Below are 115,343 nucleotides of genomic sequence, written 5' to 3'. Positions count from 1 at the left end.
AATATTGTTGATAGGTGGTTTACGAGGCTCAAAACTACCTAATCCACCAGCAATAGCAACTACGGGAGCTTGGTGTTTTGTTCCTTTATTTGTAGTTACGATAAATGTTCCGTCTTCTTGCTTTTCAATGGTATCGGCGCGTTCTCCTAAGGTAAAAGTAGGCTCGAACTGTTTAATTTGTTCCATCAATTTATCGGTTAAATCACCTGCTAAAATCTCTGGATATGCTGGAATGTCATAAATTGGTTTCTTCGGATAAATCTCTGAACATTGTCCTCCTGGTTGTGGCAATGCATCAATTAAATGACAACGCAATTTTAATAATCCTGCTTCAAAAACTGTGAATAATCCTGTAGGACCTGCGCCAATAATTAGTATGTCTGTTTTTATCATTTTGATAAAATCTAATCTTTATTTATAAATGAGATTCCTGCTTACAATTAATAAGCAGGAATTTTTATGCTGTTTACTTGTGCAAAAGTACCTTTTGAAAAAGTTTAAAAAACTGATTTTTATCAGTTACGCTACATTTATAACCTCTTCAATTTGAGGAGCATACTTTTTTATAGTAGCCTCAACACCGTTCTTCAAGGTCATTTGGTTTACTGAACAACCACTACACGCACCTTCTAACTGTACCTTTACAATATTATCTTCAATAGACAATAGCTTTATGTTACCTCCATCACTCACTAAAAAAGGACGGATTTCTTCTAAAGCTTTCTCTACATTATTTCTAATTTCTGCTGCTGCCATACGTTTTTATTTTGTACTACAACCACTCATCGTAGTTATACGAACCACCTCGGTTGGTGGTAAATTTGCATTTCTTTTTAATAGTTGCGAAACCATTTCTTTAGTTACTTCAGTAAACGCTTCAGATAATGGTGTGTTATCTTGCAACGCTACTGGATGACCAACATCACCAGCTTCACGAATACTCTGTACTAATGGAATTTCTCCTAAGAAACTCGTTTCTATATCTTCTGCTAAGTTTTTAGCACCTCCTTGACCAAAAATATAATATTTATTATCCGGTAATTCTGCTGGTGTAAAATACGCCATGTTCTCAACAATACCTAACACAGGTACGTTGATGCTTTCTTGTTGAAACATTGCCACCCCTTTTTTAGCATCGGCTAAAGCAATGTTTTGTGGTGTACTTACTACAACGGCTCCGTTAATTGGTACTGCTTGTACTATTGACAAATGTACATCTCCTGTACCTGGAGGTAAATCGATTAATAAGAAATCTAACTCTCCCCAATCTGCATCAAAAATTAATTGATTTAATGCTTTGGATGCCATTGGTCCACGCCAAATTACTGCTTGACTCGGATCGGTAAAGAAGCCTAGTGATAATAATTTTACTCCGTAACTTTCAATAGGCTTCATTTTTGAACGCCCATTAACATTTACCGCTAATGGTTTTTCTCTTTCAACATCAAACATTAAGTGTTGAGAAGGACCATAAACATCTGCATCTAAAACCCCAACTTTGAATCCCATTTTAGCTAATGATACAGCCATGTTAGAGGTAATGGTAGACTTTCCTACACCGCCTTTACCAGATGCAATAGCAATGATATTTTGAATATTCGGAATTTCTTTTCCTCTAATTTGATTTGGATTTTCTTTTTGTTGAACCTCAACTTTTACATTCACTTTTACATCAATCTTTTGATCAACATGTTCGTGAATTGCTTTCATTATTTCAACTTCAACTTTCTTTTTAGCTTGTAATGACGGATTAGAAATCGTAACATCAACGATTACCTCGTCTCCAAAACTTACAACGTTAGTTACATTTTCGTTTTCAATTAAACTTTTACCTTCTCCTGGTGCTGTAATTGTTTCTAACGCCTTGTATATATCTTGTTTTTTAAAACTCATGTTTTTATGGTAAGTGCTTAAACAGCAAACTATCAGCTTGTTCTTATTTTTATTTAATCTTAACTGCAAAGATACATTTTACCCCTCAGAAAATAAAGTGTTTAGATTGGTAATATTTATAGGTTGATAAGTTGGTTTTATAGCTCGTTACTCGGGTTCCAGAATACCTTTTCAAAGTCTTGAATTTGGTTGTCAATCACCTTAACCCCTTCACTTTCTAATAACTGTTGCATGAGGTTTGTTCCGTCAAAATGATGTTTTCCTGTTAGCAAACCTTTTCTATTTACCACTCTGTGAGCAGGCACTTCTTTTTCCGATGAGTTATTCATCGCCCATCCCACCATACGAGCTGATCGTGCTGCTCCTAAATACGCAGCGATAGCACCGTAGCTTGTTACTCTTCCGTAAGGAATTAAACGTGCTACTTCATATACTTTTTCGAAGAAATTTTTATCTGTCATATGGTAAATATAGGCTTCTTTTATTTTCTGTTAAAAAGTACATAAACAAAAAATCCTGCGATTTGCAGGATTTAATAGTTTAGTTTGAACTTTATATAAGTAATCGGTTTGCCGATTTCTAAATATTGTTTTTCGTAAAATGTTTGTGTACTAATTACTTCTTCTGGTGAATAGTAGTTTTTATACACATCGTGGTTAGCGTGTAAAATTTCATGACCTTCACCATGTAATAACCCTAAGGTATATCCGTGCATGAATTCGCTATCAGTCTTTAGGTTTACACAACCTTCTTCCTTTAAAATTTTGTGATATCTTTTTAAGAAGGTAGTATTGGTCATTCTATGTTTTGTGCGTTGATATTTAATTTGAGGATCTGGAAAAGTAATCCAAATTTCATCAACTTCATTTTCAGCAAAAATATAATCTACCAACTCTATTTGAGTTCTTATAAAAGCAACATTATTCATATCGCTTTCAATTGCTGTTTTAGCACCACGCCAAAAACGAGCTCCTTTGATATCTATTCCGATGAAGTTTTTATCAGGATTTTTTTCTGCTAAAGCAATGGTGTACTCTCCCTTACCACAACCTAGTTCCAAAACTATCGGATTGTCGTTTTTGAAGAATGTATTCCATTTACCCTTTAGAGAAAAATTATTGATAACTTCTTCTCGAGTTGGTTGAATAACATTAGCGAACGTTTCATTTTCTTTGAAACGCTTTAATTTATTTTTACTTCCCAAATTGTATAGAAATTAGGCTCTGTCTTCAGTTCCTTCTTTTAAGAACTTCGCTGATTCTTTCATCCAATAAGCGAATAACACTAATAAAACTACTAAAAACAACCAGTTTATAGTGTTTGAAGTCCACCACCCAGCATCTGATTTAGCTACACCTAAGCGTAACCAGTTAAAAGGTAAGAATAAAAAGTCGGTAAATAAACTACCAATCCATTTAAAAATATTGCCTGCTATCATATCTTAAGTATCTTTACAGTTGCAAAAGTATAAAAAGAAACCATGTTAGCCAATTTTTTCGGTAAATCTAAACCTATAAATTTTATAGTACTCTTTGGGCTTTTTTTAGGGTATTTTGTTTTGAGTGTTTTTTCTAAAGAATTATCATTTATTCTGGTAAAAGAAATTGCTTGGTTTTTGGTGGTTTTTTCTGTTTACAATTTTATTATTGCTAAAAACCTGTTAACCTACGACAACTCTTTTGCTTTTTTGTTTTTTGTAATACTAATAGGTTTTTTTCCTGATACAATACGAATTAATAATACTTTTTTTGCAAATTTAACCGTGCTGCTTTTTTTGCGAAAAGTATATAGTTTACAATCGTCTAAAAACGTATTTCATAAGCTTTTTGATGGTGGACTTTGGCTTGGTATCTCTTTTTTGATTGAACCTTATACTGGCTTATTAATTCTCTTATTATATTTATCAATATTTCTACACCAGCGATTTACCTATCAAACTCTTTTAATTCCAGTAATAGGTATTTTCGGACCATTATTTTTATACTTTACTTATCATTTTTGGTATGATAAGCCCGAAAAGTTTACCTCTCTTTTTAATTGGGATTTTAATCCTGATTTAAGTATGTATTTGAATCAAAAATTACTAATACCAATTATTTTTATAAGTTTTTTTGTAATTATTTCGGTTCTTTTAAAAAGCCCGAAAGCATTTTCAGTTAAAAATAAATTTAGAAAAAACTGGATATTAATCTTAACTCAACTTGTAATAACAACTGTTATCTTAATCCTTGTTAAAGATGATTCAGGCAGTGAGTTTTTGTATGTGTTTTTTCCTTTATCGGTAGTGTTAGCTAACGGAATTGAATTTTTTCAAAAGAAATGGTATGCAGATATTATTATACTACTATTCTTAATCGCTTCGTTTGCAATGTCAGTAATACTATAATTATAATTTTGCTCCAAAAGCTAAGTCTCCTGCATCTCCTAACCCTGGTATAATATAACCTTTATCATTAAGTTTTTCATCTATATCGGCAATCCATAAATCGGTGTTTTCTGGTAGGTGTTTTGCTACATAAGATACACCTTCTGTAGAGCCAATTACAGATACAATTTTAATTTCTTTAGGAGTTCCGTATTTTTTTATAGCTTCATAAACTGCTACCAATGAACGACCTGTTGCCAACATTGGATCCACTAATAACAAGGTTTTTCCATCAATAGCTGGAGAAGCAAAATACTCAACAACAATTTCAAATTCTGCATCATTGTTTGGGTGATGACGGTATGCAGAGATAAAAGCATTTTCAGCATCGTCAAAATAATTTAACAATCCGTTATGCAACGGTAAGCCCGCTCTTAGAATTGAACATAAAACCACATTGTTAGTAGGTAAATTAGTGCTTTTAACTCCTAAAGGAGTCGTTACATCTTTAGATGCGTACGACAATTCTTTACTCAGTTCGTATCCTAAAATTTCACCAATTCTTTCAATATTTCTACGAAAACGCATTGAATCTTTTTGAAGAGAAACATCTCTAAGTTCAGCTAAAAATTTATTTAAAATGGAGTTCTCTTTTGCTAAATGGTACGTTTTCATGAAATAAGTTTTGAGTTGCAAAAATAACAGAAAAAACTAGGCTTTTATAAAGTTGGCTAACTCTTTAATCAATTCTGTTTTAGCTTCTATATGGCTCATATGTCCGTGAGGTAAAAAAACCACAGGTGTGTTTGTTCTAACACCTTCTTCTTTTATGCTTTGTTCCTCTAGCAAAGGGTCATCAATTCCAGAGATAATCAATCGTTTTTCTATAGTTTGAAAAATCGTTTCTTTATTTTCTCGTAATCTCATTCCTTTTGTTGCTGCAATGTATCCTTGAACTGGAGTTTTCAGTGCTTCAGTTTTAATGGTTTCTATTTCTTTGGAAAACTGTTCACGTGAAGCCTCTGCAAACAAATTGGTTATCGACATTTTTACCAAAGCTTCATAATTGGTTTGTGCCATTTTACTAGCTCTTAAACGTAACTCCTTTCGTTCTTCGGAATCTTCTTGTGTAGTAGAATTTAATAAACACAACGCTTTTACATTCTCAGGATACTTTTCAGCAAATGCCAACGAAACATATCCTCCCATAGAATGTCCTATAAAAATAGCTTTTCGTATTCTAAGTTCTTTTAATACCGCTTTTACAGCATCCGCCATTTCTTCCATGGAATGAATATACCCAACACAAGCTGTTTTTCCATGACCTAACAAATCAATACAAACAACTCTATTTCTTTTTGAAACCTCAGTTACAACGTCATTCCACATTGTTATATTTTCTAAAAAACCATGTAATAGAACGACACAATTTCCTTTGCCTTTGTCTGTATAAAAAACTGTTGTTTCCTTAAATTTTGCCATTATTTTTTAATGTATATTCGTCTGTAACAAATTTTGTAAGCAATGAACAAAACTAAGGAGATATTTATAAACGGGTTCGCTTTATTTTCAATGTTTTTTGGAGCTGGTAATTTAATTTTACCTCCTTTTTTAGGTAAAAACGCTGGTGATTTATGGTTTTGGGTAACTCTTGGTTTTTTTGTTACCGCTGTTTTTATTCCTATTCTAGGAATTTTAGCGCATGCAAAGTTACAAGGTACTATGTACGATTTTGGGAAAAAAGTATCACCTACATTTAGTTTAGTTTATTGTTTTGTTGTGTATGCTATTTCAATAGCTTTACCTGCACCTAGAACAGCTTCGGTAACGCACGAAATGGCTATAGCACCTTACTTTAACACGAGCTCATTACTTACGAGTACTGTCTGTTTTTCACTAGTGTATATTTTTGTAATGAACCGGTCTAAGCTATTGAATTTAATAGGAAAGTTCTTAACTCCGCTTATCATTTTAATTTTATTGACTATCATTTTTGTTGGAGTATTTACTACACCAGAAACCATTCAAACTTCTACTTTTACCTCTCCTTTAATTAGTGGTTTACTTGAAGGTTACCAAACTTTTGATGCAATAGGAGCTGTTGTCGTTGGTGGTGTACTAGTTATATCTATGAACTTTAAAAAAGATACTTCTTTTAACGAGAAAAAAGAACTCATTACCAAAGCAGGATTTATAGCTGGTTTTGGATTGCTAATCATTTACGCTGGTTTAATATATAACGGAGCAAACTTTAGTTCAATATTTCCAGAAAATGCAAATAGAACTCAAGTACTTACTAGTTTAAGCACTCAAACTTTAGGATCTATTGGTACTATATTTTTAAGTGTTTTAGTTGCCTTAGCATGTTTTACCACTGCTGTTGGTATTATTACAGGTACCGCTGATTATTTTAAAGGAATTAATAACAATTCTCAAAAAGTTTTTACTGCTACAGTAATTATTGGTTGTTTACTCGGAATAATTGTGGGGCAATTTGACGTGCATTATATCATCAACATTGCATTACCTGCACTAATGTTTATTTACCCAATAACTATAGTTTTAATTATACTAAACGTTTTACCTGAAAAATACTCTTCTGCACTAGTGTTTAAGGTTGTAGTTGTAGTTACTTTTATATTTAGTATCCCTGACTTTTTAGGGTTCATCACCAAGCCCGAATCTCTTTCAACAATTAAAAATACTATTCCGTTAGCGGATCAAAATTTAGGATGGGTTCTTCCCGCTATTTTTAGTTTTCTTATTGCTAACATTATTAGTAAACTAAAAAAGCCCGCATAAGCGAGCTTTTTATCTATATTTTTTATCAATTTAAAATCGATATCCTAAGTTAATTCCAACTCTTGGAACAACTGCTCTAGATTCAGATGTAAAAAGGTTTCTACCTAAACCTCCGTAAACATCAATTACAAACCCGCCTGAAGACACATACTTAGACCCTACTGCAACACCTAAAGCCCCATCGGTATATTCTTTATAAGAATTTGGAGATCCGTCTAGCTCTATTTCTCTTTCACCTGTATTTATTCCCATAAAAACCTCTCCGAAATAATTCCAGTTACTATTGCTTGTAAAATAATGTCTAAAAAACGGAGTAAACATTCTTTTTTCATTGTATTTAAAATCTGCCGCTCTTTTTTCAAAATTGAACAATGCAGAAATACCTATCGATGAACGTTCTGTAGTATAATATTCATAAGAAACTTCTAGCGTTTTAAACGCCAAAGCATCGAACAAATCTGCTTTTATTTCTTGTTGTGCTTGTGTAAGTGAACTGATGAAAACTATAGCAGCAAAAAGTATTTTTCTCATAATCTATTTTTAATAATTACAATTTCATTCTTCAGCAAAGATAGTACCGAAATGAATTTTTAAAGCTTCTAATGTTTAAATAAATAAGTTAAGAACAGTTACAATTAGTATCGCAATTCTTGCTTTTTTTAGGTTTGAAAAAAAACTTTTTCACTAAAAAAACAACAGCTAAACAAACAACTAAATATGTTAAAAATTCTTGCATTAACTTAAAATTTGATAGGCTGCAAAAGCAGATAAGTATGCTAATATCCCCATACTTACTAACTGAATAATAGGCCACTTCCAGCTTTTGGTTTCACGTTTTACAATTGCTAAAGTTGCCATACATTGCATTGCAAACGCATAGAATAGCAATAGTGAGATTCCTGTGGCAAAATCAAAACGCTTTTTCCCTGTTTCTGGATTTATCTCTGAAGCCATTTTTTGCTTAATTGTAGTAGCATCTTCACTATCATCTTCAACACTATAAATGGTTGCCAACGTACCTATAAACACTTCACGAGCAGCAAAAGAACTGATTAAACCTATACCAATCTTCCAATCATAACCTAATGGTTTAACTACGGGTTCTATTGTTTTTCCAGCTATTCCAATATACGACTTTTCTAGTTTAGCTGAAGCTACTTTTTTTGACAATTCTTCTTCTGAAAGTTCTTGGTTATTTACATTTTCAACTACGTTTTTTTCAGCATTTTTAAACGATTCTGGACCGTGAGAAGCTAAAAACCATAATATAATTGAGATTGCTAAAATGATTTTTCCCGCCCCAAAAACAAATGCCTTCGTTTTTTCAATTACATCAAACAACACGTTTTTTACAGATGGAACCTTATAATTTGGCATTTCAACCACAAAAAACGACTTGTTTTTAATTTTTAAGGTTTTATGCAATATGTATGCTGATATAATCGCTGCTGCAAATCCTAATACATATAAGCCCAACAAGGTGACTCCTTGTAAACTTAAAAAGCCAAATAATTTAGTGTCGGGTATAATCAACGCAATTAAAATCGCATACACTGGTAGTCGTGCTGAACAGGTTGTAAACGGAGTAACCAAAATGGTTATTAAGCGTTCTTTCCAACTCGATATGGTTCTAGTTGCCATAATTGCTGGTATCGCACATGCTGTTCCTGAAATTAACGGAATTACGCTTTTACCACTCATCCCAAAACGACGCATAATTTTATCCATTAAAAACACCACCCTACTCATATATCCTGTTTCTTCTAAAATGGCAATAAATAAAAATAGAATTGCTATCTGCGGAATAAAAATAACCACACCTCCTATACCAGGGATTACACCATCTGTCAACAAATCGGTAAACATACCTGCTGGTAATTGTGCTTTTGTAAATTCAGCTATGTCTGCGAATAATCCATCTATAAAATCCATTGGTGTAGATGCCCAATCGAAAATAGATTGAAAAATCAACAACAACAATCCGAAGAAAATTACGTATCCGAATATTTTATGTGTAAATATTTTATCGAGCCTGCTTCTTACATCGGTTGCTTTTGTTTTATCTACACTATACACTGATTTTAGCACATTATTAATTGCCTGATATCGATAAATTGTTTCTTTATGTTGATTTCTTTTTACTCTACTAACATCGGTTTGAAGCTCTAAAATTCGTTCTTTCTCTTTAGCAGAAATTCCTTCTGGAAAATGGTTTTGAGTAACCATCAACCATAATTCGTATAACGAATAATTTGGGCTTACTTTTCTTAATTCTTCAAAATATTCTGCATCAATTTTATGAGAAATTGCACATAATGGTTGTTGCTCTTTTAATTTTGAGAGCACCGCAATTTTTTCTTTAACCTTATTTATTTCACTGTTTTTTCGCGCACTTATTAAAACAACTTCAGTTTTAAGTTCTTTCTTTAACAATTCAACATCAATAGAAATTCCTTTAGACTTCATTTGATCTGCCATGTTAATTACTAACAATGTAGGAACTTCTAAATCTTGAATTTGAGTGAATAAAAGTAGGTTTCTTTTTAAGTTTTCTACATCGGCAACTACCAAAACAACATCTGGTTTTTCTTCATTTATCAACGAAGTTAGCACGATACTTTCGTCTGCGGATGTTGGATTGATGCTGTAAGTCCCGGGTAAATCGGTAATGGTTGCAGTTGTATCATTCGGCAATTTACAAACACCCTCCTTTTTATCTACTGTAACTCCTGGGTAATTCCCTACTTTTTGATTTAACCCTGTTAACTGATTAAATAATGACGTTTTCCCTGTATTCGGATTTCCAATTAACGCAACATGAATACGTTCTTTCATCAGTTAAATTTTGCTTATTAATATTTCTTGAGCTGTTTCTTTTCTAATTGCTAAATGACTTCCGTTTACGCATATATAAATCGGGTCTTTTAACGGGGCTATTTGTAGTAATTCTACTTCTGCACCTGGTAAACATCCCATTTCTAACAATTTTAAAGGAATTTTATCTAAGCATTCTTCTAATATAATTCCTTTTTCTCCTATATGTAATGTCGCAATCGTACTCAAAAAACACGTATTTTTAGCTTGCAAATATACTAAAATAGAATCGTTCTAAACAATATACTCACTCATTATATCATTTATTTATAATCGATTGTTCACTTTGTTTGATGTGTTATATTTGTGGTATGGCTTTCGACGAAATTATTGGGCAAGATCATATAAAAAAACACTTAAAGCAATCGGCTGAAAATAATAGAATTCCGCATGCACAACTCTTTGTAGGTAAAGAAGGTAGCGGAACTCTTCCTATGGCTATTGCCTACGCGCAACATTTGTTATGTAGTTTTTCTAATAACCAAGAAGCTTGTAACTTAAAGTGTAATAAATTACAACATCCTGATTTACATTTTGCTTTTCCAGTAACTACTAACGACTCGGTAAAAAAACACCCTGTGAGTAATTTGTTTTTAGAAGATTGGCGCACTTTTGTTGAAGAACAACCTTACGGAAGTTTGTTTAACTGGTTACAACATATAGGAGTTGAAAACAAACAAGGGCAAATTGGAGTAGATGAAGCTGAAGATATTGTTAAAAAGCTACAGTTAAAATCGTACGAAGGTGGCTTTAAAGTAATGATTATTTGGATGGCAGAAAAAATGAACACTGCTGCCTCTAACAAATTATTAAAATTAATTGAAGAACCACCTAGTAAAACGGTTTTCATTTTAGTTGCCGAAGACGAAGGTCAAATCATAAACACTATAAAATCTCGATGCCAAGCCTTACATTTTCCTGTGTTAAGTGAAAGTGATATTGCGAGCACTTTAGTTCAGCAAAAAGGAATTTCAGAAAATGAAGCAATTAAAATTGCGCATCAATCTGAAGGAAATTATAACAAAGCGCTACACATCTTAAACAATAATTCTAACGATTTAATCTTTGAACAGTGGTTTATCACCTGGATTCGTGCAGCCTTTAAAGCTAAAGGAAACGCTGCTGTTATTCAAGATTTAATAGGGTGGTCTGAAGAAATTTCAAAAACTGGTCGTGAAACACAAAAGCAGTTTTTACAATATTGCTTGCAATTTTTTAGGCAAGCATTGTTACTTAATTATGGAACTCCAGATTTAGTGTTTTTAGAAACACAATCTGCTAATTTTGAATTGGCAAAATTTGCCCCGTTTGTTCACAGTGCCAATATTCTTACGATTGAAAAAGAAATAAGCGATGCACAATATCATATTGAAAGAAACGGAAATGCTAAAATTATTTTGTTAGATTTATCTATCAAACTTACTCGTTTATTACACACTAAAGAAGAAAAACTCCAATCATAATATTATGAAAACTAACTATTTTATAACAGCTGTACTTTTCGGAATGTTTTTTGTTGCTTGCAAACAAGAAAAAAAAGAACCTACATTACAAGATTATATGGTTGGAAACTGGGAAACCTCTTATATTAAAATTGAGTATTTAACCGCAAACGAAACCGACAGCACTTCTGTTTTTGAAGACGATTTTAGCAAACCTAATTCAGGAAAAGCGCAATCGTCATATAAGAATGACGGAACTTTTTCAGCTTGGTTTTTACAACCTGACGGAAAAAAAGTAGGCGAAACCGATGGAAAATGGAAAACTAAAGGAGATAGTTTGTTTATTGATTATCCGTATTTAGGAAAACAAGTACAAGCGTGGTATGCAATAAAACAAACAAAAGAAGGTTTTGAAGGCACCGTAATTTACGATTGGGACGATGACGGAGAAAAAGACGATACTTTATTTATGAAATCAAAAAGAATTGAACACTAAAATTGCGCATCTTTAATAACATATCGCTACGAATTAGAATATTCTTGTCAATGATACTTTTAATATTATTGACCTCTATTTTAATTGTGTTCGTAACTATTTATCAATACGACGAACAAACAAAAGACTATAACGCTTCTCGTTTTGAACGTAAAGAAGCCTCAACAAAACAAGATATAGATATTGAACTAACTCGTAGAACAACTTACCCTGTTACTACAGAAAATATAGCTAAAATTTTTCAAGATAGAATTTATGATATAGCTAATGTTCACAAGCTTACAATTTCTATGTATGATATGGATGGAAACTTATTAAAATCATCTATACCTTACAATTTTGATAAAAAAGAAGGACAAAATCTGTCTGAGGAAACAATTAATGAGCTTGCAAAAAACTCAAATCATAGAATTCCAAAAACTAACATTGTAAAAGGCATTACCTATCAATCTTCTTTTACTTACATACACGATACTCGTTTTAAAAGAATAGGAATTTTAGAGTTGCAAATAGCTCAAGATAATGAAGAGCAAAAAAAAGAGCTACGCGAATTTATTTCTAGACTCTCATTAGTGTACCTTTTAATGTTGATTGTCGCCATAGTTTTGGCATATTTTTTATCGAGTTATATTACACGATCTATTCAAACAATTTCTGAAAAAATTAAAGAAACACGTTTAAATAAGCGTAATGAAAAAATCACATTAAACTACTCTTCTAGCTCAGAAATCAACTCATTAGTTGAGTCATATAATAGTATGATTGATCAGCTTGAAGATAGTGCTGCTCGACTTGCAAAAAGTGAACGTGAGCAAGCATGGAGAGAAATGGCAAAACAAGTTGCACACGAGATTAAAAACCCGCTAACTCCTATGCGTTTATCGGTACAAAGTTTTGAAAGAAAGTTCGACCCAACCGACCCTACATCAAAAGAAAAAATGGCGGAGTTTAGTGAAACACTTATTCAACAAATTGATGTGATGAGTTCTATTGCTTCTGCTTTTTCTGATTTTGCTAAAATGCCAACACAACGCAGAGAACAACTAGATGTAATCGACGTAGTAAAGCACTCTATCGATATTTTTACCGAAAGCTATATTCATTATTTCCCGCAAGAAAAAGTATTGTTTGCAAACCTAGATAAAACTCAACTAGTTCGTATTGTAACAAACCTCGTGAAAAACGCGATACAAGCGATAAAAGAGACCGAAAACAATCCAAAAATTGAGGTTAAAGTTTCGCAAGAAGGAAACAATGTTAAAATTATAGTTTCTGATAACGGAAAAGGAATTGATGACAAAAACAAAGACCTTATTTTCGAACCTAAGTTTACTACTAAAACAAGCGGAATGGGCTTAGGTTTACCTATGATAAAAAATATAATTGAAGCGTATGACGGCTCTATTTCTTTTACTTCAACCAAAGGAATTGGAACAGTTTTTACCGTAATTTTACCAAAAACATAATTTTATGAATTTTGAAAATATTTTAGTTGAAGAATCTAACGGATTAGCAACTATCACAATCAACAGACCCAAAAAACTTAACGCGTTAAACAAAGTAACTATAGAAGAATTACACAATGCTTTTAAAACTTTAGACGCAGACACCAATGTTAAAGTGATAATTATTACAGGAAGTGGAGATAAAGCTTTTGTTGCTGGTGCCGATATTTCTGAATTTGCCCATTTTTCTGTTGAAGAAGGTGGTATGTTAGCCAGAAAAGGTCAAGAAATTTTATTCGACTTTGTAGAAAACTTATCAACTCCTGTAATTGCTGCTGTAAACGGGTTTGCTTTAGGAGGTGGATTAGAGTTAGCTATGGCTTGCCATTTTAGAGTAGCATCAGACAATGCTAAAATGGGATTACCAGAAGTATCGTTAGGAGTAATTCCTGGGTACGGAGGCACGCAACGTTTACCTCAACTTGTAGGTAAAGGAAAAGCTATGGAGTTAGTAATGACCGCGGGTATGATTTCTGCTGATGAAGCCAAAGAAGCTGGTTTAGTTAATCATGTAACTTCGTTAGAAGAATTACTACCATTGGCTGAAAAAATAGCTTCAAAAATTATGAGAAACTCATCGGTAGCTATCGCAGCAGCAATCAAAGCTGTAAACGATAATTTTAAAGATGGAACAAACGGTTTTGAAACAGAAATCAAAGAATTTGGAAGTTGTTTTGGAACAGAAGATTTTAAAGAAGGAACAACTGCGTTTTTAGAAAAAAGAAAGCCAAATTTTCCTGGAAAATAAACTATTTTAATCTAGTTAGTATATAAAAATAGCATCTAAATAAATTTAGATGCTATTTCTTTTTACAATAAGGGGATTACATTAATAAAAAGGGGGTTATTAACTGAAGCAAATATATATTAATTTCAATAATAACCAAATATTCGTAATGATTTTTTACCAAAAAAATCAAAACATTGAGTTATTGTGTTAATTTTTGTTAAAACAATCCATTCCATTCATTATAGAACTGTTCTAAATACTCTTCCATAAAGGCATGTCTTTTAGCAGCAATTTCTTTTCCTGTTTTCGTATTCATCTTATCTTTTAGCAATAGTAATTTCTCATAAAAATGATTAATTGTTGGTGCTGTAGATTTTTTATATTCCTCTTTGGTCATTTTTAAATTCGGTGGAATTTCTGGGTTGTACAACTCACGATTTTTAAATCCTCCATAATTAAAACAGCGTGCAATACCAATAGCACCAATAGCATCTAATCGATCTGCATCTTGAATTACAGCTAACTCTGGAGAACTAAATTTTTGCTCAAAATTTCCACCTTTAAAAGATATATTTAAAATAATATTCTCAATATGAGAAATGATTTCTTCAGGTACTTGTTCGTTTTCTAAAAATACTCTTGCTTTCTTTGGCCCAACAGTTTCATCTCCATCATAAAACTTACTATCAGCAATGTCATGTAATAAGGCTCCTAAGGATACTATAAACTCATCTACATTTTCATTTTTAGCGATCAATAATGTATTCTTATACACACGTTCTATATGAAAAAAATCGTGTCCTCCTTCAGCTCCTTTTAAAGTTTCTTTTACAAACTCTATGGTATTATGTATTATTTGCTCTTTATTCATATTTCAAAAATAAAAATCCTGCATAAATTTATGCAGGATTTAAAAATTTAATATTTCTTGATTTTTATACTTCAACTGAACTTTTAATCAAATTGTTTTCTACTAAATATTCCGCTATTTGAATCGTGTTTGTAGCAGCTCCTTTTCGTAAGTTATCAGAAACAATCCACATATTTAATGTGTTTGGTTGCGATAAGTCTCTACGAATTCTACCTACAAAAACGTCGTCTTTTCCTTCAGCAAAAAATGGCATTGGGTATTCGTTGTTTTCAATATCGTCTTGAACAGTAACTCCGTCTGTTTTAGCAAGAATAGTACGAATATCTTCTAATTCAAAATGATTATCAAACTCAACATTTACAGTTTCTGAATGCCCCCCAACAACTGGAATACGAACTGCTGTAGCTGTAATACCAATACTTGGGTCGCTTAAAATCTTATGCGTTTCTCTAACAAGTTTTAATTCTTCTTTTGTGTAACCCGCTTCCTCAAAAACATCACAATGTGGTAGTGCATTTTTATGAATCTGATATGGATATGCCTTATCGCCATCAATACCATTAGCTTCGTCTTGTAATTGACGAACTGCTTTAACACCCGTACCTGTTATAGATTGATATGTTGAAATCACCAACCTTTTAATTCCGTATTTTCTATGCAAAGGCGCTAATGCCATTACCATTTGAATGGTAGAACAATTAGGGTTTGCAATAATTTTATCCTCCTCTGTTAATTCAGAAGCGTTAATTTCTGGGACTACTAATTTTTTGGTTGGGTCCATTCTCCAAGCCGAAGAATTATCAATTACCGCTGTACCAACCTCAGCAAATTTTGGAGCCCATTCTAACGATGTGCTTCCTCCTGCAGAAAATAATGCTACATCAGGTTTCATAGAAACTGCGGTTTCTAAACCTACTACTGAGTAATTTGTTCCTTTATACTCAATTTGACTTCCTACTGAACGCTCTGATGCAACAGGAATTAATTCTGTTACAGGAAAATTACGTTCTGCTAATACTTGTAACATCACGTTACCTACCATACCGGTAGCTCCTACAACTGCTACTTTCATTATTATTTATTTTTATTTGTTTAGGGTTAATTGCCAATAACCAATATCAACCCAAGTATTAAATTTATATCCTATTTGTTTAAAATGCGCTACTTTTTCAAACCCAAACTTTTCATGCAATCGTACGCTTGCTTCGTTTGGTAATGAAATTCCGCCAATTAACACATGAAAACCTTCCCTTTTTAAAATAGCTATCAACTCTTTATATAGTTGGCTTCCAATCCCTCGTTGGTTTAATCCGTGTTTTAAATACACCGAAACCTCAACACTTTTATTGTACGCGCTTCTTGTTTTCCATGTATTCGCATAAGCATATCCTAAAACTTTTCCTCCTTCTTCAAAAACCAACCACGGAAATTGCTTTGTAACACTTGCTATATTATTTTGAAAATATTCTACTGAAACAAGAACCTCCTCAAAAGTTGCTATTTCATTTTTTACATAATAATTATAAATATCAGCAATTTCGGTTGCGTCTTTAATATCTGCCTTTCGTATCATGCTATTTTCAAATAACTTTACAAAGGTTTAAAAAAATCAAATTGGTTGTATCTTATTTTACTTAAATTTTTACACAAAAGTTTAATTCCTATCAAGTTGACATCAAATGTGTTATTTCAAACACAAAAAGTAAATTTTCCTTACATTTGCAGCGATTTTATTAAAAAATCATAACATAATTTTGTTTAACTTAAAAAAGTATAGCATGCAACTGTACAACAAGTTAAGCGCAGAAGAACGCGCTAAATTAATAGATGAAGCGGGTAAAGACCGTATTACTATTTCATTCTATCAGTACCATAAGATAGAAAACCCAACCTTATTTAGAAATAAATTATTCTTAGAATGGAATGAGCTAGAAGTATTAGGTAGAACCTATGTTTCTTACGAAGGAATCAATGCTCAAATTTCTGTTCCTGCTGAAAATTTCAATGCTTTAAAAAAACAATTAGACAGTATTTCTTTCTTAAAAGATATCCGTTTAAATGTAGCTGTTGAACACGACAATAAATCATTCTTAAAATTAAAAGTTAAAGTTCGTGACAAGATTGTAGCAGACGGATTAAACGACGATACTTTTGATGTAACTGATAAAGGTGTGCATTTATCTGCCAAAGAATTTAACGAAATGTTGGCTGATCCAAATACGGTTTGTGTAGATATGCGTAACCATTACGAAAGTGAAATTGGGCATTTTGATGGTGCTATAACTCCTGATGTAGATACATTTAGAGATTCCTTAGATATTATTGAAGAAGATTTAAAAGACCATAAAGAAGATAAAAACCTATTGATGTATTGTACAGGTGGTATTCGTTGTGAAAAAGCTTCTGCCTACTATAAACACAAAGGTTTTAAAAATGTTTTTCAGTTAGAAGGAGGAATTATTGAATATACTCGTCAGGTAAAAGCTGAAGGTATTGAAAATAAATTTTTAGGTAAAAACTTTGTGTTTGATCACAGACGTGCTGAACGTATTTCTGAAGATGTAATTTCTAACTGTCATCAGTGTGGAAAACCTTGCGACACTCATACCAACTGTGCTAACGAAGGTTGTCACTTATTATTCATTCAATGTGATGAATGTGCTGAACAAATGGAAAACGCCTGTTCTTCTGAATGTCAAGACATCATCCATTTATCATATGAAGAGCAAAAAGAATTGCGTAAAGGAAAACACGCGAGTAATAAAATATTTAAAAAGGGGCGTTCAGAAGCTTTAAAATATAAGAAGTAATGCAAAAGATTGAATTAATGGCTCCTGCTGGTAATTTTGAATCGTTACAAGCAGCTTTAGATAATGGGTGTGATTCTATATATTTCGGTGTTGAACAATTAAATATGCGTGCTCGAGCTTCTATCAACTTTACTTTAGATGATTTAGAAGAAATCTCACGCAGATGTTCAGAAAAAAATGTTCGTACCTATTTAACCTTAAACACTATTGTGTACGACCATGATTTGTCTATTGTAAAAACCTTAATCAAAAGAGCGAAAGAAGCAAACATTACTGCGGTAATTGCCATGGATCAAGCAGTAATTGCTATGGCTAGAGCAGAAGGGATGGAGGTTCATATTTCTACTCAAATTAATATTACAAACATCGAAACGGTTAAGTTTTATGCCATGTTTGCTGATACTGTGGTACTAAGTAGAGAGTTAAGTTTACGTCAGGTAAAAAAGATTACCGAACAAATTGAAAAAGAGGAAATCAAAGGACCTTCTGGTCGTTTGTTAGAAATTGAAATTTTTGGTCACGGAGCACTTTGTATGGCAGTTTCTGGAAAGTGTTACATGAGTTTACACTCACATAATTCATCTGCAAACAGAGGAGCTTGCAAACAAAATTGTCGTAAAAAGTATACGGTAATTGATCAAGAGTCTGGTTTTGAAATGGAACTAGACAATGAGTACATTATGTCTCCAAAAGATTTGTGTACCATCGATTTCCTAGACCAAGTTGCAGATGCTGGAATTAAAGTATTGAAGATTGAAGGTCGTGGTCGTGCACCAGAATATGTAGCCAAAGTTATTAAGTGCTATCGTGATGCTATTGACAGTTTATACAACGGAACTTACGATAAAGAAAAGGTAATTAGCTGGATGCAAGAGTTAGAAAAAGTATACAATCGCGGTTTCTGGAATGGATATTATTTAGGTCAGAAATTAGGAGAGTGGAGTAAAGAACCTGGTTCGCATGCTACTCAAAAGAAAGTATATTTAGGAAAAGGAATGCATTATTTCCCTAAAGCTGAAATTGGCGAATTTAAAATTGAAGCTTATGATTTAGCTGTGGGTGATACCATTTTAGTTACAGGACCTACTACAGGTGCACAAGAAATGGAATTAAAAAGCATGTTTGTAAACGATAAAGAAGCACAAACTGCTACCAAAGGAGATGAAGTTACCATGAAGTTAGATTTCAGAATTCGTCCTTCAGACAAATTATATAAAATTGTAAAAACCGAATTTGCTAAAAACTAATGGTTGTAATTACCTTACAAAGAAACAAATGTATTGGGTGTAATTATTGTGTTGAGTTAGCTCCGGCACAATTTCAAATGTCGAAAAAAGACGGGAAATCTGTTTTATTACATTCCGCAGAAAAGAAAGGTTTCTTTACCATAAAATCGCACGACGATACTATTTTTGAAGCTTCAAATGAAGCTAAAAAAGCGTGTCCTGTAAATATTATTGAAGTAAAACAAGTATAATTTTACATAAAACTCTAAACTAAAGCTCTCAAATTTGAGAGCTTTTTTTATTCTAAAAAACTGTAATTTTATAATCAAACAAAACCTACATGTCAGGAGAAAAAAACTTATCGGTTCTTATTAAAGAAATGAAACCTTATCTTAATGAAGGTGATTATGTTTTTGTATCTAGTGCTATTTTGATTGATATAAACATCGACCAAATTATAGGGATTTTTAAAGAGCAAGAAGGCACCTCCTACATTTTAAAAAAAGAGCTTGCTGATAGTTTAAATTTGAAATATGATTTTATTGCAAGTTGGATTACCTTAAAAATCCATTCTTCCTTAGACGCTGTAGGTTTAACTGCTTCTTTTTCTTCTGAATTAGCTAAACATAATATCAGCTGTAATGTAGTTGCTGGTTTTTATCATGATCATATTTTTGTAGCTAAAAAAGATTCTTTAAAAACGATAGATGTATTAACCAATTTATCAAACTCTATTTAGCTTTCAATGAAATTACAACCTCCTTTTCGCAAAATTATTCATGTAGATATGGATGCTTTTTATGCATCTGTAGAGCAATTGGATGATCCTGAATTAAGAGGAAAACCTGTTGCTGTTGGTGGTAATGAAGTACGAGGAGTTGTTTCTGCAGCTAGTTACGAAGCACGAAAATTCGGAGTTCGTTCTGCTATGAGTGGAGTATTAGCAAAGCAAAAATGTCCGCACTTAGTTTTTGTTCCACCTAGGTTTGATCGTTATAAAGAAATATCTTCTAAAATTAGAAAAATATTTTACGATTATACTGATTTAGTAGAACCTCTATCGCTAGATGAAGCCTATTTAGATGTTACCGAAAACAAAAAAGGAAATCCGTCTGCAAGTATGATTGCTCAAGAAATTCGTCAACGAATTTGGGAAGAATTAGAATTACGAGCATCCGCAGGAATTTCAATCAATAAATTTATTGCCAAGGTAGCTTCTGATATTAATAAGCCTAACGGGCAAAAAACTATCAATCCAGAAGAAGTTATAGAGTTTTTAGAACAACTTCCCGTAAACAAATTTTACGGAGTAGGTAAAGTTACCGCTGCTAAAATGCACAACTTAGGCATATTTACAGGATTAGATTTAAAACAAAAATCTTTAGAAGAACTTTCCAACCTTTTTGGTAAATCTGGTGGTCATTATTATCAGATTGTTCGTGGAATTCATAAAAGTGAAGTAAAACCCAATAGAACTCGAAAATCGATTGCTGCCGAAACTACTTTTCGTGAAAATCTATCCTCTGAAGTTTTTATGTTAGAACGTCTTGAAAAAATTGCTGATGAATTAGAACGTCGCATGAAAAAATCGAACACCAAAGGAAAAACTGTAACTTTAAAAATTAAATACAGCGATTTTACGCAACAAACTAGAAGTAAAACTGTAAACCGTTATCTGCAATTAAAAAAAGAATTTTATCCTATTGTTAAGGAGTTATTGTATCAAGAAACACTAAACAACTCTGTTCGTTTATTAGGTATTTCTTTTAGTAATTTAAATACCGAAAAAAAAGAACCCGTTTGGGTTCAATTACGATTTGATTTTTAAAGTATTGGGAGTTTTAAGGTTACCATCGTTCCTTTTACTTTTCCTTTTTCATCAACCAAATCGGTATACACCAAACTGTAATCATTTTTATACTCATTAGCAAAATTTCGTAATCGTTCTTTGGTTAAATATATTCCGATAGATTTTCGATTTAGCGATTTACTATTCTTAATTTTCATGGCTGCATCACGCCCAATTCCATTATCAGTAATATCAATTTGTATGAATTCATCCGACTCCTTTTTTACTGTTAATATCACTTCTTTATCTCCTTTTTTTGATGACAAACCATGCCAAATGGAGTTTTCTAAAAACGGTTGTAATATTAATGGTGGAATTTTTATTCTTTCAGAATTTACGTTAGAATCTACTTTTTCAATATAATTTATTTCATTAGAAAATCGGATGTTTTCTATACTCATATATAGATTCATGGTTTTTAACTCCTCACTCAAAGTAACTTCTTTAACTGTAGAAGATTCTAAAATATTTCGAATTAGTTTTGAGAACTTATTAAGGTAGTGTACCGCATTTTTTTGTTCGTTGTTAATTACATATAACTTAATTGAGTTTAACGCATTAAAGACAAAATGCGGATTCATTTGAATTCTAAGCGCTTCTTGTTCTAGCTTTAATATTTTCTTGTCATTGTTTAACAATCTTTGTCTATACATAGAGTATAAAAGCACACCTAACAACGCAATAGAAACTAATGCTATAATTAAAACGTTTCTATTTCTTAATAGTTTTAATTTAGCTATTTCATTCTCTTTAGCTAAGTTTTTAATTTTGTTTTCACTTACTTCGTTATCGTACTTACTAATTAACGTGTTAACATACAATATGTTTTTATCGTTAAATGTTTTTCGTTCACCTTCAATAGCTTTTTTATAGTAGCTATACGCTTCTTCATACGATTGTTTCTTTTCGTATAATTCAGATAAATACAGATTAGATTTGTTTATTCCTGAAGGAATTTTGTGCTTTGTTGCTATTGCTAAACCTTTTTCTAAGTTTACTTCAGCTATTTTAATACTATCTAATTTTAGCTGCACATAACCAAGAGTGCTGAAAACTTCTGAAGTATAATATTGATTTCCTATTTCTTCAGAAATTGAAACTACTTCACTTATATACTTATAAGCCTCTTCATATCTTCTTTGCAACAGCAAAACATCACTAATACTTTGATGACAGATTACTTTTCCGAAATCAGAATTATTCTCAATATTATAATCTAAAGATTTATGATAATGTTCTAATGCTGCATCAATATCCCCTAGATTTTGGAAAGCAAACCCTATGTTTTGATGGTTGATTGCCAACCCTCTTTTATCTCCCAACTTTTCTTGAATTAAGATTGATTTTTTAAACTTTTCAAGAGCTAGTTGATATTGTTTTAAAGTCAAATAAATGTTTCCTATACTATTGTTTGAAATACTAATACTCACTTTTGTATCATCATCAGGAAACTCAACTTTATCAGCTAACTCAAGAGCCATTTGATGGTAGTTTAAAGCGCTTCTAATCTTATCTTGACGCCTATATACAACACCTACTTGATTTAGTGTTACAATTTCAGCATTCACGTTTTTTATCTCTCTCGAGATTTCTAAGGCTTTTAAATAATACTCTGTTGCTTGTTCAAAAAAAGAATTGTTTCTATAATGTCTTCCTAACAAATTATAAGCAAACACTTCTCCTAAAGGATATTTATTTTTCTCACTTTCCTTTAGAAAAAAATCTATTTCTTCTTTTTGAAATTTTGCTCGTTTAAAAAAGCGGTTTAGCTCGTAATAATCATTCTGCTTTTGTTTTACCGCCTCAACAATAAGACTATCCATATTGTATCGTTCTCTTTGAGAAAAACAAGAAAACGATATAAAAAACAAGAAAGGGATTATTATAAACTGTTTCATTTAAATTAAAATTTTTCTAAGAAATCAGATTTTCTTTGTCTTGATACAGGAATTTTATGATTGTCTTCTAAAATTACATATCCGTCTGACTTTAAGAACTCTTTAATTTTATTTAAATTAATAACAAATGAATTGTGAATTCTAAAAAAATGATCTTCAGGTAATAGTGAATTAATTTCTTTTAACTTTTTTGTTACAACTATTTTTTTTCCGTTTGATGTGTGAATAGTTGAATAATTCCCATCTGACTCAACAAATAAAATTTCATCTTCAGTAAGAAAAATCAACTTCCCATCTGTATTGATAGTAATTTTTCTTCTATTGAATTTTTTATTAAACTCCGATAGAATTTTTTCTACCTTCTCACTACTATCACTCTTTTTGTGATGTTCTTTTATTCTACCTATGGTTTGTTCTAAATCGTCAGAATCTATTGGCTTTAGTAAGTAATCAATCGCTTGGTTTTTTAACGCTTTAATCGCATACTCATTATATGCCGTTGTTATAATTATAGCGAAGTTTTTATTTTCTAATCTTTCTAACAACTGAAAACCGTCCATTGTAGGCATCTCAATATCTAAGAAAAGGCAATCAATATCAGTTTTATTAATATAGTTAATTGCTATTTCTGCTTCAGTGAACGTTTCAATTATTTCAACATCTTCATCAAAGTTTGATAACTCCCACGAGAGGCTTTGTATAGCTTTTGGCTCGTCGTCTACGATTACAGCTTTTAACATTTTATATAGTTCTCTTTGTTCCAAATGTAACAGATAAAATCTTAAAAATAAAATCGCAAATCCCTGTTATACCTCGAAAAACTGCTTAAAAAAGCCTCATAATAATAATATAATTACCATTTATACAAAAAAAATGACCATTTATACATATCTAACCTAAAAACACTTTTTTTACCCTGATATTTGTCTCGTAATACACAAGGGGAATCATATTGATAAATTGGGGGATTAATCAATAATGATATTAAGTTAAGAAGCACCACTTTTTTAAGTGGTGTTTTTTTTGATTTATATTTTTTGACAAAATTTTATAAAACAAAAAAGCTCAACTATTTCTAGTTGAGCTTATCTTATCTAATCAGGTAGTTTCTTAAGCCTCGAATGGAGTTACAGAAACATATGATTTATTATCTCTTTTCTTTTGGAATTTTACAACACCATCAACTTTAGCATGTAAAGTATGATCTTTACCCATGTAAACGTTTTCACCTGGATTGTGTTGAGTTCCTCTTTGACGAACAATAATGTTACCTGCAATTGCAGCTTGTCCTCCAAAAATCTTTACTCCTAATCGTTTCGATTCTGATTCACGACCGTTCTTCGAACTACCGACACCTTTCTTATGAGCCATCTTTGTAAGTTTTTAAAGTTAATTATTTACTTAATGCTTCAATTAATTCTGCTTTCTTTAAAGAAGTGTATCCTGAGATACCTCTTTCTTTAGCTAAAGCTTTTAATTCTGCAACAGTCATAGAACTTAAATCATCATTCGATTCAGCTTTTACTTCTGCTTTAGGAGCTTCTTTTTTAGCTGCTGCCTTTTTAGTTCCAGAAGTAGCAATTCCTTCGATTTGGATCTCAGTTAAATACTGTCTGTGTCCATTTTTCTTCTTGTAACCTTTTCTTCTTTTCTTTTTGAAAACGATTACTTTATCACCTTTTAAGTGACCTAAAATTTTTGCAGTTACTCCTGCACCTTCTATAGCTGGGGCGCCAATAGTTACGTTTCCGTTATCTTCAACAAGCATTACTTTATCAAAAGTTACTTTTGATCCTTCTGCCTCTTGTAAACGGTGTACGTATACTTTTTGGTCTTTTGCTACTTTAAATTGTTGCCCTGCTATCTCTACGATTGCGTACATACTATTTGTTTTGCGTTTATACTTTAATACACACTTTCTTACTGAAAATGCGGGTGCAAATATACATTTTTTACACCAACAAACAACCTATTATTCAAAAAATCACTCTCTTAACCCTAAAAAACATAATTTATTTTTATTTAAATGTAACAAAACCTCTAATTTCACGTCACATACGTTAAAGTAATTCAAAAATTAAATTTCAATCAATGAGAAAAAGAGTTATCACTCTAGCTTCTGCTCTGTTAGTAGGCTTTGCAGCTAATGCACAGAAAGTAGAATTTGAAGAGTACAATTTAAGCAATGGAATGCATATTATTTTGCATCAAGACAATTCTGCTCCTGTTGTTACTGTTGGAGTAATGTACCACGTAGGGTCGAAAGATGAAGAAAACGGAAAAACAGGAATGGCGCATTTTTATGAGCACTTACTATTTACCGGAACTGAAAACATCGGTCGTGGAGAGTGGAACAAAATTGAAGCAGCTAATGGTGGAACAGGAAACGCAAATACAAACTGGGACAGAACCTATTACTACGAAACATTTCCATCAAACAACTTACAATTAGGTTTATGGATGGAGTCTGAGCGTTTATTGCATCCAATTATCGACCAAAAAGCGGTAGACACTCAAAACGAGGTGGTAAAAGAAGAAAAACGCCAACGTATGGATAATGCCCCTTACGGAAAAGTTATATACGGAGATGTATACAACCATATTTTCGATAAGCACAATTATGGTAGACCAATGATTGGTTACATTAAAGATTTAGACGCAGCTACCTTAACTGAGTTTCAAGATTTCTACAAAAAATGGTACATGCCAAACAACGCTGTATTAGTAGTTGCTGGTGATTTCGATGTTAAAAACACCAAAAAATTAATCAAAGATTATTTCGAGACAATTCCTGCAAGAACGTTACCAACAAGAAATAAAATTGTTGAACCAGAAAGAACGCAAGAAAAAAGAGTAAAAGAATACGATGCTAACATTCAGTTACCAGCTATTTTATTAGCTCATAAAACTCCTTCTATGAGAGAAAGAGATTCTAAAGTGTTAGATGTAATCTCAACAATTTTAAGCAACGGGAAAAGCTCTCGTTTATACAAAAAATTAGTTGATGACAAGAAAAAAGCATTACAAGTATTTTCTTTTGCTCGTAACTTAGAAGAATATAGCGTTTACAATATCGGAGCAATCCCTTTAGGAAAAACATCGTTAGATGATTTAATTAAAGAAATGGATGAAGAAATTGAAAAGCTTCAAACTGAATTAATTTCTGACAGAGATTTAGAAAAAGTTCGTAATAAATTCGAAAACAACTTTGTTGCCTCTAACTCTAGCGTACAAGGTATCGCAAGTACTTTGGCAACCAACTATATGTTAGTAGGAGATACAAACATGGTTAACAAAGAATTAGAAATCATCAATTCTATTACCAAAGAAGAAATTAGAGACGTTGCTAAAAAATACTTAGCTAAAAACCGTCGTGTTGTTATCGAATATTTACCAAAAAAGAAATAATCATCTAAACTGAATTTAATGAAAGCGAAAATATTATCAATCGTAACCATATTATTTCTATCATTAACTGTTTCAGCGCAGATTGATAGAACAAAACAACCTCAACCAGGTCCAGCTCCTAAAATTAACTTAGGAACTCCAAAGAAATTTTCTTTACCTAACGGACTGCAAGTTTTAGTGGTTGAAAACCATAAATTACCAAGAGTAACAGCTACTTTAACTATCGATAATCCTCCGATGTCTTACGGTAATAAAAAAGGAGTTGAAACTATGTTAAGCGGTATGCTTGGAACAGGGTCTACCAACACATCTAAGGCAAAATTTGACGAGGAAGTTGACTTTTTAGGTGCTAACATCTCTTTTTGGGATGAAGGTGCAAGAGCTAGCTCTTTATCAAAATACTTTCCAAAAGTGTTAGGTTTAATGGCTGATGCTGCTTTTAACCCTGTGTTTACTCAAGAAGAGTTTGACAAGCAAATGAAACAAACTCTAGATGGAATTAAAAACAGTGAGAAAAGTGTTGCTGCAATTGCAAACAGAGTTCAAAACGCTTTAACTTATGGTAAAAACCACCCTTATGGTGAATTTACTTCTGAAGCTACATTGAAGAATGTAACTTTAGAAGATGTAAAGAATCTTTACAACAAAACATACAAGCCAAACAATGCGTATTTAATCATTATTGGTGATGTTACGTTAAACGAAATAAAACCTCAAGTTGAGAGTTTATTTAACCAGTGGAAAAAAGGAGATTTAGTTGCACAACAATTACCTAAAGTTGAAAACCCTTCAACTACTGAAATCAATTTTATTGATATGCCAAATGCTGTTCAGTCTGAATTAGCAATTATCAATGCAGTAGATTTAAAAATGAACGACAAAGACTACTATGCTGCTTTGTTAGCTAACCAAATTCTTGGTGGTGGTGGTACTGGTAGATTGTACAAAAACCTTCGTGAAGACAAAGGGTATACGTACGGAGCGTATTCTGGTATTGGTTCTAGTCGTTATGCATCTCGTTTCAAAGCATCAGCATCAGTAAGAAATATGGTTACTGATAGTGCTATGGTAGAAGCTATGAAAGAAATTAACAAAGTCCGTTTCCAAAAAGCTACACAAGAAGAGTTAGATATTGCAAAAGCAAAATACATCGGAAACTTTGTTCGTAATGTTGAAAAACCTCAAACAGTAGCTTCTTACGCGTTAAATATTTTAACAAACGATTTACCAGAAGATTACTACAAAAACTATCTAAAAAACATTAATGCTGTTACTTTAGATGACGTTCAAAACGCAGCTATTAAATATTTTAGAGGAGATAAAGCTCGTATTGTAATTACCGGTAAAGGAATGGATGTGTTAACCAATTTAGAAAAAACAGCTGATTATAAAATCAACTATTTTGATAAAGACGGAAACCCTACCGATAAACCAGCGATGAAAAAAGAAATTCCTGCAGGAGTTACAAAAGAAACAGTAATTAACAAATACTTCGATGCAATTGGTGGCGCAGATAAGCTTAAAGCTTTAAAAACAACAATGATTGTTTACGGTGCAGAAATGCAAGGAACCCCAATTGAAACTATCGAAAAAAGAAACGCTACTCATTTCTCTGCTACAACTGCGATGAACGGAAACGTGATGATGAAGGTTGTAATGGATAAAAATGCTGTAAAAATGAACGGACAAGCATTACCTCCTAAAATGGCAAATGAAATGGCTTCAGTTTTAGGTACACTTCCAGAATTCGGTTTCTTAAATAGCGCTGATTTTAAATTAACAGGAATTGAGTCTTTAGATGGTAATGATGTTTATGTTGTTTCTAAAAAAGGTGAAATAGTTTCAGTTTCTAGTTACTATGATGTTAATAGCGGGTTAAAGGTTAAAGAAGTGAAAACAATAAACATGGGAGGAAGAACTAACAACCAAGAAGCATTTTTTAGTGATTATAAAGATTTTGGTGGCGTAAAGTTTCCTTCAAAAAGAACAGCAACTATGGGTTCACAAAAAGTACAATTTATATTAAAAGACGCTAAAGTAAACGAAGGTGTTTCTGATGCTGATTTTCAATAAAAATTGAAATCTTAAATAGTTAACTTAAAGAGTCAAAACACTTGTTTTGGCTCTTTTTTATTTTGCTTTATTTACGAGCCAAACTCCGAATAAAATTAAACCTCCAGCCAATAACTGAACCAAACTTAAACGTTCACCATCAACAATTCCCCACATTACAGCTACAATCGGAATTAAATAGGTTACCGATGCTGCAAATACAGGTGATGAAATATGCACCATTTTATTGAATAGCACTTTAGCTATTCCTGTTCCTACAACCGATAAAACAGTAATATAACCTAATGCTGTTGTGGTTTCAGAAGTTATTTGAAAAGTTGAGAAAAAACCTGAAAACGCCAACACTAACAAAGCGGGTATAATTAACAATAAAAAATTACCTGTGGTAATAGCTAATGCATCTAAATCCGACAGATACTTCTTAATCATATTCACATTAAACGCATATCCGATAGAGGCGATTAGCACTAAAACAGCATACCAATAATTTTGATTAGGGTTCAATTCTGCTCCTTTTAAAATAAGGATTAATGTACCGACTAACCCTATTAAAATCCCCCAGAGCTGTTTCTTTTTAAAAGCAAAACCAAATACCAAAGCTCCAAAAATAAAAGTATTAAAAGGCGTTAATGAATTCAATATTGCCGAAATCGAACTATCTATTCCGCTAATTGCAAAAGCAAATAAAAAAGCTGGAAAAAAAGTCCCTAATGCTGCGGTGTAAGCAACATACTTCCAATGCCTTTTTTCTATTCTTTTTAAACTATTAAATCCTATTAACAGTAAAAAAACAGCAGTTATAAGCATTCGTAATGCTCCAACCTGTATAGGTGTTAAGCCTATCAATGCTTTTTTCATCAAAATAAAAGAGCTTCCCCAAACTAGTGAAAGCACAATTAAATACAACCATTTTTGTTGTTGACTATTCATTTTCAGTTTCTTTGACCACAAAAATCGTCTATTTTTATTCAGTATTTTGTTTTTATTGATAAATTTGCCGAATAACCTAATAAACAAAAATGATGAAATTTTTTAAAATATTTTTAGTGGTAGCTTTAGTTAGTACTGCTATGGTTTCTTGTAAAAATGAAGCTAAAAAAGATGACGCTACAAAAACCGAAGAAGTGGCTGCAAATGTACAGGAAGCTAGTTTTGCTATCTCAGGTATGACATGCGAAATTGGTTGTGCTAAAAAAATTGCTTCAGATTTATCAAAAAAAGAAGGTGTTGTTGATGCTAAAGTTATTTTTGCTGATAGTATTGCTACTGTAAAATTCGACGCTACTAAAACGAACAAAGCTGAATTAATGGCTTTTGTTGATGGTATTGCTGAAAACATGTATAAAACTTCAGAAGTTAGCGCAAAAACATGTAAAGAAGATTGTAAAATGGCTTGTTGTGCTACTAAAACTGAAGCTGAAAAAGCAGCATGCAAAGCAGATTGCAAAATGAAATGTTGTGAAGACAAGGCTGAAGATAAAAAAGCGTGTGCAGAAGACTGTAAAAAAGAATGTTGTGCTGAAACTAAAGAAGCATAATCTTTCATAAAACAAATTATGAAGCTCCTCAATTGAGGGGCTTTTTTTATGGCTTTATCGTATCTTTGCGTAAATTTATTCATCCGATGAAAAAACACTTTCCTCTCATTGTAAAAATCTCGTTAATTTCTGTATATATTATATTTTTAGCAGGGTCTGTTGTACGTATGACAGGTTCTGGAATGGGATGTCCTGATTGGCCAAAGTGCTTTGGGTATTACATTCCGCCAACTTCAGAAGAGCAAATTACTTGGCAACCTAACACCAAGTATAAAGAAGGAATGATTATCGTTAAAGACGAAGCTCTTTTTGTTGCGGGTCATGATATAAAAACTACTGAAGCGTTTAACGCTAACAACTGGGAAAAATACACTAAACACAACTACGCAAAGTTTAATAAATACCATACTTGGACAGAATATATTAACCGATTAAGTTCTGCATTAGCTGGAATTCCGTTTTTGTTTTTAATTTTTATCTCTCTTAAGTTTTGGAGAGAAAACAAGCAAATCACACTCCTTTCTTTTGGGGCTTTCTTTTTAATGTTGTTTGAAGCTTGGTTAGGAAAAACCGTGGTAGATTCTAACTTAAAACCTACCATTATAACCATTCATATGGTAGCTGGTTTAATAATTGTCGCATTACTTTTATGGTTGCTATACATTGTTAACGACCGTAAAAAAGCAACATTTCAATTCAACTCTTTATTTAGTAAACTAGTAATTCTTTCTGCAGTGTTTTCATTAATTCAAATTGCTTTAGGAACACAGGTGCGACAATTTATTGATGAACAAGTTAAGTTAAACGGATTTGAAAACAAGCAATACAGTTTGATGGATCCAAACATTAAATTCTACATCCACCGTTCGTTTACTATTGCAATTGTATTGGTTAATCTTGGATTATTTTATTTGAACCAACTAAAAAACTTAGGTTACAAACTAGTAAACTGGATTGTTTTCTTAATCTTTTTAGAAACGATTACAGGTATTTTAATGTACTACGCTGAATTTCCTTTAGGAACACAAGCTGTACACTTATTATCAGGAGCTGTTTTATTTGGGTTGCAGTTTTATTTATGGTTACAGAGTAGGAAAAAAAGATAACTTAATAGTTTAATTTTTCCATTCCAAAGTTTCCATCATATGAATCATATCTTCTTTTATATATTCAACTGCTGGTAAAATGGAATCGTAATTCGGCTTTGTATAAAAAAACAGAGATCCTTTTAAAAAGTGTTTAGAGCTATCTGTTGCGTGAAATTGCACTTGTGAAGCAGCATTACCAAGAATTTGATATAAACTTCCGTAAACTTTTGTATTTGGATTCGCATACTCAACAGGAGCTGTAATTTGGTCTGCTTTAATAGCGTGCTCAAACACCAACTTTTCAGATTCTATTAGCAGTTCTCTTAAATTTCCTTCAATTGGTCGGTAGGTAATGTCAACGGATGCTTTTAACGTTGGATATTCAACTTTTATCCAGTTTTTTGGTAAGTTTTTAGATTCGGTTATCTGTAGTGTTTCAAATGTATATGGTTTAGAAAAAACGCCTTTTTTATACACTTTATCAGGATATTCTAAACTTAAATATCCTTTAGGTTTTGGTAAGGTTTCTTCACCACAACTTATTAATAATATTGCTGAAATCAGCAAAAAGAATTTACGCATTTCGGGTAACTTTTACTTGTTTTATACGTTTTTTAGCCAAGGCTTCAATAGTAAACGTATAATTACTGAAGTTTATTTTTTCGCCTTTTTTAGGAAACTTTCCAGACACCTCTAAAATAAAGCCGGCTAAGGTTTCACTTTCTCCTTTAGCTTCTTCAAACTTATCTTCGTCTTCATCATCTAAAACTCGGCAAAAATCTTTTATGGTTATTTTTCCTTCAAAAATATAATTATTTTCATCAAGCTTAGAATAGGTTAAATCTTCATCGTCAAACTCATCATTAATATCACCTACAATTTCTTCAATAACATCTTCAAGAGTTACAATCCCACTTGTTCCACCATATTCATCAACCACAATTGCTAGGTGCTTTTTCTTTTCTTGAAATTCAGCTAATAAGTCATCTAATTTTTTGTTTTCAGGCACAAAAAAAGGTTCTCTCATCAGCTTTTGCCATTTAAAAACTTTCTTATTTAAATGCTCTAACAAATCTTTAGCATACAACACCCCGATAATGGTATCCATATTTTCACGATACACAGGATTTCTTGAATACCCGTTTTTTAAAATCATTTCTAAAACCTCTTCATAACTAGCATCCTCTGCAATAGCGCAAACATCGGTTCGAGGTTTCATTATTTGCACGGTTTCGGTGTTACCAAAACTTACAATTCCTTCTAAAATTTTCTGTTCTTCTTTGGTGGTTGCATCATCAGAAGTTAACTCTAACGCCTGAGATAATCGCTCCACAGAAAGATTGTTGTTTTTGTTTCCTAACCTGTTTTCAATACTACTTGTTAGTTTGATAAGCGGTGAACTTAACGGTGTTAACAGTGTGTTTAAAACCTGAATTGGTTTTGCCATCATTTCAGCAAACTGTAATGATTTTCGACTAGCATATACTTTAGGCAACACCTCTCCAAACAACAAAATTAAAAAAGTGATGAGTACAATTTCAATTAAAAAAAGTACTGAAACATTAAAGAAATAGAAGTTTAGCTCATAATTTAATCCAACAAACAATACTTTGCCGACACTCGCAAATAGTAATACAATAAGAATATTGATGAAGTTGTTGGTTATTAAAATGGTTCCTAATAGTTTTTTAGGATCATTCAACAACTTTACAACAGTATTTTCTTCTTTAGAGTTTGATGACAACTCGTCTAACTCTGTTTGAGAAAGCGAAAAAAAGGCTACTTCTGTTCCTGAAATTAGGGCAGAACAAATTAATAAAAGAAGTATAAGCAAACAGTTAACGGTAGTTAACCAATCAAAACTTGACAATAATAAAAATAAAGGTTCGGGTTCTGGATCCAACTTTTAAAATTTAATTAAACTAAAATGGTAAATCGTCATCTTCTTCTGAACTTACACTCGGCGGTGTATAATTTCCTTGTGTAGCGCCTTCATTTGCAGGCATGCTATTCGGGTCTTTTTTCGTAGATAAAAACGTCATGTCTTGTACATGAATTTCGGTAGCATATCTTTTTTGACCATCTACTTCGTATTGACGCGTTTTTATACGTCCCTCACAATACACACGATCTCCTTTGGTTAAATATTTTTCACAAATTTCAGCCAACTTATTACGAACAACTATGTTGTGCCACTCAACATTGGTTACTTTTTCTCCTGTTTGTCGGTTGGTATAAGTTTCGTTCGTTGCTAGCGGAAAACGACCTATTGAATTACCTCCTTCAAAATAGTGCATTTTAACTTCATCTCCTAAATGTCCTATCAAAATAACCTTGTTTATTGTTCCTGCCATAGCATTATAATTTAGTGTAAAATCAAATATACAAAAATTAGGATTCCTCGTTTAAATATTCCTTTAAAAACTTATCTATCAACACTGGTACAGGTTGTTCTTTAACTGTTTTCCAACTCATTGTTAATTCGTTAATCTTTGTAGTTTTTACTACCCAAAACTTAGTTATCAAATGCTGATGTGATAACTTGTGTACAATAGTTTCTTTGTTAAAAAGCGAAACTGTCGTTTCTTCAGGAAATAGTTTTGAAAACAACTCTGTTTCTACCAATTCTTTTTCATTAGCTTCTTTTTTTGACTCTACAAGCGGGAATTGATATAACCCTTGCCAAATACCTTTTCCTGTGCGTTCTTCTAACACCGTTTTATTATCGGGAGTAACAGGAACCAAATAATTAAAATAACGCTTCTTAATTTTAATCTTCTTTTCCTTAACTGGTAGCTCTTTTACTTTGTTTGTAGCCAAAGCAATACAACTTGTTGATAGCGGACATTCATCACAAAGTGGATTTTGAGGTTTACAATGTAATGCGCCAAAATCCATAATTGCTTGATTATATACTCCAGGTTGTGAGGCATCAATTAAAGTGTTCGCCAACTCTTTAAACTCTTTAATTCCTTTTGTTGAATTAATTGGTGTTGCTATTCCAAAATAACGAGACAGCACCCTGTATACATTACCATCAACCACAGCCACAGCCTCATCATAACAAATAGAAGCAATTGCAGACGCGGTATAATCACCCACCCCTTTTAATTGTAATAATTCTTTATAGTTTTTAGGAAAAACTCCGTTTAATTCTTCCGCAACATATTTAGCTGTAAAATGTAAATTTCTAGCACGTGAATAATACCCTAACCCTTGCCATAATTTTAACACTTCAACTTCATCTGCCTTAGCTAAATCAAAAACTGTTGGAAAAGACTCAGTAAAGGTTAAAAAATACGGCAACCCTTGTGCTACGCGGGTTTGTTGCAACATAATTTCACTTAGCCAAACACGATACGGATCTTTAGTTTTTCGCCACGGAAGCTCTCTTTTATTTTGTAAATACCAGTAAATTAATTGTTTAGCAAAAATCATTTATGTAAATTGTGCCGGCAAAATTAGTGTATTTTATTTAGATATTTTTATTCTTATTATTTTCGGAATAGATTAATTATCATATATTTGCACCCTCAAAAATTCAAAAAGTAATTTCAAAAAATATATAATAATGACAAAAGCAGATATCGTATCTAAAATTTCAGATAAGAGTGGAATTGAAAAAGCAGATGTTTTAGCGACTGTTGAAGCGTTTATGGACGAAGTAAAAGATGCATTAGAGAACGGAGATAATGTATATTTAAGAGGTTTCGGTAGTTTTATTATTAAAACTAGAGCAGAAAAAACTGGTAGAAACATTTCTAAGAATACAACTATCAAAATTCCTGCACACAATATACCTGCTTTTAAACCTTCTAAAGTATTTACCGAAGGTGTAAAAACTAAAGTAAGCGTAAAATAATTAAAAAAGTATTAACCAAAAGCCTTTGTTTACAAAGCTTTACAAAACATTTTAACTATGCCAAGTGGTAAAAAAAGAAAGAGAGCTAAGATCTCTACACACAAAAGAAAGAAAAGAGCGAGAGCAAATCGTCATAAGAAGAAAAAGTAAGCAGTAGCTTACTTTTTCGTTGCTTTTATAAGCTACGTTCATTGACATTAAGGTTTTAACACCTTAAAATGGTATAAAATTATACCTGTTTACAAATTTTAATCCGTCTTCGTATTTTTTACGATGGCACAAAACCAACTTCAGAATGAAAACAGAATTAATAATTCGTTCCAATTCTTCTGATATTGATTTCGCCTTACTAAGAGATGGTAAACTTATTGAGTTAAACAAAGAAACAAGCGACAATAACTTTTCAGTCGGTGATATTTTTCTTGCCAAAATAGGAAAAGTAATGACTGGTTTAAATGCCGCTTTTGTAAATGTTGGTTATCCTAAAGATGGTTTTTTACACTATCATGATTTAGGACCACAAGTACAATCTTTAAACAAATTCATTAAGAAAGTAAGCACGGGTAATTACAAAGAATTCACTTTAAAAAACTTTCGCTTTGAAGAAGACATCAACAAAGACGGAGGTATTAATGATGTACTAAAATCAGGTCAAAATTTATTAGTACAAATTGTAAAAGAACCAATATCTACCAAAGGTCCGCGTATTAGTTCGGAACTTTCTATTGCAGGTAGATTTTTAGTATTAGTTCCTTTTTCTAACCGTATATCGGTATCGCAAAAAATCGCAGATCCGAAAGAAAAGGAACGTTTAAAAAAATTAGCAAAAAGTATCAGACCAAAAGGGTTTGGACTTATTTTACGTACTGTTGCCGAAGGTAAAAAGGTAGCAGAACTTGACAAAGATTTACAAAACTCACTTGATCGTTGGAAAACAATGTGTAAACGCATTGCAAACAACAACACTCCAACAAAAATATTGAGTGAATTAAACAGAGCGTCTTCAATTTTAAGAGATGTAATGAACGATTCTTTTACAAGTATTGTAACCAACGATGAAACGTTAAAAGTTGAAATTAAAGAGTATTTACAAGAAATATATCCTGAAAAGGAAAACATTGTAAAGCTTTATAATTCTGAAGTACCAATTTTTGAAAAATTTGGTATCGAACGTCAAATTAAAACATCGTTTGGTAAAACTGTTTCAATGAGTAAAGGAGCTTATTTAGTTATAGAGCACACCGAAGCTTTACACGTAATTGATGTAAATAGTGGTAACCGCTCAAACAAATCTTTAAATCAAGAAGAAACAGCTTTAGAAGTCAATTTAATTGCCGCTAGTGAAATAGCTCGTCAGTTACAGTTACGAGATATGGGCGGAATTATAGTTGTTGACTTTATTGATATGAAGTCTGCCGAAAACAGACAAAAATTATATCAACACTTAAAAGATGCGATGGCTTTAGACCGTACTAAACATAAAATTTTACCTCCAAGTAAATTTGGTTTAGTACAAATTACAAGACAACGTGTACGACCTGAATTAGAGATAAAAACACGTGAACCAAACCCTAATAAAAACGGAGAAGTAGAAGCTCCTATTGTTTTATTAGACAAAATTGAAGCAGAATTAGAACGCATTATAAATAGCGAAAAAAATTATAAGGAAATAACGTTAAACGTTCATCCTTTTATTGCAGCCTATTTAACCAAAGGCGTAAATTCTATCCGTTTTAAATGGTTTGTGCAACACAAAAAGTGGATTAAAATATTACCTAGAGATGCTTACCAATACTTACAATATAAATTTTACTTCAAAAAGAAGAAAAAAAGTAAGTAAGGCAATCTTATTATGAAATAAAAATCCCGTATCAAATTGATACGGGATTTTTTTATGCTTAAAACCAAAAACCTAGATTGAACAACCAGTAGTTTTCGTTATGGTCTGGAGACCACGTGTATTTTAATTCAATGGGACCTAAAAAGGTTTCTACACTATACCCAACTGCATATCCTGATTTTGTGTTTTCAAACAAATCAACACTTTTAAAAATATCTTCTTCAATACGAGCATAGTTAGCTATAAAAGTCGCATAGTGTTTATTCATAACCTGATAACGTAAGTTAAATTCCGATTTTAAAAAGGATTGATTGTTTAAATTCCCAGTGTCATATCCATAAAAAGCTACAAAATTATTTATGTAGTTTTGATTGTAACCTCCCAATCGATAATCAAATATTTGAGATGCTTTTTTTCCTAATGTATATCCTGCTTCTGAAGTGTACTGAAAAGTAAACCTGTCTTTAAAAAAACTAGTCGCAAAACCTATTTCTCCTCCTATTTGTGAAAATTGTTGAAACGGCGCGCTATTTTCTACCATAGTTTGCAATCTTTCATTTCTATCAGACCATAAAAACCACTTAAAACCTATATCTGTATAAAACCCTTTGGTTGGAAACATTTCTTTGTCGTACGTGTCTATTTTTAGGTATGAATAGGTATTTAAGTAATTACTTCTATCAAAAAAATCTTCAGATCCGTTAACTGATAAATTTTGTGTAGTAACATTTATATTCTTGTGTTCTGCACCAATACCAAAAGCAAATTTTTTATTGAAAGTTGTTTGTAGGTAAAATGATGTAGTAAAATCTGTGTACTTGCCATTAATTAAGCCTGTCTCATGCAAAAAATCACTATTAAAAGTATTGTACCTTGTTCTGAAACCGTAACTAGGTAACAATCCGTTATCAATAAAATATTCAACATTGTATCTTATTTTATCTCCAACCCCAACATCTAAAGAAAGTTCGTCATTTTGAAAAAGTAATTTTTTATGATTATAATTTAGTAGAACTGCCGATTTATACAACAAATCGTAGTGTAGTCCAAATCGTAAATACGATTTAACTTCTTCTTCTTTAACCGTTAATTCAAGTTTTTTCCCTTCAAAAGATTTTTCAAAAAGATAATCTATTCTGTTAAAGTTTTTTGATGCTGTTAAGGTGTTTATCTTTTTTGAAACCTCTTTATAAGAAACACTATCGCCTACTTGAAGTTGTAACTTTCCTAAAATATAATTATTTGTGTAGTTTTTGTTTCCTTTAATAACGATTCTGTCTACGATAAATTTCTTTTCTTTTAAATCGATTTTTGGAAACTTCTTTTTTATTGGTTGCATCTTTGCAACACTATCAAAAACACCTCTGAATGTTTTAGCAGTTTTTTCACCTTCAACCAAAATTTCATCTTTTTCATCAAACGAAATAACGCTGTAATCAACAATATTTGGGCGGATATAAATGTTTAATAATTTTATTTGCTCATCAGATTTTTCATACATCTGAAAGTTAATTATCTGTGATAATAACGATGCAATAGAAGATAATTCTCCTCTTTTTAACAGCTCTCCTTGTACACTAACACCGATGATAATATCAACTCCTTTTTCTTTCATCACATCAACAGGAAAGTTGTTAACTACACCACCATCGACCAATAATTTACCATCAATCTCAACAGGATTTAATAAGGAAGGAAACGCAGCACTAGCCCTTAGAGCGAGTGGAAGCGAACCTTCTTGCAAAACTACTTCTTCACCAGTTTCAATATTTGTAGCTACACAATAAAAAGGGATGGGTAATTTTGAAAAATTGGTCACCTCATCTACAGGGGCAAGCAACTCTGTTAAAAAATTCAACACATTTTGTCCTTTGGATAAACCAAGAGGAAGACCCAGTCCGTCTTTTTTAATTGGTAAAGAAATTGCGTATTTTTCTCCGTAAGCTTTATTAAAAAAAGGTTTTTCCTTTCTTGGAATTACATCTTGTAACAGCTTCATGAAATCTGTATTCAAGATGATTTCTTCTATCTGTTTAGCATCGTAACCAGAAGCAAACAAACCACCAACAACAGCTCCCATACTAGTTCCACCAACATAATCTATTTGAACTCCCGCTTTTTCTAATTCTTTTAAAATTCCAATATGAGCAAACCCTTTAGCGCCACCTCCACTAAGTACTAAACCAACTTTAGGTTGATTTTGCGCCAACAACATTACTGGAAACAACAGTAAAACTAGCAACTTTTTCATTCTTCTTTTTTTTGATAGTATTGATATATTTTTTGGGCTCTAGCGTTCCCTACAACTTCTTTTAATTCGTCTAAACTAGCACTTTTAACTCGTTTTGCTGATTTAAATTTACGCAATAAGTTGGTGATTGTTTGTTTTCCAATATCAGGTATTTGTTCTAACTCTGATTGAATAGCACTTTTACTTCGTTTATTTCGGTGAAAAGTAATTCCGAAACGGTGCGCTTCGTTACGTAAATACTGAATTATTTTAAGCGTTTCTGATTTTTTATCTAAGTATAAAGGAACGGGATCTCCTGGATAATAAATCTCTTCTAAACGTTTTGCAATTCCTATAATAGCTATTTTTCCACGTAAGTTTAAAGAGTCTAAACTTTTTAAAGCTGAAGATAGCTGTCCTTTTCCACCATCAATAACAATTAACTGAGGTAACGATTGTTCTTCGTCTAACAATCGTTTATATCTTCTATAAACAACCTCTTCCATCGACGCAAAATCATCTGGACCTTCAACTGTTTTTATATTAAAATGTCGATACTCTTTTTTACTTGGTTTTCCATCTTTAAAAACTACACAAGCAGCTACAGGATTTGTTCCTTGAATATTAGAATTATCAAAACACTCTATATGTCGGGGTTCTTTACTTAATCGTAAATCTTTTTGCATTTGTGTCATGATTCTTTTTACATGACGATCAGGATCTACAATTTTTATTTGTTTGAACTGTTCTTGACGATAGAATTTTGCATTACGTTCCGACAATTCTACAATTCTTTTTTTATCTCCTAGTTTTGGTATCGTTACCTTAATATCTTTTCCAACATTTACTTTAAAAGGAACAAATATTTCTCTTGAAAGTGAATTAAAACGTTGTCGAGTTTCAACAATAAACAACTCTAAAAGCTCTTTATCTGTCTCATCTAACTTTTTCTTGATTTCTGTAGTGTACGATTGTACTATAGAACCGTTCATCACCTTAAAAAAGTTTGCATATCCATGCGAATCATCAGAAATAATAGAAAATACATCTACATTGTTAATTGACGGATTTACAATGGTAGATTTTGCTTGATAATTCTGCAAAGAAGCTAACTTTTCTTTAATCTTTTGCGCTTCTTCAAAACGCATATCGGCTGCAAAATCGAGCATTATTTTTTCAAATTGTTGTAAACTTTCTTTAAAGTTTCCTTTAATAATGTTTCGAATTGCTCGTACATCTTCTAAATAATCTTCTTCGGTTTGATAGCCTTCACAAGGACCTTTACAATTTCCTAAATGATATTCTAAGCAAACCTTGTATTTATCGGTATCAATTTTATCTTGACTTAAATCATAATTACACGTTCGTAACGGATAAAGTTCTTTAATTAAGTCTAGCAATGCATGCACCGTTCGCATATTGGTATACGGACCAAAATATTCCGAACCGTCTTTTATCACTCTTCGTGTAGAAAATATCCGCGGAAAACGTTCTTTTTTAATACAAATCCAAGGGTAGGATTTGTCATCTTTTAAAAGCACATTATATCTGGGTTGATATTTCTTTATCAAGTTGTTTTCAAGAAGCAATGCATCTGTTTCTGTATCAACTACCACATGTTCAATACGAACAATTTTTTTTACCAAAACACGTGTCTTTCCGTTTTCATGATTCTTTGTGAAATACGACGAAACACGTTTTTTTAAATTCTTCGCTTTTCCTACATAAATAATCACGTCTTCTTTATCAAAATATTGATAAACTCCGGGTGAATTCGGTAATGTTTGTATTTGAAGTTCAAGTGCTGTTGACATACAACGAAAATACGATTTTTTTAGCCTTTTAAAAGGGTATGAATACTAGATTTAGTACCTTTACAATATGGGTAATCTTATAGATAGTTTTGGGAGACAAATTAGCTATGTTCGGTTAGCGGTAACCGATCGTTGCAACTTACGTTGCCAATATTGTATGCCTGCTCAAGGTATAGATATTGTTCCGAGAAAAGAACTGCTTACCTACAAAGAAATGTACCGTATAATTCGTGTTCTTACCGAACTAGGAGTGAACAAAGTTAGGCTTACTGGAGGCGAACCTTTTGCTCGTAAAGATTTTATGCAGTTTTTAGAAATGTTGTCGTATAACGATTTGTTAGACGCTATAAACATTACTACCAATGGTGCATTGGTTTCTAAACATATTAAAGAATTAGAAAGACTAGAAAAAATACAAACTATCAATTTAAGTATGGATAGTTTGTATTCCGATAAGTTTGCGAAAATTACACGTCGTGATGTTTTTCCTGAAGTGTATAAAACTTTTGAATTACTAGAAAAAAGCCGATTGAATTTAAAACTAAATGTCGTAGTACAATCTGGTTTTAATACGGATGAAATAGTCGATTTTGTAGCATTAACTAAAGACAAAAATGTTGCTGTTCGTTTTATTGAAGAAATGCCTTTTAACGGAAAAGGACAAAGAAATACCGATGAAGTATGGAACTACACTAAGATTTTAAACGAAATTCAATCGAGTTATAGTATTACACAACTCAACACTGAAAAATCATCCACCTCTCGAAATTTTTCTATTGAAGGTCACAAAGGAACTGTAGGAATCATTCCTTCTTTTACCCGAACGATTTGCAACGATTGTAACCGTATTAGAGTTACCTCAACCGGAACATTTAAAAACTGTTTGTTTGATGATGGTGTTTTTAACCTACGTGATTTTATAAGAAACGGTGCCAGTAATGAAGATTTAAAAACCTTGTTTTTATCACTCATAAAAGAAAAACCTGAAAATGGTTTTGTGGCCGAAGCCAACCGTAAACAAGGAAATATTTCAGAGAGTATGAGTACAATAGGAGGATAAGACTCCTTCTGTCATTCCGTACTTGATACGGAATCTCATCACAAAAATCAAAAAATAGATTCCTGCCTCCGCTGGAATGACAAATTAAAAATGATTACAGTACAAGAAGCAAAACATATAATTTTACAAAACGCACAAGATTTCGGAGTTGAAGAAATTCCGTTTTTAGAAGCTCTTGGAAGAGTATTGAAAGAAAATGTCGTTGCCGATAGAGATTTTCCTCCATTTAACAGAGTTGCGATGGATGGCATCGCCATTAACCATCGCTTTTTTGAATATGGTGTTCGAGATTTTAAAATTGAAGGTATTCAACCTGCAGGAGCACCTCAAAAAACCATGGATAATGCTGCGCATTGCTACGAAGTTATGACTGGTGCTAGCTTACCCAACAATTGCGATACAGTTATTCGGTATGAAGATGTTAGTATTAACACGCTAATGGCTACCGTAAATGTTGACCATATCAACGAAGGGCAAAATATTCATACGCAAGGTTCAGACAAATCGAATGGTGATGTTTTAATTAAAAAAAACACGGTAATTTCTGCTGCTGAAATAGGAGTTTTAGCTACTGTAGGTAAAGCTATGGTAAAAGTAGCCAAACAACCTAAAGTGATGATTGTTTCTACAGGTGATGAATTGGTTGATGTACACGAAAATCCGCTAGACCACCAAATTCGTAGAAGTAATGTATATACACTAGTTTCATTATTAAATGAATTAAAAATTCCTTCGGAAACTGCTCATATTACTGATGAAAAATCAGTTTTAAAAGAGAGCATCGCTTCGTATTTAGAGGAATATGATGTTTTACTGTTCAGCGGTGCGGTTAGTAAAGGGAAGTTTGATTTTCTTCCTGAAGTTTTAGAGGAGTTAGGAGTTAAAAAACTATTTCATAAAGTAGCTCAACGACCAGGAAAACCTTTTTGGATGGGCATTGCAGATGCTTTAGGTATGAGTGGGCGAAATGAAAAAACAATTCAAAAATTAGTCTTCGCATTTCCAGGGAATCCGGTTTCTACATTCGTGAATTGTTTGGTGTATTTTTATCCGTGGTATAAAAAATCGGTTGGATTTGAACAGCAAGCTCAAACAGCAATTCTTACTGAAAATGTAAGTTTCAAACCTGATTTAACGTACTTTTTACAAGTAAAACTGCAATCAGAAAACGGACAATTATTAGCTACACCCATAAAAGGAAATGGCTCAGGAGATTTAGCTAGTTTAGTAGAAGCTGATGGTTTTATTGAACTTCCAAAAACAGCAGAAACAACGTTTAAAAAAGGAAGTATTTTTCCGATAATTAGATATAGATAATTAACATCATTAACTCAATGACATTCAAAGAAAAGAAAATCTATTTATTACAACTTCTTTATAGAAATAAATTTCAAGGAGGCTATTCTGATACAGTGAAATTATTAAAAGATATCGATGTAGCTCCAGACGAAGCATACGAATTAGCAATATCTCTTGAAAAAAAGGGATATGTAAAAATGATAAACACCAAAGATGCAGTTTTCTTAAAAATTATTGCTGAGGGAATTGAATTTATTGAAGGAGATAATTTTGAAAAAGAAATCGATTACTTTTCAAAAGGTGAAAAAAAAGAAATTATTAAAAGACTTGATATCTTTTTTTCGAAAATTGAAGAAATTCAATTAGGTCAACTAATTATTTACGATGATTTGAGTAAAGAAAATGAAGAGTTAAAAGAATTATTAAAAACCCTTAAAAAAAAGAACTGGAAAGAAGTCTTAAAAGGTAAACTTATAAATTTAGGGCTAGGTGAGCTAACTAATGAAGTTAAACAAATAATTATTGATGTTTTTAATGACAGTAAACTATTAAACTAAAATGAGCCATTTCACCCATATAAACGAACAAAATCAACCTAAAATGGTAAATGTTTCTGATAAAAAAATTACGAAACGTACAGCTATTGCTAAAGCTAGCATGTTTTTAGGTTCAGAAATTATAAGTCATTTTAACAACGATGAGCTGATTACTAAAAAAGGTCCTGTTTTTCAAACAGCCATCATTGCAGGTATTCAAACGGTTAAAAAAACATCAGATATCATTCCTATGTGTCACCCGCTATTAATTAACGGAGTGGATATCGATATAAAAATTACAGATAACGAACATATTGAGGTGTTTTGTAAAGTAACTATCGAAGGAAAAACAGGTGTAGAAATGGAAGCCCTAACGGGTGCTTCTGCAACCTGCTTAACCATTTATGACATGTGTAAAGCCATCAGTCAAAAAATGGTGATACAAGAAATTAAATTAGTAGAAAAAACAGGCGGAAAATCCGATATAAAAAATGACTAAAATTGCCATAATAGGAGCAGGAAAACTAGGTTGTGCTATTGCAAACGGTTTATTAGAAACTGGAATGCAAGCTTCAAACCTATACTTAACTAGAAGAAAAGTTACTACTCTAAAAAAGTATGCTGAATCTGGTGTGATGGTAAATAGCAATAATATTGAAGCTGTAAAATTTGCTGACATAGTGTTACTATGTGTAAAACCACAAAAAATAGCTGATGTCATTAATGAAATTTCCCAAGAATTAACAAATCAGATAGTAATTTCAACTGTAACTGGAGTTAAACTTTCAGAGTTACAAGCTTTAGTTCCAAATAAAGAGATTTCATTATTCAGAACAATGCCTAATACCGCAGCTGCTATAAAACAATCGATGACTTGTATTTCAACCATTAATAGTTCTGAAGAAGAACAAAAACAAGTTGAAACCATTTTTAAAAGCTTAGGCGAAACGTTATTTATTGATGATGAATTGATGGCTTCTGCAACTGTTTTAGCCGCAAGCGGAATCGCTTTTGCGCTTCGTTATATTCGTGCTGCAATGCAAGGTGGTATTGAGATTGGGTTCAGCTCTGAAATTGCGCAGAAAATATCAGCTCAAACCATAAAAGGAGCTGCTGAACTAATTTTACAACACGGAAATCATCCTGAAAGTGAAATCGATAAAGTAACCACACCGCAAGGAATTACTATTACTGGACTCAATAAAATGGAACAAGAAGGATTTAGTTCTGCAATTGTTCAGGGTATTTTAGCTTCTCAAAACAAAATTGACACTTTATAAATGGCACATCAAAAACATAGTAAATTAGCTAAAAAACATAACGATACTTTTGCTCCTAATGAAGTTTCTATTTTAGGAACTAAATGTGGTGTTATCGCAGGTTTAGTTCATCAAGTATCAAAAAGATTACCAAAGTATAATTTAGGATATTTTGATGCTTCTCATGCAAAAGATGTTGAACAAAATACGATAAGTGAATACACTTTTCATCACGAAGGAAATTTACAAACAAGCACTTCTTCAGCTGTAAATAAATACGAGCAACGTTTACAGTTTTATAATCATGACTTGCTATTTATTAACGGAAATCATTACCAAGGATCAAAACAAATTTTGATTTTAGATTCGGAAAAAGAAGCTTCAATTAAAAAAAGAATCGATCAAATTACGAATATTCAATTTGTAATTAAATTAAATGAAAACACTCCTTATTTTGATTGTTTAAAGGAGAAATTTCCAACTATTGAAAACATCACAAGTTATTCAATTAATGAGATTGATAAAATCACTAACCATATTCATAACCTAATTCAAGAAACGATTGCTCCTCTAAAAGGATTGGTGCTAATAGGTGGTAAAAGTACTCGTATGGGTACTGATAAATCTGAGTTAAATTACTTCGGAAAACCTCAAAAACAACATGTAAAAGAGTTATTAGAAAACTGTTCTTTAGAAACCTATTATTCAGTTAGTCAAAACAACAATAACTCTGATGAAATTCATGATACATTTTTAAATTTAGGTCCGTTTGGAGGAATTTGTTCTGCTTTTCAGAATGACCCAAATTCAGCTTGGTTAGTCTTAGCAACTGATGTCCCTTTTGTAAATGAAGAAGTTATTAATCTACTTTTACAAAACAGAAATCCGAGTAAAGTTGCAACCGCTATTAAAGGAAAAAATAAAGAATTTCCTGAACCTTTAATTACCATATACGAACCAAAAACCTACGGAAAGTTACTTCAGTATTTAGCACAAGGATATTCTTGTCCGAGAAAAATGCTTATTAATTCAGATGTTGAAATTGTTGAGATTGATGATGATCTGATTCGAAATATCAATACTCTAGAAGAGTTCGAAGAAGCAAAAAAAGAGATAACCTCATAAAAAAAGCACTTGAAAAACCAAGTGCTTTTTTGTACCAAAGGTGGGACTCGAACCCACACGTTCTTGCGAACATCGGATTTTGAATCCGACGTGTCTACCAATTCCACCACTTTGGCTTTTTTGATGACTGCAAATCTATAAAATATTTCATTTAAAATATCTTTTAAACTCTTAAAATAGTTTTATTTTTGTCGCAACAACAACACTAACTAAAATATTCTTTTCTAAATGGCTACAAATCAATTAAGCCCTAAGTTTTTCGCTTGTTCACAAAGTATCGAATTAGCAGAAGAAATTGCTAGAGCATACGGAGTTGAACTTGGTAATGTAATCACTACGCATTTTAGCGACGGTGAGTTTCAACCTGCTTTCGAAGAATCTGTAAGAGGTCGTAGAGTTTTTATCATTGGTTCTACTTTTCCTTCAGCTGATAATTTAATGGAAATGTTATTAATGTGTGATGCTGCAAAACGAGCATCTGCTAGACACATTACCGCTGTAATGCCCTATTTTGGATGGGCACGTCAAGACAGAAAAGACAAACCTCGTGTAGCAATTGGTGCTAAATTAGTCGCTAAGCTTTTGGAAGCTGCTGGAGCAACAAGAATTATGACTATGGATTTGCATGCTGATCAAATTCAAGGGTTCTTCGAAAAACCAGTAGACCATTTATTCGCGTCAACAATCTTTTTACCGTATGTTAAAAGTTTAGGTTTAGACAATCTTACCATTGCTTCACCTGATATGGGAGGGTCAAAAAGAGCTTATGCTTATTCAAAATACTTAGAAAGTGATGTGGTAATTTGTTATAAGCAACGTCAAAAAGCCAATGTAATTTCGCACATGGAGTTAATTGGTGAAGTAAAAGGTAAAAACGTAATTCTTGTAGATGATATGATTGATACAGGAGGGACACTTACCAAAGCAGCCGATTTAATGATGGAGCGTGGAGCAAAAAGTGTGCGAGCAATTTGTACACACCCAATATTATCTGGTAATGCTTACGAAAAAATTCAAAACTCACAATTAACAGAGCTAATCGTTTCAGATACAATTCCTTTAAAAAAGAACATATCTAAAATAAAAGTTGTATCTTGCGCCGCTTTATTCGCTGATGTGATGCATAAAGTTCAAGATAATACATCTATTAGCGATCAATTTTTAATGTAAATAAATTTAATAAACAAAGTAATGAAATCAATTACAATCAAAGGATCTCAAAGAGAAAGCGTAGGTAAAAAAGCAACAAAAGCCTTACGTAATGCTGGAAAGGTTCCTTGCGTATTATACGGAGGAGACAAGCCTGTTCACTTTTCAGCAGATGAAAAAGCGTTCAAATCGTTAATCTATACTCCAGAAGTATTTACTGCTACGATTGAATTAGATGGTGCTACTTATAGCGCTGTATTACAAGATATTCAGTTTCACCCAGTAAACGATAACATTTTACACATCGACTTCTATCAATTATTTGAAGATAAAGCGGTAACTATGGAAATTCCTGTACGTTTAGTAGGGTCTTCTAAAGGTGTTATGGTAGGGGGTGCTTTACGTCACAACTTACGTAAATTAAAAGTAAAAGCATTACCAGCTAACTTACCAGATTTTATCGAAGCTGATATTACTGAGTTAGAAATTGGTAATAAGTTATATGTAACTAAGTTACAAAACGATAACTATACTATTTTACACCCAGACAACACTGTTGTTGCTCAAGTTCGTATGTCTCGTAACGCGGCAAAAGCAGCAGCTGAAGCTGAGAAAAAATAAAACTTATTTAACTAAGTTTGTAAAAAGCGTTACTTTGTGTAGCGCTTTTTTAGTTTTATATCATGAATATTTTTAATTTTTTAAAGAAGTTATTTTCGTTTTCATATAAAACAGAAATAGAAACAGATACCATGAAGAAATTTTTAATTGTAGGTTTAGGTAATATTGGTGAAAAGTATCATAACACACGTCATAATATTGGGTTTAGAATTGTAGATGCTTTTGTAAAAGAACATGAAGGCTCTTTTGAAACCGAAAAACTAGGCGATATTGCTAAACTTAAAATAAAAGGAAAAACTGTTATCGTTTTAAAACCTAACACTTACATGAATTTAAGTGGAAAGGCGGTTAAATACTGGATGCAGAAAGAAAATATTCAGGTTGAAAATTTACTTGTAATTACCGATGATTTAAATATCGACTTCGGTAAACTTCGTGTTAAAGGAAAAGGAAGCTCTGGTGGTCATAACGGATTAAAAGATATTCAAGATAAATTCAATACAGGCGCGTATCCACGTTTTCGTTTTGGTGTGGGTGCTGACTATTCTAAAGGAAGACAAGTTGATTACGTTTTAGGAAAGTGGTCTGCTGATGAAGAAAGTGCTATGATTGAGCGTATACCAACCTCCGTAAATGCTGTTACCTCATTTATCAATGCAGGTTTAGCCAATACAATGAATGAATTTAATGGGAAGTAAACTGGTTTTCCATTCTACATTTTCTGTGGAATGACACTTTTTAATTATCCGAAGCATACCACTCAGCGAAACTAGTTTCTGTTTCTTGTAGTTTTATTGAGTGTAACTCAATATTTTCTGGTAAACGAGCTTTTATTTTCTTAGCAAAATCTATCACCATCATTTCGCTTGTTGGTTGATAATCTACTAAAATTACATGATGCCCACGATCTTTTAGTTCTTTTGCTAGCTCTATATGAGGAGTGTTTTTGTTAAACACTGTAGCATGGTCAAATACATCAACAATATCTTCTTTTACAATCTTTTTAAGATCTCCAAAATCGATAACCATTCCGTATTTAACATTAGAAGTATCACTAATTGGTTGCCCAATAACAGTTACTGAAAGTTTGTAACTATGTCCGTGAACATTTTTACACTTTCCGTCATAACCATACAACGCATGCCCAGTTTCAAAATTAAACTGCTTTGTAATTCTAATTTTGCTCATACTACATCAATGTTTCTTTAAAGAAAAGGTTGCTTCGCTCCTCTCAATGACGCTTTTTTATCTTTTAAACTTCTTGTTTGCTCTGTATTTGTTAAAGAAATACACTACAGCTACACCAGCTGCTAAAATGGCAAATAAATAATCTCCACCCATAATAATCTGTTTTTATTCGCCGAAAGTACGAATTTGTTTTACAACTTTTGTAAATAACCACACAAAACCTACTGAAATTACCACACCAAGTAACACTGCTACTATAGGATTGTGAGCAATCCATTGTCCTACTTCATATCCTGCTTTATAAGCTGGAGATGTACTCTTTTCTTGAATTAAAAACATCATTATTTCTTGAATTTTGCTAATGCATTTTTTGTGAAATCAGACAAGACCAGCTTTCCTGAAGTTTCTGCACGTTCTATTAATAATTCTTCCCAATGTTCGGTTCCTTTCCACAAAGCTTTTTTCATTTCTGCTAATGCTTCTGGGTTGTAAGAAGCTAGCTTTTCAGATAAGATTTCTACTTCAGAATCTAATTCAGCTTGCGATTCGAAAACACGAGCATACAAACCTTTCTCTTTGGCCCAATACGCGTTTTTCCAATTGGTTGCATCTAAAGTTAATTCTGCTAACCCACTAACGTTTATTTTACGTTCTACAGCTGGTGCAATTACAAACGGACCAATACCTATGGTAAATTCTGAAAGTTTAATAGAAGCAGCCTCAGTTGCCAATACATAATCGCAAGCCGCAGCTAAACCAACTCCACCACCAACAGTTTTTCCTTGAATTCTACCAATAATTAATTTTGAACAACGACGCATCGCATTAATTACATTCGCAAAACCAGAGAAGAATGCTTTTCCTTCTTCTAAATTATCAATCGCTACTAATTCATCAAAAGAAGCTCCTGCACAAAAAGCACGTTCTCCTTCAGATTTTAATACAATTACCGAAACCTCATCATTGGTTGACAGTTTATCAAGTTCGTTGGTTAAACGTTCTAACAATACACTTGGAAAAGAATTACTCGCTGGATGCCCAAATTCTACCGTCGCAATTTTATTTTCTATTTTGGTGTATAAACTTCCGTTTTCTCTAGTTGTGGTCATTTGTATAATTATTTGTTCAAAAATAATCTTAATTTTAGTTTTTGAGAAATTATGAAAGATCAAATACAATATTTTACCATTGAAGGTGTTCCGAACAAACAACAACTAGAAGAACTGTTGTATTTATATTCTAGCATTTTTCAAGATGCAAAACCTGGCTTTTTTATTGAGAGAATTAAATCAAAAGAAGACTTACTTAGTCTGGTTGCTTATCAAAATAAAGTTCCTATCGGATTTAAAATAGGTTACCAATACAACGAAACTACTTTTTATAGTTGGGTTGGCGGAGTACTTGAAAACTACAGAAAAAAAGGAATTGCAAAAACCTTGGCTTTATTACAAGAAAATTGGGCAAAAGAAAAGGGATATTGTAAACTAAGAACTAAATCTATGAATCAATACAAACCTATGTTGATTTTAAATCTTAAAAACAACTTTGATATTGTAAGTGTTTATACGAATAAAAGCCAACAAACAAAGATTATTTTCGAAAAAAATATTTAGTGTTCTTCTGCTAAGGGTAAAAACTTCTTTCTAAATTTTATAATTAACGGAACTGCTCTGGCAATCATCCATCCGAAAAAAGCAATCCAAATTGCGTACAATTTATATTCTAATGAATCGAAAAACAATAATATCGGAATAAATACCAATCCTGTTGCTAGTAATAACACATTTCGCAGATATTTCATTTCTCCCATTCCTTTAAACATACCGTCATAAATAAAAGCGATTGCACAAATAGGCTGCATGAGTAAAATAATCCAAAATGTGTTATAGAATTGTTTTAAAACCTCCGGCTCTTTGGTAAAAATTCTTCCGATAAACGGATACAAAACAAATCCGACAAGTGCTAAAAACAATCCGAAGAAAAATCCATATAGTATTAAACGGTTTCCTAAAACGACCAATGTTTTATAGGCTTTTGCTCCTAAAAGCTTCCCTGATAAAATATTTCCTGCGGAAGAATAGCCATCAATCATAAAAGCTCCCATGAGCCACAAATTAAACCCAATAGTGTAGGCAGCAATAAAGGCATCGCCATAATCGGTCGCGTAGGAGGTTCCGAAGTATAAAGCAACATTCAACGCTATTGTTCGAATAAAAAGATTCAACACCATTGTAATAAACTTCGGAATTTCATCGTTAAACGGTAAACTGAGTTTTAGTGGAATATCTGTTTTTTGTAGCAACAATATTGCTGAAATTATCGCCATACTAACTTGTGCGACTACACTTGCATAGGCTGCTCCTTGAATGTGCATTGCAGGAATAATCCCTTCTATTCCGTACACCAACACAACATCCAACGTTATATTGATAAACGTTCCTGCCAAAGCGATTACCATCGGGTAATAGGTATTTTGTAAACCTCGAAATGTACCAAAAACAGCAATCGTAAAAAGCGTAAATGGAAAACCAAATACACGGATTTTGTAATACTCGACCGAATAATCTAAAATAGTACCTGAGGCATTGTACAACTCAAAAATTTCTTTAGCAAACGGATAACTCAGTCCTAAAATAAGCGCGCTTACTCCCAATACAATAACAATAGCCTGAGCTGGTAAATTTTTAATCTCATCCAATTTATTAGCGCCTAAATATTGAGAAACTATGGAAGAAATTCCGCTACGTGTTTGCCCGAAAACCCAAATCAACATCGATAAAAACGCACCAACTATACCAATCGCCGCAATACTTTCGGTAGCATTAGTTTCAATATTACCCACAATAGCTAAATCGGTTGTAGAAAGCAATGGTTCAGCAACTCCTGCCACCAAAGCAGGAAATGCTAGTTTATTGATGTGTTTAAAACTAATGTCGTGTTGCATAGTTGGTTTTAATCAGAAAAACGACGAAGTAATCTCTCTTTTAAGGTTTCATAAAACATAGGAAGATTGCTTCATTGTGCTCGCAATAACAATCTACTTCTTCGTCAACATTCGTTTAATTTCATTGAGTTTCATTAAAGCTTCAATAGGTGTTAAGGTATCTATATTCGTAGTTAAAATTTCTTCTCGAATATCCTCTAACAACGGATCATCTAACTGAAAAAAGCTCATTTGCATGTCTTGATGCTGTGCTTCTTTCAATGTTTCTTTAACCTCTTGATGTTTGTGACTTGCTTCTAATTCTTTTAGTGTTTTTTGCGCTCTATGAATGACCATATTGGGCATACCTGCTAGCTTTGCTACGTGAATACCAAAACTATGATTACTACCTCCGGCAACAAGTTTACGCAAGAAAATAATACTGTTATCTAACTCTTTTACCGACACGTTAAAATTCTTGATACGCTCGAAAGTCGTGGTCATTTCATTCAATTCGTGATAGTGTGTCGCAAATAAGGTTTTTGCTTTTGACGGATGTTCGTGTAAATACTCAGCAATTGCCCAAGCAATAGATATTCCGTCGTAAGTGGATGTTCCTCGTCCAATTTCATCTAACAATACCAAACTTCGGTTAGAAATATTATTTAAGATGGATGCTGTTTCGTTCATTTCTACCATAAAGGTCGATTCTCCCATCGAAATGTTATCACTTGCTCCGACTCTAGTAAAAATTTTATCTACAATGCCTATTCGAGCATTTTGTGCAGGCACATAACTTCCCATTTGAGCCAACAAAACAATCAAAGCTGTTTGACGCAAAATTGCCGATTTACCCGACATATTCGGACCTGTGATCATGATTATTTGCTGTTGATTACAATTCAACACCACATCATTCGCAATATATTCTTCTCCTATTGGTAATTGTTTTTCAATTACAGGATGACGTCCATTTTTTATTTCAATATCGGTACTTTCATCCAACATCGGACGCACATAATTATTCTCCATTGCCAAGGTAGCAAACGACAACAGTGCATCAATTTTGGCAATGCTTTGTGCGTTCTGTTGAACAGGTTGTACAAAACCAATTATATATTGAACCAATTTCGCGAAAATCTCAGTTTCTAACTGCTGAATTTTCTCTTCTGCACCTAAAATTTTTACCTCGTATTCTTTTAACTCCTCAGTAATATAACGTTCTGCATTTACCAAAGTTTGCTTACGAATCCACTCTTCAGGAACTTTATCCTTATGTGTATTTCTAACTTCAATGTAATAACCAAAAACGTTATTAAACGCTATTTTCAAACTCGGAATTCCTGTTCGCTCTGTTTCGCGAGTCAGCATATTATCTAGGTACTCTTTCCCCGAGTTAGAAACGCTTCTTAACTCATCTAACTCTTCAGAAACTCCACTTGCAATTGCATTTCCTTTATTAATATTTACGGGTGCTTCTTCTAAAACAGTTTCTGTAATTTTAGCAATTAATACCTCACATGTATGAATCTGTTCTCCCAATAATTTAACAGCAGCGTTTTTGCTACTTTCTGCGGAAGTTTTTATAGGAAGAATCGCTTTTAGCGAGTTTTTCAACAAGATTACTTCTCTTGGAGACACTTTTCCTGTAGCAACTTTCGATATCAATCGTTCGATATCAGAAATTTGTTTTAGTTGATAGCTAACCGTTTCAAAAAAGGCATCGTTATCAATAAGATATTTTACCAATTCGTGTCGTTGCTGAATCTGCTCTAAATCTTTTAACGGAAGTGCCAACCAACGTTTCAACAAACGACCTCCCATAGGAGAAATGGTTTTGTCAATCACATCTAACAACGAAACCGAGTTGATGGAGTTTCCACCGTATAACTCTAAGTTTTTAACGGTAAAACGATCCATCCAAACATACTTGTCTTCAGCAATTCTACCGATAGACTGTATGTGCTCTATTTTGTTATGCTGTGTTTCTGACAGATAATACATTGCTGCACCACCTGCTACAATTCCGTATTCTAACTCGTGAACGCCGAATCCTTTTAAATTTTTGACTTTAAAATGATTTCTCAATAATTCGTCACCATACTCTTTTTGAAACACCCAATCCTCTAAATAAAACGTATGAAAACGATTGGTAAAAACTTCTAAAAATCGTTGTTTGTGTTTCTTTTCAACCAACACCTCACTAGGTGTAAAGTTTTGCAAGAGTTTATCTATATATTCCTCATTTCCTTGAGCGATAAGAAACTCACCCGTAGAAACATCTAAAAAAGAAATTCCTAGTAATTTTTTACCAAAATGAACTGCTGCTAAAAAATTATTCGATTTTGATTGTAATACCTCATCATTTAAGGCAACACCTGGTGTAACCAGCTCTGTAACTCCTCTTTTTACAATTGTTTTGGTCATTTTTGGATCTTCCAACTGATCGCAAATCGCCACACGTAACCCAGATTTTACCAGTTTAGGTAAGTAGGTGTTTAACGAGTGATGCGGAAAACCAGCTAACGCGGTTTCACTTTCGCTACCACTTCCTCTTTTGGTTAAAATAATTCCTAAAACTTCAGAAGCTTTTACAGCATCTTCACCAAAGGTTTCGTAAAAATCTCCTACTCTAAAAAGCAACATTGCATCAGGGTATTTAGCCTTAATTCCGTTGTACTGTTGCATTAATGGAGTTACCTTTTTTGCCTTTGTTTTTGCCAAGTTTATGGGTTTTTTGGTTAGTTTTGCGAAGATATAAAAAAGTCTTAAGCATTTAGCTTTTAGCTATACACCAAAGATTAGATATTAAAGAAATATCATAACGAGAAGTGACAACAACGTGGGCATATTACTGTTAAAAAGATTGCTTCTTTTCACTTTGTTTCATTCGCAATGACGAAAAAGGATTAAATATGAGAAAATTAAAAAACAGCGAACTCGGTAGAAAAACAGTTGAGGAATTTAAACAAACGGATAAAACCCCTATTATAGTAGTGTTAGATAATATTCGTAGTTTAAATAATGTTGGATCTGTTTTTAGAACTTCGGATGCTTTTTTAATTGAAAAAATTTACTTGTGTGGCATTACTGCAACGCCCCCTAATAAAGAAATTCATAAAACAGCTTTAGGCGCAACAGAATCGGTTGACTGGGAATATGTTGCAGACACTATTGAGTTGGTAAAAAAACTGCAAACCGACAATGTAAAAGTGTTAAGTATAGAGCAAGCTGAAAACAGCACCATGTTAAATACTTTTACGCCAGAAATTAACCAAAAATATGCCGTTGTATTCGGTAATGAGGTTAAAGGGGTGCAACAAGAAGTAGTTTCTACTTCTGATATCTGTATTGAAATTCCGCAATTAGGGACTAAACACTCTTTAAATATCTCTGTAAGTTGTGGTGTAGTATTATGGGATTTATTTAGCAAAATAAAAATTAGCAATAAGTAATACTATTTTAATGTGTTACGTTAAAAACCCGTTAATTTTTGGTTTTTGTAGAATTAACGTCTATTTTTAGCTCAACTTTTACCCCCCTATAAAGTTAATTTACTCATTTATTAACTTAAAAAATTAACGTATGAAAAATGCATTACATGAAAGAACAATGAATTTAAGTCCTGATACAGACAGACCAACCGTTGGCGGTGGAGGAACTGGTACAGATACTGGTGGTGATGGAGGTAATACTGGTGATGATCCAAAATGATTTACCCAAAACTTAATGAATTAACTAAAACCATCACTCTGTGATGGTTTTACTACTATGAGGCCCTTATTATTTCTTGTTTTTTTCTTTGCTTCATTTTTTTTGTTTTGTCAAAAAAAACCTATAAACATTACTTCAAAGCAAGACTCTATTGTCTTTGATAGTATAACAAAAAAAGCCTTGTCTTTTTTTAGAAAAAGACAACTTGATTCATTCAAAAAACATAGTTGGAAAGCATATCAAATTGTTCAAACAGAAGAGCAATTACAAAAGACACATTTTTACAAAGCTACTTACTATAAATATACCGAACAGCCTGATAGTGCTTATTATCATTATAACCAATCTAAAACTATTTTACTAAAATTAAAAGATAGTGTTAAAGCTACTCGAAGAATGTTAAACATGGCAAATATTCAAAGAGAAACTTATGATTATCTTGGAAGTGAAATAACATCAATTAAAGCTTTAGGATATATTGAAAACTCATCCTTAAACCAATCTAGACAAAGTTTATATAACAATCTTGGGCTTATTGCCCAACAAAGAAACAACTTAAAAGATGCATTAAAGTATTACAATTTAAGTTTAAAAGAGTTACAAAAAGACTCAATACAACACTTAGATTTATACTTATATATTATTAACAATAAAGGGCTATTATATCAATGTTTTAATCAGCACGAAAAAGCAATTACTTATTTTAAAAAAGGTCTGTCATTTGATGGCCTCAAAATAAATCATCCAATACAGTATGCTTTATTATTAGAAAACTTAGCTGCAAGTAATTTTTTATTAGGAAACAAAAAAAATGTATTACAACAGTACAATGAAGTTCTTAATATTAGGGATAGTTTAAACGATTTTAAAGGGTTAAGTACAACCCATATTAATCTTTCTGATTATTATAAAAGTTTAAATCAAAATAAGAAAGCATTGCTTCACTCTAACGAAGCTTTAAAACATGCGAAACAAACACATAATAACAAACGTTGGTTAGAAGCATTAAAAAAGCTTTCTGAGCTTACAAAAGGAGAAGAATCAAAACAATATTTACGAGAATACATTACCTTAAATGACAGTCTGTTTCAAAAAGAACGACAGTTAAAAAATCAATTTGCAAAAATTAGATACGAAACCGACAAAAAAGAAAAAGAAAATGTTGTTTTAAAAACAGAAAACCAACAAAAACAAGCAGAAATCACCTACCAAAAACAACAAAAAACTATTGGTTGGTTAGCTGCCGCTAGTGGTCTTTTACTATTTGGTGTAAGTGTTATGTTTTATTTTCAGCATAGAAGAAAATTATTGTATCAAGCACAACTACAAAAAGTAGAAGCTAGAGAGCACGAGCGTCAACAAATTGCAAAATCGTTACACGACGAAGTTGCGGGCGATTTGCGTTTATTACATCAAAAGTTAGAAAAATCAAACTTAGTAGAAGAAGCTCAAAAATTGGATGCTGTAAAAGAAAACGTGCGAAATTTATCACATCAATTAAGTAGTGTGAGTTTTGACAAAGTCTCTTTTAAAAACCAAATTATCAATTTAGTAAGCGATTATTTCGAACTTGATTTTAGAATTAAAGTTAACGGATTACAAGAATACGATTGGACAACAATTGACAACTCGATAAAACGATTGTTGTATTTAAGTACTCGCGAAAGCATACAAAACTGTAAAAAATATGCTAAAGCAAGCACAATAACTATCAATTTTTCGGTACACAAAAAATATGTACATTTGGATATTACTGATAACGGTATTGGTTTTGATACTAGTGTTAGTAAAAAAGGAATTGGTTTACAAAACCTACAAGAACGCGTAGAAGAGTTAAGCGGAACCTTAACCATTACAAGCGAAGTAGGCAAAGGAACCCAAACCCATATCCAAATACCCTTAAATGCCTGAACAAACAAAAATTCTATTAGTAGATGACCATCAGTTAATTCTTGAGGGGATTCTCTCTTATTTAAAAGATATTGATGGTTTAGAAATTGAAACTGCTAATTCTTGCGATGAAGCTTTTTCAAAAATAAAAACAAGTGTTCATACCAACCCTTTTCAAATTGTTTTTACCGATTTAAGTTTTGACAATCAAACTCAAAATGTGGTGTTGGATGGTGGAGAATCGTTGATAAAAGCAATTCAAAAAGAAGAAATTCCTATTAAAGTTGGTGTTATTACAGGTCATTCTGAAACCAACAGAGTTTTTAATGTAATTCACAATTTAAACCCATCAGCCTACATATTAAAAGGAAAATGCAACACAGATGAGTTAACCTTCGCTATTCAAAAAATGTTAAAAGACGAGGTATACTATACACATGAAATTCATCAAAAGCTGTTAAAAAGAGCCTTAATTGAAATTCAAATGGATGATGTTGCTGTTCAAATTTTAAAAGAACTTCCTAAGCATGCCAAAATAGCAAACTTAGAAGGATTGATTAAAAAAAGTGACGGATCAGAGCTTAAAGTTCGATCTATTGAAAGTAAGCTCTCTAAATTAAGAACCGATTTACAAGCTAATAACAATACTGATTTAGTGCTAAAAGCTAAAGAATTAGGAATTATAGATTAGTTTCTTGCGGAAAACCACATTTCTTTTTTCGGAATTCCTCTTTCTACTCAAAACACCAGCAAATATCTTTGCAAAAGAATTCAAATTTTGTTGGGAAGAATCTTGAAAAAGAGAGAAAATATCAAAAGCTACTAGTTTTATCTAGTAGCTTTTTCTTTTTAAATCTATTCAAAAAAACTCATTGCAGAAATCCGCATTCATTTTTGCGGAAATCACATTCCACACAACAAACAAGGAGTATATATTTGTAACATCTTCTTTTCAAGATTACTTGAGAAAAAGACATTTAAGGGGAAAAATTAACCTTCTAGAAATTCTAGAAGGTTTTTTTATGCACTTTTCGGAAATACACATTTCAACTTGCGGAAATCACTTTTTATACAACGATCTAACAACATACATTTGTAGTGTTCATTATTTAATGACAATTAATTAAAGGGGAATTAATTAAATTTTTAAAAATGGGGAAATTACTACTTAACAAAACAAGCAAAGGGTTAACTACTTTTTTAACAGTATTAACTAAATTCGGTGAAGGGGCTGGATATGCTTTGAGACACTAAAAGTTTACTAACCAAACTAAAAGTGTAAAACCTTCTAGAATTTCTAGAAGGTTTTTTTGTTACCATAAGTAAAGTTGTAAATTAGTCCTTTAATCATTTTACAACTAAATGTCTCAAAAATATATTATTGCTTTAGACCAAGGAACTACGAGTTGCCGTACTGTAATTCTTAATAAAGAAGAAAAAATTGTGGCAAAAGCTCAACAAGAATTTCAACAAATATTTCCACAATCTGGTTGGGTAGAACACGATGCAACCGAGATTTTACAAACACAACTACACACCCTAAATAAAGCTATAAAACAAGCAAATATTTCAGCTTCTGAAATTGCAGGAATCGGAATTACCAATCAACGAGAAACCACTGTTGTTTGGAACAAAAACACCGGAAAACCTATATACAATGCAATTGTTTGGCAAGATAAACGTACTGCTAATATTTGCGAAAAGCTTAAAGAGACTGGTCTTGAAAATTATGTACGAAAAACAACAGGGTTGGTTATTGATAGTTACTTTTCTGCAACAAAAATTCACTGGATTCTTACACATGTTGAAGGAGCACAAGAAGAAGCTGAAAAAGGAAATCTATTATTCGGAACTATTGATACTTGGCTACTTTGGAATTTAACCAATGATAACGTACATGCTACCGATTATAGCAACGCTTCTCGTACTATGTTGTATGATATTAAAAATTTGTGCTGGGATACTACTTTGCTAAACGAACTAAAAATTCCGACTTCTATGTTACCCGAGGTAAAACCTTCTTCCTATAACTTCGGAAGTTATACGTTAGATGGAATAGAAATTCCGATTGCGGGTATTGCTGGCGACCAACAATCTGCTTTATTTGGTCAAGCTTGTTTTAACAAAGGTGAAGCAAAAAACACATACGGTACAGGTTGTTTTATGCTGTTAAATACTGGCGAAAATTTAGAATATTCAGAAAACGGATTGATCTCTACCATCGCTTGGGGAATTAACGACAAGGTGTATTATGCACTTGAAGGAAGTGTTTTTGTGGCGGGTTCAGCAATTCAGTGGTTACGAGACGGATTGCAAATCATTAACAATGCTGAAGAAAGTGAACAGTTTGCCAAAAAAGTTGAAGGAGAAAACCCTGTTTATGTGGTTCCCGCCTTTGCTGGTTTGGGAGCTCCGTATTGGGATATGTATGCTCGTGGAGCTGTATTCGGATTAACGCGTGATACCGGAAAAAATCATTTAATCAAAGCTACTTTAGATTCACTAGCATATCAAACCAAAGATATTTTAGATGTAATGCAGAAAGACAGTGCACTTAAACTTACTTCTTTAAAAGTAGATGGCGGCGCTTGCGCTAACAACCTATTAATGCAATTTCAAGCAGATATTTTAAATGTAGCTGTTGAGCGTCCTAAAGAAATTGAAACAACTGTTTTAGGTGCTGCCTATTTAGCGGGAATTTGTGTGGGTTTTTGGAAACAGGAAGATATTGTAACCAAAAGAAAAATTGATAAAACCTTTACACCTTCTTTTAATATAGAAAAAAGAGAAAAACTTTATAAAAAATGGCAAAAAGCTGTTGAACGAACCAAAGATTGGATTGATTAAAAACTAATATTTATGGCTAAATTCTACGATAAAATTCCTCCTCGAATGCAGGAGTTTATCAAAAAACAAAAAGTGTTTTTTGTAGCTACAGCAGCTAAAGAAGGAAGAATAAATCTTTCGCCTAAAGGAATGGATTCTTTTCGAATACTCGACGAAAATACCATAGCTTGGTTAAGTGTTACTGGAAGCGGAAATGAAACCTCAGCACATTTATTAAACGATAATAGAATTACCATAATGTTTTGTGCTTTTGAAGGCGCTCCAAACATTCTTCGTTTGTATGGAAAAGCAAAAGAAATTTTACCTACAAATAACAATTGGGAAACTTATGCAGAGCATTTCCCTAAACTTCCTGGTACGCGGCAAATCTTTATTGTAACTATTGAGAGTGTGCAAACTTCTTGCGGAATGTCAATCCCTTTTTATGAATATCAAGGAGAGCGAAATCAATTAATTGATTGGGCAATTGAAAAAGGTGAGGAAGGCATTGAACAATATTGGAAAGACAGAAATCAAACCAGTATAGACGGACTTAACACTTTATTAAAAGAATAATTATTCTTCAATTCTTTTTTAAAACCCTGACAAAAATCATGTTTTAAGCTAAGCTAACCTTGTACATTTGAATACTAAAGCGTATGAAATGGTACAATTAATAAACATACCCATGGTATCTTGGACAAACGGTACCATTATGATGGTAATTTTTGGTTTGGTTTGTGTAGGGTTGGTAGCTACTTTGTTAATTCTTGTAAATGGTGGCAAGAAAAAAAGGTAGTTAAGCTATAAGAAAGTTTATAGCTTACATCTTACAACAGTTAGTAAATTTTAGTTTTAATAGTTGATTGAAGAAGCACTCTTTATATAATGTGTTAGTGGTTTAACGTTTGAGTGCTTCTTCTTCTTTTTTATTTAAATGCGTTTAATCCTGTAATATCTAAACCTGTAATTAATAAGTGGATGTCGTGTGTTCCTTCATACGTAATTACACTTTCTAAATTCATCGAATGACGCATAATAGAGTATTCTCCTGTAATACCCATTCCTCCTAACATTTGACGCGCTTCTCGAGCAATGTTAATTGCCATATCTACATTGTTACGCTTCGCCATAGAAATTTGTGCAGATGTTGCTCTACCTTCATTACGTAATACTCCTAACCTCCAAGCTAATAATTGAGCTTTTGTAATTTCAGTAATCATTTCTGCTAACTTCTTTTGTTGTAATTGAAATTGAGCAATCGGTTTGCCAAATTGTGTACGTTCTTTTGAATAACGCAATGCTGTATCGTAACAATCCATCGCAGCACCAATAGCACCCCAAGCAATTCCGTAACGAGCAGAATCTAAACATCCTAACGGAGCTCCTAATCCTGATTTATTTGGTAATAAATTTTCCTTCGGAACTTTAACATTGTCAAAAATTAACTCACCAGTTGCTGATGCTCGTAACGACCATTTGTTATGTGTTTCAGGAGTCGAAAATCCTTCCATACCACGCTCAACGATTAACCCATGAATACGACCTTCTTCATTTTTAGCCCACACCACTGCTATTTGAGCAAAAGGTGCGTTAGAAATCCACATTTTAGCTCCGTTTAATAAATAATGGTCGCCCATATCTTTAAACTTCGTTTCCATTCCTCCAGGGTTACTTCCGTGGTTTGGTTCTGTTAAACCGAAACATCCAATCCATTCACCAGAAGCTAATTTTGGCAAGTATTTTTTACGTTGTTCTTCGTTTCCGTATTTGTAAATAGGGTACATAACTAATGACGATTGTACCGATGCTGTAGAACGCACACCAGAATCTCCTCTTTCTATTTCTTGCATAATTAAACCGTAAGATATTTGGTCTAATCCTGCTCCTCCGTACTCTTCTGGAATATATGGACCGAAAGCACCAATTTCTGCTAAACCTCCAATAATTTGATTTGGAAATTCTGCACGTTGTGCGTACTCTTCAATAATAGGTGAAACTTCTCTTTTTACCCATTCTCTTGAAGCGTCTCTAACTAACTTATGCTCTTCAGTTAATAAATCATCAATATTATAATAATCTGGGGATTGAAATAAATCCATAGTTGTTTGAGTTTTAGAATTCCTTCAAATGTAATTAAAAAAATGTTTTTTTTCTAGGGTTTCCGTATGTTTGTACCGATGAGATTTACTTTAGGAAAAGAGGAACGTTTGAAAAGTAAAAAGCTAATTGGCAAGCTTTACGAAGAAGGAAAAACAATTAAAGTTTTTCCGCTTCGAATGGTATATGTACAAGCCGAACATACCTCAAAATTTCCTGCACAAATAGGAGTTTCTGTACCAAAAAGAAACTTTAAAAAAGCGGTAGATCGAAATCGAATTAAGCGTTTACTAAGAGAAACTTACCGAAAAGAGAAACATACAATTTATGAGGCTGTAGATAAACCATATGTGTTTATGATTTCTTATCTTGCAAAAGATGAATGGAAATATGCTGATATTGAGCATAAAATGAAGAAATTATTAACACAGTTTATCACAGAAATTACTCAAGATGAAAAATAGAACAGTACTTATTTTTGGTTCCCTCATTATCATCTCTCTTTTATTTTCTTTTCAATCTCGTTTTTTTGAGATTGCCAAACAAATTGAAATTTACAACAACCTTTTTAAAGAATTAAACATCAATTATATTGATGAAATTAATCCTGGAGATTTAACCGATAAAGCCATAAAAAACACCTTAAAAAACTTAGATCCATACACTAATTTTTTTAACGAACAAGATGTTGAAGATGCTCGTATTCGTCGAGAAGGAGAATATGGTGGTATAGGTATTTCTACTTTTTATATTAATAAAGGAATTGTTATTTCTGAAGTTTATAAAGGTTTTTCTGCCGATAAAGCTGGACTAAAAGCTGGAGATATTATCACCAACGTAAACGAACAAGAATTGGCTACTTTCGATAAAAGTCAATTTTCTCAAATGCTTAAAGGTGTTCCTGGGAAAGAGCTTGCTTTAAAAGTTGAAAGAAACGGACAAACAAAAAACGTAAACTTACATTTAGACAAAGTTGTTTTAGATCCTGTTCCTTTTTATGACATGATTGATGCTGAAACAGGCTATATCGTTTTAACTCGTTTTATCAGTCAAAAAGCTACAGAAAGTGTGGTTAATGCTTTTAGTGATTTGAAAGAACGAGGGATGAAAAAACTAGTCTTCGATTTACGTTACAACCCTGGAGGTTCTTTATTTGATGCTGTAAATATTACCAATTTATTTATTCCTAAAGGATTAAAAGTGGTAGATACACGCGGTAAAACTCCAAAAAATAGTAGAACTTACAAAACCAACAAAATTCCTTTAGACACTGAAATTCCTGTGGTTGTGTTAATCAACGGTCGTTCAGCTTCTGCTTCTGAAATTGTTTCTGGTGCATTGCAAGATTACGACAGAGCTGTAATTATGGGCGAACGTTCTTTCGGAAAAGGATTGGTACAACGTTATTTTGATTTAAGTTACGGAACCCAAATGAAAATAACCATTTCTAAATACTACACTCCTAGTGGTCGTTGTATTCAGGAATTAGATTACGCAAACAGAGATTCTAAAACAGGAAAAGTTCCAAAGTTTTCAGAAGGAACAATTAATGAATTTACTACTCAAAATGGTAGAAAAGTTTTTGATGGTGGTGGTGTTACACCAGATGTTTTAAGTCCTTTTTCTAAGAAATCAGAAGAAACTAGTGAGTTGTTAGATTCTAAAGCTATTTTTAATTTTGTTACTGATTTTACAAATCAAAACCCGAATATAACTGCTGAAAACTATACGTTTAACGACTTTCCTAAATTTAAAGAATACTTACTTCGTAAAGACACCGCTTTTGTGTCAGAAGAAGAAAAATTATTCAAAAAAGCATACAAATCAGTAGAAAACAACAAAATAATCACTCCTGAATACAATACTATTATTCAGCAATTAAAGGCGGTGAAAGTTGCAAAAATTACCGCTAACAAAGATGTAATTTCTAAAGAAATTGAAAACGAAATTGTAGAGCGTTACGCTTACAAACAAGGAATGTATAAGCATTTATTTAAAAATGACCTCACTATTAAAAATGCTGTTACCTTGTTAAACAACCCAAAAAAATACAACCAAATTTTAAACAAATAGCTTATAAAGCATAATTTGTATATTTGTACTTTAAAAACATATGTCAAAATCTATCCAAAAAGAACGTACAAGAGCACAAGAATCTACAAATGCTATTGAACGTTTATACATTTCGATGCGACACCTATTTAGTCGCGGTTTTTATAAACCAATGGGAGTTTCTGGCGAAACCTTACGAAAATCACTTTTATTATTGCGCCCAGAAATTTATGGGTCTATCGCAGAAGATAAAACCGAGTTAAACGGATTAGTATACATTATAGAACGTTTACCAGAAGGAATTGAAGAATGTCAGTTTATCTATTTAACTGCAGATGAAGGTTATCGCAATTCAAAATTCAAAGCAATTGTTCCGCCAAAAAGAAGGAGAAATTGTTATCGAATAGATAAAGATCAAATGAATATCGAAATTACGCGTGGTCGTTCAGAAATTTACGACATTCTTACACACTTAACTTTCCTATTCATCGAATCGCATAAAATAAAAGATCGTGTTGTAATTGATAACAGCGAAAACTTTATTCGTGAATGGTTGTTGTTAGAAGATATCGTACTTCACAACAAAACACTTACCGATGAAGAGAAGGATGTAATTGTGGTGCATTTAGGGAATATTTTAGGTAGAACCTACGATGAAGTGTACGACGCTTACAACACTTTTGCTACCGAAGACAATCCAAATAGATTTTTCCACTTAATCTACTGGTTAGGTAAATTAGCTATTAACGAAACTTTATACGATCAAAAGCGTTCGGTTAAATTCAGTTCGGTATTAATTGAAGAAATTGGGCATCATATTTACGGTGAAATTTGGGCAAACAATATTAAAAAAGTATTGTTAGAAAACGGATTAATCCAGCGACCTATACACATTATTAGTGCGAACATGCACAGTGTAATGAATAGTATTTATGCGCAAAACGCCTTACCAAAAGAAGCTAAAAAACATAATGGTTTCCAACTTTTTGAAGTGCTAAGTAACAGTAATAGCACAGCATTACAATCGGCTGTAAAAAACCATGCTTCAGAAAATGGATTGATATACATTAAAGATACATCAGGAACCAACATTAATGTACAAATAATTGATACTGATAAAATCAATTTCGATACCAATACATTTAGCAAAGTAAATTCTGTTGGAGAAAAACCTGTAATTGTTGTGATGGATTATGCCTTTGGTGAACAAGCGTACGAAACCATGGATGAGCTTTTAAAACCATACAAAACTGGTAGTAAAACCATTCATTTAGATGTACAATCGATTTCTATCATGGGTAAAGCTGGTATTTTAGAAGGCGGAAAAGGAGATATTATGATTCCTTCTTCACATATTTTTGAAGGAACAGCAGATAATTATCCGTTTAAAAACGAGCTTTCAAAAGAAGATTTAGAAGGTTTTGGAGTAAAAGTTTTTGATGGAGCTATGGTGAGTGTATTAGGAACCTCGTTACAAAACAAAGATTTATTAAAATTCTTCCACGATTCTACTTGGAATGTAATCGGATTAGAAATGGAAGGAGCGCACTACCAAAAAGCAATTCAATCTGCTTCAAGAATTAGAGGAAATATTTCTGAAAATGTAAAAGTGCGTTATGCATACTACGCATCAGATAACCCATTAGAAACCGGTGCTACACTTGCTTCTGGTGGTCTTGGTATGAGCGGAGTAACACCTACATATGCTATTACACAAAAAATACTAGAACAAATATTCTAGAGAAACTGTACGTCATTGCGAACGAAGTGAAGTAATCTATCAAAAGTATACTACTTAAAGATTGCCTCGTTTCACTCGCAATGACGAATTTTCAATCTTTTTTAGCCCTCCTCTTTTTCTTATTTTATATTTGCACTCACAACACAACAACACACAAAAATGAACATTCTAATTTTAGGATCGGGCGGACGAGAGCACGCCTTTGCTAAAAAGCTTTCAGAAAGCGCTAAAATCAACAATCTTTATGTGGCTCCTGGTAATGCAGGAACTAGTGCTATAGCTACTAATATTGCTATTAATCCAACTGATTTTCCTCAGGTAAAAAAAACCGTTTTACAACACGATATTAACATGGTCGTTGTAGGTCCTGAAGCTCCTTTAGTTGAAGGAGTTCACGACTTTTTCTTAGCCGATGAAGACTTGAAAAACATACCTGTTATCGGACCTAAAAAAGATGGTGCTTTGTTAGAAGGAAGTAAAGATTTTTCGAAGCAATTCATGGAAAAACACAACATTCCTACTGCTCGTTACCAATCTTTTACTACTGAAACCTTAGCTGAAGGGAAAAAATTCTTAGAAACGCTTGATGCCCCGTATGTATTAAAAGCAGACGGATTAGCAGCAGGAAAAGGAGTTTTAATTTTAAACGATTTAGAAGAAGCTAAAGCTGAATTAGAAGAAATGCTTTCCAACCAAAAATTTGGAAATGCTTCATCAACTGTTGTTATAGAAGAGTTTTTAAAAGGAATTGAACTATCTGTTTTCGTATTAACTGACGGAAAAAATTATAAAATTTTACCTTCTGCTAAAGATTACAAACGTATCGGAGAAGGTGATACAGGACTAAATACAGGTGGTATGGGTGCAATTTCTCCTGTTCCTTTTGCTACTGATGATTTTTTAACGAAAGTTGAAGAATTAATCGTTAAACCAACGATTAACGGTTTACAAAAAGACGGAATTGATTACCGTGGATTTATTTTCATAGGATTGATGAATGATAACGGAAATCCGTCTGTAGTTGAATACAACGTTCGTATGGGTGATCCTGAAACAGAAGTTGTATTACCTCGTATTCAATCAGACTTACTAGAGTTATTTGAAGGGGTTGCAACACAAACTTTAGGAGAAAAATCGTACGAAGTAACACCTCAAACAGCAACAACTGTAATGTTAGTTTCTGGAGGGTATCCTGAAGCTTACGGAAAAGGAAAAGAAATTACAGGTTTTGACTCGGTAGAAGACTCTATTGTTTTTCATGCAGGAACTACTTTAAATGAAGGAAAAGTAGTTACCAATGGTGGTCGAGTAATGGCAATTACTTCTTTTGGAAATTCGATAGAAGAAGCCTTAGAAAAATCCTACAAAAGCATCGATAAAATAACCTTTGATAAAATGAATTATCGAAGAGATATTGGTTTCGATTTAAAATAATTATAACAAAAAAGGAGTTGAAAAATCAACTCCTTTTTTTATTTTTTCATCGCTTTTGGTAAAGTAAACGAAAACTCCGATCCTTCACCATATTTACTCTTTAAAAGAATGGTTTCGTTATGCGCTTCAATAATGTGTTTTACAATAGAAAGTCCTAGTCCAGAACCTCCTTGTTCTCGTGATCTACTTTGGTCTACACGATAAAAACGTTCAAACAAACGCGATAAGTGTTCTTGCTTAATTCCTTCTCCATTATCTTTTATTTTAACAACAAATTTGTTTTGATTATACGCCTCTACACTCACAGTGGTTACACCTCCTACTCTACCGTATTTGATAGAATTTACTACTAAGTTTATAAGTACTTGTTCTATTCTTTCTACATCGCCTTTAACAAAATGAGGGAAATCGTAGACTCTATCGAAACGCAACATGATGTTTCTTTTCTTAGCCTTCATTTCAAATAAATCAAATACATTTTGAATTAACTCAATGATATTGAATGTTTCGATATTCATCTTCATTCCTTCTGTTTCTAACTTAGCAATCATGTCTAAGTCTTTCACAATAGACGTTAATCTTTCCACTCCTTTGTTGGCTCTTTCTAAATATTTTTCAAGGATTTCTTTATCATCAGCAGCTCCTTCAATCAGTGTTAGAATGTACCCTTGAACTGTAAACAAAGGTGTTTTAAGTTCGTGTGCTACGTTTCCTAAGAAATCTCTACGAAAAGAATCTCGTTGTGTTAAATGCGCTATTTCTTCACTTTTTCCCTCTACATATTCCTGTACACTTTTAGTAAGCTCTTCAATATCGGTAGTTACTTTTTTTCGCTTTAAATCGTTAACATCTAAAATTGAAATGTCTTCGTACATCTTTTTTACACGTTGATAAATAAAATGTTCTGCTCTGTATTGTATTACAAAAAAGGACACAATAAACATGGCTACACCAAAAATTATTACCGCACCAAACCCTAAACTATTTACTAAAAGTAAATACGATAATATTGCTATTATTACTGACAAAAGTGTTGAATACAATGCCGACCAAAGAGCGTATCTGTATGTTTTTTTTATTTTTACCATAGATAAAAAAATAGATTGCCTTAGCAATCTACTTATTAATTTTTAGGTTTTAAAAATTATTTCTCTGTATCTTCTAAAACAAATTTGTAGCCTACGCCTTTAACTGTTTTAAAATAATCATCTCCTATTTTTTCACGTAGTTTGCGAATATGAACATCAATTGTTCTACCGCCAACAACAACTTCATTTCCCCAAACGCTATCTAAAATAACTTCTCTTTTAAATACTTTTCCTGGTTTTGAGGTTAACAAAGAAAATAACTCAAATTCTTTTCTCGGTAAGGCGATTCTTTCTTCTCCTTTAAAAACTACATATTCATCTCTGTTAATTAAGATATCTCCTATTTGAGTTGTAGATTCAGCTTTTTCTTCAGTTTTTAATCGACGTAACAATGATTTTACTTTACTAACTAAAACCTTTGGTTTTACGGGTTTTGTAATGTAATCATCAGCTCCAGCATCAAATCCAGCAACTTGTGAATAGTCTTCTCCTCTAGCAGTTAAGAAAGAAATTAAAACATCTTCAAGAGCCTTAATATTCCTAATTTTTTCACATGCTTCGATACCATCCATTTCAGGCATCATGATGTCTAATAAAATTAAATGCGGAAGTACTTTTTTAGCAGTTTTTAAAGCTTCTGCCCCGTTATTGGCAGTAAACACCTGATATCCTTCTGATTTTAAATTGTAGCCAACAATTTCTAAAATATCTGGTTCATCATCAACTAGTAGAATTTTAATATCGCTAGTATTCATGTTTTTTGTAATTGTGTTATTCAAAAGTAATCATAAAATTACAAATCACTAGCTTTTGCTTTTAACTTAACGTTGATTTAATCTTTTCGGTACTTTTCATTAAACATAACAACTGCTTTATAAATCTTTTCGCTTTGAGGTGTTTTTGGTTTTTGTATATTTATAAAAAGAATTTCTATGAAATTTATACCTTCCTTTGGTGAAATAACCTCTAAAACTAAAGATACCTTTAAACGTTTTCCAATTACACTTTTATGGGCAATAATTGGTTCGTTTTTTACTTTATTTGCCATTGAAAATGATACTTTCGACAATTCTTTTACCGGAAGAATTATCTTGATTTTTACTTTAGGTATTAGCTGGTTAATAACTACTCGGTTTTTTGAAGAACAGTTCAAAAAAAACAAAACTTGGTTGTTTTTAATAACCTTTGGGTTTTTAGTTGGATTTTATTTTAGTATTTCTATTGAAAATAACCGGATAGATCAAAACTCAATAATTCGATTTATACTTTACTTCATTGCTGGTCATTTATTAATAATGGTAGCTCCCTTTATTTTACGCTGGCATAAATCTGCATATTTCAATTATTTAAAAGCTGTTTTTGTTGCAATTATTAGAAGTCTTTTCTTTTCACTAATCCTATATTTAGGAGTTGTTTTAGCGTTATTAGCTATAAAACACTTATTTAATGTTGATTTTAAAGGTGATCGCTTCTTTCAAATTTTTGTGATTTCTATGGGGATTGTAAATACGTGGATTTACCTTTCTGATTTTCCAAAAGACGTGCACAATCAAACAATTATTGATTATACAAAAGCACTAGAAGTTTTAGTAAAATATATTTTAATTCCGTTAGTAATTTTATACCTCATCATTTTATATGCGTATAGTTTAAAAATTGTAATCAATTGGAGTTTACCTAAAGGATGGGTTTCTTATTTAGTCGTTGCTTTATCGTTTTTAGGATTTAGTATTCAAATACTTATCAATCCTATTCAAAAAACAATAGCATCTCGTACTATTAAAAGATTTTATCCTTGGTTTTATTACTTATTATTACCGCTAATCGGATTGTTATTTGTGGCTATTTTTAGACGAATTAACGAATATGGAATCACCGAAAATCGTTATTTCGTATTCGCGTTAGCGTTATGGATTTTAGCCATGACTTTGTACATGCTTTTTAGTAAAAAAAAGAAAATAAAGGTATTTCCGTTTAGTTTGGCTATTATAGCAATGGTCGTTTCTTTCGGGTTTTGGGGAGTTTTTACCATATCAACTAACAGTCAAGTTCGTCGATTTGAAAAAGTATATACCGATATTAAAAACTCAGATTTCGCCACTACTTTTGAGAAGAAAAATCAATTACGTTCTATTGTAGGATATTTAAATGACAAAAACGATTTAGATAAATTAGAAAGTATCTTAGGTTACAACCCAAAAGCTTCGTTTAAAACCGAAAGTCATTGGCAATTACAAAATAAGTTGATGGATACTTTACATATTAAAGTAACCGATAAAATTAATGATCCATACGAAAATCATTATTTTAATATTAATGAAAACAACATGATAATCAACGTTAAAGATTATGATATTTTAAAGAGATTGTATATCAATAGACGTGAAAAGAGAAATTCGATTAATGGTTATCATTTTAGTTTGGGTAAAAAATCAAGTAGCATTAAAGTAATAAAAAATGATACACTTGTTGGTGAGATAGATTGTTCAAAAATGATTCAGAATCTTAAAAATCATGGAAAAACATATAACATTAATCCTGATTTTATGACTCTTGAAGAAAGCTTTAATAATTTGAATGTTAAGCTTATTTTTCTAAACGTAAATTTAAATAGAGACAATGATACGGAAACAGAAAAAACATTGTCAAACGTTAGTGTGTATGCTTTAATAAAAGAAAAAAATGCTGAATAAACTCAACTTACAAAACATCTTGTTTTTAGATATTGAAACTGTTCCTGAAGTAGAACTGTTTGCAGATTTATCTCCTGAAATGCAAGAATTGTATGCGTTAAAAACACAGTATCAACGTAAGGATGAATTTACTCCTGAAGAGTTTTATCACCGTGCAGGTATATGGGCTGAATTTGGCAAGATAATCTGTATTTCGGTTGGATATTTTGTAGAGCGAAAAGGTATAAATCAACTAAGAGTTACTTCTTTTTATGGTGATAATGAGCATAAGCTCCTACTCGACTTTAAAAACTTATTAAATACACATTTCAACCATCCCAATCATTTGTTGTGCGCACATAATGGTAAAGAGTTCGATTTCCCGTATATAGCACGACGCATGATTATCAATCAAATTGAATTACCTAAAAAACTCAATTTATTTGGAAAAAAACCATGGGAAGTTCCGCATTTAGATACTTTAGACCTATGGAAATTTGGCGACTATAAACACTATACTTCTTTAAAGTTACTTACCTCTATTTTAGGGATTCCATCACCCAAACAAGATATTGATGGAAGTGAGGTTGCTAATGTTTATTACCAAGAGAAAAACCTATCTCGTATTGTTGAGTATTGCGAACGAGATACCGTAGCGGTAGCTCAGTTGTTATTACGCTTTTTAAATAAACCTTTGGTTGATGAAATTGATATTATAAAAGTGTAATATTAAACTATTCTCCTTCCAATTTCATTGAAAGTTCAAACCAACGCTCTTCTTTTTCTTCTAAACTTTCTATAATTTCTTGTAGCTCTAAAGATTTTTCATTGATATCATCCATCGCTATTTCTCCGTTGGTGAATTGCGCTTCTAATTTTAATTTCTTCTTTTGTAACCTTTCAATATCAACCTCTAGTTGACCAAACTCTCGTTTTTCGTTATAACTTAACTTTCCTTTCTGAGGTGTTTTTTCTTGCTTTTCAGCTACTTTCTTCTCTTCTTTAGGTTCTGGTGGTAACGAACTCTCATACGCTCTGTAATCTGAGTAATTTCCAGGGAAATTCTCAACTTCTCCTTCTCCTTTGAAAACAAACAATCCGTCAACAATTTTATCCATAAAATAACGGTCGTGCGATACCACCATTAAATTTCCTGGATAATCGAGTAAAAAACTTTCTAAAACGTTTAGTGTTACCACATCTAAATCGTTGGTTGGCTCATCTAAAATTAAGAAGTTCGGATTTTGAATTAACACTGCACATAAATACAATCGCTTCTGCTCTCCTCCACTTAATTTTTCAACAAAATCGTGTTGCTTTTTTCGGTCGAATAAAAAACGTTCTAATAATTGGGCTGCAGAAATTCTTCTTCCTTTCGTTAACGGAATTTCTTCTCCAAACTCTTTAATAACTTCAATTACTTTCTGACCTTCTTTTATTTGAATTCCTTTTTGGGTGTAGTATCCAAATTTTACGGTTTCACCAACAATTACCTTACCGCCATCAACAGGAATTTTACCTGTTAATATATTTAAGAATGATGATTTTCCCGTACCGTTTTTACCGATGATTCCAATACGCTCTCCTCGTTTAAAAACATACTCAAATCCATCTAAAATAACCTTGTCCCCAAAGCTCTTTTTTAGTTTATGAAGCTCAACAATTTTACTTCCTAAACGCTCCATGTTAATTTCTAACTGAACTTCATGTTCTTGTCTGCGTTGCTTTGCTTTTGCCTTTATTTCAAAGAAATCATCAATACGAGATTTTGATTTGGTGGTACGGGCTTTCGGTTGACGACGCATCCAATCTAATTCCTTTTTAAACAAACTTTTTGCTTTGCTTAAATTGGTGGCTTCTAAAGCCAATCGTTCTTCTTTATTTTGAAGGTAATAAGAATAATTTCCTTTATATTTATATAATTTTCCGTTGTCTAACTCGATAATTTCATTACACACACGCTCTAAAAAATAACGGTCGTGTGTAACCATAAACAAGGTGATTTTTTCTTTAGCGAAAAAGGCTTCAAGCCACTCGATCATTTCTAAATCTAAATGGTTTGTTGGCTCATCAAGAATTAATAAATCAGGCTTGTTTATTAAGATAATTGCTAAGGATAAACGCTTTTTTTGACCTCCAGAAAGTCTTCCAACTTTTTGTGATAAATCGTCTAGCTTTAACTTAGAAAGTATTTGTTTGTATTGCGTTTCAAAATCCCAAGCATTGTGCTGCTCCATCAACTCAAATGCTTTTTGATAGGTTTCGGCATCGTCAGGGTTTTGCAATGCTTTTTCGTATTGCTGAATGATTGGAAGAATCGTGCTTTCAGTAGAAAAAATAGTTTCTTCTATCGTTAACTCAGGATTCAAATTATCGTCTTGGGCTAAATAAGCAATGTTAATTCCTTTACGGCTTATAACCTGACCATCATCAGGAGTATCTTTTCCTGCAATAATATTTAAAATAGAGGTTTTTCCGCTACCGTTTTTTGCAACAAACGCAATCTTTTGGTCTTTATTAATTCCGAAGGAAATATCTTCAAACAAGACCTTTTCACCATACGATTTTGCTATATTTTCTACTGATAGGTAATTCATCCTCTAAAATTTTATGCAAAGAAACAAAAAACCCGAGCAATTGCTCGGGTTTTGATAATTAAAAGAGTATTTAATTATTTCTTCATTAACTTGGTTCTTAATAGTTTTTGACCGTCGTTAACTTCGACAATATAAATACCTGTATTTAAGTTAGAAACATCAATATTTTCACCGCTTAAACGACCTGCTTTTAAAACACGTCCTTTAGAATTTACGATTCTATAAGTCATGTTTTTAGTTTTAGATGCTAATTTAAGCTGTACAAAATCTACCGCTGGGTTAGGGTAAGCCATAATGTTTGAACTAGCCTCATTTCCTAACTCTTCAGCGTTAAAATTTCCTATTGAAGATACATTAAATCCTGCACTAGATGTAGCAACAATATTTATTGTGTAATCTTCAACTTCTCCATCTGCAAAAGTTTCACAAGCTGTTTGGTTTGAGTTATATTTCATAGATACTCTCATACGCGTATTTCCTAAAACTGCGTTAGAAGGAACTATTACTGTACTATCTACAATATCTCCAGAACTTGATGAAGAACCTGATGTTACTCTTTCACTATCTTCAAAAACTCCATTTTGATTAAAGTCTATCCAAACTCCCCAAAATTCAGTGTAAGAAGAACTTCTAAATCCTGCGCTTAACGTTATTGAATTTGTAGTACCTCTAACTAAAGTTCCTACTTGTGATGTGAAATCAGAATATCCTGTAGCACCTGCACCTGTTACGTTAGATATTCCTCCAATTACAACTTTATCAATCCATTCATAACTATTTCTATTTCCTTTCGAAGTACAATAGTTAACAGGTGTTGGTGTGTTATCTTGCGTAGTTACATTTACTGTACTAGCAGCAGATTCGTTTCCTGCAGCATCTTTTGCTTTTACTGAGAATGTGTAAGCAGTAGCTGCTGTTAAACCTGTAACATTGTAAGTAGTTGTAGTTACTGTAGCTAATTTAGTAGCTCCTTGATAAACATCATAACCCGCTACACCAACATTATCAGTTGAAGCTACCCAACCTAATGTTAATGAAGTTTGAGTAACACTTGAAGCAGCAAAACTTCCTGGTGCTGTTGGCGCCTGTGTATCTGCTTGTGCTTCTCCAACTACTACTGTATAATCTTCTACTTCTCCGTCAAAATTTGTAGCACAAGATGTAGGATCTGAATTATATTTAGCTGAAATTCTCATTCGAGTACTTCCTAATTTTGCTCCAGAAGGAACAGCAATTGCTTTTACAGGTAATGCTCCGTTTGAAACATTACTGATATTTCCTAAATCATAAGATTCTCCGCTGTCAGCAAAATCTCCATCTTGGTTCCAGTCGATCCAAGCGAAAGCATCAACTCTATAGTTTCCATCTGTATTTACTGAAACTGTTAAGTTTGTAGATGATGATTGAGCTACTGTTGTACTTAAATTTGTAAAATCTTCATACCCTTTATCTTTTGCTGGTCCATCAGCTTTATCAATAGATCCAAACTGAACTCTTGTAATTCCTGTAGCATAAGAAGTATTTCCACTTGATGTACAGAAAGAAATTGTAACCGCTGGTGTAGTAACATTAACTGCATTACTTGCTGCAGACTCATTACCTGCCGCATCTTTTGCTTTTACAGTAAACGTATAAGCAGTGCTCGCTGTTAATCCTGTAACATTAAAAGATGTACTTGTTGAAGTTCCTATTTTAGTCGCTCCTTGGTAAACATCATAACCACTTACTCCAATATTATCAGTAGCAGCAGTCCAATTTAATGTTAATGATGTTGCTGTAACACTAGATGCTGCTAAGCTTGTTGGTACTGTTGGTGCTTGCGTATCTGGAGCTGTATTTGCTGTAAAAGATCCTGTAAACACCCCTCTACCATACGTAGAAGCGATTATTTTATTTTGAGTATTTGTTCCGTTAACATTCCAATAATCAAAAGAAGTAACACTAACATCACTCATACCGTTGTATGATTGTGTCCAAGAAGGAGTGGCTGCGTTAAAGTTTGAAGTAGACCAAACTCCTAATTGTGTAGCAACAATCGCTTCATTTCTATCTAACGGATTCTGTAAGAAATCTCTAACAGGGATGTTAGGTAAGTTTCCTTCTTTATTTACCCAGTTAGCACCACCATCTGAAGTTGCCCATACGCTAGTAACTCCGTAGTTATGCATTGTTACGAAAATATCATTTTCAGTAGCACCAAATCTTACCGAAGAAACAGATCCTACAAAAGGAGTAGTAACACTAGTAAATGTTGCGCTCGAATTCGTAACACTTGATAACTTTAAAAGTTTACCATTTGCTAATCCTACAAACCAACGATTTGCTGTAAAAGGTGAAGCTCTAAATGCAGTTGGTTTTGCATCTAATAAAGCGTTAGATAACGTTCCTTTACTATTTGAAGCTACATTAATGCTTAAAATAGAATTTGCTGAAGATGTTGAATTGTTAGCTAATAAACGATTAGCGTCACTATCAAATCCCATTTGGTTAACGAAATCCCCAGTGTTTTGATCACTTGATAAAGTAGTTGCGCCACCTTGTCTTCTTCCTTGGCCATTCCAAGGTAAGCTAAAACGATAAATTACATTCTTTACATAAGTTGCAATCATGTATTGACCATCTTTATCAACAAAAGTATAAAAACCATCTCCATCACTTAATTCAGTAGAACTGTTTATTCCTGCTGAAGCGTTTCTAAACGCTTGCGTTCCGTTGTCTTGCGCTCCTGCACTAAAAATACCATTGATATCTCCTGATCCATCAGGACCAATGGCTGCTTTTACAAATTGAGTAACGTTGTACCCTTTGTTTCTTACGTTAATTGTGCTTCCTGCATTTCCAGAATAATAAATACCTCCATCGTTACCAAATAACATTTTAGTTGATGAACTGTTTCCAAAAGCTATAGAGTGTTGATCTGCATGAACATTGTTTGAAACTCCAAACCCACCATACCAGTGAGATAATTGACTCCAAGAACTACCTCCGTTAGTGGTTTTAAACAAATCAATACCACCAACGTAAACTATATTATCATTACTTGGATCTGCTTCAATTACTAAATCGTAAAATGCTTGCCCACGACAAAAATCATTTGCTGCAATTTGTGTATCAGCATCGTTTGGTAAACTCACTGTTGAAACAGAAGAAAAAGCATTTGTTGTTTTAAAAATACGTACTGGTGTTGTAGAAGTTGTTCCTTGCGCTAAAACATATAATTTATTAGCATCTGAAGCAGAAGGTTCAATTTCAACTCTATTAGATTCTGTTAATGGAGAAGCTGCAGCTTCTGTCCATGTACCACCATTTGTTGAACTGAATACTCTTCCTCCTCCTTGTCCTAAAGCAGAACCGATAGTACCCATCCAAATTCTATTATTAGCTCCTACTTCTAAATCATTTGGAATGTAGTAATAACTATTTCCGCTAAAATCATACTTCATGTTAGCTGACTCAATTCTTGACCAGTTAGCACCACCATCTGTTGAACGGTATAAACCTGCTGATTGTAACCCTAACCAGTTTCTTGGAGTAGCAGAAGCTCCATACACATGAGCTCCTACAGCTACAAATAGCTCGGTAGATGTACCATTATTCCACGCTAAAACATCATTTACATAATGAATTCCTGATAAGAAAACATTAGAAGAATTGTGATTAATTATACCTCCACCTGCAGCAGGAATGTTAACAGCTGTCCAAGTTGTACCCCCATCAACTGTTTTATAAACACCATTACCTACAACATCTCCTGCGGTATATTGCTCACCTGTTCCTACATACCAAATATTAGAGTTTCTTGGGTCTACAGTTATTGACGTTACCGCTAAGTTACCTGGTACATTTTGTACTCTTTGCCATTGTGAATTAGCATCGGTAATGTTGTTATTTACCCATAATCCACCACTAACACCACCAGCATAAACTTTGTTGTTCGTTGCATCGTTAGGATCGAACATAATTACTCTTGTTCTACCTCCAACATTATTAGGACCTCTTTCTTCCCAAGCGTTCGTAGCATCACCAGGAGTTTTTTGTGCTTGTCTTCTAGAAACTAATTCTTGACGTAGTTTTACGACATTTTCTTGTTCTAATTCTCCAGTTGCAGGGTTCATGGTTAATTCTGCCATTTGCTCAAAATACCTGTTTGGAGGAAGGCCTTTGTTTTTTCGGGTTTTTTTGTCCCATTGTAAAGTCTCTTTGTAAGGACTCTTTTTTAAAAATTCTGCGTGAATTTGTCTTTTGTTTTCAACCTCTTTTTGAGCTTTAAAAGATTGATACTCTTTGTAACCTAAAGTTGAGGCTACAGCCAGAGACAAACCACCTACTAAAAGTTTGAAATTACTTTTCATTTTTGAAGGGTTTAGTTGATTAATTTTAGTCTCAATGAAAAAATCCGAGTAATATTTCTAAAACTCGGATTTCATTTATTTGTATAGCTTACATGCTATTTTATTTCTTCATTAATTTAGTTCTTAATAGCTTTTGGCCATCATTAACTTCAATGATATACATTCCTGTTTTTAAGTTTGAAACATCAATACTTGAAGCATCTAAGTTTCCAGACTTAACTACTACACCTCTTGGGCTTACAATTCTGTACTCCATTCCTTTTGCTAAAGAAGCTAATTTAACTTGTACAAAATCTGCAGTTGGGTTTGGATAAGCCATAACAGCTGCGTTATTCTCATTTCCTAATCTCTCTGCACTCATGTAGTTATCTTGTCTTGCGCTAGAAACAATATTTACAGTATAATCTTCAACCTCACCATAGCTAAATGTTTCACAAGCTGTTTGTGCCGAATTATACTTCATAGATACACGCATTCTTGTAGCTCCTAATGTTGCTCCTGAAGGTACAGCAACTGTAGCTGTTAAATTGTTTGCACTTGATGATGACCCTGAAACTACTTTTTCAGAAGTTTCAAATGTTCCGTTTTGGTTAAAGTCAATCCAAACTGCCCAGTGCTCTGTATAAGATGAACTCTTAAATCCTGCACTTACTATCATTTGGTTAGAACTTCCTTGAGCTAATGTTGCTACTTTAGAAGTAAAATCAGCATACCCACCATTATCACCAGTAGCATTACTCATTCCTCCTAATTGTACGTTATCAATCCACTCGTAAGAAGAGTTGCTTCCTTTAGAAGCACAGTATGATACTGTGTTAGATAATGTAGTTACATTTACTGTATTACTTGATGCAGAAACGTTTCCTGCTGCATCTTTAGCTTTTACCGAAAATGTATAAGCAGTAGCTGCTGTTAATCCTGTAACGTTTGTAGTTGTTCCTGTTACTGAACCAATTTTAGAAGCTCCTTGGTAAACATCATAACCTGTTACACCAACATTATCAGTTGAAGCTGTCCAGTTTAATGTTAAAGAAGTTTGCGCTACGCTTGAAGCTGCTAAGCTTGTTGGTGCTGTTGGTGCTTGAGTATCTGCTTGTGCAGTACCAACTACCACTGTATAATCTTCTACTTCTCCGTCAAAGTTTGTTGCACAAGAAGTAGGGTCAGAATTATATTTTGCTGAAACTCTCATTCGAGTGCTTCCTAATTTTGCTCCTGCTGGAACAGCAATTGCCTTAGCTGGTAAAGCCCCGTTTGAAACGTTACTAATATTTCCTAAATCGTAAGATTCTCCACTATCAGCAAAATCTCCATCTTGGTTCCAGTCAATCCAAGCGAAAGCATCAACTCTATAGTTTCCGTCAGTATTTACTGAAACTGTTAAGTTTGTAGACGATGATTGAGATACTGTTGTACTTAAGTTAGTAAAGTTTTCGTATCCTTTATCTTTTGAAGGCCCATCAGCTTTATCAATAGATCCAAACTGAACTCTTGTAATTCCTGTAGCATAAGAAGTGTTTCCGCTTGATGTACAGTAAGAAATTACGACCGCTGGAGTTGTAAAGTTTACTGAAGCACTATAGTTAGAATTTGCAGAAGTACACTTACTACGTACTTGAACCTCATATTGAGTTGTAGCAGATAATCCGCTTAAAGCGATAGAGTTTGAAGAAGCCGCAACAGTTGTCCAAGAAGCACTTGATGTTGCCTTGTATCTTACATCATACGTTGCTCCTGAAACAGCTGTCCAAGAAACAGTTGCTCCTGTAGCTGTAACTGAAGAAGTTGCTACACCTGTTGGTACAGTAGCTGTACAAGACACTGGAGTTCCTGATTTATCAGATAATGCTAATGCACGTCTTGCTCCTCCTGAAGCTAAATACGTATGCATTCTATCTCTTTGTCCTGCAGTAAATAAGTTCATACATGAATCATCTGAATAATCCATATAGTTTTGTACCATATCTTCTGAACCACAAGAAACATGACCAGTAGCACAGTTATAGTTAGCTGCATCAGACTCTGGAGTATCAGCAACAAAATCGTCAGTACCACAAGCACCATCACCCCAAATGTGACGTAATCCGAAGAAGTGACCAACCTCGTGAGTTGTAGTTCTTCCTCCGTCAAAAGGAGATTGAGCTGTACCAGTTGTACCAAAATATTGATCTGCCATTACTACCCCATCAGTAGACTTATCAGTATCCCAAGGGAATTGAGCATATCCTAAAATTGTTCTTCCACCACTACTTAAATTATCTACAATCCACATGTTTAAATACTCAGCAGTATTCCATGGACTAACTCCTCCTGAAGAAGCTTTTTTCATAGAATCATCTGTAGCCCAAGTAGATTTACTAACCGATTTTCTAGTAATACCAGTAGTAGCATTTCCATTAGGGTCAACTTTTGCTAAATAAAACTCAATTTTAGTATCTGCAGCTTGAGACCATTTATTAGTTCTATCTGAGTTTGTTCTACGGAAATCTGCATTCAACACATCTAATTGTGATTGAATTTGTGCGTTACTAATGTTGTTTGATGAATTCGTGTATAAAACGTGAACTACCACAGGAATTTGATAAACATCTCCTGAAATTTTACTTTGTCTGCTAGCCATTTCCTCAATTTTTTGTTGAGTATAGGTCTCCATTTGATGCATTAATCTTTCTGCATTAGGATTTTTAGCAAATTTTTGTTTCATAACCACGTCGGCATGACATGTACGTTCTTGCTGAGAAAAGGCAGCAACCACCGTGAAGAAGCACGAAAGTGCTAGAGTAATTGTTTTTTTCATTTTTGAAGGGTTAATTGGTTAAAAAAACAGAGACTCGCAAGCATTTCACTTGAAAATAACTCTTAACTTTTTGTTAAAACATTCGCAAATATATAAAAAAACATGAAGTTTTATAAAAAATAAACAATTAACAACCTGTTTTTATTCACTTTAACTAGTTTCACACCTTTGTAGATAGCTTAAACATTGAGTTTTTTGTTATTTTTAATTTATTTAAAATTTTTAAAACTCTTTTTCAATCATTTAACATTTGTTCTTAATTTACTTTAGAATATTGAAAAAATTTAGTTGTACTTTTAGTGAAATTTTAAATACATGCTTTTTGTAAAAAATTTAGAAATCTCTTTTAAAAACGCACCTTCTGTTGTTAAAGAAATCTCTTTTGAAGTAGAGAAAAACAAAACGCTGGGAATTGTTGGGGAGAGTGGTAGTGGAAAATCGATAAGTTCTTTGGCTATTTTGGGTTTACTCCCTAAAACAGCTGCTATAAAAGGTGAATTGTATTTCAATCAACAAAATTTACTGGATTTTAGCGAAAATGATTTTCAAAAAATTAGAGGAAATCAAATTGCCATGATTTTTCAAGAGCCGATGAGTTCTTTAAATCCAACGTTGACTTGCGGTCTTCAAGTTGCCGAAATTTTACAACAACACACCCAGCTTTCATCAAAAGAAATTAAAAAGGAAGTTCTTTCATTGTTTTCAAAAGTAAAACTTCCAAGACCCGAAGCTATTTACGATTCTTACCCTCATCAAATAAGTGGTGGACAAAAACAGCGAGTAATGATTGCTATGGCTATTGCTTGTAAACCTCAACTATTAATTGCCGATGAGCCTACTACTGCGTTAGACGTAACCGTACAAAAAGAAATTATTTCGTTACTAAAAGAGTTACAGCAAGAATTTGGAATGGGGATTATTTTTATTTCTCACGATTTAGCACTCGTTTCCGAAATTGCTGATGATGTTGTGGTTATGCATAAAGGAACAATTGTAGAAAAAGGCAGTGCTAATCATGTTTTTTTACATCCGAAAGAAAGTTATACAAAAGCATTAATTAACTCGAAGCCCAACACAAAAAAACGTCTTAAAACCCTACCTACGGTAAGCGATTTCATCAACGAAACTGTTAGTTCTGAGATATACACTAATGAAGAACGTGCTGCTTTTCATCAAAAAATATACAGTAAGCCTCCGTTGTTAGAAATTGTCAACCTACATAAAGATTTTATCAGTAATGCTTCTTGGTTTTCAAAACCAACTGTTGTAAAAGCAGTGAATGATGTGTCTTTTAAAATTTACGAAGGTGAAACATTAGGGTTAGTAGGAGAGAGTGGTTGCGGAAAAACCACCTTGAGCAGAACTATTTTACAGTTAGAAAAAGCTACATCTGGAAATATTTTTTACACCGGAATTGACATTACCAAGCTTTCTAAAGTTGAATTTAAAAAACTACGGAAGGAGATTCAAATTATTTTTCAGGATCCTTTTTCTTCATTGAATCCTAGAATTACAGTTGGAAATGCTATCCTAGAACCTATGAAAGTTCACAATGTTTTAAGTTCTAACAACGAACGAAAAGAATATGTATATAATTTACTTGAAAAAGTAGGATTAGATGCAACTCATTTTAATCGTTATCCACATGAATTTTCAGGCGGACAACGTCAACGTATTGGGATTGCTCGTGCTATCGCATTACAACCAAAATTAATTATTTGCGACGAATCGGTTTCTGCTTTAGATGTTTCAGTACAAGCACAAGTATTGAATTTATTGAATCAACTAAAAACGGAATTCAACTTTACATATATTTTTATTTCACATGATTTATCAGTAGTAAAATACATGGCAGATCAACTTGTAGTAATGAACAAAGGTAGGGTAGAAGAGATTGCTGATGCCGATGAAATCTACCAACATCCGAAGACAACCTATACCAAAACACTAATTGATGCCATACCAAAAGGTTTATAACTTTTTTCACTGCGTTATTAGTGGTATATTGCACCGTTAAAAACGAAAAGAAAATTTATGAAGATTATAGTACCAATGGCAGGAATTGGGTCTCGTTTAAGACCTCATACATTAACAACTCCTAAGCCATTAACCGTTATAGCTGGTAAACCAATTGTGCAACGTTTAGTTGAAGATATTACTTCGGTTGTAAACCAACCAATAGAAGAAATTGCTTTTATTATTGGTCCTGCGGCTAAAGGGTTTCCTGCTGACACTGAAGATAAATTAATTAAAATCGCAGAAAGTTTAGGGGCTAAAGGTTCAGTATACGTTCAAGAAGAAGCTTTAGGAACTGCCCATGCTATTTATTGTGCAAAAGAATCGTTAGGAGGTTCTTGTGTAGTGGCTTTTGCTGATACTTTATTCAAGGCTGATTTCACCTTAGATGCAAATGCTGACGGTGCTATTTGGGTAAAACAAGTTGAAGATCCTAGCGCTTTTGGTGTAGTAAAAATGAAAGATGGGTTTATTACTGATTTCGTTGAAAAGCCAAAAGAATTTGTTTCAGACCTAGCTATTATTGGTATTTACTACTTTAAAGATGCTGATAAGTTATTAGAAGAAATCAAATACTTAATCGATAATGACATCAGACCATCTGGTGAGTATCAATTAACAGAAGCTTTAGAAGCTTTAAAGCAAAAAGGAGCTAAATTTATACCAGGTAAAGTTTCTACATGGATGGATTGCGGTAAAAAAGATCCAACAGTAGATACCAACAAACAAGTATTAGGTTTTGAGCAGGCTGATGGCAACAATTTAGTATCTGATGACGTTGTATTAAAGAACGCTGAAATTATCCAACCTTGTTATGTGGGTAAAAACGTAGTGTTGAAAAACACTAAAATTGGTCCTTATGTTTCAATTGGTGAAAATAGTGTGGTTGAAAACTCAACAATTACCAACTCATTAATTCAAACAAATGTGCATATTTTAAATGCTAATTTAGACAATGCCATGATTGGTAATCATGCAAAATACAACGCAAATTATACATCGGTAAGTATAGGTGATTATACAGAACTTACATAAAAAACTAATAGAAAAGAGAAGAAAGAATACCTTGATAATATCTTTTTTCTTTCTTCTTTTTTCTTCTTTTATAAATGCTCAAGACAGCATTCCTTCTGCTGTTGATACAAACGAAGCTAATAACTTTATTTTTCAACAACATTTTTTTAAAGCACTTTCAGAAAAAGCCATTTTCAATTATAAAAATGCCATAGAAAGTTTAGAAAAATGTAACGAGGTTATTCCGAATAATACTGCTGTTTTATTTGAACTTTCTAAGAATTACGAAAAACTTGGAAGAAATCCTGAGGCATTAAATTATATTGATTTAGCCTTAAATAATGAGTCTAGTAATTTGTGGATGTTAGAACACAAAGTCACTATTTTAAGAAAACTTGCTGATTTTGATAAGGCAATTCTAACTCAGCAAAAAATAGCTGAAACGCATCCTAAAAAAAAGCAACTCTTAGTTTTTTTACATCTTCAAAATAAAAATGTTGAAGCTGCTAAAAAAGTATTGGCAGAATTAAAAGAAGCGAAACTTTTAAATGCTCGCTTGCGTAAAATTGAAGAGCGATTAACGGCATCAAAAGCAAACACAACAAGTCAACCTCAACCAAAAGAAACAGAGGCTAATTTAGATGCGAAATCACTTTTTGAAAAAGAAAAATCTTACATCAGTTTAAAAATGCTGTTAGAAAAGTTAGCTGTGGAAAACGATGCAGATTTACTCAAATACAGTGAGCAAGGATTAAGTTTGTTTCCTGCACAACCCTTTGTTTATTTAATGAATGGTAAAGCACTTAATAATAACAAAAAGTACAAAAAAGCGTTGGAAAGCTTACAAAACGGCATTGATTTTGTGATTGACAACAACGAAATAGAAGCGAAGTTTTACTTAGAAATGTCTACAGCTTATCTTGGATTAAACGATGTAAAAAAATCGAATTCTTACAAAGACAAAGCAACAAAACTTTTAAAGTAACCTCGTTTATAGCATTAAATTTATGAGATACATCACGCTATTACTTATAGTTTTCTTAGGGTTTACTTCATGTAAATCAACCAAAAAAATCACTGAAAGTACAGCTATTAAAGAGCTTTCTGCTAGAAAAGTAGCCAAAAAACATATTGCTGCAAGTTTTGATAAAGAAACTGTTGATTCTCGTTTAAAAGTGAACTATAAAAGTAATAAAGATGAGGTTGGGTTTTCAGTTAGAATGAAAATTAAAAAAGATGAAGTTATTTGGTTAAAAGGAACTAAAATAATTACTGTTTTTAAAGCAAAAATTACTCCGACCAAAGTGCAGTTTTACTCACCCTACAAAAAGAATTATTTTGATGGTGATTTTGCTATGCTTAAAGAATTACTTGGTGTTGATATTAACTTTCAGCAACTACAAAGCATGTTGTTGGGTGAAGCTGTGGTAAACGTAAAGTCTGAACGTCAAGAAGTAGAAATTAAGGATGCTTCTTATCAACTATCTCCAAAAAACCAACCTACTTTATATGATTTGTTTTTTTATGTAAATCCGCAGCATTTTAAGCTTGATAAACAGTTGATTGTTAACTCGGTAAAAAACCAATATTTAGAAGTTTCTTATCCGAAATATCATAAAAAAAACAAGACGTATTTTCCTGAAAAACTCAATATCAAAGCAAATGATAAAGACAAGTTTACAATTATTAATATAAACGCACGATCGGTTGAGTTTAACACCAAACTAAATTTAGATTTTAACATTCCTAGCGGATATAAAGAAATTCAATTATAAATGAAAAGTACTGTTTTTTACATCTCCTTTTTATGCCTGTTTTTTGTTGGGTTTTCTTCTTTTGCTCAAAATAGAAAAGAACTTGAAAATAGACGAAAAAAGCTTCAAAATGAAATAAAACAGGTAAACAGTCTTATAATAAAAACAAACAAAAAGAAAAGTAATGCTTTAGATGACTTAAAAGATTTAACTCAAAAAATTACAGTAAGAGAACGTTTAATTGAAACAATTGAGTTAGAAGCAAAAGCATTGTCGTTAGAAATAAAATCGAACGAAAAAGAATTAAAAAAATACAACGATCAATTGGCAAAATTAAAAGCCGATTATGCTGATATGGTAGTAAGATCGTACAAGAGTAAATCTCAACAGAGTAAAACCATGTTTTTACTATCGTCTGAAAGCTTTTATCAGGCATACAAACGTTTAAAATATATGCAACAATACAGTGATTTTAGACGCAAGCAAGGTGAAGAAATTGTTGTAAAAACTAAAGAAATAGAGCAACTAAACGATTCGTTAACAGCAAGAAAAAAGTCGAAAGAAGTATTATTAGCTGCTGAAAAAAACCAGAAAAAAGAGATTGAAGGAGATAAAAAAGATCAAGAAAAACTAGTTTCAAAAATTAAGAAACAAGAAAAAAAATATAAAAGCGAATTACAGAAAAAACAAAAAGAAGAAAAAAGAATTGCTGCTAAGATTGATAAGTTAATTAGAGACGCCATTGCTAAAGCGAATAAAGGAAAGAAAACCGATAAAGGTAAATCCAGCAGTTCAGGGTTTATTTTAAATGCCGAAGAAAAAGCCTTACTTGCAAACTTTGAGCAAAACAAAGGTCGTTTGCCTTGGCCTGTTACCGGAATAATCACTAGAAAATACGGTGTACAACCGCATCCAACCTTTCCAGGAATTAGCATCAATAGTCACGGATTGTATATTGCAACCAAAGCAAACACCGATGTAAAAAGTATTTTTAATGGTAAGGTTTTGGTGATTCAATTACATTCTGACGGAAGAAAATCGGTATTAGTACAGCATGGTAATTACATTTCTGCCTACAATAAACTAAAAGAAGTGCATGTAAATAAAGGAGATACTGTTAAAACAGGTGATACGCTAGGGAAGGTTTTTACCGATAAAGTTACTGGTAAATCTCAACTTAGTTTTATGCTCTATAAAAACAAAGACAGATTGAATCCTTCGCACTGGATTCGCTCATAAAAAAACTATGACAAAAGCAGCTAATTTCATCATTGTAACTATTGCAATTATTGCCACATTAGTAATTGGTAAAGGGATTTTAATTCCGTTTATTTTTGCACTTATTTTTTGGTTTTTAACACGTGAAATTAGAAAAACCATATACAAACTTCCTTTTGCAAAAAAGTTTATTCCGTATTGGTTAAGCAATGTTTTTGTGTTTACATTTATTGTATTAGGGTTTGGTTTTGTTTCAGAAATTATTACCAACAGTATTTCGAATTTAACAACATCCTATTCGAACTATGAACCGAATATAGATGCTATTATTAAGCGACTCAATGCGTATTTTCATATTGATATTATAACTTCAGTTAAATCGGTTGTTGGTGATTTTGATTACGGTTCGGTTTTAGGCAATATCGCAAACGGAATAAGCAGTTTGTTGGGTGATACCTTTATGATTATTATTTATGCCTTATTTATCTTCTTAGAAGAGAGTAATTTTAAAAAGAAACTCCAACAATTATTCACCAATAAAGACGGAAACTCTAAAAGCTTTCAATCTATTTTAAAGAAGGTTGAAAACTCAATTTCAAACTATTTGCGTTTAAAAACCTATGTAAGTTTACTTACAGGTATTTTAAGTTATGTTGTTTTGTTGATGGTTGGAGTAGATGGGGCTCCGTTTTGGGCATTTTTAATCTTTTTACTGAATTATATACCAACCATAGGTTCATTAGTAGCTACAGTATTTCCCGCTATCTTTAGTTTGATACAATTTGGAGAATTTACACCCTTTTTAATCGTGTTGTTTGCAGTAGGTGCTATTCAGGTGATTGTTGGAAACGTTGTTGAACCTAAAGTTTTTGGAAAATCACTGAACTTAAGTCCGCTAGTAACCATACTTTCACTAGCTGTTTGGGGAGAAATTTGGGGAATTACAGGAATGATACTTTCAGTACCTATTACCGTAATTATGATTATTATCTTTTCACAGTTTGAAAACACAAAAAACATTGCCATTCTCTTATCTGAAAGTGGCAATGTAGATGATATATAAACTTTTTTAATCTAAAAAAAGTGCTTTTAGCTCGTTGGCGTCCTTAGGATCCATTTTACCCGCTAAAACCAAGCTTAATTGTTTTCTACGCAAAGCTGCATCATAACGTTGCTTTTCTAATTCTGTTTCTGGTTCAATTTGAGGAATTGGCACTGGTTTTCCAGTTTCATCAACAGCTACAAACGTATAAATTCCTTCATTTACTTTTGTTCTTTCACCAGATTGACGGTCTTCTATCCAAACATCAACAAAAACCTCCATAGACGATTTAAACGCACGTGAAACCTTTGCTTCTAACGAAACTACACTTCCTACAGGAACCGATTTAGTAAACGCTACGTGGTTTACCGACGCTGTAACTACAATCCTTCTGGAATGGCGACGCGCAGCAATACTACAAGCTCTATCCATACGAGCTAATAGCTCACCTCCAAAAAGGTTGTCTAAATAGTTAGTTTCTCCTGGTAAAACTAGGTCTGTAAGTGTCGTTAACGATTCTTTAGGTGTCTTTGCTTTCATCAATTATAGTTTGGCGCAAAGATACAGTAAGAAAAAAACCTATACTAGTTCTTGATTAAAATTACAAAATAAAAAGTAGCAGTTTTACTCCAATAATTTACGGAATAGAATGTAGTGTTTAAAAATTTAAAAGGATTACTTAGCTAATAACCAAGCGTCTTCACTAACCGATTCTTTAATCGTTTCAAGAGCTTTTCTAGCGTCTTCTTTTGTAGTATAACTAGCAAAGGCTACTTGTGTTAATCCGAAGTTATTTTTCCCTACAATAGTTGCATCATAACCTAACTGTTTTAACTCAGCTAGTTTATTTTCTGCATTGGTAACTTCTTGAAAAGCACCCGCAATAATATGGAAATTTTTAGCTTCTTTGGTAACATTTAAGTTAATCGTTGGTAACGGATTATCAATTACAAAAGTTGCTGATTGTATTTTCTTTTCTACCGCTTCTTTTTGATCAGCTAACAGTTCTTTTTGTTGTTGGTTTTGAATACCATTCCAACCAACATAAGCAACTCCTACAAAAACTGCAGCAGCTGCAGCTCTTTTGATATATAACGGAATTGTGCTGTTTTTTTCTTCAGAAACTACAGGCAATGGTTTTATGCTAACTTCTTTTACTCTTGTTACCGAAGGTGTTGAAACCTCTTCTAATCCGTAAGAAGATGTTAAGAAATTACTGGTAGGATTTGGTTCAAAAACTACTTGATTTGCTTCGTTTAAAGATAAACTACCTACTGAAGCAACTTCAACAGATGCAGATTTTAATTCTTCATTCCATCTAGCAACTTCTTCGCTAATAAAACTTGTTGCTTCTTCAAAAGAAATATTTTTAGTGGAAGCAATATAATTAGCCAATAAACCATCATTATGCTGTAAATACGCATTAAATGTTAATTGTTTTTTGGGCGGATAAAACGTATGAGTAGTCGTATTTACTCTTGCACCAATGGTATTGGTTACAAATCCTCCAAAATTAGGAACAATTACGCAGTCGTATCTATATAATAAATCGTTAATGTAGTTGGCTAATGTCATAAGAACAAATATAGTTTTTTAACTAATTAGTTTCAAGTGATTATACAATTTTTATTAACAGTTTTTTGTATATTGATAATCAAATTATTGCTGTATGAATTCTGAAAAACTGCTGGCTATTCTCAGGTTACAAGCTACCAAAAACATAGGTGATATTTTAGCAAAAAAGTTAATTACTGCTGTTGGCGGAGTTGAAAATGTGTTTAAAGAAAAGCCTCACATTTTGCATAAAATTAACGGAATTGGCACACATACAACTCAACATCTTTTTGACGAAAGTAATTTAAAAAGAGCAGAGGAGGAGTTCAAATATATTCAACAAAACAATATTGCTTTTTCTTATTTTTTAGACGACGATTATCCGCAAAATCTTAAGCATTGTATCGATGCTCCTATCTTGATTTTTAAAGATGGAAACATCAACCTAAATTCTGATAAAGTTATTTCAATTGTTGGAACCAGAAACATAAGCTCATACGGACGTGATTTTTGCAACCAATTAGTTGAAGAGTTGCACTCTCATAATCCAATAATTGTTAGTGGTTTTGCGTACGGAGTGGATATTTGTGCGCACAAAGCTGCCATAAAAAACAACTTACAAACTATTGCTGTTTTAGCGCATGGTTTGGAAGATATTTATCCTAAAACACATAAAAAATACATTCACGAAGTAAACAAAAATGGTGGATTTATCACTGAGTTTTGGCATAACGAAACTCCGTTGCGCGAAAATTTTTTAAAACGGAATCGTATTGTTGCTGGACTCTCAAAAGCAACTATTATTATCGAATCTGCTGAAAAAGGGGGGTCACTAGTTACTGCTGATATTGCAAATTCTTACAATCGTGATGTCTTTGCCTTATCGGGTAGAGCAACAGACGTGTATAGCAAAGGGTGTAATAACCTCATTAAAAATAATCAAGCACACATACTTACTTCTGCAGAAGACATTGTAAAAATGCTCAATTGGGATTTGTCGAAAACTTCGACACCCAAGCAAAAAGAACTGTTTGTTAACCTGGATGAAATAGAGCAAAAAATCTATGACTACCTGCAACAAAACGGCAAACAACATCTTGATACTATAGCGCTAACTTGTGAAATTCCTGTATATCAGCTTTCATCATTGTTACTACAAATGGAACTGAAAGGTGTTGTCAAACCTTTACCCGGTAAGTTGTTTGAAGTTTAGTACCTTTGAAAAATGCCAGAAAACAAACTCATATCACAAAAAAAACCAGCATATCCTGTTAATAAAAAACTAGGAAATTACCTGAAAAGACATAATCGTACGATTCAAATTCCTATTTTTTATGATGATTTGTTGCGTTTTCAAGGGTCGATTGCGGTATATGATAAACACGATAACGACACGCTTTGGGTGCGTGTTTATTACAATGAGTTTGAACGAGAAGAAATAGATTTAAGTCTTAAAAAAATATACAACATCCTGCACTCAAATGGTTCAGATGCTAGTATTAAGCACTTAAATATTGATGCTGTAGATTTCTGTACCTTCGGAAATTCGCAACCTTTTCGGGTAAAAGTTCGAAATATTTTAAACGATAACTACACCTATTTTTACGTTAAAAAAACCGATGCTTCACGTATTTATGGTTTAGAATTAGAAGATATCCTATCGCCTTACAACCTCAACTTTTTGGTGTATGAAGACACTTTAATTGAAGAGCATATTTCTGGTATCCCTGGAGATATTTTCATCAATGAGTATTTAGAAGATTGTTTGGATATTGAAAAAGCTCAGATTGCTAAAGAATTTGTAAAGTTTAACGAACGTTGTATGATTCGCTTGTTAGGCGACATGCGTTCTTATAATTACGTTGTGGTACCTACCCACGATTTTGAAAACGTGGTGTATAAAATTCGCCCTATAGATTTTGACCAGCAATGTTACGAAGGGAAGTTTAAAGTATATTATCCGCAGTTTTTTAAAGAAAATTTAAAAATGGTACAGTTAGTAGGAAATAAGCTTACTTCAGAATCTATAGAACAATATAAACTTGAAGAAAGATCGATTGTTGCTAAGAGGATTTTAGGATCTCGAACACGCTTAAATCGCTTGTTAAAAGCAATGAAATCAGACACGATTTCTATCCCTAAAAACATCAATCAATTAAAAACTGAAATTTTTGAATTTACGGGTGATATCAACTTTAGAGATAGCGACGGAATGGGTGAGGTGCTAGATAGTGCACTAACTTTTGTTCGTAGAAACTACGAGGATGTAAGTATGAAAACTATTATTCAACAGCAGCAAAAACTGTATTAATTTTTTCTACTACGGATACTTTCTATAACTACCGTTGCTAAAATTAAACTCCCGCCAAAAAAAGTGTTCCATGTGGGAACTTCTTTTAAAAAAAGAAATGCTAAAATAATTCCGAAAATTGGTTGAATACTACTGATAATACTAGCTGTAGAAGCTGAAAAATACTGTAGTGAATGTACCATTAAACTGTGCCCAATTGCCGTGGTTAACAACGCTAATAAAAGCAAGTAGGGTAGTTGCTCTTGAACTCCAGAAACATCCATAAAAAACAATACAGGAACTAAGACTATGGTGATGACAACTACTTGATAAAACATCAACATTACTCCGTTATATTGTTGCACATATTGCTTTAAAATTAAAATTCTGATGGAATAACACAATGCTGAAAGTAAGCCAAATAATACACCTTGAACCTGTGTGTTTTGAATATTAAAATCGGGGGCTAAAATGTATAAACCTACTAAAACTAGCAATCCTAAAACTAAGTGAATAGGATTGAACTTTATTTTTAAAAACAAGGGTTCTAAGAACGCAATCATTACCGGAAATGTATACAACGACAACATTCCAATAGCTACGTTTGATAGTTTTAAAGCGTAGAAATAAGTAATCCAATGTGCTGCCATAAAAACACCACCAACTAAAAAAGGAAACAAATGTCTTCTAGATTGTATGCTTAAATCAATCTTTTTAAATCGGCAAAACACATACAAAAAAATCATAGCAAATGCCGAACGAAACCAAACAATAACCTCAGAAGGCATTGCAATATATTTACCTAATACTCCAGAAGTACTGATGAACAACGTTGCTAATAGTAACCCTGAAAGGTTTTTGATGTGGTTGTTTTGCATGAGTTATATATTAATCATCATATATGTCATTGTGAACAAAGTGAAGTAATCTTTCTCTTGAGAGTTTTGAAAAAACAGATTACTTCGTCGCCTTCTCCTCGTAATGACACTTTTTTTCGTCATTGCGAACAAAGTGAAGCAATCTCTAAATCATAAATTTTCAACAAACAGATTGCTTCGCTCGTTCCTCGCTCGCGATGACGTTTTATACTTTTCGTAATGTTTCTAAAGCCTTGTGCACACTATCAATTTTTATAAACGTGATGAGTAAACGCAATCCGTTTTTGGTGTTCTTTTCTTTCATTACACAACTTTTCGGATTTTGTTGCACATACCTCAACATCTTCGTAAATGCTTCGGTTTGATAGAAAGCACTTTGTTGATCGGATACAAAATAACCAATCATGCGTTTTTGTTTTAAAATCACCTTTTCTAAACCAAGTTCTTTCGCTAACCATTTAATGCGAACACTATCAAATAAATCGGCAACTTGCGATGGATATTCCCCAAAACGATCGGTAATATTACTCTCAAAAGTCAGCAATTCTTCTTCGGTTGTTATGTTAGATAAATGGTTGTACAAACTCAAACGTTCGGTTACTGAGTTTACATAATCATCTGGAAACAGAATTTCAAAATCAGTATCAATCTGTACCTCTTTTACAAACTCTTTTGGTGCATTTTCATCTGTAGGATACAACTCTTTAAATTCGTTTTCTTTCAGTTCCTCAATCGCTTCTTGTAAGATTTTCTGATAGGTGTCAAAACCAATATCGTTGATAAATCCGCTTTGTTCACCTCCTAACAAATCTCCAGCACCACGAATTTCTAAATCTTTCATGGCGATGTTTAATCCGCTTCCTAAATCAGAAAACAATTCTAACGCCTGAATTCGTTTACGAGCATCATCGGTCATATGATGATACGGTGGTGTGATAAAATAACAGAACGCTTTTTTGTTCGAACGCCCTACACGACCACGCATTTGGTGTAAGTCTGACAGTCCGAAGTTATTGGCATTGTTGATGAAAATCGTGTTCGCATTCGGTACGTCCAATCCACTTTCAACTATAGTAGTCGACACCAACACATCAAACTCATTACTCATAAAACCAAGCATGAGTTCTTCTAACTTTTTACCTTCCATTTGCCCGTGACCAATCCCGATTTTAGCGCTTGGTACCAAACGTTGTAACAATCCTGCTACTTCTTTGATGTTTTCTATTCGATTATGAATAAAAAACACTTGTCCTCCACGAGAAATCTCATACGAAATCGCATCGCGAATGGTTTCTTCGCTAAAGCGAATTACATTGGTTTCTATCGGGTGACGGTTAGGTGGTGGCGTTTTAATTACCGATAAATCTCTCGCCGCCATCAAACTAAACTGTAAGGTACGTGGTATTGGTGTTGCTGTTAAGGTTAAGGTATCTACATTTTCTTTAATGGTTTTCAGTTTGTCTTTTACTGCTACCCCAAATTTTTGTTCCTCATCAATAATCAATAAGCCTAAATCTTTAAACTGAACTGCTTTATTGGTTAATTGATGCGTTCCTATTACAATATCCACACTTCCATCAGCAACTCCTTCTAACACACCTTTTCGCTGTTTTGCGGTCCTAAAACGATTTAGGTAGTCAATTGTAACCGGAAAGTCTTTTAATCGCTTAGAAAAGGTTTTAAAGTGCTGAAACGCCAAAACCGTGGTTGGTACGAGCACTGCAACTTGTTTTCCATTATCTACTGCTTTAAACGCCGCTCTTATGGCAATTTCTGTTTTTCCAAAACCAACATCACCACACACCAAACGATCCATCGGTTGTTCTTTTTCCATATCGGATTTTACTTCTTGAGTAGAAGAAAACTGATCGGGTGTGTCTTCGTATAAGAAACTTGCTTCCAACTCGTGTTGCATGTGGGTATCGGGTCCGAAAGCAAATCCTTTTTGTAATTTTCGTTTTGCGTATAGTTGAATTAAGTTGAACGCAATTTCTTTAACGCGCGTTTTGGTTTTTTGCTTGACTTTTTTCCAAGCGTTTGACCCTAGTTTATATACTTTCGGTGGTTTACCGTCTTTTCCGTTGAATTTCGAAATTTTGTGTAGCGAGTGAATACTCACGTATAAAATATCGCGATCGCCATACACTAACTTAATGGCTTCTTGTTTTTTGCCTTCAACATCAATTTTTTGAAGTCCACCAAACTTTCCAATTCCGTGATCGATATGCGTTACATAATCGCCCACTTCTAATTTGGTTAGTTCTTGTAGGGTGATGGATTGCTTTTTAGCATATCCGTTTTTTAATCGGAATTTATAATAACGCTCAAAGATTTGATGGTCGGTATAACAAACAATTTTACTATCTAAATCTACAAACCCTTGATACAACGGAAACACAATAGTTTCATAAGAAACATCTTCTTCCTGATCTTTAAAAATATCGTGGAAACGTTGTGCTTGCTGCTCGTTAGAACATAAAATATAATTGGTAAATCCTTTGGCTGAAAATTCGTTGAAATTCTGAATTAGCAGGTCGAATTTTTTGTTGAATGACGGTTGAGGATGGGTGTCGAAACTAATTTCTGGAAGACCTTTTAGCTCCGTTCGGTTAAGTAAATGAGCCAAGGTAAACTCTTGCAACTGACTTCTAATCAACTCGCCGTTGCAAAACAATTCTTCGGGTTTTGCGTGTTTTATTTCGGTAGAAAGTTCGTTGAACGACAGTTCTGCTTTTCGGTAAAACTTGTCTAACGAATCGCTTAACAAGTCAATATTTTTTACAAAAACCGCCGTTTTAGACCAGATGTACTTTAAAAAACTTTCTCTGCTTTCTTGTAGGGTTTTGTTTTCTACATTGGGCATAATGCTTACTTTCTTCAGTTTTTCTTTAGAAAGTTGCGTTTCTACATCAAAGGTTCGGATGCTGTCTACCTCATCACCAAAAAACTCGATACGATACGGTTCGTCGTGAGAAAACGAAAACACATCGATAATTCCACCACGTACCGAAAATTCACCTGGTTCGGTAACAAAATCGACACGTTTAAAAAGATATTCGAACAGCACTTCATTGACAAAATCGAGTGATACTTGCTCACCCACCACCACTTTTAGCGTATTTTTTTCTAACTCTTTTTTCGTCACTACTTTTTCGAACAGCGCAGTAGGGTAGGTAACAATAATCGCAGGTTTTTTACGAGAATTGATACGGTTTAACACTTCTGAACGCAGCAGTACATTGGCATTGTCAGTTTCTTCAATCTGATACGGTCTGCGATACGAACCCGGATAAAACAACACGTTTTTATCGCCCAATAACTGCTCTAAATCGTTTAGATAATACGCAGCTTCTTCCTTATCGTTACAAATTAACAAGTAAGGTTTATCGGCTTGTTTAAAAGTTTCGGAAATGACAAAAGACAACGAAGAACCGACCAAATTCGTGATTTGAAAATGGTTGTGTTCTTGTTGAAGCTGATGTACAATCTGTTTTACATTCTCAGATTGTTGGTATTGGTTTACAATTGCTTGCTTGCTCAACGTACAAATATTTTACGCAAATGTACGAGGAATTATTTTTTGTGTGGGAAAGTTTGTTTTTAACGTTTAGTATAAGAAGCGTAACTATCCCGAAGGGTGGCTATGATTTTTTATACAGTGTTAGTAAAAGTTTTACTTTTTTAAAATCCATGTGGTGTTTCTTCCACGTTTTTTTGGGTCTGGATTCTTTTCAATCAACCCTTTTTCTCTTAATCTATAGAAATGAGTTTTTATAATATCAGCGGATTTAACACCCGTTAATTCTCGAGCAGTACTATTATGTATTTCTTCATTTTTGGACAAGTAATCCATTATCATCTTTTCCGGAGAAGCTAGGGATTCATGTTTTATGATTACCAAAACGGAATGATCTAATTCAATTATTTCTGGTTTTTTAAGTCTTAGTTCTGCAATCTCATTAAAAGCAGTATTTAAACCTTCTCCAACATCCTGATTAGGAGGGTTAGGAAACTTATTAATGAGTCTAACCATATTTCCATTTCTTGCAAATTGTTCTTCGAGAATGTTAGCAATCGTTACATGCCCAGGCAAAGAACCTGGACTTAATACCTCTACCCTGTTATCAAATATTCTTATATGTATGTCAGATGCAATACTGTAATCCCTATGAAGTACAGCATTAGTAATAATTTCATGGAGTGCCTTTTCCGGATATTCCAAATCCTCCAATCCCGTTTCTTTTAAAACTTTCCCATTCTCAATTATTTCCTTTGTCTTTTCAACTGCTCTATAAACTTGTGTGTATGCTGGACCTTCTATTGAGATAGGAACAAAATCAAGAGTTTCTCTGGTTCCTTCTTCTTCTTTGGTTTTATATCTATAAATTTTTATCCCACTTTGCTTTGGAAGGGCTGCTTGTGGCGTGTCTGAATAAAGCATCACAGAAGCTACTGTAGGAAGATTATTACGAATAAGTAATTGCTTACGTAACCAAGGCTCAGGTTCAGAAGTAGGAATCACCTCTGCCATAAATTCGAAAATAGAATAAGAGTCCGTTACGAAATCAAGTGGAACGTTGACTGTGTTATCTTCAAAAGAAGAAATTCCTTTATCAAGCTCTAGTCTTTTTAAAGCATCTTCAGTTGTTACTGGAATATTTTGAGCAGACCTTCTTTTGTATACGGTTCCATTAGAGGCCTTAACAATGGCTAAGTTCTTTTTGACTGCAATATGCAAAACGAGTCCATTTTCATTAGGGTGTGAAAGAAAAGTATAAGAATACTGGTCACCTAATGGGAATAACTCTTCAAATGCCTGTATATGCCCATTTGCCTCTTCTTCATCTGTAAACCCAATCCATTGCCTATCTAGTACTCCGTTATTATCATTTTCTCGTATGCCAACATACATGTCTCCACCAACAGAATTTGCAAAAGCTGAAAGGGTGCGTGTTAATTTCGCAGGTGCAATTTCTTTTGATTTTAAATCATTAAAATGATTTTCAACTACTCCAAATATCTTATCTCTTTGGTCATCATTAATTTCTCTTGTTTCAATCATTTTACCCAATTTTTGCTAACTTGTTTATATCTGTATAAAACACATCATTATACTTCCGTAATAGTTATATAAAACGTATTTTATGTTTCTTTTTTTTTTACTAAATTAAATCTATACAACCACTATTCATTAAGGTAACCCATAAAGAAGTGTTTGTTGTTACTTGTTGTTTATAAAAAATAGTTGAGATAAGGGGTAGTACTACTTTTTACTTTTTTAGCGTGTTAAACATAGTAAAAAAAGAGGAGGGAGGCAAGTGTTTTTTTCGTCATTACATGGGAGTTTGAGAACTCACAATGTAAAGATTGCTTCACTATGTTCGCAATGACGTTAAAAAACAACATCAACGTCATTACGAAGGAGTTTACAATTGAAGTAATCTGTTAGTGGAGAACATACGGTTTAAAGATTGCTTCGCTTCGCTCGCAATAACGAGCTTAATAATATCTAAATAAACAATAAATCCAACGTCATTACGAAGGAGTTTATGACTGAAGTAATCTGTTAGTGGAGAACTCATGATTGAAAGATTGCTTCGCTTCACTCGCAATGACGAGTAAGACAAAAATTAATAACCCTATCGTCATTACGAGGGAAGTTATGACCGAAGTAATCTGCCAGTTGAGAATACACGGTTTAAAGATTGCTTCGTTAGTACTCGCAATGACGGTATCTAATAATAAAACTCAACACAAATTAGCGTCATTACGAGGAGTATACGACGAAGTAATCTGTTAGTGGAAAACACACGATTTAAAGATTGCTTCGCTTCGCTCGCAATGACGAAATCAAAAGCAATGACGAAATAATATTTTTGTAAATTAACATGATGAAAAAGCCTTGTGTTTACTTTTTAACCAACAAAAACAATACGGTAATTTACATTGGTGCTACTTCTAATATTATCAAACGGATTTATGAGCATAAATCTGGAAAGTATAAAGGTTTTACACATCGGTATAATTGTGATAAACTAATATATTTCAAACAATTTTCTACCATGGATGAAGCTATTGCTAGAGAAAAGCAATTAAAAGCTGGTAATAGAAAAAGAAAAGAAGCTTTAATTAATCTTGAAAATCCTGATTGGGAAGATTTAGCTGAGAATTGGATATTTGATTTTTAAAATATTTCGTCATTACGAGGGAATTTACGACCGAAGTAATCTGTTAGTTGAGAACACACGAATTAAAGATTGCTTCGCTTCGCTCGCAATGACGAGCTTAATAATATCTAAATAAACAATAAATCCAACGTCATTACGAAGGAGTTTACGACTGAAGTAATCTGCTAGTGGAGAACACACAAATTAAAGATTGCTTCGCTTCGCTCGCAATGACGAGCTTAATAATATCTAAATAAACAATAAATCCAACATCATTACGAGGAGTATACGACGAAGTAATCTGTTAGTGGAAAACACACGATTTAAAGATTGCTTCGTTAGCACTCGCAATTACGAGCTTAATAATATCTAAATAAACAATAAATCCAACGTCATTACGAAGAAGTTTACGACTGAAGTAATCTGTTAGTTGAAAACTCATGATTGAAAAATTGCTTCGCTTCGCTCGCAATGACGAAAACTTATTTTAAATCGGTTTACAGTAGCTTTCTTTTTTAAAACAACGAATCTATTTGTCTAGTTTTTAAAATCGTTTAAAGACGCCTTAAAAACAGTTGATTTTATTATTACTTTTTATATTTATAACAATTACCATAAGAAAAAATAATACCTTGTTTTTTGGTAGAATTATTAACTTTCAAAAAAAGTTTAATGTGACTTTTTTAAAACTATGCTTCTAAATAAGAAGTAACTATTTTTAAAAACAAAAAATCAAAAAAACATGTCAATATCAGATTTATATTCAAGAGGAAAACACAAACAAGAAATTGGTCATTTCGCTAGCATTATAAAAATTGCTAAAACCGACGGAATAATTTCAGAAGGAGAACAATTGTTATTAGATCGCGCAGCAAAAAAATTAAACATAAATGAAGAGGAGTATTCAGTAATTTTAAAAAGTCCTGAAAAATTTCCTGTAAATCCACCTGTAAGTTACGACGAACGAATTGAGCGTTTGTATTTATTAACAAAAATGATTTTTGCTGATGAAGACGTGGCTAAAGAAGAGGTTGGTATTCTTCGTAAAATTGCTGTAGCTTTGCACTTTTCTGCCGATAATGCTGAAAAGGTTTGCGACGAAGCCATCCATTTAGTTTTAAACGACAATGATTTAGATGATTTTACTGCAGCCATAAAAAATGTAAACGCAGAATAGTTGTAAATTATACTAAAACCCCCATAAACTAGTTATTACTTTTAAACAAAACTCTCCCGATGAAACATAAAATAGCATTTATAGCAATATTTACTTGTTTAACAACATCTATCTTTTCACAAAATTTAAACGACTCTTGGCAAATAGGAGTAGGTGTAGGAATTACACGTTTTGGTGCCGATGATGTTGAATTTATTGGTGACAAACATCAATTTCAAGTACCTGTATTAAGTTTAACAATGCCTGTTGGTAAGCGTTTATCTTTAGATGGAGCTATATCATTCAATACTATTGATGATGTTGGTTTTATTGAAAATACAGCAAAGTATTTTTCTATAGATGGATCTTTACGTTACAATTTTGATGCTGTTTTAAACAAATTAGCTCCTTATGTTTTTGTAGGAGGTAGTGTCGTAGATTCTGACCGAAAAATGACTCCAACTTTAAACATTGGAGCAGGAGGAATATATTGGGTTAGTGATAAAGTAGGTATCAATCCGCAATTGTATTACAAACACTCTTTTGAAGCGTATGAAAGCATGCGTTCTCATATACAAGGAACTTTAGGTATCGTATTCAAATTAAATTGGAGTAATAGTTCTCGTGGTAGTGGAAGCAGTATTGCTAGATCTATTGGAGGTTGTATGTAAAACCTCAATATACACATAAAAAAATCCGCTTAGTAAGCGGATTTTTTATGTTATGATAATGCGTTTATCGCATTTTGTATTCTTGTAATGGTGGTTTCTTTTCCAATCATGGTCATGATTTCAAACAAATCTGGTCCTGCAAGTTTACCAACCAAACTTAAACGTAATGGTTGCATTACTTTACCAAAACCTATTTCTTTGGAGGTAATCCACCCTTTAATTTCGTTTTGACTATTTTCTATTGAAAAGTCTTCAATGTTAGAAATAACTTCTACCAACTCTTGCATTAACGCACCAGTTTCTGGTTTCCATTGTTTTTTAGCAGCTTTTTCATCATAAGTTGATGGATTTTCAAAGAAGAAGTTAGATAACTCCCAAAAATCAGCTACAAACGTGGCACGTTCTTTAATTAAACCTACTACTTTTTGAATATAAGCTTCTTCGGCTATGATTCCTTTTTCTTTTAAAATAGAGGTATATAAAGCGGCTAACTCATTTTCAGATTTTAACTGTAAATACTGTTGGTTGAACCATTTTGTTTTATCTGGACTAAACTTAGCTCCTGACTTGCTTACTCTGCTTAAATCAAACGCTTCTACCAATTCTTCTAAACTAAACATTTCTTGTTCTGTTCCTGGGTTCCATCCTAAGAAAGCTAACATGTTAATAAAAGCATCAGCAAAATATCCGTCTTCTTTGTATCCACGTGAAACATCTCCTGTTTCTTCGTTTGTATATTCTAAAGGAAATACTGGGAACCCTAATTTATCTCCGTCACGCTTACTTAATTTTCCTTTTCCAACAGGTTTTAAAATTAGGGGTAAGTGTGCAAATTTTGGCGCTTGCCAACCAAATGCACGGTATAATAATTCGTGAAGTGGGAGAGAAGGCAACCACTCTTCACCACGAATTACGTGCGAAATTTCCATTAAATGATCGTCAACAATATTGGCTAAGTGATAGGTTGGCATCCCATCTGACTTAAACAATACTTTATCATCTAATGTGTTAGTTTCAACCTTAATTGTTCCACGTATTTCGTCTTGTAAAATCAACGTTTCATCTTGTGGCGTTTTAAAACGTACCACATATTTTTCTCCTGCATTGATTTTTGCTTCAACTTCTTCTTTAGATAATACTAACGAATTTACCAGTCTACCTTTTTCACGATTGTGCCAATTATAAATAAAGGTTTTCCCTTTTTCTTCATGATCTTTACGATGTGCATCTAGGTCTTCAGCTGTATCGAATGCATAATATGCCCAACCATTTTCAATCAACTGATCAGCGTATTGCTTGTACAAGTCTTTACGTTCTGACTGACGATAGGGTCCGAATTTTTCGTTTTTTCCTGGTCCTTCATCAAACGGAATATTACACCATTCTAACGAATCGATAATGTATTGTTCTGCATTAGCAACGTAACGAGTTTGGTCGGTATCTTCGATACGTAAAACAAAAGTTCCGTTGTATTTTTTTGCAAATAAATAATTGAATAATGCAGTTCTTACACCACCCATATGTAAAGGTCCGGTAGGACTCGGAGCAAAGCGTACTCTTACGTTCTCAGTCATTTTTTAAATCAAATTTGAAAGCGCAAAGATAGTTTATGTTACGTGAAAAGAAAAGATTAGAAAAGAATCGTTTTTCCTTTTTTAAAACTTATGGTACAAACCAAAACTTAACGCAGGTGCTTTAGCTACATTATTTCCATAAAAAGCACCACCTAAACCAACATTAATTCCGGAATTATCATTGAATTCACCTATAAATTTCAATCCAAACGCTGCATACTCTTGATCGTTTACATACAAACCAGTATTTATATTTTCTTGTGGTAGGTTTACATTTCCGTTTTTTAAGGAAGCAACGCCATCTAAAAACCCTGCAATCCACAACCAACTAGTAGTTTTAAAACCTACTTCACCTCCTAATTTGTAATTAGAACTGTAACCATTAGTGCGAATATCAAAACCTGTAAATGCTTGTATATACCATGAATCATGACCTCTTCCTGTTAAAAATAAAGGTGTGAAAGTCCATGAATCATACCCGCTTCTAATTCCAGAATTTTCTCTATAACTGCTTGTGTTTGCTTCTATAGAAAGTTGACCAGAAATCAACCATTTTTTATTATAGAAATTGTGCTTAACTCCTAATTGAACATTTCCGAGTAAGGTTTCTGAAGCTTCATCAATCGTAAATGATGGAAAAATTAAGGACATATCTTGAGTGAAATCTCCCGTCTTTATCATTTTTAAAGGGATGTTTGAAAAGATGGTAGTTTTATCAGTTAATCCAAACTCACCGTACAATTGTAGTGTGTTATCCGTTATTTTTCGTTGAGGAGTATAATCTGGATTTCCATAAATTTTATCATAACTTCCAATGGTAGTATATGATAATTGAAGATATCCTTCGTTTTTCTTTTTTGTCCATGGGCTTTGAGAATAAACGCTTATCGATACAAGAAATAGGGTAACTAAAACTAATTTTTTCATAGGAAGAAGCTTTAATTTTTATTATAATTCTCTAATTAGTTGTCATAAAATTAAGATACTTACATAAAGCTTTAACAAATAATTACTCATAAAAGCTGTATTTTTATATTTCAATATGGGAGGTTTTAACAAAATACAGCAAAAATTACAGCTTTTTAGCAAAAAATACTACACTAATGAGCTGATACGAGGAAGCATTTTATTTGTTTCATTAGGGTTGATATACTTGCTTTTCACGTTATTTATAGAATATTTTTTATGGTTACAACCAACTGCAAGAACCTTTTTATTTTGGTTGTTTATCATTGTTGAATTGTTTTTACTCTTCCGTTTTATATGTTTCCCTATTTTTAAAATTATAGGGTTACAAAAGGGTATTTCATTTGAAGAGGCTTCAAAAATTATTGGAAATCATTTTCCTGAAGTACAAGACAAGCTTTTAAATGTATTGCAGTTACAACAATCTGCACACCAATCGGATTTATTACTAGCTAGCATAGAGCAAAAATCGAAAGAACTTCAACCTATTTCTTTTAACAAAGCGGTTGATTTTAGCGGAAATAAAAAGTATTTGAAATACGTATTAATTCCTGTTTTTATTTGGATGATTACTTTGCTAACAGGAACTTCTGAAAAGCTATCACAGAGTTTTAATCGTGTGGTAAATCATTCGGTTGCTTATAATCCCCCTGCTCCGTTTTACTTTGAATTAACAGCAAAAAATTTAAACGTAATAAAAGGAAAAGATATCACGGTATATGTACAAACCAAAGGTGAAGTTATTCCGCAAGAAGCAAAAATTCATTTTAATAATCAGCAATATTTTTTAGAAAATGAAGGAAATGGATTGTTTTCGTACACATTTTCTGAAGTACAAAATCCTATCACTTTTTATGCGAATGCCAACGGAATAAATTCTCAAGAATATAAAGTATCGATAATCAATACGCCTTCAATTCAAAATATATCATTACACCTAAAATATCCTTCATACATTCATAAAGCAAGCGAAACCATTAGTAATACTGGTAACTTGAATGTTCCACAAGGAACAATTGTTACATGGAACATCAAAACTTCTGAAACTGATACAGTTACTTTTATTCATAATAAAAAAAGAGAAATTTTTTCACTTAAAGAAAATGATTTTTTTGAGTTTAAAAAACAACTCAACCAAAGTTTACAGTATCAAATTACAACCACTAATAACAACCTAAAAGATTACGAGCAGTTACAATTTTCTATTGATGTAATTAAAGATGAATACCCAACTATTTCGGTAAATTCTAATATTGATAGTATTTCTCGTGGAAATGCTCAATTTATTGGACAAATAGCTGATGATTATGGTTTTAAAAAATTAGAAGTAGTTTATTATGATAAAAACAATATTCAAAACACTGAAAAACAACAACTTACATTAAATAAAGAAAATATTCAATCGTTTTATTTCGAGTTTCCAGGCAATTTAAATTTACAAGAAGGTATAAACTACGAATTATACTTTCAGGTATATGATAACGACCTTGTAAATGGTAGTAAAAAAGCCATCAGTAAAAAATTTAGTTACCGTCAAAAATCGGAGCAGGAAGTAGAAAAAGAGCTTTTAGAAGAGCAAAAGAACTATATAGAGAACATCACAAACTCACTAGATCAACAACAAAAAAGTAAAAAAGAATTAGAAAAAATTCAGTTTGATTTACAGAATAAAAAGAATGTAAACTGGAACGATCAAAAGAAGATTCAAAATTTAGTGAAGCGTCAAGAGCAATATAAGCAAATGATGCAACGTCAAACTCAAAAACTTCAAGAGAATTTTTATGAGAAAAAAGAAGAAAACGAAACATTACAAGAGAAAAAAGAAAACCTACAAAAACGTATAGAAGAACTTAAAAAATTAGAAAAACAACAAAAACTGTTAGATGAATTAATGAAGCTAGCAGATAAATTAAACAAGGAAGATTTAATTAAAAAAACTAAAGAGTTTGCTGAACAAAACAAACAACAAGAACGTAGTTTAGAGCGTATTTTAGAAATGACCAAACATTTTTACGTTGAGCAAAAAATGAATCAATTAGCCAGTAAACTAGAAGATTTAGCTAAAAAACAAGAAGAATTAAGCACTAAAGATGCTACTAAAGAAGAGCAAAAAGAACTAAACAACGCTTTTCAAGAAACAAAAAAAGAGCTTGATGAACTTAAAAAAGACAATGAAAAACTGAAGGAACCCATGGAAATTCCTTCTATGGAAAATTTAGAAAAGCAAGCTCAAGAAGAACTCAATAAGGCTGATGAAAATTTAGAAAATAACAAACAACAAGATGCTAAGAAAAACCAGAAAAAAGCATCTGAGAAAATGCAACAAATGAGTCAGAAGATGCAACAAACAATACAATCAATGAGCATGGAAATGGAAGAGGAGAATATGGAAGGTTTGCGTCAAATTTTAGAAAATTTAATTACCTTTTCTTTCGATCAAGAAGCATTGATGAATGTATTTTCATCCACAAACTCTGAGCATCCAAACTTTGGTAAAAACCTTCAAAAACAACATCAATTAAAAACTTATTTTGAACATATTGATGATAGTTTATTTGTGCTTTCAATGCGTGTACCAAGCATTTCATCAAAAGTACAAGATCATTTAGCTCAAGCGCATTATAACTTAGATCAGTCGTTAGAAAACCTAGCAGATAATCAATTCAGAAATGGTATTTCTAATCAGCAATATGTAATGACCTCGGCAAATACTTTGGCGGATATGCTTAGCAATACTTTAGATGCTATGCAGAATCCAAAACCTGGTAGTGGAAAAGGAAAGGGAAAAGGCAAATCGTTTAGTTTACCAGACATTATTCAGCAGCAAAATGAATTGATGGATAAGATGAAACAAGGGATGCAAAAACAAAATCAAGGCAAACCTAAAGACGGAAAAGATGGTGAAAAACAAGGAGGAGAAGGAGGACAAAATGATGATTTAGATGGTGAATTATATCAAATTTACAAAGAGCAATCTCAGTTAAGAGAACAGTTAGAAAATGCTATTAAAGAAGGAAATGATGGTAACGGTGATGCAAAAAAAGCATTAAAGAAAATGGAACAGTTAGAAAACGATATTTTAGAGAAAGGTTTTACACAAGAAAGCATTAACAGAATGCAACAATTAAACTATGAATTATTAAAATTAGACAAAGCTACATTTGAACAAAACAGAGAAAAGCAACGTAAATCTAACACCAATTTACAAGAATTTAATAACAATAATTCAAAAGAACTTCAATTTAAAAAGTTGTTTTATAATCAAACAGAGATATTAAACAGACAATCACTACCTTTGCGCCAAAATTACAAAAAGAAGGTACAAGAGTATTTTAGCCTTCCTAAAGATAAAAAATAACGCATTAAAAAGCTTCATAGCGCTGCATTAAGTACTATTCCTTTTTAATGGTTTGTAAGATTAAAAATTATAGTATTTAATAAAAGATGATTGCATTTAATTACGAAACCGATTTTCAATTAAGTAATGAAGAAAATACTTCAAAATGGATTGAATCCTGTCTAGAAAATGAAGGTTTTGAACTAGGAGAAATCAACTATATTTTTTGTGATGATGCTTATTTACATAAAATAAATATTGAGTTTTTACAACACGATACCTTAACCGATATTATCAGTTTCGATTATACTTTAGGTAAACTTGTGGGAGGCGATATTTTTATTTCTGTAGAAAGGGTAGAAGAGAATGCTAAAGAGTTTAATGTTTCTTTTGAAAACGAATTGCATCGCGTAATTATTCATGGTGTTTTACACTACATGAAGTACAAGGATAAGACCGAAGAAGAGAAACAACTCATGCGTTCTAAAGAGAATGAATGTTTACAAATTTTAGATAAAAATTAAAAGCGTTCCACGTGGAACTGAATATAAAAAATGAGTTTATTTAATACAACATACGATGTAATTGTAGTAGGAGGTGGACATGCTGGTAGCGAAGCAGCAGCAGCAAGTGCAAACATGGGAGCACACACTTTGTTAATTACAATGAACTTACAAAACATAGCTCAAATGAGTTGTAATCCTGCTATGGGCGGGATTGCAAAAGGACAAATAGTTCGTGAAATTGATGCTTTAGGTGGTTATAGTGGAATTGTTACCGATAAGACTGCTATTCAATTTAAAATGTTAAATAAGTCAAAAGGACCTGCAATGTGGAGTCCAAGAGCACAATCAGATAGGATGCAATTTGCAGAGTCCTGGAGAACCATATTAGAGCAAACTGAAAACTTAGATTTTTATCAAGATTCTGTTAACGGATTATTGTTTGAGAATGATACAATCACTGGGGTAAAAACTGCTTTGGGGTTAGAAATTAAAGCTAAAACAGTAATCGTAACCGCAGGTACTTTTTTAAACGGATTAATTCATATTGGTGAAAAAACTTTTGGTGGAGGAAGAGCAGGAGAAGGAGCTTCAACAGGAATTACTGAAGATTTAGTAGCTAAAGGTTTTGAAGCAGGAAGAATGAAAACAGGTACTCCTCCAAGAGTTGATGGTCGTTCGTTAGATTACACAAAAATGACCGAACAACCTGGTGACGATAATCCTGAAAAATTCTCGTATTTACCAATTACGAAACCTTTAACTGAACAACGTTCTTGTTTTCTAACTTATACTAATACTGAAGTACACGATTTACTTCGTGAAGGTTTTGATCGTTCACCAATGTTTAACGGTAGAATCAAATCTACTGGGCCTCGTTATTGTCCTTCAGTAGAAGATAAAATCAATCGTTTTGCAGAGAAAGAACGTCACCAAGTTTTTGTAGAACCTGAGGGATGGAATACAGTAGAAATTTATGTTAACGGGTTCTCAACATCACTTCCAGAAGATATTCAAGACAAAGCTATTCGTTCAATTCCAGGGTTTGAAAACGTAAAGTTTTTTAGATATGGATACGCAATCGAATACGATTATTTTCCGCCAACGCAATTAAAACATAACTTAGAAACTAAGTTAATAAACAACTTGTTTTTTGCTGGTCAAATTAACGGAACTACAGGTTACGAAGAAGCAGCTGCACAAGGATTAATGGCTGGTGTAAATGCAGCATTAAAAATTCAAGAAAAAGAACCTTTTATTTTAAAAAGAAGCGAAGCATATATTGGTGTTTTAATTGATGATTTAATTACCAAAGGAACAGAAGAACCATATCGTATGTTTACTTCACGTGCAGAATATAGAACTTTATTACGACAAGATAATGCCGATTTACGCTTAACAGAAAAGTCGTATAAACTTGGTTTAGCTTCTCAAGAAAGAATGGATAGAGTAGAAGAGAAGAAAAACAAAACACAAAGTTTAATTGACTTTATAACCAATTTAAGTGTGTCACCAAAAGAAGTTAATCCTGTATTAGAATCTAAAGATTTAGCAACAATTAATCAATCAATGAAGTTGTATAAAATTGCAGCAAGACCTCAATTAACATTCTCTGATTTTAGATCTATTGGTAAACTAGAAAGTTTTATTGAAGAAAATAATATCGATAAAGAAATTATTGAACAGGTAGAGATTCATTTAAAATATTCAGGTTATATAGAAAAGGAAAAAAACAATGCTGATAAATTAAACAGGTTAGAAAATGTTCCAATTCCTTCTAGTTTTGATTATAGCAAAGTAAAATCTTTATCATTTGAAGCAAGAGAAAAACTATCTAAAATACAACCAACTTCAATTTCACAAGCGAGTAGGATAAGTGGTGTATCACCAAGTGATATTTCTGTATTACTTGTTTACATGGGTAGATAATACATATTTAGAATCATAAAAAATAAAATGTTCCATGTGGAACGTTTTATTTTTTTATGTATAATTGTTTAACCAAAAACCAATGTTCCACAAGGAACACTCAACAACGCCAAAAATTTGATTACAGAAAAAGAGTTCTATAAGAACTTAAAACCCTTTTTGAACTGTATTGATTATACAGTATCGGAAGAGAGTTATGAGGTTATGAAAAATGAAGATTTCGACATGTTAGTAACTTCACCTGTTCCGAATAATTTAGAAAAGTACTACGTAAGTGAAGATTATATTTCACATACCGATAGTAAAACTTCACTATTTGATAAAGTTTACCAACTTGTAAAAAACCACACTTTAAAACAAAAACTTAAATTGATAAATTCTTTTAATACAAAAGAAAAAACAATTTTAGATGTGGGTGCGGGTACTGGTGATTTTTTAAAAGTATGTGAAAATGGTGGATGGAAAATTACAGGTGTAGAACCTTCAGAAAAAGCTCGTGAGTTTGCTGAAAAGAAAAACATAGCTCTATTAAAAGAAATTTCAGAAACAGAAAACAAACAATTTGATATAATTACTTTATGGCATGTTTTAGAACATATTCCAAACTTAGTTGAGTATATTCAAAATTTAAAGAATTTATTAAAACCAAACGGAGCTTTAATTATTGCTGTTCCAAATCATAAAAGTTACGACGCAACATATTATAAAGATTATTGGGCTGCTTTTGATGTTCCAAGACATTTGTGGCATTTTTCAAAAACATCAATTTCTAAATTGTTTTCGATGGTAGATATGAATGTTGAAAAAATTCTCCCAATGAAATTTGATTCTTATTATGTTTCTCTTTTATCAGAAAAATATAAAACTAAAAAATCAAAACCTATTAAAGCTTTTTTTATCGGATTTAAATCAAATTTAAAGGCAAAACGAACTGGTGAGTATTCATCATTAATTTATATCATTAAAAACGATTAAAATTAATTTTAATAGTATTTATTCCTTGTTTTGTTTAAAAAACATACAAATACCTTGTAAAAAAATAAAAACCTCTTAAAATTGATTTTTTAAGAGGTTTTTAAATAAATTATAATTATTAATAAATAATATTATTATAAATTTTATCTATTTAATAAATATACTCCTAAAATTGCAATTATAAAGTAAACTGCTAAGGTCATAGCACCTGCATAATCTTTTGCTAATCGTTGACCAATTAATAAGAAAATTAATGTCAATGCAGAAAGTTCTGCTCCGATTAAAGCTATGTTATGGTTTCCTGTTGTTGATAAATGAAATATTCCAACGAACATTAAAGCACCTGCTAATAATTCCATAACTAAAATAATAGCCAATAATAATGGTATACTATTTTTTAAAGGAGAATTTTTAAAATGATCTTTAATAAAAGATAAGTTTCCTTTCCAATCGGTTACTTTATCAATTCCTGATTGTAAAAAAGTAACTATTAAAAAAAGTAGAATTAAAATTTCTGTTGCGCTTTGTTGTATAAGTTCCATAAAGTTGATTTTTTACAAATATAATTTTTAAAATAGAAGTTGTAACAAAACGAAAAAAATTCGTCCTATAAGTAGCTATTAAAATGCTATCTTTAACAAAAAAATTACTAACATTTAAAAAATTAACTATGCCAGTTTATTTATACCCGGTTATATTTATCGGAATTATCGTCTTTTTATCGTCTTTTTTTATTGTAAAACAACAAACAGCTGCTATTATAGAGCGTTTTGGTCGTTTTCAAAGTATTCGACATTCTGGATTACAACTAAAAATTCCTATTGTAGATAGAATTGCAGGAAAACTAAGTTTAAAAATTCAGCAATTAGATGTAATTGTAGAAACTAAAACTTTAGACGATGTATTTGTAAAATTAAAAGTTTCTGTACAGTATAAAGTAATTCGTGATAAAGTATATGACGCCTTTTATAAATTAGATTATCCACACGATCAAATTACTTCTTATGTTTTTGATGTAGTTCGTGCAGAAGTCCCTAAAATGCGTTTAGATGACGTTTTTGTAAAGAAAGATGATATTGCAATAGCAGTAAAATCGGAATTAAACGATGCAATGATGGAGTATGGTTATGATATTATAAAAACTTTAGTAACTGATATTGATCCTGATGCGCAAGTAAAAGCAGCTATGAACCGTATTAATGCAGCAGAACGTGAAAAAGTTGCAGCACAATATGAAGGTGATGCACAACGTATTTTAATTGTTGAAAAAGCTAAAGCTGAAGCAGAAAGTAAACGTTTACAAGGTCAGGGTATTGCAGACCAACGTCGTGAAATTGCTCGTGGATTAGAAGAATCTGTAGAAGTATTAAATAAAGTAGGAATTAATAGTCAAGAAGCATCAGCGTTAATTGTTGTAACACAACACTATGACACCTTACAATCTATTGGTGAAGAAACCAACAGTAACTTAATTCTATTACCAAATTCACCTCAAGCAGGAAGTAATATGCTAAATGATATGGTTGCAAGTTTTGCGGCTAGTAATCAAATAGGAGAAGCTATGAAAAAAGCTAAAGAAAATAAAAAGGATAAAGAATAAACCTAATAAAATAAAAACCTGATTTTTGAAAAATCAGGTTTTTTTATAAATTTAACTTTAATATGATAATTACAACAACGCATTCAATAGAAAATAAGCCTGTAAAAGAATACTTAGGAATTGTTTCTGGTGAAACTATTATAGGTGCTAATATTTTTAAAGACTTTTTTGCTGGAATAAGAGATATCGTAGGGGGTAGATCTGGTTCTTATGAAAAAGTATTAAGAGAAGCTAAAGAAACTGCCTTACATGAAATGGAACAAAGAGCTAAACAGCTAGGTGCAGATGCTATTGTAGCTGTAGATTTAGACTATGAAACTGTTGGTAAAAACGGAGGAATGTTAATGGTTACAGCTTCAGGTACTGCCGTAAATTTCTAGCTAAAAGAAAACCGAAACATAAATGTTTCGGTTTTCTTTTTATAATAAAATTTTTATTTTTTTTCTTCTACTTTGTCAGTAGTATCTTCATCAGATTTACTAGCATCTTTAAATTCTTTAATACCAGATCCTAAACCTTTCATTAATTCAGGAATCTTTTTACCTCCAAATAACAATAGTACAACAACTAAAACAATGATGATTTGATATCCTCCTGGTATTCCTAAAAATATAGTAAGTAAATTCATTTTTATATTAAATTTTGCTGTACAAAGATACAAAATTAACTTCGGTGTTCTATTACTCCACCAATTACTTTTTTATCTCTAAAAACTTCTGGTTTTCCTTTGTAAAAAATAGAACCTCCAAACGATACTTTAGCATCTAAAGTTTCACCCGCTTGTACTTCTACTTTCGATCCTGAACCTGCTTTTACAATTGTAGTTTCTTCAACAGCTAAATTATAACCGTGATACATACCACCTAAATCTGCATTTACATTTTGATTCTTTGTAGTACCAGAGAGCTTAATAACACCTCCTGAAGAAGATTTTACATCGAGATGCTTAACATTAACTACAAGATTGATAAAAGCTCCTTCTTGCGCTTTAATTTCGATCTTTTTTTGATCGATATCTTTGCCCGTAACAGTAGCTCCTTCATTTGCATCAATTATATCAAGAGCTTCTTTGTAATATAACGTTGCTTTTACTTTACCATCTGCAGTAGTTTCAGGAAATTTTAGCAAAATTTTTAAAGTATAACCTTCAATTTTAATTTTTACTTTTTCTGCTTTTTCACCTGTAACTATAATCTTAGAGTCTTCTGATTTAATTAATTCTAAATCAATTCCGTTGTATACTTTTACGTTATAAAAACTTTCTAGTTCTTTCGTTATCGTTGTTTGAGCTGATGCTAAAACGGACATCAAAAACAAACTTAAAATTGCTAACTTCTTCATCTTAAATTCCATTAGTTGACTGGTAATAACCAACAATTATACCAATACTATAAAGACAATTCTTAATTTTTATTGTTATAAACTAAAATTTAATGTGAAATTAAATCAAAATCTAAGTGTTTGCGTTCTAAATCGGTATGCTTAACTTTTACCACAACTTCATCACCTAACTGAATCATATTTTTGGTTGATTGACCTACCACTGCATATTGTTTTTCATCAAAGATGTAATAATCATCTTTAATATCTTTTATGCGCACCATTCCTTCACATTTATTAGACTTTATTTCAACATAAATTCCCCATTCTGTAACTCCAGATACCACTCCTTCAAATTCTTCATCTTTATGATCTTGCATGTATTTTACTTGCATATATTTAATGGAATCTCTTTCAGCTTTTGAAGCTAATTCTTCCATTTTTGATGAGTGTTTACATCGTTCTTCATACACTTCAGCTTTAGGTGAATTTCCACCATCTAAATAGTGTTGTAATAAACGATGCGTCATCACATCAGGATAACGACGAATTGGCGATGTAAAATGACTGTAATAATCAAACGCTAATCCGTAATGACCAATATTTTGTGTAGTATATTCGGCTTTACTCATAGAACGGATTGCTAGTGTTTCAACCATATTGGCTTCTCCTTTTCCATGAACGTCTGACAATAACTTGTTTAAACTATCGGATGTTTTTTGACGTGTTTCTGTATTAATTTTATAACCAAATTTGCTAACAATATTTTGCAACGACGCTAATTTTTCAACATCTGGTTCGTCGTGAACACGATAAACAAAAGTTTTGTTAGTTGCTTTTCCTTTTGAAAAACCAATAAACTCAGCTACTTTTTTATTAGCTAACAACATAAATTCTTCAATTAATTTATTAGCATCTTTTGCTTCTTTAAAATAGACTCCTGTTGGATTCGCATTTTCATCTAAGTTGAATTTTACTTCAACTCTATCAAACGAAATGGCACCAGATTTCATACGTTTTGAACGCATTTTCTTTGCTAATTCATCCAGTTTTAACGTAGCTTCAACAATAGCTTCATCAACTTCATAGGCTTCACTAGTTAATGATACTTCTTCAGGAATAACATTTCCTTTTGATTCGATAATTGCTTGTGCTTCTTCGTACGCAAAACGTTTATCTGAATAGGTAACGGTTCTACCAAACCATTGGTTGATAACTTGTGCTTTTTCATTCATTTCAAACACTGAAGAAAACGTTAATTTTTCTTCATTAGGTCGTAATGAACACACACCGTTACTTAACATTTCAGGTAACATAGGAACCACTCTATCTACCAAATAAACTGACGTTGCACGATCGTACGCTTCATCATCTAAAATAGTTTTTGGTTGCAAATAATGAGATACATCGGCAATGTGAATTCCTATTTCATAATTACCATTTTCTAGCTTGGTAAATGATAAAGCATCATCAAAATCTTTTGCATCTTTTGGATCGATTGTAAATGTTAAATCACCACGCATATCTCTACGTTTGGCAATTTCTTCTTTGGTAATTTCAATTGGTAATTCTGAAGCTTCTTTTTCAACTTCTACAGGAAATTCATACGGTAAACCGTATTCTAATAAAATAGAATGAATTTCGGTATCGTGATCTCCTGGTTTACCTAAAACTTGGGTAATTTTTCCAAATGGATTTTTAGAGTTCTCTGGCCAATCGGTAATTTTAGCAACTACTTTATCACCATGTTGTGCTCCGTTTAATTTACCTTGAGAAACAAAAATATCGGCATACATTTTGTTACTATCTGGTAACACAAATCCGAAATTTTTATTCATTTGTAACACCCCAACAAACTCATTTTTTGCTCTTTCAATAACTTCAACTACATCAGCCTCTGGTTTGTTACTTCTGCGTTTGTTATATACATACGCTCTAACAGTATCGTTGTGTAAACCTTTTCCTAAATTTACTGAGGGTACGAAAATATCATGCTCAAAATCGTCACAAATAAAATAAGCATTTCCGTTAGAAGTAACATCTAAAGTACCAATATGATATTTACGATCTTCATTAATTTGATACTTACCTCGCTCAGTTTCTTTTATTTTCTTTTTAGCAGTTAACTCTGTTAATTTTTGGATAATTTGAGTTTTCCCATCAGTATCAGAAACTCCCATTTTTGCAGCAATTTGTTTGTAATTGTATTTCTTATTACTGTCTTCGTTAAGTATTTTGAAAATGTTTCGGGTGAGATCTTTAATTACTTTTCCCTTTTTTTTGTAGATTTTTTTCTTTCTAGTCATTAATCTTTCTTCTTATAAAATTATTCTACCAAAGTA

General features: G+C 32.5%; 105 protein-coding genes and 1 tRNA gene (1 of these 106 running past the window's edge). 57 read left to right on the top strand and 49 right to left on the bottom strand.

Going from position 1 to position 115,343, the window contains the following annotated elements:
• From ACKTST_RS00530 to ACKTST_RS00505, 6 genes are all read right to left on the bottom strand, one after another.
• Nucleotides 1-393, bottom strand: the beginning of a protein-coding gene (locus ACKTST_RS00530) for an NAD(P)/FAD-dependent oxidoreductase (protein WP_408045842.1). 663 nt of this gene lie to the left of the window's left edge; only the first 393 of its 1,056 coding nucleotides appear in the window; its start codon is at nucleotides 391-393; the stop codon falls past the left edge of the window.
• A 126-nt stretch (nucleotides 394-519) separates the two neighbouring features.
• A complete protein-coding gene (locus tag ACKTST_RS00525; protein WP_408045841.1) occupies nucleotides 520-756 on the bottom strand; it encodes a NifU family protein in 237 nt (78 codons plus the stop codon).
• 6 nt (nucleotides 757-762) lie between these two features.
• The gene (locus ACKTST_RS00520) at nucleotides 763-1,893 is read right to left on the bottom strand and encodes an Mrp/NBP35 family ATP-binding protein (protein WP_408045840.1); all 1,131 of its coding nucleotides are present in this window, start codon (nucleotides 1,891-1,893) and stop codon (nucleotides 763-765) included.
• Between the two features lie 137 nt (nucleotides 1,894-2,030).
• On the bottom strand, nucleotides 2,031-2,354 hold the full coding sequence (locus ACKTST_RS00515; protein ID WP_408045839.1) for an MGMT family protein: 324 nt from the start codon (nucleotides 2,352-2,354) through the stop codon (nucleotides 2,031-2,033).
• Between the two features lie 71 nt (nucleotides 2,355-2,425).
• Nucleotides 2,426-3,097 carry a tRNA (guanosine(46)-N7)-methyltransferase TrmB gene (trmB, locus tag ACKTST_RS00510; RefSeq protein ID WP_408045838.1) on the bottom strand — a complete coding sequence of 224 codons (672 nt, stop codon included), beginning with the start codon at nucleotides 3,095-3,097 and terminating at the stop codon, nucleotides 2,426-2,428.
• Between the two features lie 12 nt (nucleotides 3,098-3,109).
• Nucleotides 3,110-3,331: a DUF6341 family protein gene (locus ACKTST_RS00505; RefSeq protein WP_408045837.1), complete on the bottom strand. Its 222-nt coding sequence runs from the start codon at nucleotides 3,329-3,331 to the stop codon at nucleotides 3,110-3,112.
• A 42-nt stretch (nucleotides 3,332-3,373) separates the two neighbouring features.
• Between ACKTST_RS00505 and ACKTST_RS00500 the strand changes: the two genes are divergently transcribed.
• Nucleotides 3,374-4,279, top strand: a complete 906-nt coding sequence (locus tag ACKTST_RS00500) for a DUF6427 family protein (RefSeq protein ID WP_408045836.1) — start codon at nucleotides 3,374-3,376, stop codon at nucleotides 4,277-4,279.
• On the opposite strand, the gene upp is transcribed toward ACKTST_RS00500, so the two are convergent.
• Nucleotides 4,280-4,933: a uracil phosphoribosyltransferase gene (upp, locus tag ACKTST_RS00495; RefSeq protein WP_408045835.1), complete on the bottom strand. Its 654-nt coding sequence runs from the start codon at nucleotides 4,931-4,933 to the stop codon at nucleotides 4,280-4,282.
• Nucleotides 4,934-4,969: 36 nt separating this feature from the next.
• Entirely contained in the window at nucleotides 4,970-5,740 is a 771-nt protein-coding gene (locus ACKTST_RS00490) for an alpha/beta fold hydrolase (protein ID WP_408045834.1), read from the bottom strand.
• Between the two features lie 42 nt (nucleotides 5,741-5,782).
• On the opposite strand from ACKTST_RS00490, the gene brnQ reads away from it, so the two are divergent.
• Complete coding sequence (gene brnQ / locus ACKTST_RS00485) at nucleotides 5,783-7,060, top strand: branched-chain amino acid transport system II carrier protein (RefSeq protein WP_408045833.1); 1,278 nt, start codon at nucleotides 5,783-5,785, stop codon at nucleotides 7,058-7,060.
• Nucleotides 7,061-7,090: 30 nt separating this feature from the next.
• On the opposite strand, the gene ACKTST_RS00480 is transcribed toward brnQ, so the two are convergent.
• From ACKTST_RS00480 to ACKTST_RS00470, 3 genes are all read right to left on the bottom strand, one after another.
• Complete coding sequence (locus tag ACKTST_RS00480) at nucleotides 7,091-7,591, bottom strand: DUF3575 domain-containing protein (RefSeq protein WP_408045832.1); 501 nt, start codon at nucleotides 7,589-7,591, stop codon at nucleotides 7,091-7,093.
• Between the two features lie 204 nt (nucleotides 7,592-7,795).
• Nucleotides 7,796-9,895: a ferrous iron transport protein B gene (gene feoB, locus ACKTST_RS00475; protein ID WP_408045831.1), complete on the bottom strand. Its 2,100-nt coding sequence runs from the start codon at nucleotides 9,893-9,895 to the stop codon at nucleotides 7,796-7,798.
• A gap of 3 nt (nucleotides 9,896-9,898) precedes the next feature.
• Nucleotides 9,899-10,123: a FeoA family protein gene (locus ACKTST_RS00470; RefSeq protein ID WP_408045830.1), complete on the bottom strand. Its 225-nt coding sequence runs from the start codon at nucleotides 10,121-10,123 to the stop codon at nucleotides 9,899-9,901.
• A 122-nt stretch (nucleotides 10,124-10,245) separates the two neighbouring features.
• Here ACKTST_RS00470 and ACKTST_RS00465 point away from each other — a divergent pair, with 122 nt between their 5' ends.
• From ACKTST_RS00465 to ACKTST_RS00450, 4 genes are read left to right on the top strand one after another with little or no spacing between them, the layout of a single operon-like run.
• On the top strand, nucleotides 10,246-11,397 hold the full coding sequence (locus ACKTST_RS00465) for a DNA polymerase III subunit (RefSeq protein ID WP_408045829.1): 1,152 nt from the start codon (nucleotides 10,246-10,248) through the stop codon (nucleotides 11,395-11,397).
• 4 nt (nucleotides 11,398-11,401) lie between these two features.
• Nucleotides 11,402-11,872: a hypothetical protein gene (locus tag ACKTST_RS00460; RefSeq protein WP_408045828.1), complete on the top strand. Its 471-nt coding sequence runs from the start codon at nucleotides 11,402-11,404 to the stop codon at nucleotides 11,870-11,872.
• Between the two features lie 50 nt (nucleotides 11,873-11,922).
• Nucleotides 11,923-13,338: a sensor histidine kinase gene (locus ACKTST_RS00455; RefSeq protein WP_408045827.1), complete on the top strand. Its 1,416-nt coding sequence runs from the start codon at nucleotides 11,923-11,925 to the stop codon at nucleotides 13,336-13,338.
• A 4-nt stretch (nucleotides 13,339-13,342) separates the two neighbouring features.
• The gene (locus ACKTST_RS00450; RefSeq protein WP_408045826.1) at nucleotides 13,343-14,125 is read left to right on the top strand and encodes an enoyl-CoA hydratase/isomerase family protein; all 783 of its coding nucleotides are present in this window, start codon (nucleotides 13,343-13,345) and stop codon (nucleotides 14,123-14,125) included.
• Between the two features lie 199 nt (nucleotides 14,126-14,324).
• Here ACKTST_RS00450 and ACKTST_RS00445 read toward each other — a convergent pair whose 3' ends face one another.
• The 3 genes from ACKTST_RS00445 to ACKTST_RS00435 form a co-directional block, all read right to left on the bottom strand.
• Nucleotides 14,325-14,978: an HD domain-containing protein gene (locus tag ACKTST_RS00445; RefSeq protein WP_408045825.1), complete on the bottom strand. Its 654-nt coding sequence runs from the start codon at nucleotides 14,976-14,978 to the stop codon at nucleotides 14,325-14,327.
• Between the two features lie 64 nt (nucleotides 14,979-15,042).
• Nucleotides 15,043-16,050 carry an aspartate-semialdehyde dehydrogenase gene (locus ACKTST_RS00440; RefSeq protein ID WP_408045824.1) on the bottom strand — a complete coding sequence of 336 codons (1,008 nt, stop codon included), beginning with the start codon at nucleotides 16,048-16,050 and terminating at the stop codon, nucleotides 15,043-15,045.
• A gap of 12 nt (nucleotides 16,051-16,062) precedes the next feature.
• The gene (locus ACKTST_RS00435) at nucleotides 16,063-16,551 is read right to left on the bottom strand and encodes a GNAT family N-acetyltransferase (RefSeq protein WP_408045823.1); all 489 of its coding nucleotides are present in this window, start codon (nucleotides 16,549-16,551) and stop codon (nucleotides 16,063-16,065) included.
• Between the two features lie 205 nt (nucleotides 16,552-16,756).
• On the opposite strand from ACKTST_RS00435, the gene trhO reads away from it, so the two are divergent.
• The 5 genes from trhO to dinB all read left to right on the top strand — a co-directional run bounded on the left by trhO (nucleotide 16,757) and on the right by dinB (nucleotide 20,842).
• Complete coding sequence (gene trhO / locus ACKTST_RS00430) at nucleotides 16,757-17,788, top strand: oxygen-dependent tRNA uridine(34) hydroxylase TrhO (protein ID WP_408045822.1); 1,032 nt, start codon at nucleotides 16,757-16,759, stop codon at nucleotides 17,786-17,788.
• Nucleotides 17,788-19,035: a peptidase U32 family protein gene (locus ACKTST_RS00425; protein ID WP_408045821.1), complete on the top strand. Its 1,248-nt coding sequence runs from the start codon at nucleotides 17,788-17,790 to the stop codon at nucleotides 19,033-19,035. Before trhO ends, ACKTST_RS00425 begins: the two co-directional genes overlap by 1 nt.
• Nucleotides 19,035-19,265, top strand: coding sequence for a ferredoxin (locus ACKTST_RS00420; protein WP_408045820.1), 231 nt, complete (start codon nucleotides 19,035-19,037; stop codon nucleotides 19,263-19,265). Before ACKTST_RS00425 ends, ACKTST_RS00420 begins: the two co-directional genes overlap by 1 nt.
• An 89-nt stretch (nucleotides 19,266-19,354) precedes the next feature.
• Nucleotides 19,355-19,753 (top strand): ACT domain-containing protein, encoded by a 399-nt coding sequence (locus ACKTST_RS00415; protein ID WP_408045819.1) that lies wholly within the window; start codon nucleotides 19,355-19,357, stop codon nucleotides 19,751-19,753.
• Between the two features lie 6 nt (nucleotides 19,754-19,759).
• Nucleotides 19,760-20,842: a DNA polymerase IV gene (gene dinB, locus ACKTST_RS00410; protein WP_408045818.1), complete on the top strand. Its 1,083-nt coding sequence runs from the start codon at nucleotides 19,760-19,762 to the stop codon at nucleotides 20,840-20,842.
• Here dinB and ACKTST_RS00405 read toward each other — a convergent pair.
• The 4 genes from ACKTST_RS00405 to rplU all read right to left on the bottom strand — a co-directional run bounded on the left by ACKTST_RS00405 (nucleotide 20,839) and on the right by rplU (nucleotide 24,643).
• Complete coding sequence (locus ACKTST_RS00405; RefSeq protein WP_408045817.1) at nucleotides 20,839-22,686, bottom strand: tetratricopeptide repeat-containing sensor histidine kinase; 1,848 nt, start codon at nucleotides 22,684-22,686, stop codon at nucleotides 20,839-20,841. The two genes, dinB and ACKTST_RS00405, sit on opposite strands and share 4 nt — an antisense overlap.
• 80 nt (nucleotides 22,687-22,766) lie before the next feature.
• On the bottom strand, nucleotides 22,767-23,501 hold the full coding sequence (locus ACKTST_RS00400; RefSeq protein ID WP_408045816.1) for a LytR/AlgR family response regulator transcription factor: 735 nt from the start codon (nucleotides 23,499-23,501) through the stop codon (nucleotides 22,767-22,769).
• Between the two features lie 370 nt (nucleotides 23,502-23,871).
• Complete coding sequence (rpmA, locus tag ACKTST_RS00395; protein WP_028891690.1) at nucleotides 23,872-24,132, bottom strand: 50S ribosomal protein L27; 261 nt, start codon at nucleotides 24,130-24,132, stop codon at nucleotides 23,872-23,874.
• Between the two features lie 22 nt (nucleotides 24,133-24,154).
• Nucleotides 24,155-24,643, bottom strand: a complete 489-nt coding sequence (gene rplU, locus ACKTST_RS00390) for a 50S ribosomal protein L21 (RefSeq protein ID WP_408045815.1) — start codon at nucleotides 24,641-24,643, stop codon at nucleotides 24,155-24,157.
• 209 nt (nucleotides 24,644-24,852) lie between these two features.
• On the opposite strand from rplU, the gene ACKTST_RS00385 reads away from it, so the two are divergent.
• Nucleotides 24,853-26,169 carry a M16 family metallopeptidase gene (locus tag ACKTST_RS00385; protein WP_408045814.1) on the top strand — a complete coding sequence of 439 codons (1,317 nt, stop codon included), beginning with the start codon at nucleotides 24,853-24,855 and terminating at the stop codon, nucleotides 26,167-26,169.
• An 18-nt stretch (nucleotides 26,170-26,187) separates the two neighbouring features.
• A complete protein-coding gene (locus ACKTST_RS00380; protein WP_408045813.1) occupies nucleotides 26,188-28,242 on the top strand; it encodes a M16 family metallopeptidase in 2,055 nt (684 codons plus the stop codon).
• 57 nt (nucleotides 28,243-28,299) lie between these two features.
• On the opposite strand, the gene ACKTST_RS00375 is transcribed toward ACKTST_RS00380, so the two are convergent.
• The gene (locus tag ACKTST_RS00375; RefSeq protein WP_408045812.1) at nucleotides 28,300-29,172 is read right to left on the bottom strand and encodes a DMT family transporter; all 873 of its coding nucleotides are present in this window, start codon (nucleotides 29,170-29,172) and stop codon (nucleotides 28,300-28,302) included.
• Nucleotides 29,173-29,261: 89 nt separating this feature from the next.
• On the opposite strand from ACKTST_RS00375, the gene ACKTST_RS00370 reads away from it, so the two are divergent.
• Entirely contained in the window at nucleotides 29,262-29,780 is a 519-nt protein-coding gene (locus ACKTST_RS00370) for a cation transporter (protein WP_408045811.1), read from the top strand.
• Nucleotides 29,781-29,866: 86 nt separating this feature from the next.
• Nucleotides 29,867-30,886: a COX15/CtaA family protein gene (locus ACKTST_RS00365; protein WP_408045810.1), complete on the top strand. Its 1,020-nt coding sequence runs from the start codon at nucleotides 29,867-29,869 to the stop codon at nucleotides 30,884-30,886.
• Nucleotides 30,887-30,895: 9 nt separating this feature from the next.
• Here the strand turns inward: ACKTST_RS00365 and gldD are convergent, their stop codons facing one another.
• Genes gldD through mutY form a run of 4 tightly spaced genes read right to left on the bottom strand, consistent with a single transcriptional unit; the run spans nucleotide 30,896 to nucleotide 34,306 of the window.
• The gene (gene gldD, locus ACKTST_RS00360; protein WP_408045809.1) at nucleotides 30,896-31,450 is read right to left on the bottom strand and encodes a gliding motility lipoprotein GldD; all 555 of its coding nucleotides are present in this window, start codon (nucleotides 31,448-31,450) and stop codon (nucleotides 30,896-30,898) included.
• Nucleotides 31,443-32,771: a gliding motility-associated protein GldE gene (locus tag ACKTST_RS00355; RefSeq protein WP_408045808.1), complete on the bottom strand. Its 1,329-nt coding sequence runs from the start codon at nucleotides 32,769-32,771 to the stop codon at nucleotides 31,443-31,445. The genes gldD and ACKTST_RS00355 overlap by 8 nt, the downstream gene beginning before the upstream one ends.
• Nucleotides 32,772-32,790: 19 nt before the next feature.
• Complete coding sequence (locus ACKTST_RS00350) at nucleotides 32,791-33,222, bottom strand: single-stranded DNA-binding protein (RefSeq protein WP_408045807.1); 432 nt, start codon at nucleotides 33,220-33,222, stop codon at nucleotides 32,791-32,793.
• A gap of 37 nt (nucleotides 33,223-33,259) precedes the next feature.
• Nucleotides 33,260-34,306 (bottom strand): A/G-specific adenine glycosylase, encoded by a 1,047-nt coding sequence (gene mutY, locus ACKTST_RS00345; protein ID WP_408045806.1) that lies wholly within the window; start codon nucleotides 34,304-34,306, stop codon nucleotides 33,260-33,262.
• 133 nt (nucleotides 34,307-34,439) lie between these two features.
• Here mutY and ACKTST_RS00340 point away from each other — a divergent pair, with 133 nt between their 5' ends.
• Both ACKTST_RS00340 and ACKTST_RS00335 read left to right on the top strand, forming a co-directional pair.
• On the top strand, nucleotides 34,440-34,730 hold the full coding sequence (locus ACKTST_RS00340) for an HU family DNA-binding protein (protein ID WP_408045805.1): 291 nt from the start codon (nucleotides 34,440-34,442) through the stop codon (nucleotides 34,728-34,730).
• Between the two features lie 295 nt (nucleotides 34,731-35,025).
• A complete protein-coding gene (locus ACKTST_RS00335; RefSeq protein ID WP_408045804.1) occupies nucleotides 35,026-36,570 on the top strand; it encodes an Rne/Rng family ribonuclease in 1,545 nt (514 codons plus the stop codon).
• A 58-nt stretch (nucleotides 36,571-36,628) separates the two neighbouring features.
• On the opposite strand, the gene ACKTST_RS00330 is transcribed toward ACKTST_RS00335, so the two are convergent.
• Both ACKTST_RS00330 and uvrC read right to left on the bottom strand, forming a co-directional pair.
• Nucleotides 36,629-38,821 (bottom strand): patatin-like phospholipase family protein, encoded by a 2,193-nt coding sequence (locus ACKTST_RS00330; protein WP_408045803.1) that lies wholly within the window; start codon nucleotides 38,819-38,821, stop codon nucleotides 36,629-36,631.
• A complete protein-coding gene (gene uvrC, locus ACKTST_RS00325) occupies nucleotides 38,818-40,614 on the bottom strand; it encodes an excinuclease ABC subunit UvrC (RefSeq protein WP_408045802.1) in 1,797 nt (598 codons plus the stop codon). Before uvrC ends, ACKTST_RS00330 begins: the two co-directional genes overlap by 4 nt.
• A gap of 67 nt (nucleotides 40,615-40,681) precedes the next feature.
• Here uvrC and moaA point away from each other — a divergent pair, with 67 nt between their 5' ends.
• From moaA to ACKTST_RS00295, 6 genes are all read left to right on the top strand, one after another.
• Nucleotides 40,682-41,674, top strand: coding sequence for a GTP 3',8-cyclase MoaA (gene moaA, locus ACKTST_RS00320; RefSeq protein WP_408045801.1), 993 nt, complete (start codon nucleotides 40,682-40,684; stop codon nucleotides 41,672-41,674).
• A gap of 90 nt (nucleotides 41,675-41,764) precedes the next feature.
• Nucleotides 41,765-42,991, top strand: a complete 1,227-nt coding sequence (locus ACKTST_RS00315) for a molybdopterin molybdotransferase MoeA (RefSeq protein ID WP_408045800.1) — start codon at nucleotides 41,765-41,767, stop codon at nucleotides 42,989-42,991.
• Between the two features lie 17 nt (nucleotides 42,992-43,008).
• Complete coding sequence (locus tag ACKTST_RS00310) at nucleotides 43,009-43,530, top strand: hypothetical protein (RefSeq protein ID WP_408045799.1); 522 nt, start codon at nucleotides 43,009-43,011, stop codon at nucleotides 43,528-43,530.
• A gap of 1 nt (nucleotide 43,531) precedes the next feature.
• Nucleotides 43,532-44,008 (top strand): cyclic pyranopterin monophosphate synthase MoaC, encoded by a 477-nt coding sequence (gene moaC / locus ACKTST_RS00305; RefSeq protein WP_408045798.1) that lies wholly within the window; start codon nucleotides 43,532-43,534, stop codon nucleotides 44,006-44,008.
• Complete coding sequence (proC, locus tag ACKTST_RS00300) at nucleotides 44,001-44,789, top strand: pyrroline-5-carboxylate reductase (RefSeq protein WP_408045797.1); 789 nt, start codon at nucleotides 44,001-44,003, stop codon at nucleotides 44,787-44,789. The genes moaC and proC overlap by 8 nt, the downstream gene beginning before the upstream one ends.
• Nucleotides 44,790-45,893, top strand: a complete 1,104-nt coding sequence (locus tag ACKTST_RS00295; RefSeq protein ID WP_408045796.1) for an NTP transferase domain-containing protein — start codon at nucleotides 44,790-44,792, stop codon at nucleotides 45,891-45,893.
• A 32-nt stretch (nucleotides 45,894-45,925) separates the two neighbouring features.
• Here ACKTST_RS00295 and ACKTST_RS00290 read toward each other — a convergent pair.
• Nucleotides 45,926-46,009, bottom strand: a tRNA-Leu gene (locus tag ACKTST_RS00290).
• Nucleotides 46,010-46,121: 112 nt separating this feature from the next.
• On the opposite strand from ACKTST_RS00290, the gene ACKTST_RS00285 reads away from it, so the two are divergent.
• From ACKTST_RS00285 to pth, 3 genes are all read left to right on the top strand, one after another.
• Nucleotides 46,122-47,063 (top strand): ribose-phosphate pyrophosphokinase, encoded by a 942-nt coding sequence (locus ACKTST_RS00285; RefSeq protein WP_408045795.1) that lies wholly within the window; start codon nucleotides 46,122-46,124, stop codon nucleotides 47,061-47,063.
• Nucleotides 47,064-47,084: 21 nt separating this feature from the next.
• Nucleotides 47,085-47,663, top strand: a complete 579-nt coding sequence (locus ACKTST_RS00280; RefSeq protein WP_408045794.1) for a 50S ribosomal protein L25/general stress protein Ctc — start codon at nucleotides 47,085-47,087, stop codon at nucleotides 47,661-47,663.
• A gap of 131 nt (nucleotides 47,664-47,794) precedes the next feature.
• Nucleotides 47,795-48,361 carry an aminoacyl-tRNA hydrolase gene (gene pth / locus ACKTST_RS00275; RefSeq protein WP_408045793.1) on the top strand — a complete coding sequence of 189 codons (567 nt, stop codon included), beginning with the start codon at nucleotides 47,795-47,797 and terminating at the stop codon, nucleotides 48,359-48,361.
• 40 nt (nucleotides 48,362-48,401) lie between these two features.
• Here pth and ACKTST_RS00270 read toward each other — a convergent pair whose 3' ends face one another.
• The 3 genes from ACKTST_RS00270 to ACKTST_RS00260 all read right to left on the bottom strand — a co-directional run bounded on the left by ACKTST_RS00270 (nucleotide 48,402) and on the right by ACKTST_RS00260 (nucleotide 49,960).
• Nucleotides 48,402-48,851 (bottom strand): 6-pyruvoyl trahydropterin synthase family protein, encoded by a 450-nt coding sequence (locus ACKTST_RS00270; RefSeq protein ID WP_408045792.1) that lies wholly within the window; start codon nucleotides 48,849-48,851, stop codon nucleotides 48,402-48,404.
• Between the two features lie 165 nt (nucleotides 48,852-49,016).
• Nucleotides 49,017-49,193 (bottom strand): hypothetical protein, encoded by a 177-nt coding sequence (locus ACKTST_RS00265; RefSeq protein WP_408045791.1) that lies wholly within the window; start codon nucleotides 49,191-49,193, stop codon nucleotides 49,017-49,019.
• On the bottom strand, nucleotides 49,193-49,960 hold the full coding sequence (locus tag ACKTST_RS00260; protein WP_408045790.1) for an enoyl-CoA hydratase/isomerase family protein: 768 nt from the start codon (nucleotides 49,958-49,960) through the stop codon (nucleotides 49,193-49,195). The genes ACKTST_RS00265 and ACKTST_RS00260 overlap by 1 nt, the downstream gene beginning before the upstream one ends.
• A gap of 51 nt (nucleotides 49,961-50,011) precedes the next feature.
• Between ACKTST_RS00260 and ACKTST_RS00255 the strand changes: the two genes are divergently transcribed.
• On the top strand, nucleotides 50,012-50,464 hold the full coding sequence (locus tag ACKTST_RS00255) for a GNAT family N-acetyltransferase (RefSeq protein ID WP_408045789.1): 453 nt from the start codon (nucleotides 50,012-50,014) through the stop codon (nucleotides 50,462-50,464).
• Here ACKTST_RS00255 and ACKTST_RS00250 read toward each other — a convergent pair.
• Together ACKTST_RS00250 and mutS are read right to left on the bottom strand one after the other, a co-directional pair.
• Nucleotides 50,461-51,795 (bottom strand): MATE family efflux transporter, encoded by a 1,335-nt coding sequence (locus ACKTST_RS00250; RefSeq protein ID WP_408045788.1) that lies wholly within the window; start codon nucleotides 51,793-51,795, stop codon nucleotides 50,461-50,463. The two genes, ACKTST_RS00255 and ACKTST_RS00250, sit on opposite strands and share 4 nt — an antisense overlap.
• A gap of 93 nt (nucleotides 51,796-51,888) precedes the next feature.
• Entirely contained in the window at nucleotides 51,889-54,498 is a 2,610-nt protein-coding gene (mutS, locus tag ACKTST_RS00245; RefSeq protein ID WP_408045787.1) for a DNA mismatch repair protein MutS, read from the bottom strand.
• A gap of 191 nt (nucleotides 54,499-54,689) precedes the next feature.
• Here mutS and ACKTST_RS00240 point away from each other — a divergent pair, with 191 nt between their 5' ends.
• The 7 genes from ACKTST_RS00240 to ACKTST_RS00210 all read left to right on the top strand — a co-directional run bounded on the left by ACKTST_RS00240 (nucleotide 54,690) and on the right by ACKTST_RS00210 (nucleotide 61,003).
• A complete protein-coding gene (locus ACKTST_RS00240; protein ID WP_408045786.1) occupies nucleotides 54,690-55,229 on the top strand; it encodes an RNA methyltransferase in 540 nt (179 codons plus the stop codon).
• A gap of 130 nt (nucleotides 55,230-55,359) precedes the next feature.
• Nucleotides 55,360-55,488, top strand: a complete 129-nt coding sequence (locus ACKTST_RS00235; RefSeq protein ID WP_408045785.1) for a hypothetical protein — start codon at nucleotides 55,360-55,362, stop codon at nucleotides 55,486-55,488.
• A 180-nt stretch (nucleotides 55,489-55,668) separates the two neighbouring features.
• The gene (locus ACKTST_RS00230; RefSeq protein ID WP_408045784.1) at nucleotides 55,669-57,399 is read left to right on the top strand and encodes an ATP-binding protein; all 1,731 of its coding nucleotides are present in this window, start codon (nucleotides 55,669-55,671) and stop codon (nucleotides 57,397-57,399) included.
• Nucleotides 57,392-58,069, top strand: coding sequence for a response regulator (locus ACKTST_RS00225; protein WP_408045783.1), 678 nt, complete (start codon nucleotides 57,392-57,394; stop codon nucleotides 58,067-58,069). Before ACKTST_RS00230 ends, ACKTST_RS00225 begins: the two co-directional genes overlap by 8 nt.
• 671 nt (nucleotides 58,070-58,740) lie before the next feature.
• Nucleotides 58,741-60,225, top strand: a complete 1,485-nt coding sequence (glpK, locus tag ACKTST_RS00220) for a glycerol kinase GlpK (protein ID WP_408045782.1) — start codon at nucleotides 58,741-58,743, stop codon at nucleotides 60,223-60,225.
• A gap of 12 nt (nucleotides 60,226-60,237) precedes the next feature.
• A complete protein-coding gene (locus ACKTST_RS00215; RefSeq protein WP_408045781.1) occupies nucleotides 60,238-60,780 on the top strand; it encodes a pyridoxamine 5'-phosphate oxidase family protein in 543 nt (180 codons plus the stop codon).
• A gap of 88 nt (nucleotides 60,781-60,868) precedes the next feature.
• Entirely contained in the window at nucleotides 60,869-61,003 is a 135-nt protein-coding gene (locus ACKTST_RS00210; RefSeq protein ID WP_408045780.1) for a hypothetical protein, read from the top strand.
• Nucleotides 61,004-61,133: 130 nt separating this feature from the next.
• Here ACKTST_RS00210 and ACKTST_RS00205 read toward each other — a convergent pair whose 3' ends face one another.
• Nucleotides 61,134-62,306 carry an acyl-CoA dehydrogenase family protein gene (locus ACKTST_RS00205; protein ID WP_408045779.1) on the bottom strand — a complete coding sequence of 391 codons (1,173 nt, stop codon included), beginning with the start codon at nucleotides 62,304-62,306 and terminating at the stop codon, nucleotides 61,134-61,136.
• 78 nt (nucleotides 62,307-62,384) lie between these two features.
• On the opposite strand from ACKTST_RS00205, the gene rnpA reads away from it, so the two are divergent.
• From rnpA to purD, 4 genes are all read left to right on the top strand, one after another.
• The gene (gene rnpA, locus ACKTST_RS00200; protein WP_408045778.1) at nucleotides 62,385-62,768 is read left to right on the top strand and encodes a ribonuclease P protein component; all 384 of its coding nucleotides are present in this window, start codon (nucleotides 62,385-62,387) and stop codon (nucleotides 62,766-62,768) included.
• Nucleotides 62,758-64,377, top strand: coding sequence for a S41 family peptidase (locus ACKTST_RS00195; RefSeq protein ID WP_408045777.1), 1,620 nt, complete (start codon nucleotides 62,758-62,760; stop codon nucleotides 64,375-64,377). Before rnpA ends, ACKTST_RS00195 begins: the two co-directional genes overlap by 11 nt.
• Before the next feature lie 40 nt (nucleotides 64,378-64,417).
• Nucleotides 64,418-66,097: a DUF6909 family protein gene (locus tag ACKTST_RS00190; protein WP_408045776.1), complete on the top strand. Its 1,680-nt coding sequence runs from the start codon at nucleotides 64,418-64,420 to the stop codon at nucleotides 66,095-66,097.
• 159 nt (nucleotides 66,098-66,256) lie between these two features.
• Entirely contained in the window at nucleotides 66,257-67,531 is a 1,275-nt protein-coding gene (purD, locus tag ACKTST_RS00185; protein ID WP_408045775.1) for a phosphoribosylamine--glycine ligase, read from the top strand.
• 38 nt (nucleotides 67,532-67,569) lie between these two features.
• Here the strand turns inward: purD and ACKTST_RS00180 are convergent, their stop codons facing one another.
• Nucleotides 67,570-68,619, bottom strand: a complete 1,050-nt coding sequence (locus ACKTST_RS00180) for a sensor histidine kinase (RefSeq protein WP_408045774.1) — start codon at nucleotides 68,617-68,619, stop codon at nucleotides 67,570-67,572.
• A 56-nt stretch (nucleotides 68,620-68,675) separates the two neighbouring features.
• The gene (locus tag ACKTST_RS00175) at nucleotides 68,676-69,374 is read right to left on the bottom strand and encodes a response regulator transcription factor (RefSeq protein WP_408045773.1); all 699 of its coding nucleotides are present in this window, start codon (nucleotides 69,372-69,374) and stop codon (nucleotides 68,676-68,678) included.
• 177 nt (nucleotides 69,375-69,551) lie between these two features.
• Between ACKTST_RS00175 and ACKTST_RS00170 the strand changes: the two genes are divergently transcribed.
• Together ACKTST_RS00170 and ACKTST_RS00165 are read left to right on the top strand one after the other, a co-directional pair.
• On the top strand, nucleotides 69,552-71,312 hold the full coding sequence (locus ACKTST_RS00170) for a DUF4153 domain-containing protein (RefSeq protein WP_408045772.1): 1,761 nt from the start codon (nucleotides 69,552-69,554) through the stop codon (nucleotides 71,310-71,312).
• Nucleotides 71,302-72,018 carry a 3'-5' exonuclease gene (locus ACKTST_RS00165; RefSeq protein WP_408045771.1) on the top strand — a complete coding sequence of 239 codons (717 nt, stop codon included), beginning with the start codon at nucleotides 71,302-71,304 and terminating at the stop codon, nucleotides 72,016-72,018. Before ACKTST_RS00170 ends, ACKTST_RS00165 begins: the two co-directional genes overlap by 11 nt.
• Before the next feature lie 7 nt (nucleotides 72,019-72,025).
• On the opposite strand, the gene ACKTST_RS00160 is transcribed toward ACKTST_RS00165, so the two are convergent.
• The 3 genes from ACKTST_RS00160 to ACKTST_RS00150 all read right to left on the bottom strand — a co-directional run bounded on the left by ACKTST_RS00160 (nucleotide 72,026) and on the right by ACKTST_RS00150 (nucleotide 81,037).
• Nucleotides 72,026-73,888 (bottom strand): ABC-F family ATP-binding cassette domain-containing protein, encoded by a 1,863-nt coding sequence (locus ACKTST_RS00160; protein ID WP_408045770.1) that lies wholly within the window; start codon nucleotides 73,886-73,888, stop codon nucleotides 72,026-72,028.
• 74 nt (nucleotides 73,889-73,962) lie between these two features.
• Nucleotides 73,963-78,240, bottom strand: a complete 4,278-nt coding sequence (locus ACKTST_RS00155) for a GEVED domain-containing protein (RefSeq protein WP_408045769.1) — start codon at nucleotides 78,238-78,240, stop codon at nucleotides 73,963-73,965.
• Nucleotides 78,241-78,340: 100 nt separating this feature from the next.
• On the bottom strand, nucleotides 78,341-81,037 hold the full coding sequence (locus ACKTST_RS00150) for a GEVED domain-containing protein (RefSeq protein ID WP_408045768.1): 2,697 nt from the start codon (nucleotides 81,035-81,037) through the stop codon (nucleotides 78,341-78,343).
• 315 nt (nucleotides 81,038-81,352) lie between these two features.
• Here ACKTST_RS00150 and ACKTST_RS00145 point away from each other — a divergent pair, with 315 nt between their 5' ends.
• The 6 genes from ACKTST_RS00145 to ACKTST_RS00120 are packed head-to-tail and all read left to right on the top strand — an operon-like array spanning nucleotide 81,353 to nucleotide 88,102.
• Entirely contained in the window at nucleotides 81,353-83,014 is a 1,662-nt protein-coding gene (locus tag ACKTST_RS00145) for an ABC transporter ATP-binding protein (RefSeq protein WP_408045767.1), read from the top strand.
• A 57-nt stretch (nucleotides 83,015-83,071) separates the two neighbouring features.
• Nucleotides 83,072-84,088, top strand: a complete 1,017-nt coding sequence (locus ACKTST_RS00140) for a sugar phosphate nucleotidyltransferase (protein WP_408045766.1) — start codon at nucleotides 83,072-83,074, stop codon at nucleotides 84,086-84,088.
• 31 nt (nucleotides 84,089-84,119) lie between these two features.
• Nucleotides 84,120-85,052, top strand: a complete 933-nt coding sequence (locus ACKTST_RS00135) for a tetratricopeptide repeat protein (RefSeq protein ID WP_408045765.1) — start codon at nucleotides 84,120-84,122, stop codon at nucleotides 85,050-85,052.
• A 22-nt stretch (nucleotides 85,053-85,074) separates the two neighbouring features.
• On the top strand, nucleotides 85,075-85,842 hold the full coding sequence (locus ACKTST_RS00130; protein WP_408045764.1) for a DUF4292 domain-containing protein: 768 nt from the start codon (nucleotides 85,075-85,077) through the stop codon (nucleotides 85,840-85,842).
• A complete protein-coding gene (locus tag ACKTST_RS00125; protein WP_408045763.1) occupies nucleotides 85,843-87,060 on the top strand; it encodes a murein hydrolase activator EnvC family protein in 1,218 nt (405 codons plus the stop codon). It abuts the gene before it with no gap.
• Between the two features lie 7 nt (nucleotides 87,061-87,067).
• Nucleotides 87,068-88,102 (top strand): AI-2E family transporter, encoded by a 1,035-nt coding sequence (locus tag ACKTST_RS00120; protein ID WP_408045762.1) that lies wholly within the window; start codon nucleotides 87,068-87,070, stop codon nucleotides 88,100-88,102.
• Nucleotides 88,103-88,108: 6 nt separating this feature from the next.
• Here the strand turns inward: ACKTST_RS00120 and ACKTST_RS00115 are convergent, their stop codons facing one another.
• A complete protein-coding gene (locus tag ACKTST_RS00115; protein WP_408045761.1) occupies nucleotides 88,109-88,621 on the bottom strand; it encodes an acyl-CoA thioesterase in 513 nt (170 codons plus the stop codon).
• Nucleotides 88,622-88,756: 135 nt separating this feature from the next.
• A complete protein-coding gene (locus ACKTST_RS00110) occupies nucleotides 88,757-89,656 on the bottom strand; it encodes an HU domain-containing protein (protein WP_408045760.1) in 900 nt (299 codons plus the stop codon).
• Between the two features lie 94 nt (nucleotides 89,657-89,750).
• Between ACKTST_RS00110 and dprA the strand changes: the two genes are divergently transcribed.
• Both dprA and ACKTST_RS00100 read left to right on the top strand, forming a co-directional pair.
• Nucleotides 89,751-90,848, top strand: a complete 1,098-nt coding sequence (gene dprA / locus ACKTST_RS00105; RefSeq protein ID WP_408045759.1) for a DNA-processing protein DprA — start codon at nucleotides 89,751-89,753, stop codon at nucleotides 90,846-90,848.
• A 12-nt stretch (nucleotides 90,849-90,860) separates the two neighbouring features.
• Nucleotides 90,861-91,946 (top strand): hypothetical protein, encoded by a 1,086-nt coding sequence (locus ACKTST_RS00100; protein ID WP_408045758.1) that lies wholly within the window; start codon nucleotides 90,861-90,863, stop codon nucleotides 91,944-91,946.
• Here ACKTST_RS00100 and ACKTST_RS00095 read toward each other — a convergent pair.
• The 3 genes from ACKTST_RS00095 to ACKTST_RS00085 all read right to left on the bottom strand — a co-directional run bounded on the left by ACKTST_RS00095 (nucleotide 91,943) and on the right by ACKTST_RS00085 (nucleotide 97,865).
• Nucleotides 91,943-92,803, bottom strand: coding sequence for a DMT family transporter (locus tag ACKTST_RS00095; protein WP_408045757.1), 861 nt, complete (start codon nucleotides 92,801-92,803; stop codon nucleotides 91,943-91,945). The genes ACKTST_RS00100 and ACKTST_RS00095 overlap by 4 nt on opposite strands.
• Nucleotides 92,804-93,008: 205 nt before the next feature.
• Nucleotides 93,009-96,344 carry a transcription-repair coupling factor gene (mfd, locus tag ACKTST_RS00090; protein ID WP_408045756.1) on the bottom strand — a complete coding sequence of 1,112 codons (3,336 nt, stop codon included), beginning with the start codon at nucleotides 96,342-96,344 and terminating at the stop codon, nucleotides 93,009-93,011.
• Between the two features lie 132 nt (nucleotides 96,345-96,476).
• Nucleotides 96,477-97,865: an ATP-binding protein gene (locus ACKTST_RS00085; protein WP_408045755.1), complete on the bottom strand. Its 1,389-nt coding sequence runs from the start codon at nucleotides 97,863-97,865 to the stop codon at nucleotides 96,477-96,479.
• Between the two features lie 826 nt (nucleotides 97,866-98,691).
• Here ACKTST_RS00085 and ACKTST_RS00080 point away from each other — a divergent pair.
• Nucleotides 98,692-98,991 (top strand): GIY-YIG nuclease family protein, encoded by a 300-nt coding sequence (locus ACKTST_RS00080; protein WP_408045754.1) that lies wholly within the window; start codon nucleotides 98,692-98,694, stop codon nucleotides 98,989-98,991.
• Nucleotides 98,992-99,274: 283 nt separating this feature from the next.
• On the opposite strand, the gene ACKTST_RS00075 is transcribed toward ACKTST_RS00080, so the two are convergent.
• Nucleotides 99,275-99,412 carry a hypothetical protein gene (locus ACKTST_RS00075; RefSeq protein ID WP_408045753.1) on the bottom strand — a complete coding sequence of 46 codons (138 nt, stop codon included), beginning with the start codon at nucleotides 99,410-99,412 and terminating at the stop codon, nucleotides 99,275-99,277.
• Between the two features lie 300 nt (nucleotides 99,413-99,712).
• Here ACKTST_RS00075 and ACKTST_RS00070 point away from each other — a divergent pair, with 300 nt between their 5' ends.
• Complete coding sequence (locus tag ACKTST_RS00070; RefSeq protein WP_408045752.1) at nucleotides 99,713-100,147, top strand: TerB family tellurite resistance protein; 435 nt, start codon at nucleotides 99,713-99,715, stop codon at nucleotides 100,145-100,147.
• A 59-nt stretch (nucleotides 100,148-100,206) separates the two neighbouring features.
• The gene (locus tag ACKTST_RS00065) at nucleotides 100,207-100,797 is read left to right on the top strand and encodes a hypothetical protein (RefSeq protein WP_408045751.1); all 591 of its coding nucleotides are present in this window, start codon (nucleotides 100,207-100,209) and stop codon (nucleotides 100,795-100,797) included.
• Between the two features lie 50 nt (nucleotides 100,798-100,847).
• On the opposite strand, the gene gltX is transcribed toward ACKTST_RS00065, so the two are convergent.
• Entirely contained in the window at nucleotides 100,848-102,371 is a 1,524-nt protein-coding gene (gene gltX / locus ACKTST_RS00060; RefSeq protein ID WP_408045750.1) for a glutamate--tRNA ligase, read from the bottom strand.
• Nucleotides 102,372-102,452: 81 nt separating this feature from the next.
• Nucleotides 102,453-103,298 (bottom strand): hypothetical protein, encoded by an 846-nt coding sequence (locus tag ACKTST_RS00055; RefSeq protein ID WP_408045749.1) that lies wholly within the window; start codon nucleotides 103,296-103,298, stop codon nucleotides 102,453-102,455.
• 115 nt (nucleotides 103,299-103,413) lie between these two features.
• Here ACKTST_RS00055 and ACKTST_RS00050 point away from each other — a divergent pair, with 115 nt between their 5' ends.
• The 4 genes from ACKTST_RS00050 to ACKTST_RS00035 all read left to right on the top strand — a co-directional run bounded on the left by ACKTST_RS00050 (nucleotide 103,414) and on the right by ACKTST_RS00035 (nucleotide 110,081).
• A complete protein-coding gene (locus ACKTST_RS00050; RefSeq protein WP_408045748.1) occupies nucleotides 103,414-106,695 on the top strand; it encodes a DUF4175 family protein in 3,282 nt (1,093 codons plus the stop codon).
• A gap of 86 nt (nucleotides 106,696-106,781) precedes the next feature.
• The gene (ybeY, locus tag ACKTST_RS00045; protein ID WP_408045747.1) at nucleotides 106,782-107,198 is read left to right on the top strand and encodes an rRNA maturation RNase YbeY; all 417 of its coding nucleotides are present in this window, start codon (nucleotides 106,782-106,784) and stop codon (nucleotides 107,196-107,198) included.
• A 30-nt stretch (nucleotides 107,199-107,228) separates the two neighbouring features.
• Nucleotides 107,229-109,106, top strand: a complete 1,878-nt coding sequence (mnmG, locus tag ACKTST_RS00040) for a tRNA uridine-5-carboxymethylaminomethyl(34) synthesis enzyme MnmG (RefSeq protein ID WP_408045746.1) — start codon at nucleotides 107,229-107,231, stop codon at nucleotides 109,104-109,106.
• 117 nt (nucleotides 109,107-109,223) lie between these two features.
• Nucleotides 109,224-110,081, top strand: coding sequence for a class I SAM-dependent methyltransferase (locus tag ACKTST_RS00035; RefSeq protein WP_408045745.1), 858 nt, complete (start codon nucleotides 109,224-109,226; stop codon nucleotides 110,079-110,081).
• Between the two features lie 143 nt (nucleotides 110,082-110,224).
• On the opposite strand, the gene ACKTST_RS00030 is transcribed toward ACKTST_RS00035, so the two are convergent.
• Nucleotides 110,225-110,623: a DoxX family protein gene (locus ACKTST_RS00030; RefSeq protein ID WP_408045744.1), complete on the bottom strand. Its 399-nt coding sequence runs from the start codon at nucleotides 110,621-110,623 to the stop codon at nucleotides 110,225-110,227.
• A gap of 128 nt (nucleotides 110,624-110,751) precedes the next feature.
• Between ACKTST_RS00030 and ACKTST_RS00025 the strand changes: the two genes are divergently transcribed.
• Together ACKTST_RS00025 and ACKTST_RS00020 are read left to right on the top strand one after the other, a co-directional pair.
• Nucleotides 110,752-111,681, top strand: a complete 930-nt coding sequence (locus ACKTST_RS00025; RefSeq protein ID WP_408045743.1) for an SPFH domain-containing protein — start codon at nucleotides 110,752-110,754, stop codon at nucleotides 111,679-111,681.
• Nucleotides 111,682-111,743: 62 nt separating this feature from the next.
• The gene (locus ACKTST_RS00020) at nucleotides 111,744-112,061 is read left to right on the top strand and encodes a heavy metal-binding domain-containing protein (RefSeq protein WP_408045742.1); all 318 of its coding nucleotides are present in this window, start codon (nucleotides 111,744-111,746) and stop codon (nucleotides 112,059-112,061) included.
• A 53-nt stretch (nucleotides 112,062-112,114) separates the two neighbouring features.
• Here ACKTST_RS00020 and tatA read toward each other — a convergent pair whose 3' ends face one another.
• The 3 genes from tatA to rnr form a co-directional block, all read right to left on the bottom strand.
• A complete protein-coding gene (tatA, locus tag ACKTST_RS00015; RefSeq protein WP_408045741.1) occupies nucleotides 112,115-112,309 on the bottom strand; it encodes a twin-arginine translocase TatA/TatE family subunit in 195 nt (64 codons plus the stop codon).
• A gap of 35 nt (nucleotides 112,310-112,344) precedes the next feature.
• Nucleotides 112,345-113,022, bottom strand: a complete 678-nt coding sequence (locus ACKTST_RS00010) for a head GIN domain-containing protein (protein ID WP_408045740.1) — start codon at nucleotides 113,020-113,022, stop codon at nucleotides 112,345-112,347.
• Between the two features lie 89 nt (nucleotides 113,023-113,111).
• A complete protein-coding gene (gene rnr, locus ACKTST_RS00005) occupies nucleotides 113,112-115,307 on the bottom strand; it encodes a ribonuclease R (protein WP_408045739.1) in 2,196 nt (731 codons plus the stop codon).
• Nucleotides 115,308-115,343: the final 36 nt, after the last annotated feature.

It is taken from the genome of Tenacibaculum crassostreae (genome assembly GCF_964512405.1).
GTDB lineage: Bacteria > Bacteroidota > Bacteroidia > Flavobacteriales > Flavobacteriaceae > Polaribacter > Polaribacter crassostreae.
Note: the sequence above shows the minus strand (reverse complement) of the source record. Positions and strands in the feature narration are given on the sequence as shown.

Excerpts from the sequence above, each read along its gene's own strand:
- ACKTST_RS00240 (WP_408045786.1), top strand. The coding sequence starts at position 54,690 with ATGAGAAAATTAAAAAACAGCGAACTCGGTAGAAAAACAGTTGAGGAA.
- ACKTST_RS00455 (WP_408045827.1), top strand. The coding sequence starts at position 11,923 with ATGATACTTTTAATATTATTGACCTCTATTTTAATTGTGTTCGTAACT.
- feoB (WP_408045831.1), bottom strand. The coding sequence starts at position 9,895 with ATGAAAGAACGTATTCATGTTGCGTTAATTGGAAATCCGAATACAGGG.
- proC (WP_408045797.1), top strand. The coding sequence starts at position 44,001 with ATGACTAAAATTGCCATAATAGGAGCAGGAAAACTAGGTTGTGCTATT.
- ACKTST_RS00405 (WP_408045817.1), bottom strand. The coding sequence starts at position 22,686 with ATGGATAGTCTTATTGTTGAGGCGGTAAAACAAAAGCAGAATGATTAT.
- ACKTST_RS00190 (WP_408045776.1), top strand. The coding sequence starts at position 64,418 with ATGTCAAAATCTATCCAAAAAGAACGTACAAGAGCACAAGAATCTACA.
- ACKTST_RS00025 (WP_408045743.1), top strand. The coding sequence starts at position 110,752 with ATGCCAGTTTATTTATACCCGGTTATATTTATCGGAATTATCGTCTTT.
- ACKTST_RS00225 (WP_408045783.1), top strand. The coding sequence starts at position 57,392 with ATGCCTGAACAAACAAAAATTCTATTAGTAGATGACCATCAGTTAATT.
- pth (WP_408045793.1), top strand. The coding sequence starts at position 47,795 with ATGAAGAAATTTTTAATTGTAGGTTTAGGTAATATTGGTGAAAAGTAT.
- ACKTST_RS00170 (WP_408045772.1), top strand. The coding sequence starts at position 69,552 with ATGAAATTTATACCTTCCTTTGGTGAAATAACCTCTAAAACTAAAGAT.
- ACKTST_RS00265 (WP_408045791.1), bottom strand. The coding sequence starts at position 49,193 with ATGATGTTTTTAATTCAAGAAAAGAGTACATCTCCAGCTTATAAAGCA.
- ACKTST_RS00205 (WP_408045779.1), bottom strand. The coding sequence starts at position 62,306 with ATGGATTTATTTCAATCCCCAGATTATTATAATATTGATGATTTATTA.
- ACKTST_RS00525 (WP_408045841.1), bottom strand. The coding sequence starts at position 756 with ATGGCAGCAGCAGAAATTAGAAATAATGTAGAGAAAGCTTTAGAAGAA.
- dinB (WP_408045818.1), top strand. The coding sequence starts at position 19,760 with ATGAAATTACAACCTCCTTTTCGCAAAATTATTCATGTAGATATGGAT.
- ACKTST_RS00350 (WP_408045807.1), bottom strand. The coding sequence starts at position 33,222 with ATGGCAGGAACAATAAACAAGGTTATTTTGATAGGACATTTAGGAGAT.
- ACKTST_RS00465 (WP_408045829.1), top strand. The coding sequence starts at position 10,246 with ATGGCTTTCGACGAAATTATTGGGCAAGATCATATAAAAAAACACTTA.
- ACKTST_RS00400 (WP_408045816.1), bottom strand. The coding sequence starts at position 23,501 with ATGTTAAAAGCTGTAATCGTAGACGACGAGCCAAAAGCTATACAAAGC.
- ACKTST_RS00055 (WP_408045749.1), bottom strand. The coding sequence starts at position 103,298 with ATGAAAAAATTAGTTTTAGTTACCCTATTTCTTGTATCGATAAGCGTT.
- ACKTST_RS00425 (WP_408045821.1), top strand. The coding sequence starts at position 17,788 with ATGCAAAAGATTGAATTAATGGCTCCTGCTGGTAATTTTGAATCGTTA.
- dprA (WP_408045759.1), top strand. The coding sequence starts at position 89,751 with ATGAATTCTGAAAAACTGCTGGCTATTCTCAGGTTACAAGCTACCAAA.
- ACKTST_RS00415 (WP_408045819.1), top strand. The coding sequence starts at position 19,355 with ATGTCAGGAGAAAAAAACTTATCGGTTCTTATTAAAGAAATGAAACCT.
- ACKTST_RS00505 (WP_408045837.1), bottom strand. The coding sequence starts at position 3,331 with ATGATAGCAGGCAATATTTTTAAATGGATTGGTAGTTTATTTACCGAC.
- mnmG (WP_408045746.1), top strand. The coding sequence starts at position 107,229 with ATGAGTTTATTTAATACAACATACGATGTAATTGTAGTAGGAGGTGGA.
- uvrC (WP_408045802.1), bottom strand. The coding sequence starts at position 40,614 with ATGTCAACAGCACTTGAACTTCAAATACAAACATTACCGAATTCACCC.
- ACKTST_RS00075 (WP_408045753.1), bottom strand. The coding sequence starts at position 99,412 with ATGAGTTTTCAACTAACAGATTACTTCAGTCGTAAACTTCTTCGTAAT.
- ACKTST_RS00150 (WP_408045768.1), bottom strand. The coding sequence starts at position 81,037 with ATGAAAAAAACAATTACTCTAGCACTTTCGTGCTTCTTCACGGTGGTT.
- ACKTST_RS00180 (WP_408045774.1), bottom strand. The coding sequence starts at position 68,619 with ATGGTAAAAATAAAAAAAACATACAGATACGCTCTTTGGTCGGCATTG.
- ACKTST_RS00445 (WP_408045825.1), bottom strand. The coding sequence starts at position 14,978 with ATGAATAAAGAGCAAATAATACATAATACCATAGAGTTTGTAAAAGAA.
- ACKTST_RS00010 (WP_408045740.1), bottom strand. The coding sequence starts at position 113,022 with ATGAAGAAGTTAGCAATTTTAAGTTTGTTTTTGATGTCCGTTTTAGCA.
- ACKTST_RS00085 (WP_408045755.1), bottom strand. The coding sequence starts at position 97,865 with ATGATTGAAACAAGAGAAATTAATGATGACCAAAGAGATAAGATATTT.
- ACKTST_RS00365 (WP_408045810.1), top strand. The coding sequence starts at position 29,867 with ATGAAAAAACACTTTCCTCTCATTGTAAAAATCTCGTTAATTTCTGTA.
- ACKTST_RS00515 (WP_408045839.1), bottom strand. The coding sequence starts at position 2,354 with ATGACAGATAAAAATTTCTTCGAAAAAGTATATGAAGTAGCACGTTTA.
- ACKTST_RS00385 (WP_408045814.1), top strand. The coding sequence starts at position 24,853 with ATGAGAAAAAGAGTTATCACTCTAGCTTCTGCTCTGTTAGTAGGCTTT.
- moaC (WP_408045798.1), top strand. The coding sequence starts at position 43,532 with ATGAGCCATTTCACCCATATAAACGAACAAAATCAACCTAAAATGGTA.
- ACKTST_RS00295 (WP_408045796.1), top strand. The coding sequence starts at position 44,790 with ATGGCACATCAAAAACATAGTAAATTAGCTAAAAAACATAACGATACT.
- ACKTST_RS00460 (WP_408045828.1), top strand. The coding sequence starts at position 11,402 with ATGAAAACTAACTATTTTATAACAGCTGTACTTTTCGGAATGTTTTTT.
- ACKTST_RS00420 (WP_408045820.1), top strand. The coding sequence starts at position 19,035 with ATGGTTGTAATTACCTTACAAAGAAACAAATGTATTGGGTGTAATTAT.
- ACKTST_RS00490 (WP_408045834.1), bottom strand. The coding sequence starts at position 5,740 with ATGGCAAAATTTAAGGAAACAACAGTTTTTTATACAGACAAAGGCAAA.
- ACKTST_RS00340 (WP_408045805.1), top strand. The coding sequence starts at position 34,440 with ATGACAAAAGCAGATATCGTATCTAAAATTTCAGATAAGAGTGGAATT.
- ybeY (WP_408045747.1), top strand. The coding sequence starts at position 106,782 with ATGATTGCATTTAATTACGAAACCGATTTTCAATTAAGTAATGAAGAA.
- glpK (WP_408045782.1), top strand. The coding sequence starts at position 58,741 with ATGTCTCAAAAATATATTATTGCTTTAGACCAAGGAACTACGAGTTGC.
- ACKTST_RS00210 (WP_408045780.1), top strand. The coding sequence starts at position 60,869 with ATGGTACAATTAATAAACATACCCATGGTATCTTGGACAAACGGTACC.
- ACKTST_RS00315 (WP_408045800.1), top strand. The coding sequence starts at position 41,765 with ATGATTACAGTACAAGAAGCAAAACATATAATTTTACAAAACGCACAA.
- ACKTST_RS00155 (WP_408045769.1), bottom strand. The coding sequence starts at position 78,240 with ATGAAAAGTAATTTCAAACTTTTAGTAGGTGGTTTGTCTCTGGCTGTA.
- ACKTST_RS00235 (WP_408045785.1), top strand. The coding sequence starts at position 55,360 with ATGAAAAATGCATTACATGAAAGAACAATGAATTTAAGTCCTGATACA.
- upp (WP_408045835.1), bottom strand. The coding sequence starts at position 4,933 with ATGAAAACGTACCATTTAGCAAAAGAGAACTCCATTTTAAATAAATTT.
- ACKTST_RS00280 (WP_408045794.1), top strand. The coding sequence starts at position 47,085 with ATGAAATCAATTACAATCAAAGGATCTCAAAGAGAAAGCGTAGGTAAA.
- ACKTST_RS00160 (WP_408045770.1), bottom strand. The coding sequence starts at position 73,888 with ATGAATTACCTATCAGTAGAAAATATAGCAAAATCGTATGGTGAAAAG.
- ACKTST_RS00435 (WP_408045823.1), bottom strand. The coding sequence starts at position 16,551 with ATGATACGAAAGGCAGATATTAAAGACGCAACCGAAATTGCTGATATT.
- gltX (WP_408045750.1), bottom strand. The coding sequence starts at position 102,371 with ATGACTGAGAACGTAAGAGTACGCTTTGCTCCGAGTCCTACCGGACCT.
- rnr (WP_408045739.1), bottom strand. The coding sequence starts at position 115,307 with ATGACTAGAAAGAAAAAAATCTACAAAAAAAAGGGAAAAGTAATTAAA.
- ACKTST_RS00370 (WP_408045811.1), top strand. The coding sequence starts at position 29,262 with ATGATGAAATTTTTTAAAATATTTTTAGTGGTAGCTTTAGTTAGTACT.
- ACKTST_RS00050 (WP_408045748.1), top strand. The coding sequence starts at position 103,414 with ATGGGAGGTTTTAACAAAATACAGCAAAAATTACAGCTTTTTAGCAAA.
- ACKTST_RS00165 (WP_408045771.1), top strand. The coding sequence starts at position 71,302 with ATGCTGAATAAACTCAACTTACAAAACATCTTGTTTTTAGATATTGAA.
- ACKTST_RS00115 (WP_408045761.1), bottom strand. The coding sequence starts at position 88,621 with ATGAAAGCAAAGACACCTAAAGAATCGTTAACGACACTTACAGACCTA.
- rplU (WP_408045815.1), bottom strand. The coding sequence starts at position 24,643 with ATGTACGCAATCGTAGAGATAGCAGGGCAACAATTTAAAGTAGCAAAA.
- rpmA (WP_028891690.1), bottom strand. The coding sequence starts at position 24,132 with ATGGCTCATAAGAAAGGTGTCGGTAGTTCGAAGAACGGTCGTGAATCA.
- tatA (WP_408045741.1), bottom strand. The coding sequence starts at position 112,309 with ATGAATTTACTTACTATATTTTTAGGAATACCAGGAGGATATCAAATC.
- ACKTST_RS00375 (WP_408045812.1), bottom strand. The coding sequence starts at position 29,172 with ATGAATAGTCAACAACAAAAATGGTTGTATTTAATTGTGCTTTCACTA.
- ACKTST_RS00480 (WP_408045832.1), bottom strand. The coding sequence starts at position 7,591 with ATGAGAAAAATACTTTTTGCTGCTATAGTTTTCATCAGTTCACTTACA.
- ACKTST_RS00110 (WP_408045760.1), bottom strand. The coding sequence starts at position 89,656 with ATGACATTAGCCAACTACATTAACGATTTATTATATAGATACGACTGC.
- ACKTST_RS00140 (WP_408045766.1), top strand. The coding sequence starts at position 83,072 with ATGAAGATTATAGTACCAATGGCAGGAATTGGGTCTCGTTTAAGACCT.
- moaA (WP_408045801.1), top strand. The coding sequence starts at position 40,682 with ATGGGTAATCTTATAGATAGTTTTGGGAGACAAATTAGCTATGTTCGG.
- ACKTST_RS00100 (WP_408045758.1), top strand. The coding sequence starts at position 90,861 with ATGCCAGAAAACAAACTCATATCACAAAAAAAACCAGCATATCCTGTT.
- ACKTST_RS00250 (WP_408045788.1), bottom strand. The coding sequence starts at position 51,795 with ATGCAACACGACATTAGTTTTAAACACATCAATAAACTAGCATTTCCT.
- ACKTST_RS00195 (WP_408045777.1), top strand. The coding sequence starts at position 62,758 with ATGAAAAATAGAACAGTACTTATTTTTGGTTCCCTCATTATCATCTCT.
- mutY (WP_408045806.1), bottom strand. The coding sequence starts at position 34,306 with ATGATTTTTGCTAAACAATTAATTTACTGGTATTTACAAAATAAAAGA.
- ACKTST_RS00065 (WP_408045751.1), top strand. The coding sequence starts at position 100,207 with ATGAAACATAAAATAGCATTTATAGCAATATTTACTTGTTTAACAACA.
- rnpA (WP_408045778.1), top strand. The coding sequence starts at position 62,385 with ATGAGATTTACTTTAGGAAAAGAGGAACGTTTGAAAAGTAAAAAGCTA.
- gldD (WP_408045809.1), bottom strand. The coding sequence starts at position 31,450 with ATGCGTAAATTCTTTTTGCTGATTTCAGCAATATTATTAATAAGTTGT.
- ACKTST_RS00335 (WP_408045804.1), top strand. The coding sequence starts at position 35,026 with ATGAAAACAGAATTAATAATTCGTTCCAATTCTTCTGATATTGATTTC.
- ACKTST_RS00145 (WP_408045767.1), top strand. The coding sequence starts at position 81,353 with ATGCTTTTTGTAAAAAATTTAGAAATCTCTTTTAAAAACGCACCTTCT.
- ACKTST_RS00020 (WP_408045742.1), top strand. The coding sequence starts at position 111,744 with ATGATAATTACAACAACGCATTCAATAGAAAATAAGCCTGTAAAAGAA.
- ACKTST_RS00030 (WP_408045744.1), bottom strand. The coding sequence starts at position 110,623 with ATGGAACTTATACAACAAAGCGCAACAGAAATTTTAATTCTACTTTTT.
- ACKTST_RS00175 (WP_408045773.1), bottom strand. The coding sequence starts at position 69,374 with ATGAATACTAGCGATATTAAAATTCTACTAGTTGATGATGAACCAGAT.
- ACKTST_RS00270 (WP_408045792.1), bottom strand. The coding sequence starts at position 48,851 with ATGAGCAAAATTAGAATTACAAAGCAGTTTAATTTTGAAACTGGGCAT.
- ACKTST_RS00215 (WP_408045781.1), top strand. The coding sequence starts at position 60,238 with ATGGCTAAATTCTACGATAAAATTCCTCCTCGAATGCAGGAGTTTATC.
- ACKTST_RS00500 (WP_408045836.1), top strand. The coding sequence starts at position 3,374 with ATGTTAGCCAATTTTTTCGGTAAATCTAAACCTATAAATTTTATAGTA.
- trhO (WP_408045822.1), top strand. The coding sequence starts at position 16,757 with ATGCAACTGTACAACAAGTTAAGCGCAGAAGAACGCGCTAAATTAATA.
- ACKTST_RS00330 (WP_408045803.1), bottom strand. The coding sequence starts at position 38,821 with ATGAAAAAGTTGCTAGTTTTACTGTTGTTTCCAGTAATGTTGTTGGCG.
- ACKTST_RS00080 (WP_408045754.1), top strand. The coding sequence starts at position 98,692 with ATGATGAAAAAGCCTTGTGTTTACTTTTTAACCAACAAAAACAATACG.
- ACKTST_RS00125 (WP_408045763.1), top strand. The coding sequence starts at position 85,843 with ATGAAAAGTACTGTTTTTTACATCTCCTTTTTATGCCTGTTTTTTGTT.
- brnQ (WP_408045833.1), top strand. The coding sequence starts at position 5,783 with ATGAACAAAACTAAGGAGATATTTATAAACGGGTTCGCTTTATTTTCA.
- ACKTST_RS00260 (WP_408045790.1), bottom strand. The coding sequence starts at position 49,960 with ATGACCACAACTAGAGAAAACGGAAGTTTATACACCAAAATAGAAAAT.
- ACKTST_RS00255 (WP_408045789.1), top strand. The coding sequence starts at position 50,012 with ATGAAAGATCAAATACAATATTTTACCATTGAAGGTGTTCCGAACAAA.
- purD (WP_408045775.1), top strand. The coding sequence starts at position 66,257 with ATGAACATTCTAATTTTAGGATCGGGCGGACGAGAGCACGCCTTTGCT.
- ACKTST_RS00285 (WP_408045795.1), top strand. The coding sequence starts at position 46,122 with ATGGCTACAAATCAATTAAGCCCTAAGTTTTTCGCTTGTTCACAAAGT.
- ACKTST_RS00440 (WP_408045824.1), bottom strand. The coding sequence starts at position 16,050 with ATGAAAGTAGCAGTTGTAGGAGCTACCGGTATGGTAGGTAACGTGATG.
- ACKTST_RS00120 (WP_408045762.1), top strand. The coding sequence starts at position 87,068 with ATGACAAAAGCAGCTAATTTCATCATTGTAACTATTGCAATTATTGCC.
- ACKTST_RS00520 (WP_408045840.1), bottom strand. The coding sequence starts at position 1,893 with ATGAGTTTTAAAAAACAAGATATATACAAGGCGTTAGAAACAATTACA.
- ACKTST_RS00450 (WP_408045826.1), top strand. The coding sequence starts at position 13,343 with ATGAATTTTGAAAATATTTTAGTTGAAGAATCTAACGGATTAGCAACT.
- ACKTST_RS00310 (WP_408045799.1), top strand. The coding sequence starts at position 43,009 with ATGACATTCAAAGAAAAGAAAATCTATTTATTACAACTTCTTTATAGA.
- ACKTST_RS00380 (WP_408045813.1), top strand. The coding sequence starts at position 26,188 with ATGAAAGCGAAAATATTATCAATCGTAACCATATTATTTCTATCATTA.
- ACKTST_RS00070 (WP_408045752.1), top strand. The coding sequence starts at position 99,713 with ATGTCAATATCAGATTTATATTCAAGAGGAAAACACAAACAAGAAATT.
- ACKTST_RS00095 (WP_408045757.1), bottom strand. The coding sequence starts at position 92,803 with ATGCAAAACAACCACATCAAAAACCTTTCAGGGTTACTATTAGCAACG.
- ACKTST_RS00130 (WP_408045764.1), top strand. The coding sequence starts at position 85,075 with ATGAGATACATCACGCTATTACTTATAGTTTTCTTAGGGTTTACTTCA.